96 protein-coding genes, 10 tRNA genes, 1 other RNA gene and 2 pseudogenes are annotated in these 98,809 nt (G+C 57.5%); 49 read left to right on the forward strand and 60 right to left on the reverse strand.

What is annotated here, in order from left to right; all coding sequences use genetic code 11:
* The 5 genes from UN63_RS05925 to UN63_RS05945 all read right to left on the reverse strand — a co-directional run.
* Positions 1-217: biotin/lipoyl-containing protein (locus UN63_RS05925; RefSeq protein WP_342352433.1), on the reverse strand; the 217-nt coding region annotated here is incomplete at its 3' end.
* Positions 218-227: 10 nt separating this feature from the next.
* On the reverse strand, positions 228-2,888 hold the full coding sequence (aceE, locus tag UN63_RS05930) for a pyruvate dehydrogenase (acetyl-transferring), homodimeric type (protein ID WP_104485869.1): 2,661 nt from the start codon (positions 2,886-2,888) through the stop codon (positions 228-230).
* A 61-nt stretch (positions 2,889-2,949) separates the two neighbouring features.
* On the reverse strand, positions 2,950-3,711 hold the full coding sequence (gene pdhR, locus UN63_RS05935; protein WP_104485870.1) for a pyruvate dehydrogenase complex transcriptional repressor PdhR: 762 nt from the start codon (positions 3,709-3,711) through the stop codon (positions 2,950-2,952).
* 295 nt (positions 3,712-4,006) lie between these two features.
* Positions 4,007-4,849 (reverse strand): carboxylating nicotinate-nucleotide diphosphorylase, encoded by an 843-nt coding sequence (gene nadC / locus UN63_RS05940; protein WP_219821078.1) that lies wholly within the window; start codon positions 4,847-4,849, stop codon positions 4,007-4,009.
* Between the two features lie 459 nt (positions 4,850-5,308).
* Positions 5,309-5,812, reverse strand: a complete 504-nt coding sequence (locus UN63_RS05945; protein WP_104485872.1) for a retropepsin-like aspartic protease family protein — start codon at positions 5,810-5,812, stop codon at positions 5,309-5,311.
* A gap of 78 nt (positions 5,813-5,890) precedes the next feature.
* On the opposite strand from UN63_RS05945, the gene ampD reads away from it, so the two are divergent.
* The 6 genes from ampD (at position 5,891) to coaE (ending at position 11,679) form a co-directional block, all read left to right on the forward strand.
* Complete coding sequence (gene ampD / locus UN63_RS05950; RefSeq protein WP_104485873.1) at positions 5,891-6,445, forward strand: 1,6-anhydro-N-acetylmuramyl-L-alanine amidase AmpD; 555 nt, start codon at positions 5,891-5,893, stop codon at positions 6,443-6,445.
* Positions 6,446-6,755: 310 nt separating this feature from the next.
* Positions 6,756-7,181 (forward strand): pilin, encoded by a 426-nt coding sequence (locus tag UN63_RS05955; RefSeq protein WP_104485874.1) that lies wholly within the window; start codon positions 6,756-6,758, stop codon positions 7,179-7,181.
* 3 nt (positions 7,182-7,184) lie between these two features.
* Positions 7,185-8,897, forward strand: a complete 1,713-nt coding sequence (gene pilB / locus UN63_RS05960) for a type IV-A pilus assembly ATPase PilB (RefSeq protein WP_104485875.1) — start codon at positions 7,185-7,187, stop codon at positions 8,895-8,897.
* 40 nt (positions 8,898-8,937) lie between these two features.
* Positions 8,938-10,164, forward strand: coding sequence for a type II secretion system F family protein (locus tag UN63_RS05965; protein ID WP_104485876.1), 1,227 nt, complete (start codon positions 8,938-8,940; stop codon positions 10,162-10,164).
* A gap of 46 nt (positions 10,165-10,210) precedes the next feature.
* A complete protein-coding gene (locus UN63_RS05970) occupies positions 10,211-11,077 on the forward strand; it encodes a prepilin peptidase (protein ID WP_104485877.1) in 867 nt (288 codons plus the stop codon).
* Complete coding sequence (coaE, locus tag UN63_RS05975) at positions 11,074-11,679, forward strand: dephospho-CoA kinase (RefSeq protein WP_104485878.1); 606 nt, start codon at positions 11,074-11,076, stop codon at positions 11,677-11,679. The genes UN63_RS05970 and coaE overlap by 4 nt, the downstream gene beginning before the upstream one ends.
* Before the next feature lie 159 nt (positions 11,680-11,838).
* On the opposite strand, the gene trmB is transcribed toward coaE, so the two are convergent.
* Positions 11,839-12,564, reverse strand: coding sequence for a tRNA (guanosine(46)-N7)-methyltransferase TrmB (gene trmB, locus UN63_RS05980; protein ID WP_104485879.1), 726 nt, complete (start codon positions 12,562-12,564; stop codon positions 11,839-11,841).
* A 264-nt stretch (positions 12,565-12,828) separates the two neighbouring features.
* Positions 12,829-14,007, reverse strand: coding sequence for an aminotransferase-like domain-containing protein (locus UN63_RS05985; RefSeq protein ID WP_104485880.1), 1,179 nt, complete (start codon positions 14,005-14,007; stop codon positions 12,829-12,831).
* Positions 14,008-14,229: 222 nt separating this feature from the next.
* On the opposite strand from UN63_RS05985, the gene mutY reads away from it, so the two are divergent.
* The 9 genes and pseudogenes from mutY to UN63_RS06035 all read left to right on the forward strand — a co-directional run bounded on the left by mutY (position 14,230) and on the right by UN63_RS06035 (position 18,003).
* On the forward strand, positions 14,230-15,288 hold the full coding sequence (gene mutY / locus UN63_RS05990) for an A/G-specific adenine glycosylase (protein ID WP_104485881.1): 1,059 nt from the start codon (positions 14,230-14,232) through the stop codon (positions 15,286-15,288).
* Positions 15,285-15,560: an oxidative damage protection protein gene (locus UN63_RS05995; protein ID WP_104485882.1), complete on the forward strand. Its 276-nt coding sequence runs from the start codon at positions 15,285-15,287 to the stop codon at positions 15,558-15,560. The genes mutY and UN63_RS05995 overlap by 4 nt, the downstream gene beginning before the upstream one ends.
* A gap of 94 nt (positions 15,561-15,654) precedes the next feature.
* Positions 15,655-15,730 (forward strand) — tRNA-Phe (locus tag UN63_RS06000).
* Between the two features lie 61 nt (positions 15,731-15,791).
* Positions 15,792-15,867 (forward strand) — tRNA-Phe (locus UN63_RS06005).
* A gap of 29 nt (positions 15,868-15,896) precedes the next feature.
* Positions 15,897-15,972 (forward strand) — tRNA-Phe (locus UN63_RS06010).
* A gap of 20 nt (positions 15,973-15,992) precedes the next feature.
* Positions 15,993-16,068: transfer RNA gene (locus UN63_RS06015), tRNA-Thr, on the forward strand.
* Between the two features lie 392 nt (positions 16,069-16,460).
* Complete coding sequence (locus tag UN63_RS06025; RefSeq protein WP_104485884.1) at positions 16,461-16,646, forward strand: hypothetical protein; 186 nt, start codon at positions 16,461-16,463, stop codon at positions 16,644-16,646.
* Positions 16,633-17,100, forward strand: a complete 468-nt coding sequence (locus tag UN63_RS06030) for a hypothetical protein (RefSeq protein ID WP_146084720.1) — start codon at positions 16,633-16,635, stop codon at positions 17,098-17,100. Before UN63_RS06025 ends, UN63_RS06030 begins: the two co-directional genes overlap by 14 nt.
* A gap of 151 nt (positions 17,101-17,251) precedes the next feature.
* A pseudogene (locus tag UN63_RS06035) lies at positions 17,252-18,003 on the forward strand (IS5 family transposase).
* Between the two features lie 124 nt (positions 18,004-18,127).
* On the opposite strand, the gene UN63_RS06040 reads toward UN63_RS06035, so the two are convergent.
* On the reverse strand, positions 18,128-18,739 hold the full coding sequence (locus UN63_RS06040) for a type VI secretion system-associated protein TagO (RefSeq protein ID WP_104485886.1): 612 nt from the start codon (positions 18,737-18,739) through the stop codon (positions 18,128-18,130).
* A 602-nt stretch (positions 18,740-19,341) separates the two neighbouring features.
* On the opposite strand from UN63_RS06040, the pseudogene UN63_RS06045 reads away from it, so the two are divergent.
* The 4 genes and pseudogenes from UN63_RS06045 (at position 19,342) to UN63_RS06060 (ending at position 21,913) form a co-directional block, all read left to right on the forward strand.
* Positions 19,342-20,483, forward strand: a pseudogene (locus UN63_RS06045) (IS4 family transposase).
* A gap of 36 nt (positions 20,484-20,519) precedes the next feature.
* Positions 20,520-20,614 (forward strand) — tRNA-Phe (locus UN63_RS06050).
* Between the two features lie 20 nt (positions 20,615-20,634).
* A tRNA-Thr gene (locus tag UN63_RS06055) sits at positions 20,635-20,710 on the forward strand.
* A gap of 213 nt (positions 20,711-20,923) precedes the next feature.
* Positions 20,924-21,913, forward strand: coding sequence for a hypothetical protein (locus UN63_RS06060; RefSeq protein ID WP_104485887.1), 990 nt, complete (start codon positions 20,924-20,926; stop codon positions 21,911-21,913).
* Between the two features lie 12 nt (positions 21,914-21,925).
* Here UN63_RS06060 and UN63_RS06065 read toward each other — a convergent pair whose 3' ends face one another.
* The gene (locus tag UN63_RS06065) at positions 21,926-22,237 is read right to left on the reverse strand and encodes a putative quinol monooxygenase (protein WP_104485888.1); all 312 of its coding nucleotides are present in this window, start codon (positions 22,235-22,237) and stop codon (positions 21,926-21,928) included.
* 293 nt (positions 22,238-22,530) lie between these two features.
* On the opposite strand from UN63_RS06065, the gene UN63_RS06070 reads away from it, so the two are divergent.
* Entirely contained in the window at positions 22,531-22,740 is a 210-nt protein-coding gene (locus UN63_RS06070; RefSeq protein ID WP_071472183.1) for a cold-shock protein, read from the forward strand.
* Between the two features lie 407 nt (positions 22,741-23,147).
* Here the strand turns inward: UN63_RS06070 and UN63_RS06075 are convergent, their stop codons facing one another.
* On the reverse strand, positions 23,148-24,320 hold the full coding sequence (locus UN63_RS06075) for an MFS transporter (protein WP_229793420.1): 1,173 nt from the start codon (positions 24,318-24,320) through the stop codon (positions 23,148-23,150).
* A gap of 144 nt (positions 24,321-24,464) precedes the next feature.
* Here UN63_RS06075 and hfq point away from each other — a divergent pair, with 144 nt between their 5' ends.
* Positions 24,465-24,842 carry an RNA chaperone Hfq gene (gene hfq / locus UN63_RS06080; protein WP_104485890.1) on the forward strand — a complete coding sequence of 126 codons (378 nt, stop codon included), beginning with the start codon at positions 24,465-24,467 and terminating at the stop codon, positions 24,840-24,842.
* A gap of 111 nt (positions 24,843-24,953) precedes the next feature.
* Here the strand turns inward: hfq and dapA are convergent, their stop codons facing one another.
* Positions 24,954-25,826 carry a 4-hydroxy-tetrahydrodipicolinate synthase gene (dapA, locus tag UN63_RS06085; protein WP_104485891.1) on the reverse strand — a complete coding sequence of 291 codons (873 nt, stop codon included), beginning with the start codon at positions 25,824-25,826 and terminating at the stop codon, positions 24,954-24,956.
* 291 nt (positions 25,827-26,117) lie between these two features.
* Between dapA and rsmC the strand changes: the two genes are divergently transcribed.
* The 4 genes from rsmC to UN63_RS06105 all read left to right on the forward strand — a co-directional run bounded on the left by rsmC (position 26,118) and on the right by UN63_RS06105 (position 27,665).
* Positions 26,118-27,137 carry a 16S rRNA (guanine(1207)-N(2))-methyltransferase RsmC gene (gene rsmC / locus UN63_RS06090; protein WP_104485892.1) on the forward strand — a complete coding sequence of 340 codons (1,020 nt, stop codon included), beginning with the start codon at positions 26,118-26,120 and terminating at the stop codon, positions 27,135-27,137.
* Between the two features lie 125 nt (positions 27,138-27,262).
* Positions 27,263-27,348, forward strand: a tRNA-Leu gene (locus UN63_RS06095).
* A gap of 71 nt (positions 27,349-27,419) precedes the next feature.
* Positions 27,420-27,505 (forward strand) — tRNA-Leu (locus UN63_RS06100).
* Positions 27,506-27,579: 74 nt separating this feature from the next.
* A tRNA-Leu gene (locus UN63_RS06105) sits at positions 27,580-27,665 on the forward strand.
* Positions 27,666-28,339: 674 nt separating this feature from the next.
* Here UN63_RS06105 and rlmD read toward each other — a convergent pair.
* Both rlmD and UN63_RS06115 read right to left on the reverse strand, forming a co-directional pair.
* Positions 28,340-29,686, reverse strand: coding sequence for a 23S rRNA (uracil(1939)-C(5))-methyltransferase RlmD (gene rlmD / locus UN63_RS06110; RefSeq protein WP_104485893.1), 1,347 nt, complete (start codon positions 29,684-29,686; stop codon positions 28,340-28,342).
* Positions 29,687-29,917: 231 nt separating this feature from the next.
* Positions 29,918-30,002, reverse strand: a tRNA-Leu gene (locus tag UN63_RS06115).
* Between the two features lie 174 nt (positions 30,003-30,176).
* Between UN63_RS06115 and UN63_RS06120 the strand changes: the two genes are divergently transcribed.
* A complete protein-coding gene (locus UN63_RS06120; protein WP_104485894.1) occupies positions 30,177-30,674 on the forward strand; it encodes an RDD family protein in 498 nt (165 codons plus the stop codon).
* A gap of 45 nt (positions 30,675-30,719) precedes the next feature.
* On the opposite strand, the gene lptG is transcribed toward UN63_RS06120, so the two are convergent.
* Positions 30,720-31,790, reverse strand: a complete 1,071-nt coding sequence (lptG, locus tag UN63_RS06125) for an LPS export ABC transporter permease LptG (RefSeq protein ID WP_104485895.1) — start codon at positions 31,788-31,790, stop codon at positions 30,720-30,722.
* Complete coding sequence (gene lptF / locus UN63_RS06130; protein WP_219821077.1) at positions 31,790-32,899, reverse strand: LPS export ABC transporter permease LptF; 1,110 nt, start codon at positions 32,897-32,899, stop codon at positions 31,790-31,792. The genes lptG and lptF overlap by 1 nt, the downstream gene beginning before the upstream one ends.
* A 161-nt stretch (positions 32,900-33,060) precedes the next feature.
* On the opposite strand from lptF, the gene pepA reads away from it, so the two are divergent.
* From pepA to UN63_RS06150, 4 genes are all read left to right on the forward strand, one after another.
* Positions 33,061-34,572, forward strand: coding sequence for a leucyl aminopeptidase (gene pepA / locus UN63_RS06135; protein ID WP_104485896.1), 1,512 nt, complete (start codon positions 33,061-33,063; stop codon positions 34,570-34,572).
* Between the two features lie 2 nt (positions 34,573-34,574).
* The gene (locus UN63_RS06140; RefSeq protein ID WP_104485897.1) at positions 34,575-35,021 is read left to right on the forward strand and encodes a DNA polymerase III subunit chi; all 447 of its coding nucleotides are present in this window, start codon (positions 34,575-34,577) and stop codon (positions 35,019-35,021) included.
* A gap of 4 nt (positions 35,022-35,025) precedes the next feature.
* Positions 35,026-37,890 carry a valine--tRNA ligase gene (locus UN63_RS06145; protein WP_104485898.1) on the forward strand — a complete coding sequence of 955 codons (2,865 nt, stop codon included), beginning with the start codon at positions 35,026-35,028 and terminating at the stop codon, positions 37,888-37,890.
* A gap of 207 nt (positions 37,891-38,097) precedes the next feature.
* Entirely contained in the window at positions 38,098-38,658 is a 561-nt protein-coding gene (locus tag UN63_RS06150; RefSeq protein ID WP_104485899.1) for a CAP domain-containing protein, read from the forward strand.
* Between the two features lie 203 nt (positions 38,659-38,861).
* Here the strand turns inward: UN63_RS06150 and UN63_RS06155 are convergent, their stop codons facing one another.
* The 3 genes from UN63_RS06155 to UN63_RS06165 form a co-directional block, all read right to left on the reverse strand.
* On the reverse strand, positions 38,862-39,089 hold the full coding sequence (locus UN63_RS06155; RefSeq protein WP_104485900.1) for a glycine zipper 2TM domain-containing protein: 228 nt from the start codon (positions 39,087-39,089) through the stop codon (positions 38,862-38,864).
* A 120-nt stretch (positions 39,090-39,209) separates the two neighbouring features.
* Complete coding sequence (locus UN63_RS06160) at positions 39,210-39,617, reverse strand: hypothetical protein (protein WP_104485901.1); 408 nt, start codon at positions 39,615-39,617, stop codon at positions 39,210-39,212.
* 30 nt (positions 39,618-39,647) lie between these two features.
* The gene (locus tag UN63_RS06165) at positions 39,648-41,918 is read right to left on the reverse strand and encodes a DUF6351 family protein (RefSeq protein WP_104485902.1); all 2,271 of its coding nucleotides are present in this window, start codon (positions 41,916-41,918) and stop codon (positions 39,648-39,650) included.
* 95 nt (positions 41,919-42,013) lie between these two features.
* Here UN63_RS06165 and UN63_RS06170 point away from each other — a divergent pair, with 95 nt between their 5' ends.
* Positions 42,014-42,547 carry a GNAT family N-acetyltransferase gene (locus UN63_RS06170; protein ID WP_104485903.1) on the forward strand — a complete coding sequence of 178 codons (534 nt, stop codon included), beginning with the start codon at positions 42,014-42,016 and terminating at the stop codon, positions 42,545-42,547.
* Between the two features lie 25 nt (positions 42,548-42,572).
* Here the strand turns inward: UN63_RS06170 and rraB are convergent, their stop codons facing one another.
* The 22 genes from rraB to rsmI form a co-directional block, all read right to left on the reverse strand.
* Complete coding sequence (gene rraB, locus UN63_RS06175) at positions 42,573-42,917, reverse strand: ribonuclease E inhibitor RraB (RefSeq protein WP_104485904.1); 345 nt, start codon at positions 42,915-42,917, stop codon at positions 42,573-42,575.
* A 231-nt stretch (positions 42,918-43,148) separates the two neighbouring features.
* Positions 43,149-43,868 carry a 1-acylglycerol-3-phosphate O-acyltransferase gene (locus UN63_RS06180; RefSeq protein WP_104485905.1) on the reverse strand — a complete coding sequence of 240 codons (720 nt, stop codon included), beginning with the start codon at positions 43,866-43,868 and terminating at the stop codon, positions 43,149-43,151.
* A 189-nt stretch (positions 43,869-44,057) separates the two neighbouring features.
* Positions 44,058-46,787: a preprotein translocase subunit SecA gene (gene secA, locus UN63_RS06185; protein WP_104485906.1), complete on the reverse strand. Its 2,730-nt coding sequence runs from the start codon at positions 46,785-46,787 to the stop codon at positions 44,058-44,060.
* A gap of 48 nt (positions 46,788-46,835) precedes the next feature.
* Complete coding sequence (locus tag UN63_RS06190; protein WP_104485907.1) at positions 46,836-47,687, reverse strand: M23 family metallopeptidase; 852 nt, start codon at positions 47,685-47,687, stop codon at positions 46,836-46,838.
* 69 nt (positions 47,688-47,756) lie between these two features.
* Positions 47,757-48,680, reverse strand: coding sequence for a UDP-3-O-acyl-N-acetylglucosamine deacetylase (gene lpxC, locus UN63_RS06195; RefSeq protein WP_104485908.1), 924 nt, complete (start codon positions 48,678-48,680; stop codon positions 47,757-47,759).
* 97 nt (positions 48,681-48,777) lie between these two features.
* On the reverse strand, positions 48,778-49,920 hold the full coding sequence (gene ftsZ / locus UN63_RS06200) for a cell division protein FtsZ (RefSeq protein WP_104485909.1): 1,143 nt from the start codon (positions 49,918-49,920) through the stop codon (positions 48,778-48,780).
* 57 nt (positions 49,921-49,977) lie between these two features.
* The gene (ftsA, locus tag UN63_RS06205) at positions 49,978-51,234 is read right to left on the reverse strand and encodes a cell division protein FtsA (RefSeq protein ID WP_104485910.1); all 1,257 of its coding nucleotides are present in this window, start codon (positions 51,232-51,234) and stop codon (positions 49,978-49,980) included.
* Positions 51,194-51,961 carry a cell division protein FtsQ/DivIB gene (locus tag UN63_RS06210; protein WP_104485911.1) on the reverse strand — a complete coding sequence of 256 codons (768 nt, stop codon included), beginning with the start codon at positions 51,959-51,961 and terminating at the stop codon, positions 51,194-51,196. Before UN63_RS06210 ends, ftsA begins: the two co-directional genes overlap by 41 nt.
* 1 nt (position 51,962) lies before the next feature.
* Positions 51,963-52,880, reverse strand: coding sequence for a D-alanine--D-alanine ligase (locus tag UN63_RS06215; RefSeq protein WP_104485912.1), 918 nt, complete (start codon positions 52,878-52,880; stop codon positions 51,963-51,965).
* The gene (murC, locus tag UN63_RS06220) at positions 52,877-54,340 is read right to left on the reverse strand and encodes a UDP-N-acetylmuramate--L-alanine ligase (RefSeq protein WP_104485913.1); all 1,464 of its coding nucleotides are present in this window, start codon (positions 54,338-54,340) and stop codon (positions 52,877-52,879) included. Before murC ends, UN63_RS06215 begins: the two co-directional genes overlap by 4 nt.
* Positions 54,341-54,353: 13 nt before the next feature.
* Positions 54,354-55,427: an undecaprenyldiphospho-muramoylpentapeptide beta-N-acetylglucosaminyltransferase gene (gene murG, locus UN63_RS06225; protein ID WP_104485914.1), complete on the reverse strand. Its 1,074-nt coding sequence runs from the start codon at positions 55,425-55,427 to the stop codon at positions 54,354-54,356.
* On the reverse strand, positions 55,424-56,599 hold the full coding sequence (gene ftsW, locus UN63_RS06230; RefSeq protein WP_104485915.1) for a cell division protein FtsW: 1,176 nt from the start codon (positions 56,597-56,599) through the stop codon (positions 55,424-55,426). Before ftsW ends, murG begins: the two co-directional genes overlap by 4 nt.
* On the reverse strand, positions 56,596-57,906 hold the full coding sequence (murD, locus tag UN63_RS06235) for a UDP-N-acetylmuramoyl-L-alanine--D-glutamate ligase (RefSeq protein WP_104485916.1): 1,311 nt from the start codon (positions 57,904-57,906) through the stop codon (positions 56,596-56,598). Before murD ends, ftsW begins: the two co-directional genes overlap by 4 nt.
* Before the next feature lie 3 nt (positions 57,907-57,909).
* Positions 57,910-58,992, reverse strand: a complete 1,083-nt coding sequence (mraY, locus tag UN63_RS06240) for a phospho-N-acetylmuramoyl-pentapeptide-transferase (RefSeq protein WP_104485917.1) — start codon at positions 58,990-58,992, stop codon at positions 57,910-57,912.
* Positions 58,986-60,326 carry a UDP-N-acetylmuramoyl-tripeptide--D-alanyl-D-alanine ligase gene (locus UN63_RS06245; RefSeq protein ID WP_104485918.1) on the reverse strand — a complete coding sequence of 447 codons (1,341 nt, stop codon included), beginning with the start codon at positions 60,324-60,326 and terminating at the stop codon, positions 58,986-58,988. Before UN63_RS06245 ends, mraY begins: the two co-directional genes overlap by 7 nt.
* Complete coding sequence (gene murE / locus UN63_RS06250; protein ID WP_268244974.1) at positions 60,323-61,795, reverse strand: UDP-N-acetylmuramoyl-L-alanyl-D-glutamate--2,6-diaminopimelate ligase; 1,473 nt, start codon at positions 61,793-61,795, stop codon at positions 60,323-60,325. Before murE ends, UN63_RS06245 begins: the two co-directional genes overlap by 4 nt.
* Positions 61,779-63,524, reverse strand: coding sequence for a penicillin-binding transpeptidase domain-containing protein (locus UN63_RS06255; protein ID WP_104485920.1), 1,746 nt, complete (start codon positions 63,522-63,524; stop codon positions 61,779-61,781). The genes murE and UN63_RS06255 overlap by 17 nt, the downstream gene beginning before the upstream one ends.
* On the reverse strand, positions 63,521-63,832 hold the full coding sequence (gene ftsL / locus UN63_RS06260; RefSeq protein WP_104485962.1) for a cell division protein FtsL: 312 nt from the start codon (positions 63,830-63,832) through the stop codon (positions 63,521-63,523). The genes UN63_RS06255 and ftsL overlap by 4 nt, the downstream gene beginning before the upstream one ends.
* Positions 63,832-64,776 carry a 16S rRNA (cytosine(1402)-N(4))-methyltransferase RsmH gene (rsmH, locus tag UN63_RS06265; protein ID WP_104485921.1) on the reverse strand — a complete coding sequence of 315 codons (945 nt, stop codon included), beginning with the start codon at positions 64,774-64,776 and terminating at the stop codon, positions 63,832-63,834. The genes ftsL and rsmH overlap by 1 nt, the downstream gene beginning before the upstream one ends.
* A 1-nt stretch (position 64,777) precedes the next feature.
* Positions 64,778-65,236 carry a division/cell wall cluster transcriptional repressor MraZ gene (gene mraZ / locus UN63_RS06270; RefSeq protein WP_104485922.1) on the reverse strand — a complete coding sequence of 153 codons (459 nt, stop codon included), beginning with the start codon at positions 65,234-65,236 and terminating at the stop codon, positions 64,778-64,780.
* 261 nt (positions 65,237-65,497) lie between these two features.
* Positions 65,498-65,883: RNase P RNA component class A (gene rnpB, locus UN63_RS06275), an RNA gene on the reverse strand.
* Between the two features lie 105 nt (positions 65,884-65,988).
* Positions 65,989-66,834: a 16S rRNA (cytidine(1402)-2'-O)-methyltransferase gene (gene rsmI, locus UN63_RS06280; RefSeq protein WP_104485923.1), complete on the reverse strand. Its 846-nt coding sequence runs from the start codon at positions 66,832-66,834 to the stop codon at positions 65,989-65,991.
* Positions 66,835-66,917: 83 nt separating this feature from the next.
* On the opposite strand from rsmI, the gene UN63_RS06285 reads away from it, so the two are divergent.
* From UN63_RS06285 to dolP, 4 genes are read left to right on the forward strand one after another with little or no spacing between them, the layout of a single operon-like run.
* The gene (locus UN63_RS06285; protein WP_229793421.1) at positions 66,918-68,723 is read left to right on the forward strand and encodes a penicillin-binding protein activator; all 1,806 of its coding nucleotides are present in this window, start codon (positions 66,918-66,920) and stop codon (positions 68,721-68,723) included.
* Positions 68,695-69,060 (forward strand): YraN family protein, encoded by a 366-nt coding sequence (locus UN63_RS06290; RefSeq protein ID WP_104485925.1) that lies wholly within the window; start codon positions 68,695-68,697, stop codon positions 69,058-69,060. The genes UN63_RS06285 and UN63_RS06290 overlap by 29 nt, the downstream gene beginning before the upstream one ends.
* A gap of 8 nt (positions 69,061-69,068) precedes the next feature.
* On the forward strand, positions 69,069-69,662 hold the full coding sequence (locus UN63_RS06295; protein WP_104485926.1) for a D-sedoheptulose-7-phosphate isomerase: 594 nt from the start codon (positions 69,069-69,071) through the stop codon (positions 69,660-69,662).
* Positions 69,659-70,240: a division/outer membrane stress-associated lipid-binding lipoprotein gene (gene dolP / locus UN63_RS06300; protein WP_104485927.1), complete on the forward strand. Its 582-nt coding sequence runs from the start codon at positions 69,659-69,661 to the stop codon at positions 70,238-70,240. The genes UN63_RS06295 and dolP overlap by 4 nt, the downstream gene beginning before the upstream one ends.
* Positions 70,241-70,374: 134 nt before the next feature.
* Here dolP and UN63_RS06305 read toward each other — a convergent pair whose 3' ends face one another.
* The 8 genes from UN63_RS06305 to zapE all read right to left on the reverse strand — a co-directional run bounded on the left by UN63_RS06305 (position 70,375) and on the right by zapE (position 76,552).
* A complete protein-coding gene (locus UN63_RS06305) occupies positions 70,375-70,809 on the reverse strand; it encodes a ClpXP protease specificity-enhancing factor (RefSeq protein ID WP_181068192.1) in 435 nt (144 codons plus the stop codon).
* 11 nt (positions 70,810-70,820) lie between these two features.
* On the reverse strand, positions 70,821-71,450 hold the full coding sequence (gene sspA, locus UN63_RS06310) for a stringent starvation protein SspA (protein ID WP_104485929.1): 630 nt from the start codon (positions 71,448-71,450) through the stop codon (positions 70,821-70,823).
* Positions 71,451-71,538: 88 nt separating this feature from the next.
* Positions 71,539-72,273 (reverse strand): cytochrome c1, encoded by a 735-nt coding sequence (locus UN63_RS06315; protein ID WP_104485930.1) that lies wholly within the window; start codon positions 72,271-72,273, stop codon positions 71,539-71,541.
* On the reverse strand, positions 72,270-73,487 hold the full coding sequence (locus UN63_RS06320) for a cytochrome b (RefSeq protein ID WP_104485931.1): 1,218 nt from the start codon (positions 73,485-73,487) through the stop codon (positions 72,270-72,272). The genes UN63_RS06315 and UN63_RS06320 overlap by 4 nt, the downstream gene beginning before the upstream one ends.
* 2 nt (positions 73,488-73,489) lie before the next feature.
* The gene (gene petA, locus UN63_RS06325) at positions 73,490-74,080 is read right to left on the reverse strand and encodes a ubiquinol-cytochrome c reductase iron-sulfur subunit (protein WP_104485932.1); all 591 of its coding nucleotides are present in this window, start codon (positions 74,078-74,080) and stop codon (positions 73,490-73,492) included.
* A 283-nt stretch (positions 74,081-74,363) separates the two neighbouring features.
* Complete coding sequence (gene rpsI / locus UN63_RS06330; RefSeq protein WP_104485933.1) at positions 74,364-74,756, reverse strand: 30S ribosomal protein S9; 393 nt, start codon at positions 74,754-74,756, stop codon at positions 74,364-74,366.
* 15 nt (positions 74,757-74,771) lie between these two features.
* Entirely contained in the window at positions 74,772-75,200 is a 429-nt protein-coding gene (gene rplM / locus UN63_RS06335; protein ID WP_104485934.1) for a 50S ribosomal protein L13, read from the reverse strand.
* A 251-nt stretch (positions 75,201-75,451) separates the two neighbouring features.
* On the reverse strand, positions 75,452-76,552 hold the full coding sequence (gene zapE, locus UN63_RS06340) for a cell division protein ZapE (protein WP_104485935.1): 1,101 nt from the start codon (positions 76,550-76,552) through the stop codon (positions 75,452-75,454).
* 208 nt (positions 76,553-76,760) lie between these two features.
* Between zapE and UN63_RS06345 the strand changes: the two genes are divergently transcribed.
* Both UN63_RS06345 and degS read left to right on the forward strand, forming a co-directional pair.
* Positions 76,761-78,119 (forward strand): Do family serine endopeptidase, encoded by a 1,359-nt coding sequence (locus UN63_RS06345; RefSeq protein ID WP_104485936.1) that lies wholly within the window; start codon positions 76,761-76,763, stop codon positions 78,117-78,119.
* Positions 78,120-78,221: 102 nt separating this feature from the next.
* The gene (gene degS, locus UN63_RS06350) at positions 78,222-79,319 is read left to right on the forward strand and encodes an outer membrane-stress sensor serine endopeptidase DegS (protein WP_104485937.1); all 1,098 of its coding nucleotides are present in this window, start codon (positions 78,222-78,224) and stop codon (positions 79,317-79,319) included.
* A gap of 211 nt (positions 79,320-79,530) precedes the next feature.
* Here the strand turns inward: degS and murA are convergent, their stop codons facing one another.
* The 7 genes from murA to mlaF are packed head-to-tail and all read right to left on the reverse strand — an operon-like array spanning position 79,531 to position 84,044.
* Positions 79,531-80,787, reverse strand: a complete 1,257-nt coding sequence (gene murA, locus UN63_RS06355) for a UDP-N-acetylglucosamine 1-carboxyvinyltransferase (protein ID WP_104485938.1) — start codon at positions 80,785-80,787, stop codon at positions 79,531-79,533.
* A gap of 12 nt (positions 80,788-80,799) precedes the next feature.
* The gene (locus UN63_RS06360) at positions 80,800-81,060 is read right to left on the reverse strand and encodes a BolA family protein (RefSeq protein ID WP_104485939.1); all 261 of its coding nucleotides are present in this window, start codon (positions 81,058-81,060) and stop codon (positions 80,800-80,802) included.
* Positions 81,047-81,331 (reverse strand): STAS domain-containing protein, encoded by a 285-nt coding sequence (locus tag UN63_RS06365; protein WP_104485940.1) that lies wholly within the window; start codon positions 81,329-81,331, stop codon positions 81,047-81,049. The genes UN63_RS06360 and UN63_RS06365 overlap by 14 nt, the downstream gene beginning before the upstream one ends.
* Positions 81,328-81,969, reverse strand: coding sequence for a phospholipid-binding protein MlaC (gene mlaC / locus UN63_RS06370; RefSeq protein WP_181068190.1), 642 nt, complete (start codon positions 81,967-81,969; stop codon positions 81,328-81,330). The genes UN63_RS06365 and mlaC overlap by 4 nt, the downstream gene beginning before the upstream one ends.
* 25 nt (positions 81,970-81,994) lie before the next feature.
* On the reverse strand, positions 81,995-82,468 hold the full coding sequence (gene mlaD, locus UN63_RS06375; protein WP_104485942.1) for an outer membrane lipid asymmetry maintenance protein MlaD: 474 nt from the start codon (positions 82,466-82,468) through the stop codon (positions 81,995-81,997).
* A 6-nt stretch (positions 82,469-82,474) separates the two neighbouring features.
* On the reverse strand, positions 82,475-83,254 hold the full coding sequence (gene mlaE, locus UN63_RS06380; RefSeq protein ID WP_104485943.1) for a lipid asymmetry maintenance ABC transporter permease subunit MlaE: 780 nt from the start codon (positions 83,252-83,254) through the stop codon (positions 82,475-82,477).
* The gene (gene mlaF, locus UN63_RS06385) at positions 83,244-84,044 is read right to left on the reverse strand and encodes a phospholipid ABC transporter ATP-binding protein MlaF (protein WP_104485944.1); all 801 of its coding nucleotides are present in this window, start codon (positions 84,042-84,044) and stop codon (positions 83,244-83,246) included. Before mlaF ends, mlaE begins: the two co-directional genes overlap by 11 nt.
* Positions 84,045-84,265: 221 nt before the next feature.
* On the opposite strand from mlaF, the gene UN63_RS06390 reads away from it, so the two are divergent.
* From UN63_RS06390 to mgtE, 11 genes are read left to right on the forward strand one after another with little or no spacing between them, the layout of a single operon-like run.
* Positions 84,266-85,240, forward strand: a complete 975-nt coding sequence (locus UN63_RS06390; RefSeq protein ID WP_104485945.1) for a KpsF/GutQ family sugar-phosphate isomerase — start codon at positions 84,266-84,268, stop codon at positions 85,238-85,240.
* Positions 85,240-85,791 carry a 3-deoxy-manno-octulosonate-8-phosphatase KdsC gene (kdsC, locus tag UN63_RS06395; protein ID WP_104485946.1) on the forward strand — a complete coding sequence of 184 codons (552 nt, stop codon included), beginning with the start codon at positions 85,240-85,242 and terminating at the stop codon, positions 85,789-85,791. Before UN63_RS06390 ends, kdsC begins: the two co-directional genes overlap by 1 nt.
* On the forward strand, positions 85,788-86,339 hold the full coding sequence (lptC, locus tag UN63_RS06400) for an LPS export ABC transporter periplasmic protein LptC (protein ID WP_104485947.1): 552 nt from the start codon (positions 85,788-85,790) through the stop codon (positions 86,337-86,339). The genes kdsC and lptC overlap by 4 nt, the downstream gene beginning before the upstream one ends.
* Complete coding sequence (lptA, locus tag UN63_RS06405; RefSeq protein WP_104485948.1) at positions 86,305-86,838, forward strand: lipopolysaccharide transport periplasmic protein LptA; 534 nt, start codon at positions 86,305-86,307, stop codon at positions 86,836-86,838. The genes lptC and lptA overlap by 35 nt, the downstream gene beginning before the upstream one ends.
* A 2-nt stretch (positions 86,839-86,840) precedes the next feature.
* A complete protein-coding gene (gene lptB, locus UN63_RS06410; protein ID WP_104485949.1) occupies positions 86,841-87,566 on the forward strand; it encodes an LPS export ABC transporter ATP-binding protein in 726 nt (241 codons plus the stop codon).
* A gap of 50 nt (positions 87,567-87,616) precedes the next feature.
* Positions 87,617-89,056, forward strand: a complete 1,440-nt coding sequence (locus UN63_RS06415; RefSeq protein ID WP_104485950.1) for an RNA polymerase factor sigma-54 — start codon at positions 87,617-87,619, stop codon at positions 89,054-89,056.
* A gap of 24 nt (positions 89,057-89,080) precedes the next feature.
* Complete coding sequence (gene hpf, locus UN63_RS06420; RefSeq protein WP_104485951.1) at positions 89,081-89,368, forward strand: ribosome hibernation promoting factor; 288 nt, start codon at positions 89,081-89,083, stop codon at positions 89,366-89,368.
* A 2-nt stretch (positions 89,369-89,370) separates the two neighbouring features.
* Complete coding sequence (ptsN, locus tag UN63_RS06425; protein WP_104485952.1) at positions 89,371-89,817, forward strand: PTS IIA-like nitrogen regulatory protein PtsN; 447 nt, start codon at positions 89,371-89,373, stop codon at positions 89,815-89,817.
* 10 nt (positions 89,818-89,827) lie between these two features.
* The gene (gene rapZ / locus UN63_RS06430) at positions 89,828-90,688 is read left to right on the forward strand and encodes an RNase adapter RapZ (RefSeq protein WP_104485953.1); all 861 of its coding nucleotides are present in this window, start codon (positions 89,828-89,830) and stop codon (positions 90,686-90,688) included.
* A complete protein-coding gene (locus UN63_RS06435) occupies positions 90,681-90,956 on the forward strand; it encodes an HPr family phosphocarrier protein (RefSeq protein ID WP_104485954.1) in 276 nt (91 codons plus the stop codon). The genes rapZ and UN63_RS06435 overlap by 8 nt, the downstream gene beginning before the upstream one ends.
* 39 nt (positions 90,957-90,995) lie before the next feature.
* Positions 90,996-92,357 (forward strand): magnesium transporter, encoded by a 1,362-nt coding sequence (mgtE, locus tag UN63_RS06440; RefSeq protein WP_104485955.1) that lies wholly within the window; start codon positions 90,996-90,998, stop codon positions 92,355-92,357.
* 44 nt (positions 92,358-92,401) lie between these two features.
* Here the strand turns inward: mgtE and pmbA are convergent, their stop codons facing one another.
* Positions 92,402-93,742: a metalloprotease PmbA gene (gene pmbA, locus UN63_RS06445; RefSeq protein WP_104485963.1), complete on the reverse strand. Its 1,341-nt coding sequence runs from the start codon at positions 93,740-93,742 to the stop codon at positions 92,402-92,404.
* Positions 93,743-93,845: 103 nt separating this feature from the next.
* On the opposite strand from pmbA, the gene yjgA reads away from it, so the two are divergent.
* Positions 93,846-94,382 (forward strand): ribosome biogenesis factor YjgA, encoded by a 537-nt coding sequence (gene yjgA / locus UN63_RS06450; protein WP_104485956.1) that lies wholly within the window; start codon positions 93,846-93,848, stop codon positions 94,380-94,382.
* A gap of 104 nt (positions 94,383-94,486) precedes the next feature.
* Here yjgA and UN63_RS06455 read toward each other — a convergent pair whose 3' ends face one another.
* The 4 genes from UN63_RS06455 to UN63_RS06475 all read right to left on the reverse strand — a co-directional run.
* Complete coding sequence (locus UN63_RS06455; RefSeq protein WP_104485957.1) at positions 94,487-94,681, reverse strand: hypothetical protein; 195 nt, start codon at positions 94,679-94,681, stop codon at positions 94,487-94,489.
* Between the two features lie 130 nt (positions 94,682-94,811).
* Complete coding sequence (gene tldD / locus UN63_RS06460) at positions 94,812-96,257, reverse strand: metalloprotease TldD (protein WP_104485958.1); 1,446 nt, start codon at positions 96,255-96,257, stop codon at positions 94,812-94,814.
* Positions 96,247-97,077 carry a carbon-nitrogen hydrolase family protein gene (locus UN63_RS06465; protein WP_104485959.1) on the reverse strand — a complete coding sequence of 277 codons (831 nt, stop codon included), beginning with the start codon at positions 97,075-97,077 and terminating at the stop codon, positions 96,247-96,249. Before UN63_RS06465 ends, tldD begins: the two co-directional genes overlap by 11 nt.
* A 507-nt stretch (positions 97,078-97,584) precedes the next feature.
* A partial coding sequence (locus UN63_RS06475; RefSeq protein WP_280530382.1) for a YhdP family phospholipid transporter occupies positions 97,585-98,809 on the reverse strand: 1,225 nt, incomplete at its 5' end.

Raw genomic sequence — 98,809 nt, forward strand, 5'->3', positions numbered from 1 at the left:
CCATGACCAGCGAACCGGTGTTGACCTTGTCGCCCACGGCAATCTTGATTTCCTTGACCACACCGGCGGCGGGGGCAGGAACTTCCATGGAGGCCTTGTCACCTTCCACGGCGAGGATTGACTGCTCTTCCTCGACCTTGTCGCCTACGGCCACCAGGATCTCGGTTACTTCAACCTCATCTGCGCCGATATCCGGCACCAGAATATCTTTAGACATGTATTACCCCTTATGCGTACAGCGGGTTGATCTTGTCGGCGTCGATGCCGTATTTGGTGATGGCATCAGCCACAACCTGCTTGTCTACGGTGCCTTGCTTGGCCAGCTCGGTCAGTGCAGCAATCACGACATAGTGCTTGTTGACTTCGAAGTGACGACGCAGGTTTTCACGGCTGTCGGAACGACCGTAACCATCGGTACCCAGTACCTTGTAGCTGGCAGACGGCATGAAGGCACGAACCTGTTCGGCGTAGTTCTTCATGTAATCGGTCGCGGCAATGGCCGGCTCGGAACCCATGACCTGAGCGATGTAAGGCACGCGCGGCTCGGAGGTCGGGTGCAGCATGTTCCAGCGCTCTACGTCCTGACCGTCACGGGTCAGTTCGTTGAAGGACGGTACGCTGAACACGTCGGAGCCGATACCGTACTCCTCGGACAGAATGGCCGCAGCTTGACGCACGTCGTTCAGAATGGTGCCGGAGCCCATCAGCTGAACCTTGCCCTTGTTGCCGGCAACGGTGTCCAGCTTGTAGATACCCTTGCGGATACCTTCCTCGGCGCCTTCCGGCATCGCGGGCTGGTGGTAGTTCTCGTTCAGCGTGGTCAGGTAGTAGTAGATATTTTCCGGCTTGTCGCCATACATGCGACGCAGACCGTCCTGTACGATAACCGCAACTTCATAAACGTAAGTCGGATCATAGGTAACACAGTTCGGGATCACGTTCGCCTGAATGTGGCTGTGGCCATCTTCGTGCTGCAGGCCTTCACCGTTCAGAGTGGTACGACCGGAAGTTCCGCCGATCATGAAGCCGCGGGCCTGTTGGTCACCGGCCGCCCAGCACAAGTCGCCAACCCGCTGGAAACCGAACATCGAGTAGTAGATGTAGAACGGAATCATCGGGAAGTCGTTGGTGCTGTAAGAGGTAGCGGCAGCCAGCCAGGACGAAGTGGCGCCCAGCTCGTTGATGCCTTCCTGCAGTACCTGACCCTTGATGTCTTCTTTGTAGTAAGCCACCTGCTCACGGTCTTGCGGCGTATATGTCTGACCGTTGGGGCTGTAGATACCAATCTGGCGGAACAGACCTTCCATACCGAAGGTACGGGCTTCATCGGCCAGAATCGGCACTATGCGCTCACCGATGGACTTGTTCTTGAGCATGATGTTCAGGGCGCGAACGAAGGCCATGGTGGTGGACACTTCACGCTTTTGCTCTTCCAGCAACGGCTGGAATTCGGACAGCTCGGGGATCTGCAGCTTGTCGGTGGTCTGCTCCAGGCGAGTAGGTACATAGCCTTTCAGCGCCTGACGACGGGCATGCAGGTATTCGTGCTCGCGGGAGCCTTCCTTGATTTCGATGTAAGGCAGGTTCGGCAGCTCTTCGTCGCTCACTTCGATGTTGAAGCGGTCGCGGAAGTGCTTGAGCGAAGACATGTCCATCTTCTTGACCTGGTGGGCAATGTTCTTGCCTTCGGCCGCGTCACCCATGCCGTAACCCTTGATGGTCTTGGCCAGAATAACGGTCGGCTTGCCTTTGGTGTCGGCTGCGCTCTTGTAGGCAGCAAACATCTTGGCCGGATCGTGACCACCACGGTTGAGGGCGAAGATTTCTTCGTCGGACATGTCCTTGACCAGCTCGGCGGTCTCGGGATATTTGCCGAAGAAGTGCTTGCGCACATAGGCACCGTCTTTGGACTTGAAGGTCTGGTAGTCACCGTCAACGGTTTCGTTCATCAGCTGAACCAGCTTGCCGCTCTTGTCTTTGGCGATCAGCTCGTCCCAGCGACGACCCCAGATAACCTTGATTACGTTCCAGCCGCCACCGTTGAAGATACCGTCCAGCTCGTCGATGATTTTGCCGTTACCGATAACGGGGCCATCCAGACGCTGCAGGTTACAGTTGATGATGAAGCACAGGTTGTCCAGCTTCTCGCGCGCGGCGATGGTGATGGCACCCTTGGATTCCGGCTCGTCCATCTCGCCGTCGCCCAGATAGGCGTATACGCGCTGCTCGGAGCAGTCTTTCAGGCCACGGTTGGTCAGGTACTTGAGGAAACGTGCCTGATAGATGGCGTTGATCGGTCCCAGACCCATGGATACGGTCGGGAACTGCCAGAAGTCGGGCATCAGCTTGGGATGCGGGTAAGAAGGAATACCCTTGCCGTCTACTTCCTGGCGGAACATGTCCAGCTGAGCCGCAGTCAGACGACCTTCGGCGAAGGCACGGGCATAGATACCGGGCGAGATATGACCCTGGAAGAACACCAGATCGCCGCCGTCTTTTTCGTTACGGGCACGATAGAAGTGGTTGAACGCCACTTCGTACATGGTGGCACTGGAAGAGAAGGAAGACATGTGTCCGCCCAGATCCAGATCTTTCTTGGAGCCACGCAGTACGATCATCACCGAGTTCCAGCGAATAATAGCGCGGATACGACGTTCCAGATCCCAGTTACCCGGGTACTCAGGCTCGTCTTCAGACTTGATGCTGTTGACGTAATCTGCGTGGGCGTTTCTGGCCACAGCCACACCGGACTTGATGGCTTTGGTGGTGAGACGCTCATAAATGTACTGAGCGCGCTCAGGTCCTTCTTGACGGATCAACGACTCGAGAGCATCAAGCCACTCTTGAGTTTCTATTGAATCCACATCGTTGTTCAGGATATCAGACATGGCTGTTTCCTATCTCGTTTGGGGCACCTGCCCATGGGTTTCGTCGTTGCCGAAGGCGTTGTTATTCCTGCTGTCTATGTCGGCGCAAAGAACGCTGAATGCGGCTTTCTTCACGCTGAATATCGAGCAGGGTTTCTTCAATAAAGGCCAGGTGCTCATGACAAGCATCCCTGGCCTGTTCCGGCTCGCGAGACAATATGCTCTGGATCAGATTGGCGCGATGAACGCGAATCTTCTCCACCATACCGGCGCGCCGGTTAAGAATTTTGATGTTGCGCAATATGCTGGTTTCCAGCATCGGCTGAATGGCCCGCAACAGATGCAGCAGCACCACGTTGTGGGCCGCTGCGGCGACCGCGATATAAAACTCGGCGGCAGCCTTGGCTTCGGCCGGCAGATCACCCTTGTCCTGAGCCTGCACTATGGCCTGCTGGGCATCACGGATGGTATCGAAGTCGGCCTCGTTACCGCGCATGGCGGCATAAAAGGCGGAAATACCTTCCATGGTGTGGCGAAATTCCAGCAGGTCGTATTGCGACTCGGGGTGTTCCGCCAGCAGCTGAAACAGGGGATCGGCCAGGCCCTTGGTCAGGGCGTTCTGCACATAGGTGCCGCCGCCCTGACGTCGGGACACCAGACCACGCGCTTCCAGCTTTTGAATGGCCTCTCGCACCGAAGGTCGCGATACGGCGAACTGCTCGGCAAGCTCCCGCTCCGGCAACAATCGCTGTCCGGGCTGCAGGCTGCCTTCCACTATCATCTGCTCGATTTTGGCGGCGATGGTGTCGGCGAGTTTAGGCTGTTTGATACGCTGGTATGACATCGGGTCCGGTTCAAATATTGGTAAGACCAATTAACACTGTTAAAAAAAGGTATCAGAGCGAGCGGAAAATGTCCAATAATTTAATCCGGATTGCACACAATGGATGGCAAAATGACCAGCCAAAAAGCGCCAGCATCTAAAGCTAGACCAAAGCCGGTAAAACATCAGTAAATTGATTGGTAAGACCAAAAAAGAATGGAGGGATTAGGGATTAGGGATTAGGGATTAGGGATTAGGGATTAGGGATTAGGTTAGCTTGTTGCCATTCCCTGATCCCCAATCCCTGCTCCCGCTGTTAAGCCTGCACTCGCATCGACAGGTCCAGCGCCTGCACATGCTTGGTCAGGGCGCCGACCGAGATAAAGTCCACACCGGTGGCGGCGTAGGCGGCTATGGTGTCCAGGGTGACGTTGCCGGACACTTCCAGCTGGGCGCGACCGGCACTGGTGGCTACGGCCGTGCGCATGTCATCGGTAGAGAAGTTGTCGAGCATGATGATATCGGCACCGGCATTCAGTGCCTGCCCCAGCTCGGCCAGAGATTCCACTTCTACCTCGACCGGCTTTTCCGGCTGCAGGCGACGCGCCTCGGCCACCGCCTTGTCGATGCCGCCACAGGCGAAGATATGGTTCTCCTTGATAAGGTAGGCGTCATACAACCCCATGCGATGGTTGTGGCCGCCACCGCAGGTGACTGCGTATTTCAGCGCCTGGCGCAAACCGGGCACCGTCTTGCGGGTATCCAGCAGGCGGCACTGGGTGCCGGCCAGCTGGTCCACATAGCGGCGGGTAACGGTCGCCACCGCCGAAAGTGTCTGAATGAAGTTGAGCGCGGTGCGTTCACCGGTCATCAGCGCCCGGGCCGGGCCACTCAGGGTCAGCAAGCGCTGGCCGGCGGTGATCCGGTCGCCGTCGGCAACAAACCACTCCAGCCTGACTTTACCACCCAGTTGCACGAAGGTTTCGTCGGCGAAGGCCTTGCCACAGAAGATCCCGTCTTCCCGGGTGATCAGGTGGGCCACCACCTGCTGATGCTCGGGCAACAGCTGGGCTGTAATGTCCTGAGCGGGATCCAGGGTACCGCCCAGGTCTTCCGTCAGGGCCGCAGTCACATTAAAACGAATTTCTTGTTCCAGCATAGAATTCAGCATCTTGTTCAGCCTGTTATCCGATTTTTCATTGTCTTGTCTGTTTATTCGATCGTTCTCGTTCCCACACTCCGCAGAGGAATACTGATCGGAGTTTAACTGGGTGCCTAGATGATATTGGCCAACAGAAAAGAGACCAAAGGGCCAGCTCCGCCGACTCGCCGTAAATCCATCCCTGTAGGCTCAGCCGCGCCATCCATGGCGCAGATGGTCGGCTGAGCAGATCCCTTTGTTCTCTTTCAGGCTCGGCGTCGCCTGTTTGTGATTCCAACAGCCAACTCGGACGTCAAAAAGAGGTAGCGGGGATTGCCTCCGCCGGCCGTCACATGCCACGGATGGCATGTGCTGAGCGTCACAGGGATGTGCTCGAAGCGGGTCGGGGGAGGCAACCCTGTTGCCTCTTTATGCAACTAGCCGATTTGTGACCAAAAGACAGTCTTACAGCTATGTTTACCGCCTTATCGTCATCTGGTCGCCCCGCTGGATCAGTTCAAACTGACGCAGGGCGTTCATGCCCAGCAGGATCTCGTCGCTGTCGGCGGGCATGATAATCGCGTTCAGATCGTACAGGGTGAAAGGACCCAAAGACAGGGTTTTTAGCCGGGTGCGATAACCGGTGACCGTCCCCGCCGCCGTGCTCAACTGCACAGGTTGTTCGACTTCCAGCCCCAGTCTGGCCGCCACCGCCTGAGGGATAGCCACCTGGGTGGCGCCTGTGTCCAGCAGAAATACCACCTGCTCGCCGTTGATGCTGCCGCTGGCCAGATAATGACCCTGACGGTTCTGCTCCAGTACTATGGTGCGGGAGTCCAGCCGTTGCACCTGTTGGTTGGGGTTGTAATCCTGCTCCAGCTTTTGCTGAAAATACCAGGTCAGCAGCGCCATCCCCAGCCCCCATGCCAGCAGCCACATGATGCGGCCCAGCCTGCGCTGAGTTTTGGTTTCTTTGCTCATGCCGCCTTCCCCGGGGCTTGCCCCTTTGCCGTCGAGGCTTTTAGTATATCCCCAACCTCACTTCTACCGTGTTCAAAAATGTCCCCGACTCTGACCCTGAATACCGATGGCTGGATATCCCCCGCCCGTCACTGCCCCTCGCCCCACTGTGATGACCGTCCGGAGAAAGAAGTCTCGCTGTTGGTAGTGCATTGCATCAGCCTGCCGCCGGGCCGTTTCGGCGGCCCTCATATCGACCAGCTCTTTCTCGGCACCCTGAACCCGGATGAAGACCCCTACTTCGCCGGCATTCATCAACTGCGGGTTTCTGCCCACTGCCTGATCCGCCGCAACGGCGAGCTGGTGCAGTATGTGCCTTTCAGCAAGCGAGCCTGGCATGCGGGTCAGTCCTGCTTTGAGGGGCGAGAGCGATGTAACGATTTTTCGATTGGAATAGAGCTCGAAGGTACCGACACCGGCGAATACACGGCGGCACAATATCGACAACTGACATCCGTCAGCCGGCTCTTGCTGGCCACCTATCCGGCTATCACCCCGGAGCGCGTCGTCGGCCACAGCGATATAGCCCCGGGGCGCAAGACAGACCCCGGCACCGGCTTTGACTGGACCTTTATCGAACGACTGCAGGGCTGAGGGCCGGTTGCAGAATCAAAAGAGTAGTAGAACAAAGAGAGAAAACAACCAATTCAAAAAATAGACAGGTTCGCGCGAACTTTTCGGCGTTTGAACTCAAAATTTCTATAAATTTATTAGGTAAAATTACAGAGGGTTGCTATAGATATGAGGCGGGCTTCAATTAACGCCCCTGGTTCGACAGAGAAAGAAGTTGAACGTTAGACAGAGGTAGGAAATAAAACACTGTTCGTTGGAAATGAAAGTTAGGAAACAGAGTTAGCAGTAAAAGTTAACAGCAACCGTTTTTTATTAGATCAAGGATGACAATATGAACCAGCTTTCCATTAAACGCCCCCAGGGTGGCTTTACCCTGATTGAATTGATGATAGTGGTGGCGATCGTAGCCATACTGGCGGCGGTGGCACTGCCGGCTTATCAGACCTATACCCAGAAAGCCAAATTTACCGAGGTGATTGCCGCGACTGGTACAGCCAAGACAGCACTTGAATTATGTTATCAAACCAATGGAGCTGATTGTAAAACAACCGTTAATAGTGCCATTTCTGGTTCTGTTGCCACTACTCTCGTAGAAAAAGTTGAGGTTGCTGATGTAGGTACTACTGGTTGGACGATTACAGCAACTGGTGAAGCTCCCTTCGATACTGTGACCTATATTCTGGAAGGAACTAAGGATACGGGAAGGATCACATGGGTCGCCAGTGGTGGTACTTGTACCGGCGCCGGAATCTGCTAATCCATGACAGTCCCCATCAACACCATCAAGAGCGGCCTGGCCAGAAGTCTGGCCGCTTCTTCCTTGTTGACCGCAGACCAGCTGGAGCAGGCCTTCGGCCTGGTCCGGCAGGAAGGCAAACCGCTCAGTACCGTGCTGGTGGATCATCAGTTTCTGTCCAGCACTCAGCTGGCCAGTTTCTGCGAGATGGAATACGGGCTACCGCTGACAGATCTGGATGAAGTCGAGCCGGATCAGGTTCCGCCCCAGTATCTGTGCATGGACTTGATCGAACGTCACCATGTGGTTCCCATCATATTGCAGGGCAGTGTCTTGTATCTGGCCATGGCCGACCCCACCGATGTGGCGGCACTGGAAGACTTCGGCTTTCGCTTTAATCTAATTACCGACGCCAAGCTGGTGGAGGAAGACAAACTGCAGCGACTGCTTGCTCGCCTGCAACAGGCCGGCGACGCGCTCGATCTTGATCATATAGAAGATAACGATATTGCCGATCTCGAGCTGGGAGAAGATCCCGCCGAGCGCAACAACGACGATCTGGGCAAGTCCGATGACGATGCCCCCATAGTCCGTTACATCAACAAAATCATGCTGGATGCGGTGCGCCGAGAAGCCTCGGATCTGCACTTCGAGCCCTATGAGCGCTTCTATCGTATTCGCTTTCGCATCGACGGCATGCTGCACGAAATAGCCACGCCACCAATCAATCTGGGTACCCGCTTCGCCGCCCGGCTCAAGGTGATGGCCCGGCTGGATATTGCCGAGCGTCGATTACCGCAGGATGGCCGTATCAAGCTCAAACTGACCCGCACCAAATCGGTAGACATGCGGGTAAACAGCCTGCCCACCCAGTGGGGCGAAAAAATCGTTATCCGTATTCTCGACAGCTCGGCCGCCAAGCTGGATATCGACACGCTCGGCTACGACGAGCACCAGAAGCAACTGTATCTCAGCGCCCTGAAAAGACCCCAGGGCATGATATTGGTTACCGGCCCCACCGGCTCGGGCAAGACGGTATCGCTTTATACGGGCCTGAGCATACTGAACACCGTCAGCGCCAATATTTCCACCGCCGAAGATCCGGTGGAGATCACCCTGCCCGGCATCAATCAGGTGCAGATCAACCCCAAGTCGGGACTGAGCTTCGCCCACGCCCTGCGCGCCTTTCTGCGTCAGGATCCGGATATCATCATGGTGGGGGAAATTCGGGATCTGGAAACCGCCGAAATCGCGGTCAAGGCCGCCCAGACCGGTCACCTGGTGCTCTCTACCCTGCACACCAACTCCGCCGCCGAAACCCTGACCCGACTCAGCAACATGGGGCTGCCCGCCTATAATATTGCCTCTTCGGTCACCCTGATCATGGCCCAGCGACTGGCACGCAAGCTCTGCCCCGAATGCAAGGAAGAAGAGCATATTCCCGAAGAGCAGCTGCTGGAACTCGGTTTCACTGTCAGCCAGCTGAGCACGCCTCCAACACTGTTCAAGGCCGTCGGCTGCAACCTCTGCACCGAAGGCTACAAGGGCCGCATCGGCATCTACGAGGTGCTGCCGATGAACGATACACTCGCCAACCTGATCATGGACGGCGCCAACTCCCTGACCCTGGCCAGGGCAGCAGAAGAGTCCGGCATGATCAGTCTGCGTCAGGCGGCGCTGGAAAAGGCCCGGCTCGGCATTATCAGCCTGGCGGAAGTCAGCCGAATCACCCTCTAAACCAGCGGCTCGCACCCGCCAGGAAGCATAAGGATGTGTCATGGCAGCAGTAAAAAACAGCAGCGTGCACCCCTACCAGTGGGAAGGTCTCAACCGGCGCGGACAAAAGGTATCCGGCACGATTCCGGCGGTCAGCGTGCAGGCGGTCAAACACGATCTACAGCGCCAGGGTGTCAGCACCACCAAGGTAAAGCGCAAGCGAGAGGGCTTCCTTTCCCAGCGCAAGAATGTCATCAAGCCGATGGACATCGCCGTGATCACCCGCCAGGTGGCCACCATGCTCAGTGCCGGGGTACCCCTGGTGCAAACCCTGCAGATTATCTCCCGCTCTTCCCAGAAAAGCAGCGTCCGCGAACTGACCGGGGCGATAGCCGTCGATGTGGAAGGCGGCACCCCACTGTCCGAGGCGTTGAAGAAATATCCCCGCCAGTTTGATGACCTGTATTGCGATCTGGTGCATTCCGGTGAGCAGACCGGGGCCCTGGATCATATATTCGATCAGGTAGCCATCTACCGGGAGAAGGCCGAGGCGCTCAAGTCGAAGATCAAGAAAGCCCTGTTCTATCCGGCCGCTGTGATACTGGTGGCCATTATCGTCACCTCGATTCTGCTGTTGTTCGTCGTCCCGCAGTTTGAAGAAATTTTCGCCGGCTTCGGCGCCACCCTGCCCATTTTTACCCAGATGGTGATCAAGCTGTCCCGCTGGATGCAGGACTACTGGCTTTATATTCTGGCCGCCACCATGGCGGCTGTATTCGCCTATGTCCGCGCCTGGCGCAATTCGGAAAAGGTGCGCGATGCCACCGACCGCTTTGTACTGCGCCTGCCGGTGGTCGGCGATATTCTGCACAAGGCCGCCCTGGCCCGCTTTGCCCGCACCCTGGCTACCACCTTCTCTACCGGTATCCCCCTGGTGGAGGGGCTGGTATCTTCCGCCGGCGCCAGCGGCAACGTGGTCTATCGTCAGGCGGTGATGCAGGTGCGTTCCGAGGTGATGGCCGGCATGCAGATGAACCTGGCCTTGCGCTCGAGCCATCTGTTCCCGGACATGGTGGTACAGATGGTGATGATTGGCGAAGAGTCCGGCGCCATCGACGACATGATGAACAAGGTGGCCGGTATTTACGAACGGGAAGTGGACGATGCGGTAGACGGCCTCACCAGCCTGATTGAGCCGCTGATCATGGTGGTGCTGGGTATTCTGGTTGGCGGCCTGGTCATTGCCATGTATCTTCCCATCTTTGACCTGGGTAATGTGGTTCGCTGACCTTCACCGGCCATCGGTCGCATCCGCCCCATCACAAGGAACCTGAATGGTCGCGCTGAGCCACTGGCTAACCGCGGATTCGTCCGCCCTCTATCTTGTTGTTACCCTGCTCGGCCTGCTGGTGGGCAGCTTTTTGAATGTGGTGATCCATCGGCTGCCGCTGATGCTGCAACGCGACTGGCAGCAGGAGTGTGCCGAACTTAACGGCCAGCCACTTGCCGATGAACCGGCCTTCAACCTCTGTGCTCCCCGCTCCCGCTGCCCCCATTGCCAGCATCAACTGAGCGCGCTCGACAATATTCCCCTGCTCAGCTGGCTCTGGCTACGCGGCCGCTGCCGCTATTGCCGGGCCGGAGTCAGCAAGCGTTATCCCCTGGTGGAGCTTTTCTCCGCGGCGCTGGCGGCGCTGGCCCTGTGGCGTTTCGGCGCCAGTCCGGAGCTGCTGGCGGCCATGTTGTTCAGCTGGGTCTTGCTGTGCATGACGCTGATCGACATCGACCATCTGCTGCTGCCCGACAACCTGACCCTGCCGCTGTTGTGGCTGGGGCTGCTGCTGAACATCAACGAACTGTTCGTGTCCCTGCACTCTGCCGTGCTGGGAGCCGCCCTCGGCTACGGCATACTGTGGAGCCTGTATTGGCTGTTCAAGTTGGCCACCGGCAAGGAAGGCATGGGCTACGGCGACTTCAAGCTGCTGGCCGCCATCGGTGCCTGGTTTGGCTGGCAGGCGCTGCTGCCGGTGCTGTTGCTGGCGTCTCTGGTTGGCTCCGTGCTGGGACTGGCCCTGATGGCCAGCAAGCGACTGGGCGAAGACAGGGTACTGCCCTTCGGCCCGGCGCTGGCACTGGCCGGCTGGCTCTACCTGCTGTGGGGTGAGCAGATGATGGGCTGGTATTGGAATATGGCGCTGTGACTTATATCGTGGGGCTGACCGGCGGCATCGGCAGCGGCAAGAGCACGGTGGCCGACTTTTTTGCCGAACTGGGCGTGGAAGTGGTGGATGCGGACATTATCGCCCGCGAGGTGGTGGCCCCGGGCGAGCCGGCGCTGGCCGCCATTGCCACCCGTTTCGGACTAGGGGTAATAGCGGAAGACGGCAGCCTAAACCGACGCGAACTGCGCCAGCGGGTATTCGGCAACCCGGCGGAAAAAGACTGGCTCAACGCCCTGCTGCATCCGCTGATCCGTGAGCACATGATATCGGCCTGCGCCGCCGCCCGCTCCCCTTATTGCCTGCTGGTGGTGCCGCTACTGGTAGAAAACAAGCTGACCAATTTGTGCCAGCGGGTACTGGTGGTGGATGTATCCGCCGAGCAGCAGCTGGCCCGCACCACACTGCGCGATCAGGCCGATGCAGCCCAGATCCGCGCCATCATGGCCGCCCAGGCCAGCCGGGAACAACGTCTGGCCGCAGCCGATGATGTGATCGACAACAAGGACTCCGATTTCGAACGCATCAAGGCCGAGGTCAACCGGCTGCACCGGCAATATCTGGCTCTGGCGGGGGCCCTGTAGGCCCCGGTTTCGGGTTCGTTGTAGCTGCCGCTTTAGCTGGCAGGCTCTGCGTAGCAGAGCAATACCGACAACGCCGAACCGGCAGATAATGTGCAGAGCCTGAATATTTCCGAGTCGTTTGCAGATTTGCGCCGGCTAAAGCGGCGCCTACAGCGATAATTAATCGGTACGGGTAAAGATCAAATCCCATACGCCGTGGCCGAGACGGTGGCCGCGCTGTTCGAATTTGGTCAGCGGACGGTAGTCGGGTCTCGGCATATAATCGCCTTGTGCTGTGGCATTGGTATAGCCGGGGGCGGCATTCATTACTTCCAGCATATGCTCCGCGTAATTTTCCCAGTCGGTGGCCATATGGAATTCACCACCGACTTTCAGCTTGCTACGCAGCATTTCGACGAAGGCCGGCTGCACGATACGACGCTTGTGATGTCGGGTCTTGTGCCAGGGATCGGGGAAGAACAGCTGAACCCGGTCCAGACTCTGTTCGGGCAGCATCTGCTCGAACACTTCCACCGCGTCGTGACACATCACCCTCAGGTTGGTCAGCCCGGCTTCGGCCGCGCCCATCAAACAGGCACCTACGCCCGGGGTGTGTACTTCTATGCCGATAAAGTCCTGCTCCGGAGCCACGCGAGCCATTTCCACCAGCGAAGCGCCCATGCCGAAGCCAATTTCCAGCACCCGGGGAGCGACCCGGCCGAACACCGCATCCAGATCGAGCAACTCTGCACTGTATTCAACGCCCATCACCGGCCACTGCTCGGCCATGGCTTTTTCCTGCCCCTTGGTCAGGCGACCTTCACGACGCACAAAACTGCGGATTTTGCGCTTGCGCAGTTCGTTTTCGGTTTGGTCGGGCTGGTCTGGCTGGTGTTCGTCTGTCATCTTCTTTCTCCGGCGGGCTTGGGAAGGCGAATTATCCAAAGTTCGGCCCAAGGTGCAAGGCAAAAAAACAGCGCCAAGCGTCCGGCACCAAGCGCCGAGCTAACCCCTAACCGTGTTTTTGTCTGTTCTAGCGTCATACCGAGCTTGCCTCGGTATCTTCCCTCAGGTAGCACTAAACCCAAGCCGCCACCCTGATTTTCGTCAGGGTGGCGGCCAGTTTTGTCTCGAGCTTGGTGCCGGGCACCTAGAGCGCGGCGCTGGCTTTTAAAGCACCTGCCGGATCACGCGTCCCAGGCGGCTGATGCCTTCTTCGATGGTGGCCTCGTCGGCACCGGCGTAGCTCAGGCGGGCGGTATTCAGAATATCCGGACGCACATAGAAAGGCTGGCCGGGTACGAAGGCCACGTTTTCCTTGATGGCCAGATTGAACAGCGCCATGGCATCGATATGCTGCGGCAGCTTCAGCCACAGGAACATGCCCCCTTCGGGACGAGTAAAATCGATGCCCGGGCAGTGCTTCAGCAATGCCTGTTCCATTGCGATTTTCTGGCGGCCGTAAACGGTACGGATGCGGTCGATATGGTCATCCAGGTTGTTTTCCTGCAGATAAGCATGCAGCACCTGCTGTACGAAGCCGTTGGTATGCAGATCTGCGGCTTGCTTGGCTATGGTCACCTTCTGGCGTAGCCAGTCCGGCACCAGCATCCAGCCCAGACGGAACGAAGGAACCACCACCTTGGAGAAGGAGCCCATCAGCACCACGTTCTCTGGCGCCAGCTTGGCGATGGGCGGCAGGTGCTCGCCCTCGAAGCGCAGCTCGCCATAAGGGTTGTCTTCGATCATCAGCACGTTGTGCTTGATCAGTCGATCGGCAACCGCCTGGCGATTTTCCCGGCTGTAGCTAAGGCCGGTCGGGTTCTGGAAGTTGGTCACACCATAGAGCAGGCGGGCATGGTCGGGCTGGGCCAGCAATGCATCCAGCTCGTTCAGATCCAGGCCGTCATCATTCAGAGCCACACCCTGAAAGTTGGGCTGATAAACCGACAGCGCCTGAATGGCACCCAGATAGCCCGGCTCTTCGATGATCAGGTTATCACCTTCGTTGACCAGCACCTTACCCAACAGATCCAGCGCCTGCTGAGAACCGTTGGTGATCAGGATATTATCGGGTGATACCCGCATGCCATGCTGCTGAAAATACCGCTCGGCAATATATTCCCGCAATGGTGCAAAGCCTTCGGTGGCGGAATATTGCAGGGCGCCATTGCCCTTGTTCTGCAGCACCCGAGCGCTGGCGACGGCCAACTCTTCATTGGGGAAAAAAGCCGGGTTGGGTAAACCACCGGCAAAGGAGATCACTTCCGGGTTAACCGCGACCTTGAGAATTTCACGGATGAAGGACGGCTCTACCTTGGCAAAGCGCTGGGCAAAAAAGGGCTGCATAGGAGTCTCTCTGAAAACGGGCTTGGCGGGCGCCAATAAAACTCTTCTTTTGTATCAGAAAACAGTCAAATAACAAACCGTCAACCGCAAAAGAGTGTCTTTAACAGCGTCGTCATCTTCTGTAAACCGGCAGTAACGGCATCCCATGCCTATGTTGGCCGGTTTGCACTGCCTGCCCCGCTGTGTTCTGATCCCGCCATTCATTTTTATGCAGTCAATATTGTGAACACAGCCTCTTTTGCCGAACGCGTGCTGGCCTGGTATGAGCAGCATGGTCGTAAAACCCTGCCCTGGCAGCAGGATAAAACCCCTTATCGGGTCTGGGTATCCGAGATCATGCTGCAGCAAACCCAGGTGACCACAGTCATCCCCTATTATCGGCGGTTTATGGCGCGTTTTCCCGATGTGGTGAGCCTGGCCGACGCCGCACAGGATGAGGTGCTGCACCTGTGGACCGGGTTGGGCTACTACGCCCGCGCTCGCAATCTGCACAAGGCCGCCCAGGTGATTCGGGACCATTATCGGGGGAATTTTCCCGCACGCTTCGAAGAAGTGCTCGGGTTGCCGGGCATAGGCCGCTCCACCGCCGGGGCCGTGTTATCGCTCTCGCTCGGCCAGCATCACGGCATTCTGGACGGCAACGTCAAACGCGTGCTGGCCCGCTGGCTGGCACAACAAGGCTGGCCCGGTAAAAAAGAAGTGGAAAACGCGCTCTGGCAACAGGTTGAGCAGCTGACACCGCAGCATGGGGTAACACAATATAATCAGGCGATGATGGACTTGGGCGCCACCATCTGTACCCGCTCCAAACCCAAGTGCGAGCTATGCCCGGTACAGGATGACTGCCAGGCGCGGGCGCTCGGCACCCCGACCGCCTTCCCTCATTCCAAGCCGAAAAAAACCGTGCAACCGGAAAAGCAGTCCTGTTTTCTGTTACTCCAACAGGGCAATCACATCCTGCTGGTACAGCGCCCCCCTCTGGGATTATGGGGCGGTCTCTATTGTTTTCCCGAATTTAATGACGAACAGGAACTCAGAACCTGGCTCAAGCGCTATCCACAAGCGTCCGAGCCCCGCCTCCTGCCCGGCTTTCGCCATACCTTCAGCCATTTTCACCTGGATATCGAGCCCTGGCTGGTAGAATTACCCCGGATACCGGACGAGGTCATGGCCGGAGCAGAACGACTTTGGTATAACTTGCAGCAACCGGCGTCGGTCGGCCTGGCGGCTGCCACCCAAAAGCTGCTCGCCTACCCGCAACTGCAAGAGAGGAATTTATGAGTCGTACTATTTTTTGCCAGCGTTTACAGAAAGAGGCCGAAGGGCTGGATTTTCAACTCTACCCGGGAGATCTGGGTAAGCGCATCTATGAAAACATCTCCAAGGAGGCCTGGGCCGGCTGGCAGCAGAAGCAAACCATGCTGATCAACGAGAAGAAGCTCAACATGATGAATACCGAGCACCGCCAACTGCTTGAGCAGGAAATGGTCGCCTATCTTTTTGAAGGCGCCGACGTAAAAGTGGATGGGTATACTCCCCCTTCCGCAGACTAAATCACCGCTTTGTTCAAGGCTTGAGCGAACACGCTTGAGCCTCTTAAAAAGCGGTTGACTTGAATGGGTCAATCTTATCTAATGACGCCCCGTTGCCCAGATAGCTCAGTCGGTAGAGCAGGGGATTGAAAATCCCCGTGTCGGCGGTTCGATTCCGTCTCTGGGCACCATATTTCAAGCAATAAGTTTCGAAAACAAGTTTCAAAGTGCTCTTGTAAAAGATCACGTAAAGCCCAGATAGCTCAGTCGGTAGAGCAGGGGATTGAAAATCCCCGTGTCGGCGGTTCGATTCCGTCTCTGGGCACCATTTTCGGTGCTTTTATATAAAAGTCCAAAGCCCAGATAGCTCAGTCGGTAGAGCAGGGGATTGAAAATCCCCGTGTCGGCGGTTCGATTCCGTCTCTGGGCACCATTTTAAAGCAAGTGCTAGAAGCCGGCATAGCTCAGTTGGTAGAGCAACTGACTTGTAATCAGTAGGTCCCGAGTTCGACTCTTGGTGCCGGCACCATTTAAACCAGCCTCCGCGCTGGTTTTTTTGTGTCTGCAATAAATATCTTCCTGCCCTGCCCTGCCCCACTCTGCACAAATGTCACTCCGGTCCCTCTCCGGTTCTGACACCCTTTATCTTGCTCATCTTTCAAAAATTTTTCCCGTTTGCTATCAGATACCCTCTCTCTATCGGCACATGGCTCCCCCACGCTATGCCCTCCCCCCAAAAAATCCCGTCACTCTGTCTTTTGGCATTTCCGCCGCTCAAATCAATCCAGAAATGAACGTAATATCCTGCCCCGTAGCTCCGGTCCACACTCCGGTCGGTGCTACCCGCATCAACAGCATCTTCAAGCACATATTACTTCCTTGAGTTCGTGTTGAGCTCTTCAACCTCAAGAGGAAATAAATATGAGTCCATTCGTCAGTGCCATCACCGTTAGCGGCAATAGCCTGTCAGTCAAGCCCAGCAGCTCAGGAGCCGTCAAGGGCGTCATGGTTGGTGCATCGGCAGGGAAATACTTTGGTCCCGCTGGTATCGTCGTGGGCGGCCTTGTCGGTGGCTTGGCCGGTGCCATCCTCGGTGAAGAAGATTAAGGAGGTCGTGATGTGCGATTACCCTGAGTTCCTTGAAGAAGGAAAATTCTCAACCCTCACCGCATTGCGGGAAGTATCCGCAGCCCTCACCGTTCAAAGCCAACTACTGTCGGAGCTTGCCGAGCATGGCCACTACGTTCCTGAAACCCTGCCATCCGACCAGCAAGTTATCCTGCTGGTTATCAAGCTCGCCTACTGCGGAGTCAGCAAAGAACTGCTGCATCGACCTGTGAGTATCGACGTGCACAAGGTCAGCTACACCGGATTCAGTGTGAGGGACTGGGACAGCGGCAATATCATTGATTCATGGCAGACCGAAGACGGTGATGTGTTCGATGTGAACTGTGCGGAAGATGCCGTGTTCTGGCTTCCCCTGCCTGAGCATTGGCAAACCGTTATCTGGCAAGGCTGGGGATTTCCGTTTGCCGCTCTCCGGCCCGATGTGCCTGTATGAAGCATCTGGCATTTCGTGACGACGCAACGCCGCCATGTCTCTACGTTCCCACCGATTGGTCAAACCCCGAGGTATCTCATGACTAGGGGGTGTTCTCATTTGAAATATTTGGCTTCATTAGATACCCTTTGTGCATTTGAGGTATCTGCTGATGAGGCACTACTGGCTACGAGATGACCAATGGGAGCGTATCAAAGATCTTCTACCTGGCAAGACCATCGATAGAGGAGTAACCGCTCGTGATAACCGTCTGTTTGTCGAAGCGGTACTCTGGATTGCACGAACCGGTTCGCCTTGGCGGGATTTACCCGAGTTCTATGGCCATTGGCATCGAGTTTACGTTCGTTATAGCCGTTGGTCGCACAAAGGAGTCTGGCTCAAGATAATGGAATCGTTATCAGAAGATGCTGATTTTGAACAACTCATGGTCGACGGCAGCATCGTCCGTGTTCATCACCACGGGGCAGCAAAAAAACAGCGCAAGACGCCGAAGCCATGGGAAAATCCAGAGGTGGACTGACAACCAAAATACATGCAGCCGTTGATGCTTTGGGCAATCCCGTGCGCTTACTGTTAACCCCGGGACAAGCCTCAGAGTATGGTCAAGCGGAGGCACTATTGGATGGTTTTACGCCTGACCAGGTCTTGGCTGATAAGGGTTATGATTCAGACGCGTTTGTTGAAAGCATTCAGCGTGTTGGAGCTGAAGCGGTCATTCCATCAAGAAAGAACCGCCAACAACCGAGGCCGTTGGATCGACATATCTACAAAGATCGCAACTTGGTAGAGCGTTTTTTCCAGAAATTGAAGCAATTTCGTCGGATAGCGACGAGATACGAACGACTGGCGAAAAACTACCAGTCGATGTTGAGTCTCGTATCAGCAGTTATCTGGCTGGCATAATTGAGAACACCCCCTATTCACCCGTCATTTAGTGATTGCTTTACCCCTTATAGCACTGAGTGCGCTCTATTTGATAGAACCACTAAAATACAAACTGTAAAATAGGTTTTTTATTTAGTATTCTCTACCACCCACAGGCCTCTCGCAATGATTTAATTGCTTCACCCAACCCTGAAACATTAAATATTGCTGTATGCGGGCTTTGGTTAAAAGGAGTCACCTGAGCTACCACCTCGTCAGTAATAAGCATTTCTTTTAGCGTGTTTATTGGCGCGTTGTTAAATGCTCTTTTCTTATCAGACGACATAGACCACTTGGATGTTCTTGCATCACTCATACCAATTCTAAGTGTTACCTTTGCTTCGCTGCCCAAGTATGTTTGCCAGTTTATATACATTTCTGTTTTTTTTGATTCACAACGTGCGACTAACATTATTGGTTTACCAAACTTAGAGTTCCCAGAGTCCGCCTTTAAAAATATATTTACAGCTGTTGAACCGTCAATAGGGTTTACTTTCTTATCAACAGTCCATTTCCCAGTTACTCCTGTTTGAATTTTCACAGCTTGCGAACCGCTGAGGTTGTGTGCCTTTGCTATCTGGTCATAGCACTCAAGTCGAGCTAGATCTCCCTCAATAACTACGCACTTTTCAATAGAGCTTAATGGTACTTGTTCAGCCATTGCTGGCGCTGCTACTGTTAGTGCTACTATTACTGCCAAGATTAGCTTTTTCACGACTTGACTCCTTTCAGTTTAAAACTTAAGAGTATCACTTGTAATATACTACTGCCCATAAAATACAGGCTAGGCATTCTATCAGTTAATGGTTTATATTTGGCTCTATGCCAGCACTAGCCTTGGCCGGTTATAAGTAATATCGAATAACTTATGTGGAAACTAGCGTCTGTATCGCTTACCTGTATTCATCGGGATTCAGTATATATCCACGTATGTTATGCTGACTTACTTAGCTGTTCTTGTTCTGTTGACTGGCATTTTAGCCAGTTCAGGGGGTTGAAAGCCCCATGTCGATCTATTTACTAACCCAACAATGCTTTCTCCGGTGCCCTGCTCGCCCAAACTCGCGACGTTGCCGACGACGTGACGACCCATCTTCTTTATTTTAAGTCCCATCAAGCGAACCACAAGCAACCTTGATTGAGTCTCTTGCTGAAATGCCTAAGAGGTGTAGCTACTATATTAGATGGCCTAAATACTCATACCTGATGAACCAGTCATAGTAGGAACCTCAGCCATCCCCTCATATGAGCTAGAGCTGGCGCGGCCTAGCGGATAAACTACCCGTCTTTAAACCAAACTCGGCGACGTTACCAACCATGATCACCAGCGCTTCCATTTCAGAATACCTGCAAGACATCTTCGGCCAGGATATGCATGCCAAGCGCGTGCTTTCATTGGCCAATGCCACCTTGGGGGTAATTGAATCGAGCTCGCTGGCCATCCATGCTATTGGTAACGGCTTGGCTCAGGCCAATGGTCTTGAGCGTAAATACGCCATCAAGCAAGTCGACCGCTTGCTGAGCAACACCAAGCTCAATATCTGGTCGCTGTTCGACGACTGGGTGCCCTATGTCGTGGCCGAGCGTAAAGAGATCGTGGTCTCCATGGACTGGACCGAGTTCGATGCCGACGACCATAGCAGCATCGTGCTGAGCATGCAGACCAGCCACGGACGCAACACACCGTTGCTGTGGAAGACGCACAAAAAATCCTTGTTGAAAGGCAAGCGCAATGACCACGAAGATGAGCTGTTGTGGAAGCTGAAAAACAGTCTGCCAGACGATGTGAACGTAACCATCGTGGCTGATCGGGGCTTTGGCAGCACGGGCCTGTTTGCTCTGCTGGAAGACGAACTTGGGTTCGACTATCTCATTCGTTTTAAAGACAATATTCTGCTCTGCCCGGTGGGTGAAGACCTCAAACCGGCGAAGACGTGGCTGACGCCAAGTGGTCGTACCCGCACCCTGAAAGACGTGGAGCTGACCAGCCAAAGACAGCCTGTAGCGCGCGTATTCTGCTGCAAGAAAGCGGACATGAAGGAGGCTTGGTTTCTGGCCAGCAACCGGCGTGACCTGAGTGCCGCAGATGCCCTCAAGCTGTATGGCAAGCGCTGGGGCATCGAGTGCAGCTTTCGAGACATCAAGGACTACAAGTTTGGCATGGGCATGGCTGACACCCATGTCAGTTCAACCAACCGACGCGACCGTCTGTTCCTGTTCAGCGCCTTGGCCATTGTATTGCTGACCTTGCTCGGCAAGGCCGGCGATGCCGCCGGACTGGAGCGGACCATCAAAGCCAACACCAGTAAAACCCGGACCTATTCCTTCTTCCGCCAAGGGGCATTTATTATCAGATGCTGCCGAAAATGAAAGAGGAAAACGCCATCAAACTGCTGGAAAAGTTTTCCTACTATCTGTCACAGCACAAATTATACAAGCGCATCTTCGGCATTATCTGAGCCATAAAAATGAGGGGATCTCTAAGAGTAGGAACGGCACAGATCGAAGAGCTGGGTTGTGACTGGCGTTTAGCCAGAGCAGGGGATTGAAAATCCCCGTGTCGGCGGTTCGATTCCGTCTCTGGGCACCATTTTAAAGCAAGTGCTAGAAGCCGGCATAGCTCAGTTGGTAGAGCAACTGACTTGTAATCAGTAGGTCCCGAGTTCGACTCTTGGTGCCGGCACCATTTAAACCAGCCTCCGCGCTGGTTTTTTTGTGTCTGCGTTTTGCCTGCAGCTCTTTCCCTTTGCTCTCCCACACAGCACCAGGCTACCCCTTGCCTGTTTTCACTTCCCTCCCCACCCTTTTGTTACAAGCCTTCCAACATAATGATGCTGCCGGGATTGGCATTCTGGTTGCGATAAACATAGTCTTAAGTAAAAGGCAAAGGGATGCAGCCATGAAGAAGATATGCTTGATTGCCTTGCTGGCCGTTGCTACTGCCGCCAGCGCAGAGACAGAATCAGAAATAGAAGTAGCAGACGACACCGACTTGCCGGGCTGGGCTGTGGAAAAAATCACGCCCATGCACGACAGCGTTTCTCACTGGGTCACCAACAATTCTCGTAATATCGACGGTTTTTTCGGTACCAACGACAGCCTGCATGTGGAAAACGGCTCCTACCTCCGCCTGAGTCAGGAGCTGGAGTGGAGTGACGCCGAAGACTTCAGCGCCGAAACAGCCGCGCGCTTTCGCCTAGACCTGCCCACCACCAAAGAACGACTGCGCTTCATTATCGAAAGCGACCCGGAAGAATCCGAGGGTACCCTGGCCGAACAAGGCTCCAACCGGCTGCGCACCGATCAGCGTAGTCTCGGCAGCACCATTCTCGGCCTGAACAGACTAGGCAAGCGGGACAAGCGGGAGGCCTGGAACCTGCAAGCCGGAGCCGGGGTCAAGGTTCGCTGGCCGCCGGATCCTTACGTGCGCTTTACCGGCGAACGACTGTGGCAACTAGAGTCGCCGTGGCAGCTGGAATCCTACAATCGCGCCTCCTGGTTCAACGAAGAAGGCTACTCCATACGCAGCAGATGGGATATTGGCCGGCCGCTGGATGAAAACCATCACCTGCGCTTTATCACCAACTTTCAGTGGCAGGAAGAAGTCGATACCCTCGAATATTCCGAAGCGGTGGAGCTTAATCAGATACTGGGCAAGCGCAGCGTCATACGTTACGCCATCGCCGCAGTAGGAAGAAGCACCTCGGACCCGAGGCTGCATGATTATTATCTGTACAGTCACTACCGACGCAACCTGCACCGGGAGATTCTGTTTGTGGATTTTATCCCGGAGCTGCATTTCCCCCGTGATCAGGATTACGATCCCCAGTTCGGCATTACTCTCCGGCTGGAAGTCATGTTCAAGGGTGATCTGGTTTTTAGACGCTGAGTAAACGCAGACTTAAAGCGGGCGAAACAGCCGAACATCGGCTTCAGCCACCAAAGCCGGGGCCAACTGCTCGAAATAATCCTTGATGTAGGGCTGGGCACAGTGAGCTTCAAACGCTTCCCTGCTGGCCCATTGCTCGATAAAAACACAATCCCAGGGTTCGCCGTTGGCGCCCGCATAAGGCACTTCTTCGGTCAGTTGGTACAGCAGACAACCTTCTTCCCTGTGGGTGTTGGTGATCAGGCTTTTCAGCGCCTGCTGCAATTCCGGGGCCTTGCCCGGCTTGGCGTTAAAGCGGGCAACACAATATAAATCTGACATCATCTGCTCTCGGTACGAATAAAGGCAGTATGCTAATACATACTGGGTCTGCCTGAACAGCCCAAGCCCCTCGCCCGCCGTTACCGCATTATAAGCACCCTGAATTAAGCATCCACACAAAATACCTGTTGACCAAAAGCGGGGAACCGGTTAGAGTGACCGCAGCTCGAAAAATACGGCTATATTTATGTTCTTGTTACGATGTTCTAGTAGTACCTCGTCCTGTATTTCATAAGTTAAATCTGTATTTTTCCAAGCTCATTTATTTATGGTAGATTTGTTTACAGGATTTAGGTATGTCTAATATCGTTAAAGGTAAAGTAAAGTTCTTCAATGAGTCCAAAGGCTTTGGTTTCATCGAACAAGAGCAAGGTCCTGACGTGTTCGTACACTTCAGCGCCATCCAGAGCCAGGGTTTCAAAACTCTGGCCGAAGGCCAAGCAGTACAGTTCACTGTAGCTCAAGGTCAGAAAGGTCCTCAGGCTGAGAACGTAGTTCCTCTGTAAGAGACTACCTCGCCAAGAATTCCTAAAGCCGTGCCTCCGGGCGCGGCTTTTTTTTGCCTTTTTTCAGCTCTCCCCTTTATGCCGCTCTTCTCGAGAAGGCTGATGTCGCTACCGCTTCGCCTCATACCAATTCCATTAAGTATCTGATCAGACTGAGGCTTCCGTTCTCTGTTACCTATTCTCGAGCACCGAGTTGTCTGTAGACGATGCCAACAGGCCATGCCGAAACATTAGGGAGGACAAAGGGATCTGCTCAGCCGACCTTCTGCTTCAGGGATGAAACAGAGAGCGTACATGGAGGTATTCATAGCGAGTCGGCTGAGCGGGCCCTTTGTCCGATGTTTACACTGAGATGAAATAGATCATTTGTTTAGTCGGATTGGTATTATTCCCCTCCATTACTGCGACTAAAACCGGCCTATGGCATACCAGGACAGTAACTTGAGTAACATGGCCCCACTCAAGATACACACCCCGAGACTGAATGCGGTATCGACACCGTAATAGACCAGTCCGGCGGTCAGCAGACTGGCAATCAGCATTTGCAGCGCGCCAGAGAGCGCCGCGGCGGCACCGGCCAGATCCCGGTAGGGCTCCAGTAAGCGACTCATTGCATTGGAAAAAGCCATACCATTACCCAGAGCCTGAATAAAGATAGCGCTGATCACCCATACCGGCTGTAACGGCATTACCAGTATCCAGGCGCCGGCGGCCATCTGAACAAAAGGGCTCAGGCGCAGCATGTCTTCGGCCGAGACCCGATGCTGAACACGATTGTTGATAATCCCCCCCAGCAGTAATCCCAGAGCAGGGATCAGTGCCCAGCTGCCATATTCTGCCGCACTCATGTCGATTTGCCTCTGCATCACATAAGGCATCACCGACACGGACACCATCATCAGCGAAAACTGTCCCCACAACATGCCGCCATAACCGAGAAAATGGCGTAACCCCAGCAGGCGGCGATAGTTGGCGATAATACTCTTCAGGTTCATCGAGCGACGCTCGACGTTGAGGGTCTCCTTAAAACCGGCCAGCAGTAGCACCCACAGACTCAACTGGTAGATAAACATGGCCACAAACACACTTTCCCACCCCAGATGGTGGCCGATAATTCCTCCCACCGCCGGCGCCACAACAGGCGTAAAGGCCGCCGCCATGGCCACATAAGACAGCGCATTGCGCAGTGCTGGCCCCTCGAAGCGGTCGCGCAGCATGGCGCGGGAAACAACGGCACCACAGCCTGCTCCCAGCCCCTGTAGTAGTCGTCCCAGCAATAGCCATTCGAATGATGCCCCGGGCAACAGACACAGACCAACCCCCAGCAACGCCAGCTCCAGCCCCACCAGCAGCACAGGGCGGCGCCCTCGGGCATCACTCAAGGGCCCATACAGCAGCTGTACCGGGCCAAAGGCAAACAGATAGGCAGAAACCAGCCACTGTATCCGACTAGGATCTTCGGCCAGAGTCTGACTGATAGCCGGCAACACAGGTAACAGCAGGCCAATGCTCAATTGCCCCATACTGACAATAAGACAGGCCAGGACAAGGGTGCGGGTAGTAGAAGTGGATGTTGCCACGCATCCTCCTCTGGTTATAGGATCAGGGTTATGTGATTAGAGCCATGGGAGCAGGGCTGCAGGATTAAAGTGAGCTTTACTTTGACAAGTCGGGCATTCATTAAGCACAATCAAGGTTGAAAAATAACAAACAGGACTGCCTACATGACTGCCCAATCAGCAAATCCCCAATCGCTTCAACAAGCTTTTTCATTGGGTAACGGACAGGATGCGGCACTGAACTGGTTGCGCAAGAATCAGACTCATTGCGCCATCTTCCTCACCAATGGCATCAAGCTGGAAGGGATGATCAGTGCCTTTGATCAATACAGCATTCTGCTATCTGACCCCCGTGGTCAGCAGCAACTAATTTATAAAGCCAAGATTTCCACTATTTCTCCTGCGACCCGTCGGCCGCCGCGTACCGGGGTTATTATCAACAAGCCCCGCCGTCCCCGTTACGAAAGTCATCACACTCCGCGGGAAGATAATCATCGCCGGGATGATCAATACGATCCCCCCAGTGACGACGATCAGGGCTAATTCCTCACGCCCTTCAATAACAAAAAGGTCAGCTCAGGCTGACCTTTTTGTTATAAACGGGGAGACTGCTGTCTCCCCGCTCCCACATTTCGCTTACGCGGCCATCATGGGTTAAATCAGCTCCAGCTCTTCCATTACCCGGCGAATACGCGCCTTGGTGCTCTCTTGCAGGGGCACCACGGGGATACGACAGTTTTCGCTGGCCAGCCCCAGCAACGACAGACCATATTTGGGGCAGGCCGGATTGGGCTCGGCAAACATCACCTGATGCAGCGGTAGCAATCTGTCCTGCAGTGCACGAGCTTCTTCCCACTTGCCGGCCAGGGTCAGCTCTTGCAGCTGAGCACAGAGGCGCGGGGCCACGTTGGCGGTGACCGAGATACAACCCTGGCCACCGGCCACGTTGTAAGACACCGCGGTACCGTCTTCGCCGGACAACCAGGCAAACGGCTTCTTGATCAGCTGGCGTTCGGCCCAGGGGCGAGCCAGATCACCGGTGGCGTCTTTCACCCCGGCAATACGCGGCAACTCGGCGATGCGCGCCATGGTCTCGGGCTGAATATCGACCACAGCCCGGGGCGGAATGTTGTAAACGATAATCGGCAGCTCGGTCGCATCATGCAGCATTTTGAAATGCGCATAAAGACCATCCTGGCTCGGCTTGTTGTAATAACCGGCCACATGCAGGGTGGCATCGGCTCCTACCTTCTGGGCACAATTGCTGTATTCAATTGCCTCTACCGGGTTGTTGGAGCCGGCACCGGCAATAACCGGAACCCGCCCTGCGGCCTGCTCCGCCACAATTTCAATCACGCGACAATGCTCGTCGTACGTCAGGGTCGGGCTTTCTCCGGTGGTGCCAACCGGCACAATGCCGTGAGTCCCCTCCTCGATGTGCCAGTCAACCAGCCGGCGCAATGCCGCCTCGTCGAGTCGGTCGCCGTCAAAGGGGGTCAGCAGGGCAACTAAAGAACCGCGAAACATGGAAACTCCTTCTTCTGGATAGAGGATTTAAAAATTTAAATAAAAAACCCCGGTCGCTGTTGCATCACCGGGGTTTGAAACATCTTGTCTTGATGAGAGTCAGGCGTCGGTCACGCAACAGAAGCTGCCGCTTTTCGTTTAAGCGGTTTGCCCGGTTTGCGTTTAACGATAAAAATCATGAGTTGCACCCGAAAAGACCTTGAACAGCATCTTTTGCTAATGACCGACAAATGTCAAGAGTACCGGTAGCATGTATAATGCCCAATTGATTTATTTACCGCGGAGCCCGAGATGTTTGAGGCCTTGACCCCGGTCAGCGAAATGCTGACCCGTAATCTGGATATTCTGAGTCGCCAGCCATTGCTGGTATGCGGTCTGCTCGAAGACAACCTGCCTGGCCTGCTGGCCGAGGCCGGCCCCGCGCCCCGGGTGTTTACCACCGATTTCCGCTATTTTCAGTGGCAGCAGGCTCAGGGCCTTACCGATATCGAATTTGGCACCAGCCCGGGGCCCAGTGCCGCTGCGGGTCTGCTGTTACTGATGCCCAAGGCCAAGGCCGAGGCCGAATATCTGCTGGCCGCCTGCCTGCCGTTGCTGGCTGCCGGCGCCCCGGTTTTTATTGCCGGAGACAACAAGGGCGGCGTAAAGTCGGCCCCAAAATTGCTAGCTCCCTATTGCGGGCAGGTCAACAAGCTCGATAGCGCACGACGCGCCAGCCTGTATCAGGCCGAGCTGACCACATTGCCTGCACCCTTTGCCCTCGCCGACTGGATCAGCCGTTATCCGCTGGAAGAGGAGCAACTGCAGATCTGCGCCCTGCCCGGCGTATTCAGTGCTGCTCATCTGGACTCCGGCTCTCGCTTGCTGCTGAAGACCATCAGCTCCCTCAAGGGGCGAGTCCTCGACTTTGGCTGTGGTGCCGGCGTCATTGGCGCCAGCTTGTTGAAGCGTCATCCCGAACTAACGCTGGAATGCATCGATATCAACGCCCTGGCGCTGGAGGCCAGCCGGGCAACCCTGGCGGAAAACCAGCTCGACGCCAAGGTTTATGCCTCCGACGGGCTGAAGCAGGTGAGTGGCAAGTTCAATCACATCATCACCAACCCGCCCTTTCATGCCGGCCTGAGAACCTTCTATCACACCACCGAAACCCTGCTGAGCTCGGCCGCCGATTATCTGGTGCCGGGCGGCTCCCTGATCCTGGTGGCCAACGCCTTTCTGCCCTACCCGGAACTGATAGAAAAAAGCTTCGGCCATTGCGAGACCCTGGCTGCCACCGGCAAGTTCAGGATCTATCGGGCCAGACGCTGACCAGACCTGAGCAATTAGCACCTTTTTTGACCAACCGGCCATTAGCGCCGGTTTTTTTAACTTTTCTCGGAAACTGTGTATTGACGGGCGACAAAAAATCTATAGAATTCGCAGTCCTTGGCAACGCGAGGGTGGCGGAATTGGTAGACGCGCTAGCTTCAGGTGTTAGTGTCCTATGGATGTGGGGGTTCAAGTCCCCCCCTTCGCACCAAGTTACTGCAAAGTAACTGACGCCAGGAAACGATGACGGCCTCATCTAAAACAGCCGGAGAATTTGAGTATGCGAGGGTGGCGGAATTGGTAGACGCGCTAGCTTCAGGTGTTAGTGTCCTATGGATGTGGGGGTTCAAGTCCCCCCCTTCGCACCAGACTCCCAAGGTCTGATAATATACTCAAATAAAAAGATGGTGGCTCATCTCAAATAGCCAGAACAATCAGGTATGCGAGGGTGGCGGAATTGGTAGACGCGCTAGCTTCAGGTGTTAGTGTCCTATGGATGTGGGGGTTCAAGTCCCCCCCTTCGCACCACGATTGTTATGCAAGCCAATAGCTCCCAGCTATTTAAGCAATAATCCTCAGAAATATCCCTATGTAATTCAAATCACTCCTTTATAAAGCGCACGCTCGCAAGCCTCTTGCCGAGTTCAAGCACTGTGCATCTTTATATTCATCACCATAGATCCTCCCGACCCTGACACCAAACAGTTTAAATAACTGAGCTATTCGGTTGCTCTGTAAAGGTCGGACAAAGGGCCCGCTCCGCCGACACGCCGTGAATACCTCCATGTAGGCTCTCTGTTTCATCCCTGAAACAGAAGGTCGACGGAGCAGATCCCTTTGTCCGCCCTGATGCTGCACAGCCGCCTGTTGGCGCCGCCTACAGACAACTCGGTGCTCGAGAAGAGGCAACAGAGACGGCCTCCCACGACCGTGACATGCCATGGCCGAAAAATGCTCCTGCCGTTCGCCGTTCGCCGTTCCGGCATTCCCGTCATCCCAGCGGTCAGAGGGCATTTCCCGAGCCCTCAGGGGCCGAGCTTGCCTCGCCGAGCCGAACGGTTGCAGCTTGACCGAACATCCGGTGAATGTTCGCAGTAGGCTGCAACGGTGAGTGTCATTTGCCAGTGGCGTGTCGAGGGAGACGGCTGTGTTGCCTCTGAGCTCGGGTTTGAAAATGATCAGATCTTTAAATGTGATTGATATTATTTGCCCTGCATCCGGGTCAGCAGCGCCACCGTTTCCACATGCATGGTATGAGGGAACATGTCCACCGGCGTGGCCTGCTCCAACTTAAAGCCATGTTCACACAACCAGGCCAGATCCCGGGCCAGGGTCTTGGGATTGCAGGAAACATACACCAGCCGTTCGGGCTGCATCTCGGCCAGGGTCGCCAGCAGCGCCGCATCACAGCCCTTGCGCGGCGGATCCACCACCACGACATCGGCGGTGACGCCCTCCGCATACAGCTGGGGCACCAGCTGCTCCGCTGCCCCCTGATGGAATTCGATATTGGCGATAGCATTCAGCTCGGCATTGGCGCGAGCGTCGGCAATGGCCTCGGGCACCAGTTCTATGCCGATCACCTGTTTAGCATGACGGGCCATAAACAGGCTGATGGTACCGATACCGCAGTAAAGGTCGAACACCACTTCATTGCCCTGCAGATTGGCCAGTCGCATTGCCTCCCGGTACAGCACTTCGGTCTGGCGCGGGTTGACCTGATAGAAAGACAGCGGAGAGATGGCAAATTCCAGTCCATCCAGGCTGTCGACTATCAGCTCTTTTCCCCACAGCAGCCGGTTTTCCGGCCCCAGCACACGGTTGCCCACTGCGACATTGATATTCAGGATCAGGCTGGCCAGCCCGGTGACGGATTCAAGCTCGGCCACCAGCTGCGCCAGCGCCTCATCCGAGGGGGCCTCGGCCGCCACCAATACCACCATCAGCTCACCACTGTGAATACCGTTACGCACCATGATATGGCGAATACAGCCCTCATGAGTGGCCTCGTTATATGCCGGCACGGCACAGCTGCGCATCCAGGCTCTTATCCGCTGCACCACCTCTGTGGTCACCGGTGCCTGTACCCGACACTCGTCTACTTCCACCAGCTGATGACTATGCTTGGCATAAAAGCCGACATTGGGCCCGCGCTGCACCGCATACTGAGCCTTATTGCGATAATGAAAAGGCTCACTCATGCCCAGCGTGTCCGCCACAGGACAGTCCAGCCCCCTGGCCTGCAAGACATCGAGCAGCAGCCGACGCTTAAGATCGAGCTGGGCCTCGTCGCTCATCACCCGCAGCTGACAGCCACCACAGGCGGTGTAAGGGCAGAAATCCTCACGCCGGGCCGCCGCAGGCTGCAATACGCGCACCAGGGTACCCTGGCAGAAGTTGGGTTTGACCAGGTTCAGCTGTATCTCAACCTGCTCGTCGGGCAAGGCGCCTTCGATATACAAGGGACGCCCTTCCAGAGTGGCGATGCCATCTCCTTTCTCGGTAAGGCTGTGAACGGAGACGGTAACCAGCAGGCCGGGTTTTAACATGGGGATACACTCTATGCGAAGAAGCGAAAAAACAGGTCATTCTACGTGATCCCGCCTCTGGCGGGAATCGACCTTGAAACGCCCGCATGTCACCGGTCATAAAGACGGGTAAACAGGGTCGGGGCTAATACCGGTAATAAGGCTGAAAGCGGGTGTACTGCGAAGCGTCGAGCGGAAAAGTCGATGGCCAGAAAGCAAAAAACCACCTCGAGGGTGGTTTTGATTATCAAGTGGTAGCGGTGGGCGGACTTGAACCGCCACGCCCGAAGGCAACGGATTTTGAATCCGTCGTGTATACCAATTTCACCACACCGCCTCTTGATAGCATCACCTAGGTGAGCGGTTTGCATTATACGTATCCCCTCACCTCCCGCAAGCAGATTATGACACTCGCCGTGACGACTGCGCATTAATCATACACTCGAGTGGCGATTACCCCGAGCCACTGCATTTGCTAGAATACGGCAACTTTTTCAGCGAACGGCAGGTAATGGTAGTGACTTCTTATACGGGGCTGCCCAGGGCAGGTGTAATGCGTCGGCTGGGGGCCTGGCTTTATGATTTGCTGGTCGTGATATCGCTGTTGATGGTGGCGGGGTTTATCTTCTTCGGCCTGACCGCCCTGGCCCTGAGCCAGGGTTGGATAACGCTGGGGCCCTATCAGGATACCGCCGAGCTGCTCAGTGCCAACCGGCTGTACCAACTGAGCCTGCTGACAGTGGCCCTTGGCTTTTATTGCTGGTTCTGGCGTACCAGCGGTCAAACCATCGGCATGCGCGCCTGGCGCTTGCGGGTACAGAACACAGACGGCAGTCGCCTGCGGCTGTCTCAGTGCATTATCCGCGCCGCTACGGCCTTGCTGGGGCTTGGCAACTTCTGGATCTGCTTGAACCCAGGCACCAGACTGGCGTTGCAGGATAAAATCGCCGACTGCGAGATGGTGGTGCTTACCAAAGAGCAGAACAAGCAGTTGCTGGATAAACAGTAACCGGGACTGGGGATTAATCCACTCCCTAATCCCCAATCCCCTCTTTCAGGCCCTGCGATTGAGCAGAAACAGCGCCACGCCGATAAACAACAAGCTGGGACCCAGGGCACCCAGCACCGGCGGCACCTCATAGACCAGGCTGATGGGGCCGAAGACCTCGTTGGCCACATAGAAGCCGAAACCAAACAGAATACCCATCAGTATCCGGGCACCCATAGTCACGCTGCGCAGGGCGCCGAACACGAAGGAAGAGGCTAGCAGCATCATAGCGATCACCATCACCGGCTGCAGCGCCTTGCGCCAGAACGCCAGCTCATAGAGGCTGCCATCCTGGCCGTTGTCTTTCAGATAGCCCCTGTATTCCCACAAGCCACGCATCGACAGCTCATCAGGCTCGATGGCCACTACCCCCAGTTTTTCCGGGGTCAGGCTGGAATGCCAGACCCGGCTGGTCTTTTGTTCGGTCTCGATCGATACGCCGGGGTTGAACAGGGTGTCGGTCACATTGCTCAGCTGCCATTGCTGATTCTGATATTCGGCACTGACCGCCTGAGTGATACGGCTGAGGGCCATGTCTTCGTCAAAATAGTAGAGGGTTATATTGCTAAGGGTGCCATCACGCCGGGCCTGACCGATGTTGATATAGGACTCGTTGTCCTTGGCCCAGACGCCGTTGACCGACAGCACCACCTGCCCATTAGAGCGAGCCTGAGTTCGCAAGTCGTCCGATGCCAGTTTGGTGGCCGGCGCCACGTATTCACCCACCAGCATGATAATCAGCATCAGAGGCAGCGCCGTTTTCAGGGCGCTGGTAACGATATTGAAGCGAGAGCTGCCGGAGGCCTGCATCACCACCAGCTCACTGCTGCTGGCCAGCTGGCCCAGCCCTATCAGCCCCCCCAGCAGGGCGGCGATGGGGAAAAACAGCACGATTTCCTTGGGCATCGACAGCAGCACATAATAAAAGGCCGTCAGCAGGGTATAACTGCCCTCTCCCACGCTGCGCAGTTGCTCCACATAACGGATAATGGCAGACAGCCCCACCAGCGTCAGTTCACACAAGAGGATGGACATCAGCACGGTACGGCCGATGTAACGATCGAGAATTGTCAGCATCAGGCCGCCTTGTTCCGTTTGAATTGTTCCCGGGTCCGGTTCCACCAGGCCGTTTCCAGCAGGTTGAGCGGCAAGGTCACCAGCAGCAGGAACAGCAGTGGTACCGAATAGAGGCCGGGCAACACCGGCAGGCTCCCTCCTTCAACCGCCGAGCGGGAGGCGCTCTGCAACAGGAAGTAGGCCAGATAAAGCAGAATGGCCGGCAGCAACTTGGCATAACGTCCCTGGCGCGGATTCACCACCGCCAGCGGCACTACCGCCAGAGTCAGCACCAGCATCGACAGCGGCAATACCAGTCGCCACTGTAACTCCACCTTGTCCATCAATTCATCCGACTGCCAGAGGGCGGCACTGCTGGTCGACGCCTCTTTGCGCTCGACTTCCCCTACCTCGGAGGCACGAATGTAGGCGCTGTATTCGTCGAACTCGGCCACGTCAAATTCCCGGTTGCCGGGGGTTCCGCTGTAGCGACGGCCATGATCGAGCGTCAGCCACTGACCGCCATCGCGCTCATGCAAACGGCCGCCGTCGGCCACCACTATACTGGGAGCCTGCTGGGCCTGACCTCGCTGCACCACAAACAGGCGATTAAGGCGGTTACCCTCCTCTTCCGGCTCCAGATCCTCCACGTAGGCCACTATGCGACCTCCGTCCAGGCTCATGAAACGTGCTTCACGCAGTACCGCAAAGCCCGGATCGGCCTTCACCTCTTCCAGCAACTGATAAACCTGAGTCTTGGACCAGGGGGTGAGCCAGAGCGAGTTAAACAGGGCTGCTCCGGTCCAGAACAGCGCCAGAATCATAGTGGCGCGCATGATTTTACCGGGGCCTATGCCCACCGCCCGCATCACCGTCATCTCGCTCTCGGCGTAGAGCCTGCCGTGCGCAAACAGAATGCCGATAAAGAGGCTGATCGGCAGCATCAAGGTGGCCATATCCGGCAGGTTCAGCAGCAGCAATTTACCGACCAGAGCGCCGGGTATCTCGCCACTGGCGGCCTCGCCCAGCACCTCAATAAAATTCTGGCTGACGAAGATCAGCAGCAGCACGAACAACACGGCCAGCTGAGTCTTCAGGGTTTCCCAAAACAAATAGCGGAATGCAATCACCGTTAATCCCAGTGTAAACTTGTCTTTTTAATGGAAACGCTTAAGAATAAGCGTAAAATTACGATTTTCGCATATTAAGTACGCGAAGTTCGGCGTCTTTTAGCGATAGATACCATTATCGTTGATCTGACGCTCATTGTCTTCAAGCTGTAGGAGAATCCATGGAGTTCAGTGTTAAAAGTGGTAGCCCCGAAAAACAGCGTAGTGCCTGTATCGTGGTTGGCGTATTTGAACCCCGCCGTCTGTCTCCGGTCGCCGAACAGCTGGATAAAATCAGCGACGGTTACCTGAGTTCTCTGCTGCGCCGTGGCGATCTGGAAGGCAAGGCCGGCCAGATGTTGCTGTTGCACCAGGTACCCGGCGTGCTGAGCGAGCGGGTATTGCTGGTCGGTTGTGGCAAGGAGCGAGAGCTCGACGAGCGCCAGTACAAACAGATCATTCGCAACACCATCAGTACCCTGAACGACACCGGCTCGATGGAAGCCGTCTGCTTTCTGACCGAGCTGCACGTCAAGGGCCGCGACACCTATTGGAAAGTGCGCCAGGCGGTGGAAACCACCAAGGCCAGCCTCTATACCTTCGACCAGTTCAAGACCAACAAGGCCGAGCCGCGTCGTCCGCTGCGCAAGCTGGTATTCAACGTGCCCACGCGACGGGAACTGACCATAGGCGAGCGCGCCATTCAGCACGGTCTGGCCGTGGCCAAGGGCGTCAAGGTGTGCCGCGATGTGGCCAATATGCCGCCCAACGTGTGCAACCCCGCCTATCTGGCGTCTCAGGCCCGCCAGCTGGCCGACGCCTGGGACAACATCAGCACCCGGGTGATTGGCGAAGAAGAAATGGCCGAGCTGGGCATGAATGCCTATCTGGCCGTGGCCCGTGGCTCCCACAACGAAGCCATGATGTCGGTCATCGAGTATAAAGGGCACCCGGATCCCGACGCTCGCCCCCTCGCCTTGGTGGGCAAGGGCCTGACCTTCGATGCTGGCGGCATTTCGCTCAAACCTGCCGACGGCATGGACGAAATGAAATACGACATGGGCGGCGCCGCCTCGGTACTGGGCACCATGCATGCCCTCGCCGAGCTGCAGCTGCCGGTGAACGTGGTAGCCATTATCGCCGGTTGTGAAAACATGCCCGACGGCAATGCCTATCGCCCCGGCGACATTCTCACCAGCATGTCCGGCCAGACCATCGAAGTGCTCAACACCGATGCGGAAGGCCGACTGGTTTTGTGCGATGCGCTGACCTTCGTCGAGCGTTTCGAGCCGGAAGTGGTCGTCGATGTGGCCACCCTGACCGGAGCCTGCATCATCGCCCTGGGCCACCATACCTCCGGCTTGCTGGCCAACCATAATCCGCTGGCCCACGAGCTGCTCAATGCCTCTGAACAGGCCGGCGATCGCGCATGGCGTCTGCCGATGAACGACGAGTATAATGAGCAGCTGGAAAGCCCCTTCGCAGACATGGCCAACATAGGTGGCCGTCCGGCAGGCGCCATCACCGCCGCCTGTTTCCTCAGCCGTTTTACCAAGAAGTACAACTGGGCCCACCTGGACGTGGCCGGTACCGCCTGGAACAGCGGCAAGAACAAAGGCGCCACCGGCCGTCCGGTGCCGCTGCTGACCCAGTTTCTGCTGAATCGGGCCGGCGTCAACAACATCGAAGAGTGAGCATGAGCCAGGGCTGTTTCTATCTGCTACCGGACTCCTCCGGCCCCGAGCTGCAAGAGCAGCTGGTGTGTCAGCTGACCACTGACTGTTACCGCCAGGGGCTGGGTGTCTTCATTCATACCCGCAGCCAGGAACAGGCCGAGGCGCTGGATGAACGGCTGTGGCAACAGCCCCCCGACGGCTTCGTGGCGCACAATCTTCAGGGCGAAGGCCCTCGCCAGGGTGCGCCGGTTATCATCAGTTGGCAGGCACCGCACAGCAGCCGCGCCGTGCTGATCAACCTGGCGCCCGAGGCGCCGTCCTTCGCCCGGCGTTTCAAGCAGCTGATTGACTTCGTGCCCTCCGATGAGGAGGGCAAACAACAGGCTCGGGAACGCTTTAAAGCCTATCGTCAGGCCGGTTTTGAACTCACAACCGCCCCTGTACCTCCCCAAACTCAAGACGAATAACATCATGGAAAAAACCTTTAATCCCAACGCCATCGAGCAGGCCCTGTACCAGCAATGGGAAAGCAGGGGTTACTTCAAGGCCCACGGCGACACCAGTAAAGACCCCTACAGCATCATGATACCGCCGCCCAACGTGACCGGTAGCCTGCACATGGGTCATGCGTTTCAAGACACCATCATGGACACCCTGATCCGCTACCAGCGCATGCAGGGCAAAAACACCCTGTGGCAGGTCGGCACCGACCACGCCGGTATCGCCACCCAGATGGTAGTTGAGCGCAAGATCGCCGCCGAAGAAGGTAAAAACCGGCACGATTACGGCCGCGATGCCTTTATCGACAAGATCTGGAACTGGAAAAAAGAGTCCGGCGGCACCATCACCAAGCAGCTGCGCCGTCTGGGCGCCTCGGTCGACTGGGAGCGCGAGCGCTTCACCATGGATGAAGGCCTGTCCAACGCGGTGAAGGAAGTGTTTGTACAGTTGTATGAAGACGACCTCATCTACCGTGGCAAGCGCCTGGTGAACTGGGATCCCAAGCTGCACACCGCCATCTCGGATCTGGAAGTGGAAAACCGTGACGTAAAAGGTCACATGTGGAACTTCCGCTATCCGCTGGCCGACGGTGTCAAAACCGCCGACGGCAAAGACTATCTGGTGGTGGCGACCACCCGTCCCGAGACCATGCTGGGTGACACCGCCGTGGCGGTGAATCCGGAAGATCCCCGTTACCAGGATTTGATTGGCAAGTTCATCATGCTGCCTCTGGTCAATCGCCGTATTCCCATCGTCGGCGACGAGCATGCCGATATGGAAAAGGGCACCGGTTGTGTGAAAATCACCCCGGCCCACGACTTCAACGATGCCGAGGTCGGCAAACGCCACCAACTGCCGCTGATCAACGTGCTGACCCTGAACGCCGACATTCGTACCGAAGCCGAAGTCTTTACCACCAAGGGCGAGCCCAGCACCGCTTATTCCGCCGAGTTGCCGGCCCAGTTTCAGGGCATGGAACGCTATGTGGCCCGTAATGCCATAGTGGCGGCCCTTGATGAACTGGGTCTGCTCGACGGCGTCAAGGATCACGACCTGACGGTGCCTTATGGCGACCGCGGCGGCGTGGTGATAGAGCCGATGCTGACCGACCAGTGGTACGTGCGCGCCGGCCCTCTGGCCAAGGTCGCCACCCAGGCGGTGGAAGACGGTGAAATCGAGTTTGTGCCCAAGCAGTACGAGAACATGTATTTCTCCTGGATGCGTGACGTCCAGGACTGGTGCATCTCGCGCCAGCTGTGGTGGGGCCATCGCATTCCCGCCTGGTACGACGCCGATGGCAAGGTGTATGTCGGTCGTGACGAGGCCGAAGTGCGCGCCAACTACAAGCTGGGTGCCGACGTGGCACTCAACCAGGACGAAGACGTACTCGACACCTGGTTCAGCTCGGCGTTGTGGACTTTTTCTACCCTGGGCTGGCCGGAGAAAACTCCGGAGCTGGCCACCTTCCATCCGTCCAGCGTGCTGGTCACCGGCTTCGACATCATCTTCTTCTGGGTGGCGCGCATGATCATGATGACCATGCACTTCATCAAGGATGAAAACGGCAAGCCGCAGGTGCCCTTCAAAACGGTCTATGTCACCGGTCTGATCCGCGACGAAAACGGCGACAAGATGTCCAAGTCCAAGGGCAATGTGCTGGATCCGCTGGACATGATTGACGGCATCGATCTGGAGTCTCTGGTCACCAAACGTACCGGTAACATGATGCAGCCCAAGCTGGCCGCCAAAATCGAGAAGGACACCCGCAAGGAGTTTGCCGACGGTATCGAAGCGCACGGCACCGACGCCCTGCGCTTTACCCTGGCGGCGATGGCTTCAACCGGTCGCGACATCAACTGGGACATGACGCGCCTGGATGGCTATCGCAGCTTCTGCAACAAGCTGTGGAACGCCTCGCGCTACGTGCTAATGAACACCGAAGAGCAGGACTGCGGCACTCATGCCGAAGATAACGGCGGCGAACTCAAGTTCTCTCTGGCTGATCGCTGGATCCAGGCCCAGCTGCAGGTCACCATCAAGGACGTACGCGACGCACTCGACAGCTACCGCTTCGACCGGGCCGCCAATGCGCTCTACGAGTTTATCTGGAACCAGTTCTGCGACTGGTATCTGGAACTGACCAAGCCGGTACTGTGGCATGGCTCACAAGCCGAGCAGCGCGCCACCCGCAAGACCCTGATCGAGGTGCTGGAAACCCTGCTGCGTCTGGCGCACCCCATAATGCCTTTCATCACCGAAGAAATCTGGCAACGGGTGGCTCCGCTGGCCGGCCGCGGTGGCGACAGCATCATGCTGGCCGCCTATCCCGAAGTGGATGCAACCCAGGAAGATGCACAGGCCATGGCCGATCTGGAATGGGTGAAGCGTTTTATCGTGTCCATCCGCCACCTGCGGGCCGAGATGAACATTCCGCCCAGTCAGGCCCTGTCGGTACTGCTGCGTCCGACGACAGATGACGCTCGCCGCGCCACCGACAACGATGCCTTCCTCAAGGCCATGGCCAAGCTGGATGCCATCACCCAGCTAACAGCTGATGAAGCGGCTCCCACCTCCACCAAGCAGCTGATCGGTGACACCGAGCTGCTGCTGCCGATGGCGGGACTGATCGACAAAGACGCCGAACTGGCCCGACTGCAGAAGGAGCTGGGCAAGGTGTCCGGTGAAATCAAGCGGTTGGAAGGCAAGCTGAACAACGCCGGCTTCGTCGCCAAGGCGCCCGCCGATGTGGTCGCCAAGGAGCAGGAGAAACTGGCCGACTACAAAACGACACTGGCCAAGCTGCAGCAACAACAAGAGCAGATAGCCAGCTTGTAAGACGACTAGCCGAGTCTGATCAAGAAGCCAGCCTGAAGAGGCTGGCTTTTTTATTGTTCATGAAACAGCCAGGCTCTTTGCCCTCTTTGATACAGCCGAGTCGTCTGTCAGCGCCGACTGCTGTCAATTTGGTGTTCAATAAGAGCAACAGCCCGGATGATGCGGAATCTATGCCATCATTAATAAAAAACGGAACGAGGACACAAAATGAACAGACTACTGCTCTTGGCTGGTTTGAGCCTGCTGCTGGGTTGTCAGGATTCGGGCGCTGCCGCTTCTCGTCTTACCGGTGATCAAGCGGGCCTGCTGCAGGTGTCCAGCCCGAACACCGAGCCTGCTACCGGCTCACTCGCGAGCAAGCAACGGCAGCTGCTGGCATACCATAACAGGGTCAGGGCAGACGTCGGGGCGCCGCCGCTCGTCTGGTCTGCCGCCGCCGAGGCGCAGGCACAACGCTGGGCCAGGGTGCTGGCCGGACGCTGCGATATAGAGCACAGCCAGGGTTCGGGCTTCGGTGAAAACCTGTTTATGGGGACCCTTGGGTTTTATGACGAGCTGGACGGCATCAAAGCCTGGGAAGATGAAAAACGGGATTATGCGGGGCAGCCGCTGAGCCGCAGCCTGGCACCCAGAGTAGGTCATTATACCCAGATGGTCTGGCCCACCACCCGGGAGCTGGGTTGTGCCACTTCTGTCTGTAACAACAACCTTATCCTGGTGTGCAACTACTATCCGCCAGGAAACTACCTGGGGGAGCCTGCCTATTAATACCAGTTACATAAAGGGATCTGCTCCGCCGACCTTCTGTTTCATGGATGAAACAGAGAGCCTACAGGGAGGTATTTACGGCGAGTCGGCTGAGCGGGCCCTTTGTCTGACGTTTACACTGAGATGAAATAGATCAGTTATTTAGTCGGATAGGTATAATACGGAAGACTTGAGCAAGTCTTCCGTCTTGGGTCATGGCGTCGTTATTTTTTGTCTTTGTCGACCTGATTACCGATGACACCGCCGATCACGGCACCGCCTATGGTTCCCATGGTGCTGCCACCGGTGAGCACAGAGCCGGCTACACCGCCCGCACCGGCACCGATGGCTGTGTTCCGATCCCGGTCCGACATGTTACTACAGGCAGACAAGCCCAGCAGCAGGACTGCGGACACGCCCACTACCATTATTTTGCCGTTGTTCGTCTTCATGGTTGCCTCGATCGATATACGTCTTGCATGCACACTCTTGAGTATAATCCCTTTACTCGCGATCGGCTCGCCTCGAGAGCTGGCTTGTGTCTAACGCTGTCGTCCGGCTTACCGGATGACTCAGGCGACCAATCCCAACCACAACAACCGCACCACGGCGACGTTGGCGATGCTGACCAGCAGCAGAAAGCTGACATAAGTCATGACCAGATAACGAAAATAGTTGTGCCGGCTGTGCTTGAGCAGCCCCTGTCTTTCCTGATAGCTGCGATGAGCGGAGGCTATCTTGGCAAACAGAGTCAGCTCGAAGTGCATCAGCACCAGAGAAATCAGCGTCAGCACGGTGCCGAGCAGCGGCGCTATCAGGATCCAGCCTTTCAGTACCTGGGTAATCTCGGGCTTGAGGTAAGGTACCGCGCCCAGCAGCACCACGGCGATGGTGATCTGAAACAGCTTTTGCCAGATGTGATCGTGCCGATACTTGTATTCATCCCACAGCAGAACATGCGGGTCGTACTGATGGTACATATGGGCTCTCCCTGACTCCTTTTTGCGCCACTATAGCACGAGACTCAAGCCCAGCTCAGCATCCTCGGGGCGCGCCATATCGCCCTGTTGGTAGTCGCAAACTCCATCGGGAAACACCGCCTCCAGCATGGCGCTGTAGGACTCCACCTCCTGTGGATAATACAAGCCCCGCGCCACCGCCTCGGCCACCGGCACCCGAGCACACTTGAACAGATCGCCGGTCAGTGGGCTGCCAGCGGCATTGCGCGGTGACCGGTAAGCCGGGTAGTGATTCAGGCAGGTACCCATATCGGTATCGCCTCGCCAGGGACCATTCCATACCCTGTTTCCTTCGGCTATCAGTTCGCCTTTATCGGTCCAGCAGGCGTCTTTCGCCGCCGACGGACGTCGGCCCGTGGTCAGCCACTCGTCGAGCAGCACAAAGGCGCGATCGCTGGGATCATAGGGTTTGCCACTTTGCCAGATAACCATGTTATCCGTATTACCCCGAGCCTGACGGATACGCAGCCAGGATGACAAGGTTGCATAGGAGTGGTGCATGTCGAGCTGGTTATCCAGATAGTGACGCAGATCGATCACCGGAATATCGATATTACCGAGAAAGACATGACCGGAATAATAGGCAGCCGCCATGGCGCCATCGTGCCCCCGGCTACGGGGTGCCGTCTTGATCAAGTCGACCTGATTGCGCTCAAACACCCGCAGTGGCACCGGACGGCCCGGCGTCTTCTGCATGTTATGGTCACTCCAGATGGATACATCAGCCAGACTGTCATCCCCGGTCAGCACCCACAGCCTCTCTTGCGCCATGTCTTTCGATGCCTTCCAGCTGCCGATATTGGCATTAAGGTGGAGAAACTCGGCCATGTTAATCTGCCCCAGTTTCAACGCCTCCAGGCCATACTGCACCCCGACGTTATCATGGGTGCGGTGGGCAAAACCGTCTTCCCCCACCCCGTAGAACGCGGACAGATCGTGCCAGTGACTGAAACGGTCGGCTCTGGCCACCGCCGGCGCATAGTGATGTATCCGATGGAAGTATCGGGGGTTATTGGTCAGCGGCGCCAGCCCTCGCCAGCTCTTGGAACACTCGGTGGCCCCCGGCGGCAACGCCGGCAAGGTCAGACCCAGGCCGGCGACCCGGGCCCAGCGGTAGTATTTCTTGAATTCGTGCTCAACATCACTGCTGGCCGCCACCCCCATCACCTGGCCCCGGTTTTCCTGTACCCGCCAGCGCTGGTTGTCTCGCGCCGTGACATCGAAATAGTATTCCAGCAGTTCACAATCCAGCGCCCAGATACTCTGGGTGATCATGTCCGGATAACTGTATTGGGGAATGAGGGCGTCGAGCAGGCCTGGCTTGTTCTGGGCTATCAGATACTGCTGCACCGCACCGCCGGAGCCACCGATGCCGACCGTGTAGTCCGGCTTGCCATATCGGGCCACAAACTGCGCCTTGACCATGTCGGCGGTGTTGGCCGCCAGCCACATGTTGTAGTGATTACTGGTCACGTTGCCGCCAGAGCCCGCCAGGGCGTACCCCTCGGCCAGCTGTTTGGTCAGGCGTGAGGCGATGCGCCCCAGGCTCATCTTGCCCTGGCGCTTGCCGATGCCCACGCCGCCCTTGAAGTGATAGATGAGTTTGTTGTTCCAGTAAGGGCTCCGGGTATCGGTCACCGGCGTCATTGGGTCGGCCAGCATGGCAATTACATACATAAAGCGATTGATGGTGCCCCGCTCCACCCTAAGTACGAAGGGAATGGTGCTGCCCTGCCAGTCCAGCCAAGCCAGATCGGCCGGCTCTCCGCTCTCGGGCCAGAGATAAAAATCGTCCCGCCCTTCTACCTTGTAGAAATAGTCGACCCGGGTCGGCAACAGGCAGTCCTTGCTATGGCCGAGCAGCCGGGTCTTGTCCTTCACTCCGTCGAGCTCTGCATACACCGGGGTGCCGATGCCTTGCCGGTTATCCACCAGAGGCTGGCCCAGCCCGACCTCTTCGGTATTACAGGCAAAGGGATACTGCAGCGGGCCGAGCGAGGTATCCACCGGGCCGGTTTGCCCAAGGCTGACAGGAAAATCAAAAGCGGATAAATCCAGCTGCACCCGGGAGGCATGAGGCCCTTCATAGACGGGCCTTGGCGCAGCGGGATCGTAACCGGGTGGCAGCGCCTCCACCACCAGCTCGGGAGGATCCGACAACAAATGACGACCCAGCCTTGCCTGCAGCTGCGGCCAGCTCGCCAGAAACAGTAACAACACCAGTGGCAACAGCCACCACCAACGTCTGCTTTTTATATTCATATCGCGTCACCTCTGAGCTAAGCATAGTGGAGAAAAAAAGCATTGCATCCACGGTGACAGCGGTTATCGTCTCGCTGACATAAGAGGAGAAAGTCATGATTAACGCGCCTGAAATCAAAGTCGAAGAGGACGAGCGAGACTCGGCTCCCGGACGGATAACCGCGATCGAATCCCGCCACAACGCGCCGCTGGCGGCATTGATCCGACTGGTATCGGCGGAATATGGCCTGACCGCCGATAAAGGCTTCAGCGTGGCCGACCCCAGTCTGGACAGGCTGAGTGAGGTGTACCGACAAAATGGTGCCGGCTATTGGGTGCTGGAAGACGACGTCGGGGGCGTGCTCGGCGGTGCCGGTCTGGGCCCGATGGCCGGTTACGACGGGGTGTGCGAACTGCAGAAGATGTATCTGGCAGCATCGGCCCGGGGAATGGGGCTGGGTCGTGGGCTCGCGCTGCATGTCTTGCAACAGGCGAGCCTGCGGGGCTATCGATACTGTTATCTGGAAACCACGGCGCTATTGCCCGAGGCGCTGGCGCTTTATCAGAAGCTGGGCTTCGCGCCCTGCGAGCGACTGGGCAACACCGGACATAATGACTGTGAAATCACCCTGATGCTGCCCCTGAGCTAACCATTACTCTTTGAAGTACCAGATATTACTCTTCAAAGTAGGTGCCCCAACCGTCGTATTCGATGCCGTATTTTTGGGCGATCGGCAGCAGCTGCTCAATCTGCACCATGATGGCCTCCTCGGTCAGGGGGCCTTCCTTGACCGCATCGAAACACAACAAGGTCTCGCCACGCTCCAGGGTTAGCTCTTCCGCATCGGTCACCTCGAATTCGGCCTTGAAGCAATCGACCGCAGCCTTTTCGAGCCGGTTGAAATCCTGGCCGGAAAAATGATGTTCTATGGTGTATTCCACATCCGGGTTACTGCCATCTTCCAGCAGGGAGGTGATGATTTCACGGGTTTCTTCTCGCCAGTCTTGCTGTTCAGTCATGGGTGGCTCCTTGGCCGAATTACGGAATGAGGTACAGCTTAGGGCCTATTGACCTTTCGCGGTTAAATTTCGTTCGAATTAAACGCGTTTAGACGAACCCGCAGGGCAGCGCCTGGGGTCTTTCTACTGCGTTATCGCTTATTTACGTAGAGTGACTACACGGCATAAGCTCTGCCTTGTATCAAGACCCCACAAACTGCTGCAAAAATCATCTCGAAAGGTCAACAGACCCTAGGGACGGCGGGCTTCGCTGTCCAGCTCGGCAATACGCTCGGCAATCAGCTGTCGACTGTGCTTGAGCAAGTCTCTGATCTGATTGGGTGCATAGCCCTCGACCGAAATCGGCGGCATGATTTCGACTATCAGCTCACCATTGTCCCAGCGGTTCAGGTCAACCTGACCGAAATAGCTGGAGCAGGCGATGGGCACTATGGGAACGCCGGCCTGCAGGGCAATATGAAAGGCGCCGGTCTTGAAGGGCAACAGCCCCTTGCCCTTGCTGCGGGTCCCTTCGGGAAACATCCAGATCGACATGTTACGCTGGCGGATCTTGTCGACCACGGTACCGATGGTACTGGCGGCCTTGGCCTTGTTCTCTCGGTTGATCAACAGATTGCCACTCAGCCAGAACAACTGCCCAAACAGCGGTATCCAGAACAGGCTGTTCTTGCCGATGGCCACAGTACGCGGCATCACGGCACCAGTCAGGGCGATAATATCCCAGTTGCTCTGATGGTTGGCGATATACACCGCCGAGTGCAGATCCTTGACATGTTCATAGCCCCGAAATCGCACCTTGAGCCCCACCAGCGGGCAGGCCTTATTAAACAAACGCCCAAGCAGATGGACGTTATTGGGATGACGGGGGCGCAACAGGCACACCAGGGTACCAAGCACGAAAACTACAACCATGGCCAGGGCCAGCAAGAACAGCCGCAACAGCTTTAACATGAACAAACCTCGCATTTTGAGAGACGGCAGTATACTGAGCGGACCCGGAGGGAACAAGGATTGCTACCGCGTATCGATGGCGGTGTCGGCGCCTCAGGGAGAATAAAGGAATCAGCGTCAAGGTTTCCGGGCCCTCAAACAAGAAACCGCCCTCATGGAGCGGTTTCTTGTTGTCGACTGCGTCGCCAATCAGCTCAGCTTGCCATGACACTGCTTGTACTTCTTGCCCGAGCCACAGGGACAGGGATCGTTGCGCCCTACCTTCTGACCTTCGCGCACGAAGGGTGCCGAGTCATCGCTTGAAGCAGCAGCCGCGTTTTCATCTTCCAGCAGGCTGTCGGCCACCGCATGGCTGTAGCTCTGGGGTTGGTTTTCTGCCGCCTCACGCCGTTTTTCTTCAACCGCTTCCACTTCTTCCTGGCTCTGTACCCGCACCCGGCTCAGAATGCTGACCACTTCCCGCTTCAGGTTATCCAGCAGCTGGGTAAACAGCTCGTAGGATTCACGCTTGTATTCCTGCTTGGGGTTCTTCTGGGCATAGCCGCGCAGGTGAATGCCCTGGCGCAGGTGATCCATGGCCGCCAGATGCTCTTTCCACAAGGTATCCAGGGTCTGCAGCATCACGGAAGTCTCGAACTGGCGCAGCACCTCGGCACCTACCACTTCTTCCTTGTCCTTATAGGCCTTGGCGGCAGATTCCAGGATACGTTCGCGCAGCTGTTCGTCATGCAGCTTTTCGTTCTCTTTCAGCCAGGTGCCGACCGGCACTTCCAGTCCGAAGTCGGCCTGCAGTCGTTGCTCCAGACCGGGCACATCCCACATCTCTTCCAGTGACTGGGGCGGGATATATTCGTCAATGATACCGCTCAACACATCTTCACGGATCACGGCGATGGTGTCGCTGATATCGCCCGAGTCGAGCAGCTCGTTGCGCTGCTCATACACCACCTTGCGCTGGTCGTTGGCGACGTCATCGAATTCCAGCAGGTTTTTACGAATATCGAAGTTGCGGGTTTCGACCTTGCGCTGGGCATTTTCGATGGCCCGGCTCACCCAGGGATGCTCGATGGCCTCACCTTCTTCCATACCCAGCTTCTTCATCATGCCGGTCACCCGGTCGGAGGCGAAGATACGCATCAGCGCATCTTCCATCGACAGATAGAAGCGGCTGGAACCCGGGTCCCCCTGACGACCGGCCCGACCACGCAGCTGGTTATCGATTCGACGGGATTCATGGCGTTCGGTACCGATGATATGCAAACCACCGGCGGCGATCACCTCGTCGTGGCGCTGCTTCCAGGCGGTCTTGATGGCGGAAACTTGCTCTGCGCCCGGATTATCCAGCGCTTCGATTTCTGCCTGCCAGTTACCACCGAGCACGATATCGGTACCGCGACCGGCCATGTTGGTGGCGATGGTCACCACACCGGACTGGCCCGCTTCGGCGATAATCTCCGCTTCGCTGGCGTGGAACTTGGCGTTCAGTACCCGATGCGCTATGCCTTCTTTCTTGAGGATGCCTGACAGCAACTCGGAGTTTTCGATGGAGACGGTACCCACCAGCACAGGCTGGCCCCGCTCTACACAACCCTTGATATCGTCGACGATAGCCAGGTATTTTTCGGGCGCGGTCAGGTAGACCAGATCGCCCATGTCCTTGCGCACCATCGGCTGGTTGGTGGGGATCACCACCGTATCCAGGCCGTATATATGCTGAAATTCGAAGGCTTCAGTATCGGCGGTACCGGTCATGCCCGCCAGCTTGTCGTACAACCGGAAGAAGTTCTGAAAGGTGATGGACGCCAGGGTCTGGTTTTCGTTCTGAATCTTCGCCCCTTCCTTGGCTTCCACCGCCTGATGCAGGCCTTCGGACCAACGCCGCCCCGGCATGGTACGGCCGGTGTGCTCGTCGACGATTATCACCTCGTTGTCCTGCACTATGTAGTCGACATTGCGCTCGAACAGGGTATGAGCCCGCAGGCCGGCGTTGACGTGGGCCAGCAGGGTGATGTTGCCGGCAGAGAACAGCGAGTCCTCCTCTTGCAACAGCCCCATGCGCTTCAGTTCTTCTTCCACGAAGATCTGGCCGTTTTCGGTCAGCAGCGCCTGCTTGTTCTTCTCGTCCACCGTGTAGTGGCCGTCACCGGTGTATTCTTCGGTGTCTTCCTTGTCCTGCTTGACCAGCTTTGGGATCAGGGTATTGATACGGGTATACAGCTCGGAGCTGTCTTCTGCCGGGCCCGAGATAATCAGCGGGGTACGGGCTTCGTCGATTAACACCGAATCCACTTCATCCACCAGCGCATAATACAGCGGCCGCTGCACCCGTTGCTGAGGCGAGAACGCCATGTTGTCGCGCAGGTAGTCGAAACCGAACTCGTTGTTGGTGCCGTAGGTGATGTCGGCGGCGTAGGCGGCGTGTTTTTGTGCCGAATCCATGCCCGGCAGGTTGCAGTCTACGGTCAGGCCCAGAAATTCGAACAGGGGTCGGTTGGCTTCCGCATCGCGGCGGGCCAGATAGTCGTTCACCGTCACCACGTGAACACCGCGCCCGGTCAGGGCATTCAGGTAAACCGGCAGGGTACCGGTCAGGGTCTTGCCCTCACCGGTTTTCATCTCGGCGATCTGGTTGTTGTGCAATACCATGCCGCCGATCAGCTGCACGTCGAAGTGACGCATCTCGAACACCCGGCGTGACGCTTCGCGCACCGTGGCGAAGGCTTCCGGCAGCAGCTGCTCCAGGGTTTCACCCTGCTCCAGCCGGCTGCGGAACTCGACGGTCTTGCCCTGTAGCTCGGCATCGGACAGCGCCTCGAATTTCGGCTCCATCGCATTGATTTCATTTACAACTTTGCGTAGCCGCTTGAGCGATCTGTCGTTACGGCTACCGATTATCATGGTGAAAAGTTTAGTAATCATGTTTGGCCAATAATGATGATGGAAGAAAACCCCGAGTGGGGCCGAACTCTAGTTAGGCAAGAAACGGGCCGGATCCAGCTGTTTGTTCCCTTTTAATACTTCGTAATGCAAATGGACGCCGGTCGCCCGACCGGTTCGTCCCATCAGGGCAACATACTGCCCCTTGTCGACACGCTCACCCACATGAACCAGTTGTGTATCCAGATGAGCATACCGTGTTGTCCAGCCCTGGCCATGATTAATCTCGACCAGGCCGCCAAATTCCGGATGCTGTTCAACCACACTGACTACCCCGGCTGCTGTCGCCGCGACTGGCTGGCCTTGCTGTCCGGAGAAATCCAGCCCCCGGTGCCAGCGAGTGCGACCGGTAAAGGGATCTCGCCGCTGACCGAAGGTCGAGCTCATCCGGCTGTAACCCGGTACCGGATGGCCCTGGATCTGAGTAATTTCATTGATATGGAGACTAAGCAGCAAAGATTCAAGGGCCGCCAGGGTCATGCCGTATGCCCGCGTCTGCTCCGAGACCTGGGTCAGGGCCAGGTGCAAGTCGGCAAAACCATTGAAGGGCCGCTGAAGCAGATTGGCGTCGAGCCGCTGCAGCGGCAATTCATCGACCAGATCATAGTCCCTGACCAGTCGTTGCCCCACGGCACTCAACTGCCCCAGTTCGGCCTGCAGCTGGCCCAGTCGCTGGCCGATGCGACCTAGCTGACGCTGCTGGCTGCGCTGTTGCTGCTCCAGCTGACGACTGAGCTGCAGCTGTTGCTGCTCGGCATTTTGCCATTGGCTGTACAGGTACAGCATCACCGGTAACTGCAGCACGGCCAGCAGCAAAAACAGTCGGTAATCGGACAAACGAAACCTGGCGTTGGCGCCAGCAAGGGGTGCGGGACGGGTCATGGTGTACACTACAGAAGAGAAAATAAAACACGCCGGCGCGGAGAGGATGCCGGCGTGTTTTCAGTGGGTTCAGGCAGGGCTGAACGCGGTATCGTAGTAACGAATCGGCGACTCGGCACCCTGTTCACCGAAGGTGACAATTTCCCAGGCTTCGGTATTGGCCAGCATGGCGCGCAGCAGATTGTTGTTCAGGGCATGGCCGGTCTTGTAGGCGCAGAACTCACCCAGAATGCTGTGATTGCACATGTAGAGATCACCGATGGCATCCAGCATCTTGTGCTTGACGAACTCGTTGGGGTAACGCAAACCATCGTCGTTAAGCACCTTGTAATCGTCCAGCACCACGGCGTTTTCCAGGCTGCCGCCCAGGGCCAGGTTCTGTGAATGCAGATATTCGATATCCCGCATAAACCCGAAGGTCCGAGCCCGGCTCAGTTCCTTGACGAAGGCCGCACCGGAGAAATCCAGCACCAGATGCTGACTCTGACCTTCAAACACCGGATGCTTGAAGTCGATAGTCAGATCCATCTTGAAACCACCGCGATAAGGCCGGAATTCCGCCCACTTGTCCCCGTCTTCTACCCGTACCGGCTTCTTGATGCGAATGAAACGCTTGAGTGCGTTCAGCTCGCGAATACCACCGGACTGCAGCAGATAGATAAAGGGATGTGAACTGCCGTCCATCACCGGCACCTCGGGGGCATCCACCTCGATAACGAGGTTATCGATGCCCAGCCCCGCCAGTGCGGCAGACAGGTGCTCTATGGTCGAGACCCGAACCCCCTGCTCATTGACCAGTGCAGTACAGAGCATGGTGTCCTTGACCAGAGCAGCATCCGCTCGAATATCGACCTGCGGGTCCAGATCGGTACGACGAAATACAATACCTGTATTGGCCGGCGCCGGCACAAATGTCATTTGCACCTTGTGGCCGGAGTGCAGGCCGATTCCGGTAGCCTGCACGGTATTTTTCAAAGTTCGTTGTCTAATCATAAGGTTGTCCGCAAGTCAAAAGGGCCCGATTCGAACCGAATTCAAATGGTCCGATATGTTAGCACAATAATCCGCCGTCGCCAATTGAGAGCCTTTCTCAGTCGGCCTGCTTGCGCAAAAACGCCGGTATATCCAGGTAATCCATGTCGGACTTGGCCTGGGTGGCATCGGCATTCACCACCAGTTTTCCGGGCTGATCTTCACGCTGAGCTTCTACCTGACGCATACCGTTGTCATCGCGGTTGCTGGTGCCTGACTTGACCAGGGTGATATCCGGCTTGCGCTCGGCACCAATACCGGTGGCCACTACGGTTACCCGCAGCTCGTCGCTGATGTCCGGATCCAGCACAGTACCCACCACCACGGTGGCGTTTTCGGAGGCGAAGGCCTTGACCGCATTACCCACGGTTTCAAACTCTTCGATGGTCATGTCCAGACCGGCAGTGATGTTGACCAGGATGCCACGAGCACCGGCCAGATCCACGTCTTCCAGCAGCGGGCTGGAAATGGCTTTTTCGGCCGCTTCCTCGGCTCTGTCTTCACCAGTGGCACTGCCGGTACCCATCATGGCGGTACCCATTTCACGCATCACGGTACGCACGTCGGCGAAATCGACGTTGATCAGGCCCGGACGGGTAATCAGTTCGGCGATACCCTGTACCGCACCCAGCAGCACGTTGTTGGCGGCCTTGAAGGCGTCCAGCAGAGAGATGCCCCGACCCAGCACTTTCAGCAGCTTGTCATTGGGGATGGTGATCAGGGAGTCGACATGCTTGGCCAGCTCATTGATGCCCTGCTGGGCATAGTTCATCCGCTTCTTGCCCTCGAAGGCAAACGGCTTGGTCACCACGGCCACGGTCAGGATACCCAGTTCCTTGGCCACTTCGGCCACCACAGGAGCGGCACCGGTACCGGTACCACCACCCATACCGGCGGCAATAAACACCATATCGGCGCCGTCCAGCAGGTCACGAATGGCATCTCGGTCTTCCAGCGCCGCGTCCCGGCCTACTTCCGGGTTGGCCCCGGCGCCCAGTCCCTTGGTGATATCGCCCCCCACCTGCAGGGTGCGCGAGGCACTGGAATTACGCAGGGCCTGGGCATCGGTATTGATGGCCAGAAACTCCACGCCTTCCAGATTTTCACGCACCATGTGTTCAACGGCATTACCGCCGCCGCCACCGACACCAACCACTTTAATGACGGCTTCCTGCTCGTGATCATTCATTAGTTCAAACATAAGGCTCTCTCCGCTTTGCTCTTGGTTATTTACTATCAGTATCAAATACTGCCAAGGTTAAAATTCGCCACGCAGCCAATTGCCGATCCGCTTCAACAGCCCGGTGACACTGGATTTGTTTTTATAATCCTGTTGAGGCATCGATTGATGCTCCTTGCCGTAATGCAACAAGCCGACGGCGGTGGAGTACACCGGTGTTTCAACGTAATCCGATAAGCCTTTTACCCCGCTCGGCTGGCCGATACGCACCTGACACTGGAAGATTTGTTCGGCACATTCCACCAGGCCTTCTATCTGTGCGGCACCGCCAGTCAATACCAGGCCCGCGGCCAGCTGATGCTTGACCCCGGCTTTCTTCAGCTCGCCCTGAACCTTGCTCAACTCCTGGTGGATCATGCCGAGCAGCTCGCTGTAGCGCGGTTCTATTACCTCGGCCAGGGTCTGTCGCTGCAGACTACGGGCCGGGCGTCCTCCCACGCTGGGCACTTCTATGGTGTCTTCCTTGCTAACCAGTCGGCTGAAGGCGCCACCGTGACGCACCTTGATCGCTTCCGCATCGAGCGGCGGCGTGCCAAATGCGTAGGCGATGTCGCTGGTAACCGTACTGCCCGCATAGGGGATCACCTTGGTATGACGCAAGGCGCCGCCGGTAAACACCGCCATGTCCATGGTGCCACCGCCGATATCAACTACGCAGACACCCAGTTCTTTCTCATCATCGGTCAGCACCGCATAACTCGATGCCAGGGCGCTGAAAATCAACTGGTCTACACGCAGTCCCAGACGTTCCACACACTTTTCGATATTGCGTGCCATGTCGTTGTGACAGGTGATCAGATGCACCTTGGCGTGCATGCGCACCCCCGACAGCCCGATGGGATTCTTGATCCCCTCCTGAAAGTCGATTGAGTACTCCTGGGGCAACACATGCAGCACCCGGTGTTCATCGGACAGTCGTACCGACTTGGCCGTATGGATCACGCTGTCCACGTCTTCCTGGGTGACTTCCTCGTCCGAAATCGGCACCATACCGGTCTCGTTGCGGCATTCGATATGCTTGCCCGACAAACCCAGATAGACGGAAGTGATCTGGCAATCCGCCATCATCTCGGCTTCATCCACCGCCCGCTTCAGCGACTTGACCACAGATTCGAGGTCGTTGACACCGCCCTTGTCCATTCCCTTCGAGGAATGGCTGCCAAGCCCGATGATATTCAGATCGCCATCCGGTAACACTTCCCCTACCAGGGCCGTGACCTTAGCCGTGCCGATATCAAGCCCGACGATCAGATTTCGTTCCGCGCTTTTTGTCATTATCTGTCTCTTCGTCCTGCTTCCATCCCACTGCCAGCCCGGTATCGTAGCGAAGATCGAGATAAGCCACTCGCTCCCGCTCAGCAATGCCCGGATAGACATCAATAAATCGTTGCAAACGGGCCTCGAGATCCTCGCGTCCCAGCAACAGCGTGACCCCGTCCGACAGGGTCAGTTCCCAGGATCGTCGAGGGGTCAGGTGAACCCGCTCAATCCGATAACCTCTGGGCTGTAACAATTTCTGTACACTGTGATATTCTTCCAGCACCCTGTTCGATTCTTCATCCGGCCCCGACAGGGACACCAGACTCGGATCGTCATGACGGACCCGGAAAATCTCGCCATGGGTATTCACCATGGCATCTTGATTCCACTGGGCCGCCACCGGCTGCTCCACGATGTAAACCCGCAGTATGTCGGGCCATTGCTTGCGCACCGACGCCTGATAAACCCAGGGCAGCGACTGCAGTTGCTGCTGCACCCTGTCCACCTCCAGGGTGAAGAAGTTGCCGACCTCCGGCAGCGCCAGCACCGACTGGCGCACTTCTTCCCGGCTGAGATAGTGCTGCTCTCCCTGAATCATCAGGCTGTTGACCGGTACCTGATTGGCCGCCGTCATCCACACCACCAGCAACCAAAGACCCCACAGCAGCGCCGACAGCACCGTCAGGAAGAAGGTCAGACCGCCGATAAAGGCCAGTCGGGTACGGATCGCGACAGAGCTCATATCAGTACGCCATCTCCAGTACCGCCACCACCAGTTCATCGAACGACAGGCCGGCAACCCGCGCCGACTTGGGGACCAGGCTGGTCTCGGTCATGCCCGGCACAGTGTTCACTTCCAGCAGCCACCAGCGGCCCTGGCGGTCTTGCATCAGATCGACCCGGCCCCAGCCGGTGGCGGCCACGGCTCTGAAGGCCGCCAGGCTCAATGCGCCCAGCGCCTGTTCATCGGCATCGTTCAGGCCACAGGGGCACAGGTATTCGGTGTCGCCGGACTGATACTTGGCCGAATAATCATAAAAGTCATGCGTGGTGCGCAGCCTAATGGCCGGCAGTGCCTGCTCACCCAGAATGCTGACCGTATACTCATCGCCTTCGATAAAGCGCTCGATCAGCACCTCGTCGTCAAAGGTGAAGGCCTCTTCTACTGCACGGACCAGGGTTTCGGCATCGGCAGCCTTGGTCATGCCGATGCTCGAGCCTTCGTGGGAAGGCTTGACGAACACGGGACCGTCAAACTGCGCCAGCAGCGCCGCCGAATCTTCGGCCTTGAAGGTGCTCTTGTGCACCACACGAAAGTCGGCAGTGGGTAATCCCATCGCCTGCCACACCTGCTTGGTGCGGATTTTGTCCATCGCCAGCGCCGCGCCCAGCACCCGGGAGCCGGTATAAGGCACCCCAATATGCTCGAGCGCGCCCTGCAGGGTACCGTCTTCACCACCCCGGCCGTGGACCACGATAAAGGCCCGGCTGAAGGCTTCTTCCTTCAGCCGGGCAAGAGGGTAATCCCGGGGGTCAATACCGTGGGCATCCACCCCGGCCCGCTGCAAGCCGGCCAGTACCGCCGCGCCGGAACGCAACGACACTTCCCGCTCGGCAGAATGGCCACCGAACAATACCGCGACTTTACCGAACTGTGTCATGCCTGCTCTCCCTGTTGCTTCATCGCTTCAATCGATAGCCGAAGCTGGCCAAGCTTGCGGGCCAGTCCACCCACGTTACCGGCGCCCTGAGTCAGCACCAGATCTCCGTCTTGCAGCAGCTCCGCCAACACCTGCGGCACCTCGTCGGGAGTAGCCACATAGATAGGTTCCATATGACCACGACTACGAATGGAACGGCACAGGGCACGGCTGTCTGCACCGGGGATAGGCGCCTCGCCGGCACTGTACACTTCAAGCAGGATCAGCACATCGCTTTTCGACAGCACGTCGACAAAATCTTCATACAAATCCCGGGTCCGGCTGTAACGGTGCGGCTGATAGATGGTGACCAGTCGACGCTCGGGCCAGCCGGCGCGCACCGCATTCTGGGTGGCGCGCACTTCGCTCGGGTGGTGGCCATAGTCATCCACCAGCTTGGCCAGACCGCGGCCGGTCTCGAATTCGCCGTATTGCTGAAAGCGGCGGCCGACGCCTTCAAACTTCATCAGTGCCGCCAGTATGGCGTCGTCGGCCACGCCGTCTTCACAGGCCACGGCAATGGCGGCGGTGGCGTTCTGGGCGTTGTGACGGCCGGGCAGGCTGAGCTGTACTTCCAGACAATCACCATCGGGGCGGCACACCTTGAAACGGCTGTGATCCCGTTGCTGGCTGAACGCCTCGATCCGGTAGTCCGCATCCTCGGCGAAACCATAGGTGACAAACTGGCGACCGATGCGCGGCATCAGCTCACGCACCACTTCATCGTCGACACAGAGCACCGCCAGACCGTAAAACGGCAGGTTGTGCAGAAAATCGACGAAGGTGGCTTCCAGCTTGCTGAAGTCGCCGCCGTAGGTGTCCATGTGATCCGCTTCTATATTGGTGACGATGGACACCATCGGCTGTAGGTGCAGGAAGGAGGCGTCGCTCTCGTCGGCTTCGGCGATCAGGTAACGGCTGGAGCCCAGGCGGGCGTTGCAACCGGCGCCGTTGAGCAGGCCGCCGATGACAAAGGTCGGATCCATGCCCGCCTCGCCATAGATGCTGGCGATCAGGCTGGTGGTGGTGGTCTTGCCGTGGGTACCGGCGACCGCCACCCCGTGGCGAAAACGCATCAGCTCGGCCAGCATTTCGGCCCGGCGCACCACCGGAATGCGCAGTTCCCGCGCCGCAATCAACTCGGGGTTGTCGGCCTTGATGGCTGTGGACACCACCACCACGCTGACGTCGGCAACCTGTTCCGGAGCGTGGCCCAGATAAATGGTGGCCCCCATGCCCGCCAGCCGGTCGGTAACCGGGTTATGGGCGATATCGGAGCCGGAAATGGCATAGCCCTCGTTGGCCAGCACCTCGGCAATACCGCCCATACCGGCACCGCCGATGCCGATAAAGTGGATGCGTCGTACCCGTCTCATCTCGGGGACTGTGCTTCTGAGTTTTGCCAGTTCAACCTTGGTCATGCCATTCTCTCGTTTATTTCGCCACGGCGCGCAGGCACTCGGCCACCCGCTCCGCGGCATCGGTAATCGCCAGCGACCGGGCCCGACTGGCCATCGCCAGCAGTTGCTCCCGGTTCGCGGCCAGTTGCTGTAATTGCGCCGCCAGTCTCTCTGCATTCAGCTCGGACTGGGGCAACAACAATGCCGCGCCGCTGTCGGACAGCGAGCGGGCATTCTTGGTCTGATGATCGTCTACCGCATGGGGCAGCGGCACAAACAAGGCGGCCACACCGGCGGCGGCCACTTCCGACACCGTCAGCGCACCGGCGCGGCAGACCACCAGATCCGCCGCGCCGTATGCCGCCGCCATGTCGTCGATAAAATCACTTACCTCTGCATCGACACCGAGTGCCTGATAGGCCTGGTGCACCGCCTCTGAGTTGCCCTTGCCGGTCTGATGCCGCACCCGGATATTCACGCTCAAAGCCACCGCCTTCGGCATAAGATCGTTCAGTATTCTTGCACCCAGGCTGCCGCCCACCACCAGCAACCGCAGCGGCTGAGGTTCGGTGGAGATACGTTCGGCCGGAGCTGGCAGTGCCAGCACTTCCGGACGTACCGGATTGCCGACCACGGCGGTATTGTCGCCCTCGGCAAAGGCCCCCGGAAAGGCCATCAGCACCCGCTGGGCGATGCGCGCCAGTAACTTGTTAGTCATGCCCGCGGCGGCATTCTGCTCGTGCAACACCAGCGGAATACCCGCCAGTTTTGCCGCCACGCCACCGGGCCCGGCGGCAAAGCCGCCCATGCCCAGTACCACCTGAGGCTTGACCTGACGTAGCACCCGCCGCGCCTGACATACCGCCTTCAGGATCTGAAAGGGCGCCATCAGCTTTCGCTTGATGCCGTTGCCACGTACCCCGGCAATATCGATGGTATGCAGCGGATAACCGTGTTTCGGCACCAGCTGTGCTTCCATCCGCTCAGCGGTGCCCAGCCAGTGAATATCCCAGCCTTCGGCCCGCAGCCGATCCGCCACCGCCAGCCCGGGAAAGACATGGCCACCGGTGCCACCGGCCATCACCAGCAGGGTCTTGGACTTGCTCATGTCGCCTCCCTCTGCCGGGCCTGCATGTGATCCCGGCGCCACTCGAAGTCGATACGCACCAGGATGCACACGGCGGTAGTGATCACCAGCAGACTGGAGCCACCGTAACTGACCAGCGGCAGGGTCAGGCCCTTGGTGGGCAACATGCCCGAGGCCGCGCCCACGTTCACCACCGTCTGGAAGCTGAACCAGATGCCGATGCCCATGGCCAGATAACCTTCATACTGACGGCCGCCCAGCAGCACCTTCTGGCCGATATGCAGCGCCTTGAACGCGAGCCAAGCCTGCAGCAGCAGCACCAGCAAGACGCCGGTAAAGCCCAGCTCTTCGCCGAGAATGGCGAACACGAAGTCGGTATGGGCCTCGGGCAGGTACTCCAGCTTCTGAATGGAGTTACCCAACCCCTCGCCAAACCAGCCGCCCCGGCCGAAGGCCATCAAGGACTGAGTCAGCTGATAGCCGCTGCCGAAGGGATCTTCCCAGGGGTTGAGAAAGGAGGTAACCCGCCGGATACGATAGGGAGCGCTGATAATCAGAAAAACCAGCAGGCCGATACCCAGCCCCACCAGGCTGAGGAACTGGCTGAGCCGGGCCCCGGCCAGAAACAGCATGCCGAGGGTGGTGACGAACAGCACCACCACAGAGCCCAGATCCGGTTGCTTCAGCAAGAGTACCGACATCACTCCCATCACCGCCAGCGGCTTGAGAAAGCCCTTCCACTGACCCCGTACCTCATCCTGACGGCGGACCAGATAGCCGGCCAGGAAGGTAAACAGCGCCAGCTTGGCGATTTCCGCCGGCTGCACGTTGAGTGGCCCCAGTGGCAACCAGCGCTGACTGCCGTTGATTTCACGTCCCACCACCAGCACCACCACCAGCAGCACTATCGCCAACACCAGAAAGCCGGTGTTGCACTGCTGCCAGCGAGCCATGGGTACCTGCAGTATCAGGCTGGAAAGCATCAGACAAATCAGCAGAAAAGCGCCATGGCGCTTGACGAAATAGAAGGGATCATCGCCGAGCTTGATGCCCTCGGCAATGGAAGCAGAAGACACCATTACCAGGCCGATGGCCATCAGCGACAGCGACAATATCACCAGCTGCCGGTCGTAGATCAGCCCCTGTGAGGGTCGCAGCAACCAGCCGCTGCCGAAGGAAGGCCACCACTTCATAGGGCCTCCACCAGGGCGATGAAATGCTCGCCCCGCTTTTGATAGTTGAGATACATGTCCAGGCTGGCACAGGCCGGCGCCAGAAGCACCCAGTCACCGGGCCGGGCCTGTTCGGCGCACCAGGCCACCGCCTCATCCAGGGTCGCTACCTCATGAGTGTTATCGGCAAGCGCCAACAGCCGGGCGCTGTCCTGACCGAAACAGGCCATGCCGGCAATGGTATTTTCCAGCAGGGGCACCAGGGGGCCGAAATCCTGGTCCTTACCCTGACCACCGGCAATCAGCCACAGCCGGCCAGAGACCGACTCGCCGATACCGGCTATAGCCGCCAGGGTGGCGCCCACATTGGTGGCTTTGGTGTCGTTGACCCAGCGTACGCCGTTTTTCTCGGCCACAAACTGACACCGGTGCGCCAGACCACCGAAGCGACGCAATACCTTAAGCTGAGCGTCAACGGCAATACCGGCCTTGTCCGCCAGCGCCATCGCCGCCAGGGCGTTGAGCTGGTTATGAGCGCCGAGTATCTTCAGCGCCGATACCGGCAACACCGGCTCGCCAAAGCGGCTAAGCCAGAGTTCGCCGTCATGCTCCATGCGGCCATATTCCGCCGAATCGAGGCCGAAGCTGACCGCTGCCACATCGGATAACGGACGAGTCTGGTCGTCTTCCCGGTTGTATACCGCAAGCCGGGCACCTTCATAGATGCCCAGTTTGGTGTCTCTGTAATGAGCCAGAGAGTCGTAGCGATCCAGATGATCTTCGCTGATGTTGAGCACGGTGGCGGTACAGGCCCGCAGGCCGGGAGTGGTTTCCAGCTGAAAGCTCGACAACTCCAATACCGCCAGCTCCAGCGGCTGCCCTGCCTTCTGCTGCAATAAGTCCAACGCCGGGATGCCGATGTTACCGCCCACGCCGACCCGAATGCCCGTCTCGGCCGCCATCTCGCCGACCAGGGTGGTGACGGTACTCTTGCCGTTGGATCCGGTAATGGCGACGATGGGCGCGGTACACTCGCGCACGAACAGCTCGATATCGCCGACAACCTCTATACCGGCGGCCAGTGCCTGTTGCAGCTCCGGCGTGGCCAGCGCCACACCGGGGCTGGCGATAATCAGCTCGGCCGCCAGTATCGGCGCCAGGCTCAGGCCACCGAAGTAACGCTCGGTCTGCTCGGGCAGCAGCTCGGCGCCCGGAGGCTGGGCTCGGGTATCCATCACCACGGGACTGACGCCCCGCTGCAGGCAATAACGCAGACAGGAAAGTCCGGTCTGCCCCAGGCCAATAATCAGGATACGTTCAGGTAACATGCCTTATCTCACCTTCAGGGTCGCCAGGCCAATCAGCACCAGCATCAGGGTAATAATCCAGAAACGCACTATCACCCGCGGCTCGGGCCAGCCCTTGAGTTCATAATGATGATGAATAGGGGCCATGCGGAAAATCCGCTGGCCACGCAACTTGTAGGAGCCCACCTGCAGGATTACCGACAGGGTTTCGATCACGAAAATGCCGCCCATGATCACCAGCAGAAATTCCTGCCGCACCAGCACGGCGATGGCACCCAGCGCCGCACCCAGTGCCAGGGAACCCACATCGCCCATGAACACCTGGGCCGGAAAGGTATTGAACCAGAGAAAGCCCAGCCCCGCGCCCACCATGGCGGTACAGACTACGGTCAGCTCGCCCGCATGGGCCACGTAGGGAATATGCAGATAGGCGGCAAAGTTGACGTTGCCGGTGGCCCAGGCCACCAGCGCAAAGCCCGCCGCCACCATGACGGTGGGCATGATGGCCAGGCCGTCCAGGCCGTCGGTCAGATTGACCGCGTTGCTGGAGCCGACGATCACGAAGTAGCTGAGCACAATAAAGAAGAGGCCGAGCTGGGGCATGACGTCCTTGAAGAAGGGCACCACCAGCTGGGTCTGGGCCGGATCTTTGGCTATCCAGTACACGAAGATGGCCGCCGCCAGTGCCGCCGCCGATTGCCAGAAGTATTTCCAGCGAGCCACCAGGCCATCGGTGTTCTTGCGCACCACCTTGCGGTAGTCATCGACGAAGCCGATGGCACCGAAGGCGCCCAGCACGAACAACACCACCCACACATAGGGGTTGTCCAGCCGCGCCCACAGCAATACCGAGACGAAGATGGAGACCAGTATCATGAGGCCGCCCATGGTCGGGGTACCGGCCTTGCTGAAATGAGACTCGGGCCCGTCGTTGCGTACCACCTGGCCGATTTGCAACTCCTGCAGCCGACGGATCAGCCGCGGGCCTATCCACAGACAGACAACCAGACCGGTGAGAATCGAAATCACCGCCCGGAAGGTGAGGTAGGAAAAGACGTTAAGAAAGCTGAAATGAGGCGTCAGCCACTCCGCCAGCCAGACTAGCATGCCTCACCCTCCTGAATGGCCCGGACGATATCTTCCATCCGGGCGCTGCGCGCACCCTTGATCAAAACGACTACCTTATTATGTTGTGACAGCGCCTCGAAAAGGACGGGCTGTAATTGCTGTTTCTGTTCAAAGTGCAGGCCCTGAGCCGCACTCGCCGTATGTTTGCTGTCTCGACCCACAGTCAATACCCGATCGATACCCAACTTGCGGGCGTACTCGCCCACTTGAATATGCATCTCTTTGCTGTACTCACCCAACTCAGCCATGTCGCCGAATACGAAGATACGGTAACCGGGCAGGCTGGCCAGGGTATCCAGCCCCGCCAGCACCGAAGCGACACTGGCGTTATATGTATCATCCAGCACCGTCAGTCCGGGTCGCGTCCAGACCTGCAGTCGCCCTGCAGGCGACCCAAACTGACTCAGCCCGGCGGATATTTCTTCAAGACTCGCGCCCAGCGCCTCGGTGCCGGCGGCGGCAGCCAGGGCGTTGGACACGTTATGCTTGCCGGGTATAGGTAACTGCACATCCACCTCTCCCTGAGGAGTAAGCAGACGAAAGTGAGCGCACCCCGACTTGTCTAGGCTGATTTGACGGGCCTGATACTCCCGCTGCTCACCGAAATACACCAGCTTATGTTGCTGACGCCACAGGGCACAGAAAGGACTGTCGCCATTGGCGATGGCCACACCACCGTCTGCCAGACCGTCGTAGATCTCGCCCTTGGCCCGGGCCACGCCCTCGAGTGAGCCAAAGCCCTCCAGGTGAGAGGCTTCCACATTGTTGATCAGGGCCGCATGGGGTCTGGTCAGGGAGCTGGTCCAGGCAATTTCGCCGATGTGGTTGGCACCCAGCTCGACCACGGCGTACTCGGTATCCGCCGTCAGTTCACAAAGGGTCAGCGGCACACCAATTTCGTTATTGAGGTTGCCTCTGGTAGCCAGCACCTTGCCTTTCTGGCGCAGAATAGACGCCGCCATTTCCTTGACCGTGGTCTTGCCACAGCTGCCGGTAATGGCCAGCACCCGCGCCGAACTCAGCTCCCGCGCCAGGCCACCGAGCACGCCCAGCGCCAGACGGGAATCCGCCACCCTGATCTGGGGCAGCTCAAGTTCCAGCCAGCGCTCCACCAGCAAAGCAGTCGCGCCCTGCAGGTGTGCCGCGGCGGCGAAGTCATGGCCGTCGAAGCGTTCGCCACTCAGGGCCACGAAAAGGCCGCCATCGGGCAGCGCCTGACGGCTGTCGGTGGTCACCGCCACTATGGCGCCATCGGCACCGCGCAGTTCACCGCCGGAGGCCTGAGCCAGCTGCTCGAGACTGAGCGGTATCATGTATTCAGCCCCAAAAGGCCGGCCACGGTTTCCCGGTCGCTGTAATGCATCTTGTCAGTACCCACTATCTGATAATCCTCATGGCCTTTGCCGGCCACCAAAATAATATCTTCCGCATCCGCCTGCCCGATGGCATGACGAATGGCCTCCGCTCGCCGGTGGATCACCAGTACGGTGTCGGGATCGTTCAGGCCTTGGCGCATGTCTTCGACGATGGCTTCGGCCGACTCGGTACGCGGGTTGTCGTCGGTCAGTATCACCACGTCGGCACCGGCTTGTGCCGACGCCGCCATCAGCGGGCGCTTGCCCTTGTCTCTGTCGCCGCCGCAACCGGTCAGGCACCATAACCGGCCCTTGCAGTGCTGACGCAGCGCCTGCAATGCCTGCTCGAGCGCGTCGGGGGTATGGGCATAATCCACCACCACCAGCGGCCGGCCGGGAGCGGTAAAAGGCTCCATTCGTCCGGCCACGCCAGAGAGCTGCGGCGCCGTAGCCAACAGCCGTTCAAAGGATTCACCCAACGCCAACAGGGCGGCCATGGCTGCCAACAGGTTGGACACATTGAAGCGGCCCATCAGGGGGGCGGATAATACACCATTCCCCCAGTCGGAGTTAATGGTCACTTTCAACCCGTCGCTATAAAAGTGAACGGTTTCCGCCACCAGCTGACGGCCACCGAAATCACCCAGTCTCCCATGCAGGCCATAGGCGATGGCGTCCGGATACCGGCCCAACCAGCGCCGCCCCAGCGGGTCGTCCGCATTGATGACGCACGCCTGGCGACACTGCTCGAACAGCTGCCGCTTGGCCTCACCGTAGGCGGCCATGGTGCCGTGATAGTCCAGATGATCCCGGCTGAGATTGGTGAACACCGCCACGTCAAAATTCAACGCAGCCACCCGATGCTGATGCAGCCCATGGGAGGAAACTTCCATCGCCAGCCGCCGGGCCCCCGCTCGCCGTTGCTCGGCCAGCTGTTGCTGAACCTCCAGCGCCGAACCCGTGGTATTGACCGCCTCCTGCAACTGGCCATACAGCCCGTTACCCAGGGTGCCCATGAGCCCGGCCTGAGTGCCCAGCAGACAGCTCCAGTTGGCAACAAGCTGGGTCACCGTGCTCTTGCCATTGGTGCCAGTCACGCCAATCAATTGCAGATCGGTGGACGGCTCGCCGTAAAACACACCGGCCAGCAGCGACAGGCTTTCGGGCAATCGGTACACCCCCAGCAGGCGGTGATCACAATGATCCAGACCGGACTGTTCCGGGCTGTCCACCTCGAACAGCACCGCCGCCGCGCCCTTGTTCAACGCGGATTCAATAAACTGACGACCGTCGACGCTATGACCTTTAACAGCAACAAACAAAGCGCCGGGCGTAACGGCCCGGCTGTCGAGGGTCATGGCATCGATGGAGATGGCCGGGGCCGAGAGGCCCAGCGGTACCGCCAGATCTCTAAGTGTGAGGGACAAATTTTGCCTCCTGTCCTGCCAGCTGGAACTGCTCCTGAGTCGCTCCATCCGGGCGAATATTCAATAATTGCAGGGCACCGCTCATGACCTCGGCAAACACCGGCGCCGCCACGTCGCCGCCGTAGTATTTTTCACCCTGGGGTTCGTTCATCACCACCACCATGGCCAGCCGCGGGTTGCTGACCGGCGCCATGCCGGCAAAAACACCCACATAGTCGCTGCCATAGCCACCGGCGATGGCCTTGCGTGAGGTGCCGGTCTTGCCGGCCACCCGATAACCAGGAATCTCCGCCTTACGCGCCGTGCCACCGGGTCCGACCACGCTTTCGAGCATATGCAGCACAGCATCCGCATGCTGTCTGGGCACTACCTGCTCGCCCACCGGAGGCTGGCTGCGCTTGATGATGGTCAGCGGATAACGCACGCCACCATTGGCCAGCACCGCATAAGACTGGGCCAGCTGCAGCGGGGTCACCGTGATGCCATAACCGAACGACAGAGTCGCTCTTTCTATGTCGGACCAGCGCCGACGCTGGGGCACCAGGCCGGTGCTTTCGCCCACCAGCCCCATGCCCGAGTCGATACCCAGCCCGAAGCGATAGAGGGTGTCGAGCAGCTGCTCCGGGGTTTCCTGCAGCGCCATGCGCGCCATCCCCATGTTGGACGAGCGTTGCAGCACGGTTTGCACGCTAATGGGGCCCAGGTTGCGGGTATCGGACACTCGCTTGCCCCCCAGGCGCATCCAGCCGGGGCTGGTATCGACGATGGAGTCGGCTTTAACAACGCCGTTCTCCAAAGCACTGACCACGATCAGCGGCTTGATGGTAGAACCGGGCTCATAGGTATCGGTAACCGCTCGGTTGCGCGCCCGAAAGCTCTGGTACTGACTGCGGTTATTGGGATTGAAGGAGGGGCTGTTGACGATGGCCAGCACTTCGCCGGTTTTCACGTCCAGCATCACCAGCGAGGCAGAGGTTGCTCTATGGTATTCGGTGGCCCGCTTGAGCGAACGGTAGGCCAGCGCCTGGATGCGCTGATCGATGGTCAACTGAATATTGTTCGCTTCCCGCGCCTCGGAGACCACGCCCAGATCCTCGATCACCCGACCGGTTCTATCTTTGCGCACCCGGCGCTCGCCGGCCTGAGCGGTAAGCCACTCGTTGAAGCCCCGCTCTATGCCTTCGATACCGGCTCCGTCGATATTGGTCAACCCCACCAGATGAGCATTGATCTCGCCGGTGGGATAAAAACGACGTTCTTCCGGTCGCAGATGCACGCCGGGCAGACGTAGTTTGCGAATATATTCCGCCACCGCAGGGGTCACCTGACGCTGTAAATAGACGAAGCGACGTCTGGGGTTCTCGACCCGTTTCATCAAGGTTTCATGCGGAACGCCCAGCACGTCGGCCAGCGCCTTCCAGGCCTGCCCTTTTTCCAGACTCAGCTCTGTGTGCACCTGTTTGGGATCGGCCCATACCGCCTGTACCGGCACCGACACCGCCAGCTCTTCGCCGTTACGATCCATGATCATGCCACGGGTGGTGCTGGTGACTGTGGTTCGCAGCGATCGCATGTCTCCTTCCAGCCGTAACCGATCCGGAGACACCACCTGGATCCAGGCAGCCCGGGCAAACAGGGCGACGAAAGCGAACAGAATCACCCCGCAGACGGTCATAAAACGCCAACCGGTCAGCATGGGTTCTTTTTTATTCTGCTTGCGCCGTCTCATCGTTGCGTCACCAATTTTTCCTGAGCCGGGGCCGGCCGTTGCATGCCAAGCTTGTCTCGGGCCAGTGCCTCTATCCGGCTGTGCTCCATCAGGGTGCTTTGCTCCAGTAGCAGATGCCGCCACTCGATATCCAGTCGGTCCTGCTCTGCCATCAATTCGTTGTATTCACTGGTCAACTGTCGGGTCCCCTGGGTAATGACGATCACCAGCAAGGCCGAACTCAGGGTCACCAGCGTCAGCAGCAGCTGCCACTTGTGCCGCAACAGATCCTGGCCAATCTCTTTGGCCAGGTTGATGCGTCCGGTTATCAAGCCGGTGTATCCAGCCGCTCGGCGACTCGCAACACAGAGCTGCGAGAACGCGGGTTGGCGTCCACCTCGACGGCCGATGGCTTTTGCGCCTTGCCGATACTCTTCAACAAGCGTCCACCGGACAGCTGGGCCTCGGTCAGCGGCAGCCCGGGCGGCAGCTCGGGGCCCTTTTCCTGTTTGCGGATAAAGCGTTTAACGATGCGGTCTTCCAGCGAATGGAAACTAATGACCGACAGGCGCCCGCCGGTCGCCAGTACCTGCATGGCGCCATTCAACGCCTGCTCTATTTCTTCCAGCTCGCTGTTGATATAGATGCGAATGGCCTGAAAGCTGCGGGTGGCCGCATGCTTGTGTTTATCTCGACTGGGGCTGACCCGAGCGATCATCTCGGCCAAAGGCCGGGTGCGGGTGTAAGGCTCTGTTACCCGGTCGTGTACGATGGCGCGGGCTATCTTCTTGGCAAATTTTTCTTCGCCGAAGGTTTTCAGCACCCAGGCAATATCGTCTACATCCGCATGCGCCAGCCAGTCGGCGGCACTCTGGCCGCTGGTGGGATCCATGCGCATATCCAGCGGGCCGTCTTTCTGAAAGCTGAAACCGCGCTCGGCCTGATCCAGCTGGGGAGAAGACACCCCAAGATCAAGCAGGACGCCATCGATGCGTCCTGTCAGCCCCTGCTCTTCCATCATCTCCGCCAGGCGGGAGAAGGGACCGTGCAGTATCTGAAAGCGCGGGTCATCAATCTTGCCCGCTTCGGCGATGGCCTGAGGGTCTCTGTCGATCGCCAGCAGGCGCCCATTAGGACCCATTTGGGACAGGATATGCCGAGAGTGTCCGCCGCGGCCGAAGGTACCGTCTACATAAATGCCATTCGGCTTGATATTCAAGCCGTCCACGGCTTCGTGCAGCAGTACTGTGATATGTGTCTGTTGTTGACTCATGTTATAGCGCGAAGTCCCGCAGTCGTTCCGATGACTCCCAGCCCTCCCCGGGGAGGGCCAGTAAGTCATCGCTGATTTGTTGTTGCCAGCGGGTGTCATCCCAAATTTCGAACTTGTTGAGTTGCCCCACCAGCATGATTTTTTTTTCGAGTCCCGCATGTTGCCTGAGTGGGCCCGGTATTAAAAACCGGCCCTGAGCATCCAGCTCACACTCCGCAGCATGTCCCAGTAATACTCGTTGCAGGCGCCGTTCCACCGGGTTGGTGCTCGACAAGGCCCGCAATTTTTTTTCTATCAATTCCCATTCGGCGAGGGGATAAAGCAGCAGACAAGGATTGCTGATATCGATGGTGCAGATCAGTAAACCGTCACACTCATCGTGCAAAGAGTCCCGGAATCGTGTCGGTATTGCCAACCGGCCCTTGGTATCCAGGCTGATGGCGTGAGCACCACGCAGCATTCTGAGTCCTTAAAATCTACTTTGTTCCACAAAAAACCACTTTTCCCCACCACGCTAGAGTGTAAGGAGCGGACTCAAGCTTTTCAAGCAAGCAAGGAAGAGAAAGTTGATGTTCCGGCCTGTGATGGATATTAACAGCGGTATAAATTACAGCCTGAACGGATATAGAGTTAAAACGGAGGGAGAAATAAATAAAAGGATATCGCCAATTCGGCAGAGCCTGTAAACAGAAAACGCAGCCGAAGCTGCGTTTTATAAAATAGTGGGAGTTGGCCTGTAAGCCGGGTTCTGTATCGAGCAAGCTCGATTAGTAATCATTCCTCTAGGCCAGCAATCGCTCACTGGCTCCAGCAACCTACCCGCCTCCAGCGCGGGCCGCGCCTGTAGGAGGCCTATTTGGTCTTGCTCCGGGTGGAGTTTACCGTGCCACGAACTGTTGCCAGTCGCGCGGTGCGCTCTTACCGCACCCTTTCACCCTTACCTGATCCCTTGCGGGCCATCGGCGGTTTACTCTCTGCTGCACTGGTCGTGGGTTCGCACCCCCCAGGCGTTACCTGGCACCCTGCCCTGTGGAGCCCGGACTTTCCTCCCCTCCGCCCGTATGCCCGAAGACACAACGACGAAGCAGCGATTACCCGGCCAACTCCGCGGCGGAGTGTACACCAGTCACCGGCAGGACACCAGCCATCACCCGCTTATTGATGAATATCGCCGGATGTGTAAATGATTTGGTGTGATGACAGAGAGGCGACTCAAGACTCCAGATGTTCCAGCCCGTATTTGTAGAGGGCGTTTTTCTTGACCCCGTGGATCTCGGCGGTCAATGCCGCCGCCTTCTTCAATGGCAGCTCGCCACGCAGCAGGGCCAGGGTACGCAGCACCTCGGCCGACAGTTCATCATCGCTGTCGGGCCGGTAACCGGCGACCATGAGTACAATTTCACCCCGGCTTCGATTACTGTCTTGCTGCAGCCAGATCAACATCTCGGCGGCGGGCAGGCTGTGAATGGTTTCGAAGGTCTTGGTCAGCTCTCGCGCCACCACCAGACGGCGTTCGTCGCCCAGCACCGCAATCAGCGCCACGACACTGTCGAGCAGACGACGGGGAGATTCGTAGAACACCAGGGTGCGGGGTTCGTCTTTCAGGCTCTCAATCTTGTCCAGCCGGGCCTTTTCCTTCGCCGGTAAAAAACCTTCGAACGCAAAGCGATCCGTGGGCAGGCCGGCGGCCGACAGCGCCGTCACCGCCGCACAGGGACCGGGCAAGGCAATGACCTGTACCCCTGCATCACGACAGCTGTTGACCAGGTGGTAACCCGGGTCACTGATCAAGGGGGTACCGGCATCCGATACCAGCGCCACCGACTGACCGCTTAACAGGCGCGTCACCAGCTGCTCGGACTTATACTGCTCATTATGGTCATGCAGCGCCCAGGTCGTCGTACTAATCTGGTAATGGGATAGCAGTTTCGCCGTATGACGGGTATCTTCACAGGCAATCAAATCAACCTGTTGCAATGTGTCCAGTGCACGCTGGCTGATATCATTCAGGTTGCCGATAGGGGTAGGCACAATATAAAGTGCAGCCGCTTGGCTCATGGGGACTCCTGTGCAAGCAATTGTTTCACCGTCATGGCCCTATTACACTTAGGGCCAGAATGACACAGCTTGGGATAAAGGGATTGGCGACACAAATTCAACGTAACAGTGTAACACGGCTGCTGTGCACCTTGGTGCTTTCATCCATCCTGATGGCCTGTGTTACCGGGCCCCAGCAAAAAGGTCCGTCAGAGCCGGCACCGGAAATGTTCGGCCTCACAGATCGCAGTGCCGAGCAATATCTGACTCAGGCCGAGCAAGCCTCCGAGCCGGATGCCTTTTCCTGGCGGGTGCTGGCCATTCGCGCCTGGCTGCAACAAGGCAATGTCGGCGTCGCAGAACCCCAACTGGCCCGCCTGCGGCAGCAAGCCACGCTGGCACAACAGCCGTTGGTCGCCTTGCTGGACGGTGCCGCCGCGCTGGCAAACGGCAATACCGGACTGGCCGGCCAGCGACTGGCCGCCGTGGATACCAAAGCACTGACGCCCAACGCGGCCAGCTATTATCTGTTGCTGCAGGCCAATCGGTTCGAGCAACAACAACAGCCGATCGACGCCGCCAAGATGCTGATCGAACGCCATGAAACGCTGGCAGATCAGGAGCAGAACGCCGGTCTGGAGCGCATTTATCAGCTACTGACTCAATCGTCGCCGCTGGCCTTGCATCAGGCTCAGAACGCAAGCAACAGCGAGTCGGTCAACGGCTGGCTGCGGCTGATGGCAATTCTGAACAACCAGCACACCGTTCCCGGCCAACGCAGCTGGCAACTACAGTCCTGGCGCAAGGCCTATCCGGATCATCCCGGGCACCGCTATCTGTCCGACAGCACAGAGCCCGGCATTAGCCTCGACGCCTACCAGCCCGCCCATATTGCCGTCTTGTTACCGCTCAGTGGCCAGCTGGCAGAGCAGGCCGATGCCATTCGTAACGGCATACTGAGCGCCCATCAGGGGCAGTCGTCACGACTCAGCTTCTTCGACACCAACGGCCGGGACATGGCGACTCTCTATCGGCAACTCCAGCAGGCCGGAGCCGACTTTATTCTGGGTCCGCTGCTGAAAGAAGATATCGACGCTCTGACCAGCCTGGATCCTGCCATTCCGGTGTTCGCCCTCAACAGGCCCGCCTATCAGCCAGTCTTGCCGCACCGCTACTATTTTTCTCTGTCACCGGAAGCGGAAGCGGCCGAAGCGGCGGTTCACATCTGGGAACAGGGCCACCGCCAGCCACTGGTATTTGCTCCCGGCAACGAGCTGGGCCGGCGGGTCGCCGCCGAGTTCAAGACCCAGTGGCAACAACTGAGCGGCCAGCAGGCCAGGCTTGCCTACTTCAACAACCAGCAATCCATCGAATCCGATGTACGCCGAGCTCTCAAGGACGGCAGCGCAGGTGTTGCTGCCGGCGTCGGCGTGATCAGAGGAAGCATCGAAACCGCGCCACCGTCAGGCCCCATCGATTCGGTGTTTATGGTCACTAACACCACCGAAACCCGCTTTATTCTGCCTTATTTCGATTTCATCCGAGACAGTCGCGCCGCCCGTCTGCCGACCTATGTCACCTCGCGCAGCTATGTACCCGGCGGTGAACCGCCGATGAGCGAGCTGAACGGCCTGCAGCTGGCCGACATGCCCTGGCTGTTCGGCGGGGCGCCGCAGCTGATGGAAGAAATCGAGACCCTGTGGCCCACCGCCGGCTCGAGCTGGTTACGGCTGTTCGCCTTTGGTTATGATGCCCTGACCCTGATCCCGCAACTGACTCAGCTGCGAGAGGGGGCGCCGGCAGTACCGGCGCTGACCGGCGAACTTAGCCTGAGTGAAGGCGGCGTCATTCAGCGCCGGCTGCAATGGATGGAGTATCGTGATGGCGAATGGCAAGCCGGCAGCGAATAGCCGCACCCGGGGGGATGAATTTGAACGCCGGGCCGAACAGTTTTTACTCGAGCAGGGGCTCCGCCTGCTCGAGCGTAACTATCAGTGCAAGCTCGGCGAAATTGACTTGATCATGAGCACAGGCAACACCCTTATCTTCGTCGAGGTCCGTTATCGCAAGAACAGCCACTTTGGCGGCGCCGCCGCCTCGGTGATCCCGTCCAAGCAGCAAAAACTGCGACGAACGGCCCACAGTTACATGCAATCAAAAGGGCTGAATGAATCACGACAGTCCTGTCGATTCGATTTGGTCGCCTGTGAAGGAAGCCATGTTCACTGGATACCCAACGCCTTTTAAGGAACCCCATGCAGGAAGAAATAAAAGCCAGTTTTACCGAAAGCATCCAGACCAAAATTGCCGCCGCCGAGGCGCTGCCGGATGATATTCTGGCTGCAGCCCAGATGATGGTGATGTGTCTGCTCAACGGTAACAAGTTGCTGGTCTGTGGCAACGGCGGCTCCAATGCCCTGGCGCAGCTGTTTGTCAGCGAGCTTATCAACCGCTACGAAACCGAACGCCCGGCCTTGCCAGCCCTCTGCCTGACTCTCGATACCAGCAGCATCAGCGCCATTGCGGTCGATCAGCACTTCGACGAGGCCTACGCCCGCCAGATCCGCGCCCTGGGCCAGACCGGCGATGTGCTGGTGGTGATCTCCACCAGCGGTAACAGCCGCAACCTGATCAAGGCGGCAGAAGCCGCCCTCAGCCGGGATATGACCATAGTGGCATTGAGCGGCGGTGACGGCGGCGAGCTCGCCGGCCTGCTCGGCCCCAACGATGTGGAAATCCGGGTCCCGGCGTTACGGGCGCCACGCATTCACGAGGTCAATTTACTGACCCTGCATTGTCTGTGCGATCTGATTGACCGCACTCTGTTCCCCCAACAGGAAGATGAATGATGAAACAAGGATATATGCTGATACTGGCGTCGGCGCTACTGCTGCAGGGCTGTGCCGGCGTCATGCTGACCGGCGCCGGCACCGGCGTCGGTTCCGTCACTGATCGCAGAACCCTAGGTACCCAGCTCAGCGATCAGACCATCGATATGCGCGCCCTGCATCGCCTCGGCGCCACCAAACCGCTGTGGGATGACAGCCGTCTGGCGCTGATAACCACCAACGGCAAGACCCTGCTGATTGGCCAGACCCCGACCGAAGCCTATCGCCAGCAGGCGGAAGAGATAGTCCGGGGCGTACCCGGCGTCTCCGAGGTGTTCAACGAAGTTCGCATCGGCAAGCCGCTCGAGATCGCGGGCCGCAGTCAGGACACCTGGCTGACCTCCAAGGTCAAGAGCACCCTGCTGGCCGAAAAAAACATCGATGGCACCAAGATCAAGGTGGTGACCGAGAATGGCGAGGTGTTTCTGATTGGTCTGGTCACCCGCAAGGAAGCCGATATTTCGGTGCAGCTGACCCGTAATATCAGCGGCGTGAAACGCGTGATCACCGTGTTCGAATTTGTACAGGCGGCACCTTAGAACCACGTGAAGGTTGAAAAGGGGTGGGTGAGGCGTAGAATAATAAAAAATGAGAAACCGGCAGGGTTTCCTTACGCCTCACATTTCACCCTGCTACGCAGACATAAAAAAACGCAGCCAATTGGCTGCGTTTTTTATTTAACCACCCTCAGGGTGGGCTTGCCTTTCTTCGGTACAGAAGCAACTGGCTCCGGAGCCGACGGCGTATCGGCTTCATCTGCCTCTAACTCGTCAGCATCAGCCAGCCAGGCCTCATAGGCCGGTTCCGGCGGAAAGAAGGTGCCAGCACCGTTTTCCCGCGCCTGAATCGACACCACCGCCGCCATCGGCACGTACACCTGGAACGGCGAGCCGCCGAAGCGGGCGCTGAAGGTGACCGCTTCGTTATCCATGTGCAATCCGACCACCGCCTGAGGGGCGATGCTCAACACTATCTGCCCGTCCTGCACATACTGATGCGGCACCGTGGTATGGGCTACCCCGGCATTGACCAGCAGGTGGGGCGTCAACTCGTTATCCAGCAGCCAGTCATAGAAAGCGCGCAGCAAATAGGGCCGGCTGGGCGTCATCTTGTCCATGCTCAGACCTTACCGCCGATATCACGCTCGTCTTCGGTCAGAGAAGCCTGGAAGGACTCACGCTCGAACAGACGGATCATATAGGTCTTGATCTCTTTAGCGCCACGACCGGACAACTCGATACCCAGTGACGGCAAACGCCACAGCAAGGGTGCCATGTAACAATCGACCAGGCTGAATTCCTCACTCATGAAGTAAGGATACTCGACAAATACCGGCGCTATGGCCAGCAGGGCCTCACGCAGTTCCTTACGAGCATCGTCCGCTTTTTCATTACGCTGAATGCGCTTGACCAGCGAGTACCAGTCTTGCGATATACGATGCATCATCAGTCGGCTGGTGCCACGAGCAACCGGGTATACCGGCATCAAGGGCGGATGAGGAAAACGCTCATCCAGATATTCCATGATGATATGAGATTCGTAAAGCACCAGCTCCCGGTCGACCAAGGTCGGCAGGGTACCGTAAGGGTTCAGCTCCAGCATGTCCTCGGGCAGGCTGTCAGGTTCAACATGGCTGATCTCGACACTCACCCCTTTTTCTGCCAGGACGATACGTACTTGGTGGCTGTAAATATCTTCAGCCCCTGAAAACAGCGTCATGATGGAACGCTTATTAGCTGCAACTGCCATTGAATCCTCCGCAAATCATAAATAGGAACGGCAATGGAAGCATATTCGCCCCATTGCCGCTCCCCTGCCTAGCTTAGACGATGTCTAATCAGTGTACGTCACGCCAGTATTCTTTCTTCAGCATGTAGGCAAAGACAAAGAAGATAGCCAGGAAACCCAGCACCCAGTAGCCCATGCGCTGACGTTCCAGCTGGATTGGCTCACCGGAATAGACCAGGAAGTTGACAATATCCAGTACCGCATTGTCATATTCTTCCGTGGTCAGCTCGCCGTTACCTTCGGTCTCGATACCCACAGGTGTTGCCACCTCACGGCCGTCCACGGTGTGCATCACGGTCTTCAGGTTTGCACTACCCTGCAGCGGCTCCAGTACATGGGGCATGCCCACAGACGGGAATACCAGATTGTTCACCCCAAACGGGCGGCTGTCGTCCTTGTAAAAAGAACGCAGGTAGGTGTATAGCCAGTCGGCACCACGTACCCGGGCCACAAGGGTCAGGTCGGGCGGCGGCGCACCAAACCAGCTGGCCGCGTCTTTTTCGGGAATGGCATTTTCCATCAGTTCACCGATGCCGACACCGGTGAAATTCAGGTTGGCCTGCATGATATCTTCCGGAATGCCCAGATCCTCGGCCACGCGGTTATAACGCTGGTACTGGGTGCTATGGCAGCCGGAACAATAGTTCATGAACAGCTTGGCACCGTTTTGCAGTGACGCCTTGTCGCTCAGATCATAATCGGCCTTGTCCAGGTGTACACTGCCACCCGCAGCCATCGCCAGCGCCGGCAAAAAGGCAAATACAGCAATGATTAACTTCTTCATTTGAATGTGACCCTCTCTGGCAGCGGCTTGGTTTTCTCGTTTTTACTGTAGAAGAACAGCAGTACGAAGAAGGCGAAGTAGCCGAACGAACAAATCTGGGCAATCAGCGTCAGCAGCGAGGTGGACGGCAAGGCGCCCAGAACACCCAAGATGATGAAGCAGATCACGAACTGAATGATGTTCAGCAGGTGCAGCTTGCTGCGGTAGCGGAACGAACGCACCTTGCAGCGATCCAGCCAGGGCAACACGAACAGCACGGCAATGGACAGACCCATCAGGATAACGCCGGTCAACTTGTCAGGCACCGCACGCAGAATGGCGTAGAAGGGGGTGAAATACCACACGGGTGCAATATGCTCCGGGGTTTTCAGGCCGTTGGCCGCTTCGAAGTTGGGCCCTTCCAGGAAGTAACCGCCACCTTCAGGCATGAAGAAAATCACGAAGGCGAACAGGAACAGGAAGCCGGCCACGCCCACCACATCCTTGACGGAGTAGTAAGGGTGGAACGGAATCGCGTCTTTGGGCCAGCCGTTTTCGTCCTTGTGTTTCTTGATATCGATACCATCGGGGTTATTGGAACCGACCTCGTGCAACGCAACGATATGCAGGAACACCAGAATGACCAACACCAGCGGCAAAGCAATGACGTGAAGCGCGAAGAAGCGGGTCAGGGTGGCGCCGGAAATGACGTAGTCACCGCGGATCCACAGGGTCAGATCGTCGCCGATCACCGGAATGGCACCGAACAGCGAGATGATAACCTGGGCACCCCAGAACGACATCTGTCCCCAGGGCAGCAGATAGCCCATGAAGGCTTCGGCCATCAGCACCAGGAAGATCAGCATGCCGAACAGCCACAGCAGTTCACGGGGCTTCTGATAAGAGCCGTAGATCAGGCCGCGGAACATGTGCAGATACACGACCACGAAGAAGGCGGAGGCGCCGGTGGAGTGCATATAACGCAGCAACCAGCCGTATTCCACATCACGCATTATGTATTCGACAGAGGCGAAGGCGCCCTCACCGGAAGGATTGTAGTTCATGGTCAGCCAGACACCGGTCAGTATCTGGTTAACCAGTACCAGCATGGCCAGGGAGCCAAAAAAGTACCAGAAGTTGAAGTTTTTCGGTGCCGGATACTGACCTACATGCTTGTTGTAGGTCGCGGTCATCGGAATCCGCTCGTCGATCCAGGCTACGAGTTTACCCAGCATGCTTAGGCTCCTTCCTTGTCTGCGCCAACCAGAATGGTGGCATCATTGACATAGTAATAAGGGGGGATCACCAGATTCAACGGGGCGGGTACGCTCTGGAAGACGCGACCGGCCATATCGAACTTGGAGCCGTGGCAAGGGCAGAAGAAACCAGAGGTAATCCCCTGAACCTGCTCACCGAACGAGTCCGGCAGGTAGGTAGGTGAACAACCCAGGTGGGTACAAAGCCCTACCGCCACAAACAACTCGGGTTTGATCGAGCGGTAGCCGTTCTGGGCATAATCCGGTTGTTGCGGCTGCTCCGAGGCAGGATCCCGCAGCTGGTTATCGTGCTTGGACAGGGCATCCAGGGTGTCCTGGGTGCGGCGGACTATCCAGACCGGCTTTCCTCGCCATTCCACCCGGATCAACTGACCCGGCTCGACTTTACTGACATCTACTTCTACCGGGGCTCCAGCCGCCTTCGCTTTGGCGCTGGGATTCCACGATGCGATAAAAGGCACAGCGGCAAAAGCAGCTCCGACCCCACCCACGGCTGTGGTTGACCAGGTCAGAAATCTGCGGCGACCGGTATCAACTGGCGCATTGCTCATCCAAAAACTCTCCCATTTGGTCTCCGCGCGTTTATTGTTCGTTCCATGCTTCGAGACGGCTTATGACAACTGCGGCGGATATTATGGTTTCAATTGCCACGAAAAAACCCCGAAATTCTAAAGAAAAGCGCGGTCTTTTACAAGGACGGGTAAAGGGTCAATAAATCACTGTTTCACAGCATAATTTGTTATGAAACAAGGAATTATTAGTGAATCTGATCCATTTCTTTCAAATATAAAAAAGCCCGGGTAAACCCGGGCTTTGATATAAACGCAATCCCAATTAACGCTTGGAGAACTGAGGACGCTTACGTGCTTTATGCAGACCGACTTTCTTACGTTCAACGCGACGAGCGTCACGAGTAACGAAGCCAGCCTTGCGCAGCGAACCGCGCAGGGTTTCGTCGTATTGCATCAGGGCACGAGTAATGCCGTGACGAATAGCGCCGGCCTGACCTGAAATGCCACCACCAGCAACGGTGATGAACAGATCAAATTTATCGGTCATCTCAACCAGTTCTAAAGGCTGACGAACCACCATGCGGGCGGTTTCGCGACCAAAGTACTGATCCAGTGAACGCTTATTGATAACGATGTTACCGCTGCCCTGCTTCACGAATACACGTGCAGTAGAGCTTTTGCGACGACCGGTACCGTAGTATTGAGTTTCTGCCATTTGCCTAATCCCGCCTTAGATGTCCAGTACTTGAGGTTGTTGCGCAGCGTGGTTGTGCTGGCTGCCGACAAAGACTTTCATCTTGCGGAACATAGCACGACCCAGCGGGCCACGGGGCAGCATGCCGCGAACGGCAGACTCAATTACCATCTCGGGCTTACGTACAATCAGCTTCTCGAAGCTGATGGACTTCAGGCCACCCGGAAAACCGGAGTGAGAGTAGTAGATTTTGCCTTCGGCTTTATTACCGGTTACCTGAATTTTCTCGGCATTGATCACGACGATGTAATCGCCACAGTCAACGTGCGGAGTGAATTCCGGCTTATGCTTACCACGCAGACGACTAGCGATCTCGGTGGCCAAACGACCCAGAGTTTTGCCCTCTGCATCAACAACATACCAGTCACGCTTTACGGTTTCTGGCTTAGCAACAAAAGTTTTCATGGATAAACCCAAATTACTTAAAATGAATCATACACTTGCGCACATGCGCAAAACACGACAAGACCTGTACCCCTTCGAGCACCAGTCTGCTTACAGTGATGCTGTCTCATCGACAGCTGTGTAACGTGGGCCGGGCGATTATAGGTAAAGTTGCCGTAAAAATCACCTGCTAATTTTAATGCCCATTAAAATTAGTCGGCCCGCCCGCCCCTTCCCGGCATCATGCCCAGATACCGGGGCGGGTATTGTGACTAAGGAAGGTGCTCTCTGGCAAGATATTCGTGGGATTGCATTTCAGTCAGTCGAGACAGGCAGCGTTTGAACTCGAAGCCGAGCCGGCCCTGACCGTAGAGTTCTGTCATCGGTACCGCCGCCGAGATGATCAATTTGACGTGCCGCTCATAGAATTCATCGACCATGGCGATAAAGCGCCGGGCCGCGTCATCGCTGTCCTGGCCCATGGGCACCACGTTGGCCAGCAGAACCGAATGATAGCAACGGGCCAGCTCGATATAGTCCAGCTGGGAGCGTGCCGTGCAGCACAGCTGCTGAAAATCGATATGGAGCACGCCGTCGCCTTCGGCCAGGGTCTTGAGCCGACGATGGTTGATTTCGATCTCGGCCCCCCTGGTGCCGGGCTCGCTGGTCAGTCGATCGAAATACCGCTCCAGATTGGTTTTTGCCTGGGCATCGAGCGGTGAATGATAGATTTCTGCCTGTTCCAGGGTCCGGAGCCGATAATCCACCCCCGAGTCGACGTTGACCACCTCGCAATGCTGCTTGATAAGCGCGATGGCCGGCAGAAAACGGGCCCGCTGCAAGCCATTGCGGTACAGCTCGTCCGGCGGAATGTTGGAAGTCGCCACCAGGATAACCCCATGACCGAACAGGTACTGGAACAAGGTTCCCAGTATCATGGCATCGGTGATGTCGGAGACGAAAAATTCGTCAAAACAGATCACCCGGGCTTCCCTGGCCAGACGCTCGGCCACCAGCTTGAGCGGATCCGCCTGTCCTTTCAGGCTCTGCAACTCGTCATGCACCCGCACCATGAAGCGGTGAAAATGTACCCTGAGCTTGTTGTCAAACGGCAGGCAGTCATAGAAGGTATCCACCAGATAGGTCTTGCCCCGACCGACACCACCCCAGAAGTAAAGTCCCTGGATAGCCTTCACCGGTGCCGGCTTGTTGCCGGTCAGTTTATGCCACAGGCTGAGTCTGGGCTGAGCCGGCGGCGGTGCCATCAGCTCATCAAACAACCGCTGCAGATGCGACACCGCCAAGGCCTGGGCCGGATCGCGGACAAAATCGTGACGACTGAGGTCTGACTGGTATTTTTTACTCGGGGTCATTAGGGTATATAACAACTTGGCTAATAACAGGGGTGACGGCCAGTGTAAATGCCCCAACCCTGCCCGGGCAAGCGCTGCCAGAGGCCGGGACTTGATCTTGCTAACAAAAACCACAATAAATAATACAGACCGAATCGGAACTCTTGTTCCACGACGAAGGTCAGAATGAACTCTTTCTTGAAGAATCCATCGATTTAGGAGCATCTGCATGAAACGTCGACTCCCCCTGGTATCCGCCCTGGCTCTGAGCCTGGGTCTGGCCATACTGCCCCAGGCTCAAGCCGCCTTGCCATTCGGTGCCGGTAGCGACATCCGCAGTCTGGCTCCGGTGCTGGAAAAAGTCACTCCCGGCGTGGTCAATATTTCGGTGTCCGGCAGCAAGGTCAGCCGCCAGGCGCTGCCCGAAGCCTTCCGCTTCTTTTTTGGCCCCGGTATTCCCGGCGAACAGGTGCAGGAACGACCCTTTCAGGCGCTGGGCTCTGGCGTGATCATCGATGCGAAGAAAGGCTATGTGATTACCAATAACCACGTTATCGAAGACGCCGACAAGATTATCATCACGCTGATCGACGGCCAGGAGTACGAAGCCGAGTTGATCGGCACCGATAAACAAAGCGACATAGCGCTGTTAAAAGTCGATGCCAAGAACCTGGTCGAAGTCGAGTTTGCCGACTCCGACCAACTCCGGGTGGGTGACTTCGCCATCGCCATCGGCAATCCCTTCGGCCTGGGGCAGACCGTCACTTCCGGTATCATCAGCGCCTTGGGTCGTTCCGGTCTCAACGTGGAGAATCTGGAAAACTTCATTCAGACCGATGCGGCCATCAACTCCGGCAACTCCGGCGGCGCCCTGCTAAATCTGGACGGCAAGCTGGTCGGCATCAATACCGCCATTCTCGGCCCGGGCGGCGGCAATATCGGCATTGGCTTTGCCATTCCAGCCAATATGGTCAAGAGTCTGGCCGATCAAATCCTGGAGTACGGTGAAGTCCGCCGCGGTGTACTGGGCGTGATGGGCGGTGAACTGACCTCGGAGCTGGCGCGGACCTTTGGCTACCGCAGTCAGCACGGTGCCTTTGTCAGCCAGGTGCTGGAAAACTCTTCCGCCGCCAAGGCTGGTTTGCAAGCGGGCGACATCATCATCAGCCTGGACGGTAAACCCATCCGCTCCTTCGGCGAGTTACGCGCCAAGGTGGCCACCATGGGGGCGGACAAAACCGTCAGTCTGGGGCTGTTCCGCGATGGTAAAGAGCAGAAGGTCGAGGTGACCCTGTCCCGGGCCGACGAAGAGAACATTCAGGCCAATACCCTGAATGAATCGCTGGAAGGTGCATTACTGGCTCAGACCGACGGCGAAGACAAGGTACAGGGCGTCAAAATCACCGAGGTGACCCCCCGCTCTGCTGCGGCCATGTCCGGCCTGGAAAAAGGTGACATCATCATCGGCGTCAATCGCCAGCGGGTAAAAAATCTGAACGATTTACGTCAGATAGTTCAGAGCAAGCCGGAAGTACTGGCGCTCAACATACAGCGCGGCAACTCTTCCATCTATCTGGTACTCAGGTAATTCAGCAAGGCGTGAGGGGTCTTGATCCCTCATGCCTCACCTCTCACTCCTCATGGTCCAATATGTTATGCTGTAGTCATTCGACAACAATCACAGCATCCCATGCGGCTAGCCTCTTCTATCAAGTTTCTGCTTCAGGCCGGAGCCTTAGGCGTCCTGATGGCCCTGATCCTGCTATTGCTGTTTCCGCAACTAAAGACCCAGCCTTTCGAGCACTGGTGGCGCAACCAGCAGGTTGGTGTGTCCAGTTTTTCTTATGCCGCTAGCCGAGCCGGGCCCGCCGTGGTCAATATTTATACCCGCAGCTTTCAACGGGGTAGTGAGTCACCCGAACTCAGCGCCACCGGCCTGGGATCAGGCGTCATCATGTCGGATCAGGGCTATGTGCTCACCAATTATCATGTCATTGCCGATGCGGACCAGGTCATAGTCGCGTTACAGGATGGGCGCATTCTCGCCGGTGACGTCACCGGTTTCGATGTGCCCACCGATCTGGCAGTACTGAAAATTACCGCCGCTCAGTTGCCGGTAATCCCTCAGGATGACGAACTCTCACCTCAGGTCGGCGATATTGTGCTGGCCATCGGTAACCCTTATAACGTGGGCCAAACAATTACCCAGGGTATTATCAGTGCCACCGGTCGTACCGGCCTGTCCAGCATGGGGCCGGACAGCAACGGCCGTCAGGATTTGCTGCAGACCGACGCCGCCATCAATGCCGGCAACTCCGGTGGTGCCCTGGTCAACGTCTACGGCGAGATGGTCGGCATTAATACCGCTTCCTTTCAGAGCCTGGCCCATCAGGAAAGTTATGGCATCAACTTTGCTATTCCCTATGCTCTGGCCCACCGCATCATGCAGGAGCTGATCGTCAACGGTCGGGTGATCCGGGGCTATCTGGGCATCAGTGGCGCCGATATTCCGCCGATGATGGCGCAGCTGCTTAAACTGGAAGATCGCACCGGCATCTATGTGGAGGGGGTCAACGAGCAAGGCCCCGCGGCCAAGGCCGGCATTACCCAGGAAGATGTGCTCATGAATATCGATGGCAAGGCCATTCGCAACATGCGCCATGCCATGGACATAATTGCCGAAACCCGTCCCGGTACCGAAATACAGATAACCTTGCTGCGAGGCGGCAAGATACTGACGTTACCGGTGATGCTCGAAGAAGATAGCCGCTTTCAGCGGTTACGGTAAGGGCAGCCATCAGCGTTAAGCTGTCAGCCATAAGCAAAACAAGCGCACCTGTATATATCGCCTTTATTCTGGATGCACAGGCGTGGTTTCGTTGAGAGCGGGCCACAAAAACTAAAGGGGTCAGGTGTATGACACCTGACCCCTTTACGTTAAATTCGCCAGCCACTCGCGCCACTGACGGCTTAAAGCTTATCGCTTACAGCTGCTCTGATTACGCCTTGAAGCGTTTGATATTACCGCCCAAAGCAGACAGCTTGTCTTCGATAAACTCGTAACCCCGGTCGATATGGTAGATACGGTCCACTATGGTGGTGCCTTCGGCCACGAAACCGGCCAGCACCAGGCTGGCAGAGGCCCGCAGATCGGTGGCCATCACGGTTGCGCCGGTCAGCTGCTCGGTATCGTCACAGATGGCCATGTTGCCGTTCAGCTCGATATGAGCACCCATGCGATTCAGCTCGGGCACGTGCATGAAGCGGTTTTCGAAGATGGTCTCGGTCACCCTGCCCACCCCCTTGGCCACCGCGTTGAGCACGGTAAACTGGGCCTGCATATCGGTCGGAAACGCCGGATACGGCGCCGTCTTGATATCGACCGGCTTCAGTGTACGACCGGTCATGTCCAGGCGAATCCAGTCTTTACCGGTCTCTACCAGTGCACCCGCATCCTTGAGCTTGACCAGTACCGCTTCCAGCAGATGCGGATCCGTATTGCGGCAGGTGATATCACCGCCGGTGACGGCCGCACCGACCAGGAAAGTACCGGTCTCGATTCTGTCCGGCTGAACCCGGTACTCGCCGCCGTGCAACGCCTCGACGCCATCGATGATCAGCGTATCCTGACCAATGCCCTGAATGTTGGCACCCAGCGCGTTGAGGAAGTTGGCCAGATCCACCACTTCCGGCTCGCGGGCGGCATTTTCGATGATGGTACGGCCTTCGGCCAGCACCGCCGCCATCATCAGGTTTTCGGTGCCGGTCACGCTGACCATGTCCATCAGGATATGTGCGCCCTGCAGTCGACCGTCGACCCGTGCCTTGATATAGCCGTCTTCCACCTTGATCTCGGCACCCATCTGCTCCAGACCGTGAATATGCAGGTTCACCGGCCGGGCGCCGATGGCACAGCCGCCGGGCAGAGAGACATCTGCCTCGCCGAAGCGGGCCACCAAAGGCCCCAGCGCCAGGATGGAGGCACGCATGGTCCGCACCAGCTCATAAGGTGCAATATGGCTGTTCACCGCGCCGGAAATAGCGATAACGCCATCCTGCTCGCTGACCTTGAGCCCCATGGAGGCCAGCAACTGCAAGGTGGTGTCCACGTCTTTCAGCTTGGGCACGTTGGACAGATGCACAGTTTCATCACACAGCAAGGTACCAAAGAGTATCGGCAGCGCGGCATTCTTGGCGCCGGAGATGGTCACTTCGCCGGCAAGCCGGCAAGGTCCCTGAATTTTAAATTTATCCATTTCGGTTCCTGCTCAGGAAGGCATAATAAATTTTCGTTCCCGCGCCCATTGCTCGGGAGTAAAGGTCTTCACGGTCAGCGCATGGATGGTGTTCTGGGCGATCAGCTCCATCAAGGGGCCATTGATCGCCTGTTGCCGCTTGAGCCGGCTCATGTCGGTGAAGTCGGCGGATACCGCAATGACCTCGAAATGGCTGCCTTCGCTTTTGATATAAAGTTCGTCCAGGGGCAGGGCCTGCCGCAGTAAACGTTCCACTTCGTTATTCAGATCCATGTTGGCTCCCGGAAGGGTTGTCGGTCAGTTCAAATAGCGAACTGACGCCGTATAAATCGGCCAGCGGATAAAAACTGGCCGGGGGGGATATCAGGGTCAGAGCCATGTTGCCGGCGGCCAGCGCCTGGCTCCATTGCACCAGAAAGGCCAGACCGACCGAGTCGATCTGCTTCAGTTCGCTCAAATCCACTCGTTCGGCACCAAACAGGGTATTCCGCTCCGCCCAATAGGCCGGCAGCATATCCCGTGTCAGTTCCCGTTCGAGTTTCATTGGGTTCTTTCCAGCGGCGTAACCGGCTTCTGGGTGTGCGCCTGCAGCTGAAGGGTAACCTTATCGATACCATTCTGACGGATAAGACCACTCAGCTCGGCCTGTTTGGCAGACAAGAGGCTGATGCCCTCGGCCACCATGTCGAATACTCGCCACTCGCCGGTGCGGCCGTTCTGGCGCAGCTTGAACTCCAGCTTGATGGCCGGCTTGTTCGGCTCCAGTACCACAACCGGTACCGAGACCAGCTTTTCGCCCTTGGCGACGGTACCGGTACCTATGTTCAGTTTCTGCTCTTTGTAGGCCGCCAGTGCATCGGCATAGGTCACCACCAGATAGTCGCTGAAGGCGGCAACAAAGCGATCCCGCTGCTCGGGAGTCGTGTTGTTGAGCTGGTTGCCGATCACGCGGAAAGCGGAAAAACGTACATCCACCGCCGGCAGCATTTCTTCCCGCACTATGGTGCGCAGGTATTCCGGATTGGCCTTGATTTCTGCCTGCTGTCTGCTCAGTCTATCGAAGGTGTTCTGGGCGACTTCATTCACCAGCACATAGGGGTTCGACAGCGAGACGGCGGCGGCCAGTGGTGCCCAGAGTCCGGCCAGTATCAACAGCCCTGACATCAGTAATTTTTTCATCATTAGCTCCTAGGGAGTGGGCTTCGGCTTATTTGTCGCCGATGGAATAAATGAACTTTCCGATCAGCTCTTCCAGTACCAGTGCCGATTGGGTGTCCGTTATGGTATCGCCGTCCTTGAGCATGCCGATGCCCATGTCCTCATCGACAAAACCGGGGCTCAGCCCCAGATACTGCTCACCAAGCAAACCCGATGTCTGGATGGCAGCCGTGCTGCTTTCGGCAAATTCACCGGCGCTGCGACTGACCGTCAGGGTCACCACCGGTACCTGATCCTTGGGATCCAGGATTATCTGACTGACTCGTCCCACCACCACGCCGCCCACCTTGACCGGCGAGCGCACCTTAAGACCGCCGATATTATCGAACTTGGCATAGAGGGTATAGCTTTCTCCCTGGCCGTTGGCGCTGATACCGGCGACTTTGAACGCCAGCAGCAGCAAGGCACCGATGCCGGCCAACATAAAGCAGCCGACGCTGAATTCCAGTTTGCTGTATTTCATCAATATTTATCCAAACATGACGGCGGTGAGGGCGAAGTCTAGCCCCAGTACCGCCAGAGAAGAATGAACCACGGTACGCGTCGTGGCCTGACTGATCCCGGCCGCCGTCGGCTGTGCATCGAAACCGTTAAACAGGGCAATCCAGGTCACCACCAGGGCAAACACCAGGCTCTTGATCACGCCCTGCATGATGTCTTGTTGCCAGTCGACTGCCGCCTGCATCGCCGACCAGAAGCCACCTTCGTCCACCCCCAGCCAGTCAACACCCACCAGCTTGGCGCCCCAGATGCCAATAAGGCTGAACATCAGCGCCAGCAAGGGCATGCTGATGAAACCGGCCCAAAAACGCGGCGCCACTACCCGGCGAAGGGGATCTATGCCCATCATCTCCAGGCTGGAAAGCTGTTCGGTCGCCTTCATCAGGCCCAGCTCGGCGGTCAGTGCCGAGCCGGCCCGGCCGGCAAACAGCAGTCCGGTCACCACAGGGCCCAGCTCGCGCAGCAATGACAATGACACCAGCGGACCCAGGCTGCCTTCGGCACCGAAGTCCACCAGCACATTGTATCCCTGCAGAGCCAGCACCATGCCGATGAAAATCCCCGACACCAGTATGATGGCCACCGACTGTACGCCGACCACCTGCAGCTGCTGTATCAGCAGTGGAAAGTGTTTTTTCGGCTGAGGCCGGCCCACCAGGGCATGAAACAACATGAAGCCGGCGCGTCCGCAGGCGGTAATTCCGGCCACGCCCTGACGTCCCAGCCGTCCTATCATATCAATCAACATCGACTAACGACTCCCTGAATGAAGGCGCCGGATAGTGAAACGCCACCGGGCCGTCTGCCTGGCCCTGCAAGAACTGAATCACCTGAGCATCCGTATTCTGTTTCAGCTCGGCCGGGGTACCCGCCGCTATCACCTGCTTGTTGGCGATGATATAGGCGTAATCGGCAATATTCATCACTTCGTCCACATCATGGGTGACGATAATAGAGGTCAACCCCTGAGCCCGGTTCAGCTCGGATATCAGCTTGACCAAGACCCCCATGCTGATGGGATCCTGGCCGGCAAAGGGCTCATCATACATGATCAGCTCGGGATCCAGCGCAATAGCGCGCGCCAGTGCCGCCCGCCGCGCCATGCCGCCGGACAGCTCGGACGGTAGCAGCTTCGCCGCGCCGCGCAATCCCACCGCTTCCAGTTTCATCATCACCAGGGTGCGGATCATGGCTTCCGGCAGGCCGCTGTGCTCGCGCAGCGGGAACGCCACGTTGTCGAACACCGACATGCCGGTGAACAGGGCGCCGCTCTGAAACAGCATACCCATACGGCGCCGCACCTGATATAGACGGGAGCGGCCCAGGCTGGGGATGGACTCGCCGTCGAACAGCACATCGCCGCTGTTTGGCTTGATCTGGCCACCAATGAGTCTTAACAGGGTGGTTTTGCCGATGCCACTCGGGCCCATGATGGCGGTAATCTTGCCTTTGGGGATCTGCAGATTGATCCGGTCATACAGGGTCCGGTCACCATGGCTAAAGCAAAGATCTCTTATTTCTACGAGGCTCTGGCTCAAACTGATTCCCCAATGAAAAGAAAGAATTGTATGAGTTCCCCGATAGATGGGCAACAAGCCGACCGCTTTTCCTTTGCCGGTGCGCCATTCCCTGTCCTCTTACCATATATAAGGAGGTGAGGAGTGAGACGCCGCGACTCCCCCCTACAGTTTTTGTTACATCAGTCGCTTATCGGCACAAGCTTTTCTATAATGGCGCCGCCTAAGGTGTGGAGAAAGCTATGACTGCAGAATTTGATTATCGGAAAACCGCCAAGCAGGTGCTGGATATTGAAAAGGCAGCCATCGATGGCCTTTATCAATATCTGGACCAGGCGTTCAATCATGCCTGCCGGCTGATGTTCCATTGCCCGGGAAAGGTCATCGTGACCGGCATGGGTAAATCCGGGCATATCGCCCACAAGATTGCCGCCACCCTGGCCAGTACCGGTACCCCCGCCTTTTTCGTACATCCGGGCGAAGCCAGCCATGGGGATCTCGGCATGATAGGCCCAGACGATGTGGTGCTGGCCCTGTCCAACTCCGGCGAGAGCAGCGAAATCATTTCATTGTTGCCTGTACTCAAGCGCCGTGGACTGCCGTTGATCTGCCTGACCGGCAACCCCGCCTCCACCATGGCGCGAGAAGCCAATGTGCATCTCTGTACCCGGGTGGAGCAGGAAGCCTGCCCGCTCGGCCTGGCCCCGACCGCCAGCACCACCGCCGCCCTGGTGATGGGCGACGCCTTGGCCGTGTCTCTGCTGGAAGCCCGTGGCTTTACAGCGGATGATTTTGCGCTCAGTCACCCCGGCGGTGCCCTCGGCAAACGCCTGCTGCTGCGAGTGGGCGATGTCATGCACAGAGACGAGCAGGTACCGAAAGTCGGACTCGATACGCTGATCATCGACGCCTTGCTGGAAATCGGCCGCACCGGCCTGGGCTTTACCGCCGTGGTCGACGACCAGCAAAAACTGGTGGGTATCTATACCGATGGCGATCTGCGCCGCACTCTGGATCATAAAATCGATCTGCACCACACTTCCATCGAACAGGTCATGACCCGCAGCTGCACCACGGCGCACGCCGCCATGCTGGTCGCGGAAGCGGTCAAGCTGATGGAAGAAAAGAAAATAAGCGGTCTGCTGGTGGTGGATGAACAACAGCATCCGGTAGGCGCCTTCAACATGCACGACCTGTTACGGGCGGGAGTGATCTGATGGAACAACCAAGCCTTTACGGCCCGGTAGCCGGCGAAGTCTGGCGGCGGATGGCCGGGATAAAATTGCTGATCTGTGATGTGGACGGCGTACTGTCCGACGGCATGATCTATCTCGGTAATCAGGGTGAAGAATACAAGAGCTTCTGCACCAAAGACGGTTTCGGTATAAAGGCCCTGCTTAACGCCGGTATTCAGGTGGCGGTGATCACCGGCCGGGACTCCCGCATCGTCAGCGAACGCATGGCCTCGCTCGGCGTTACTCATGTCTATCAGGGGCAGAGCGACAAGATGCACAGCTATCGCGCCCTGCTCGCTACCCTCAAGCTGGGGCCGGAGCAGGTCGCCTATATCGGCGACGACGTGGTCGACCTGACCGTAATGCAAGACTGCGGTCTGGGTGTGGCCGTGGCCGATGCCCATCCATTGGTGCTGCAGCAAGCCGATTATATTACCCGTATCGACGGCGGCCGAGGCGCCGTGCGCGAACTCTGCGATCTGCTGCTCGACGCCCGGGGCGAGCTGGAACAGGCCAAGGGCATGAGCCTGTGAGTCGCCAGATCTGGTGGTTTGGCGGCCTCTTTCTGGTCGCCCTCGTCTGCTGGCAGTGGTTCAGGCCAATCACCGACACCCCCGTCAATCAGCAGGATTATCAGCCGGATTTTATCGCCAAAAACCTGAGCAGCGTGCAATACAACCAGCTGGGTCTGCCCTACCGCGGACTGGATGCGGAATATGCCGAGTACTACGAGCCGCTGGCCATGACCCTAATGGAAAAACCTGTTATCTTGCTCTATTCGCCCGATGGCCAGCCTCAATGGCAGTTGAGCGGTGATGAGGGCATGATCAACACCAATGATAACGCGGTATTGAACGGCACCGTGGTCGGCCGGGGGCTGCAACCCGATGCCCTGGTGAGAACCCTGACCACCGAATATCTGGAACTGGATTTTATTAAAAACCAGCTGCGCTCCAACCGGAACGTGCAGCTGAACAGCCCTACTTTCCAGGCCCAGGGCCAGGGGCTGCTGGGCAAGCTTGATCAACAAACGGTGGAATTACTGCATGAAACCCGGGCAACCTACTTTACTACTCCTTAGCATCGGCGGCCTGCTGGCCCTCAGCCTCAGCCTGGCCGAGGCCAAAGAGTCTGACTTCAACCAGCCGGTGACCATCGATGCCGGTCGCCAGCTGGTGGAACTGGTCGACAACAAGGTGACCTTCAGCGAGCGGGTCGAGGTCAAACAGGGCACCATGGATGTGCGGGCCGACAAACTGGTGGTGATCCGCAACGAACAGGGATTGCAATCGATGATCGCCCACGGCACGCCGGCCACCTACTACCAGATTCTGGACAGCGGCAAGCCGGTCAAGGCCGAGGCTCGGGAAATCCACTACGATATGAAGGCGCGCACCATCACCCTGCTGAAAGAGGCGAAGCTGAAGCAGAACGACAATATCGTGACCGGCTACCGTATTCGCTACCATATCGACAAGGAACAGATGGAGGCAGAAAGTCAGGGCGGATCAGACCGCGTTACCACCATTTTTCTGCCCGAACAGCTGCAGGACATGAATAAAAAAGAGACACAGAACTGATCATGGCAACACTGAAAGCCCGTGGGCTGCAGAAGAGTTACAAGGGCCGCCAGGTAGTGGCCGATGTCAGCCTGACCGTCAATACCGGCCAGATCGTCGGCCTGCTCGGCCCCAACGGAGCCGGCAAGACCACCTCTTTTTACATGATAGTGGGCCTGGTACAGCGCGATGCCGGCAGCATCACCATCGATGAGCAGGACATCAGCCATCAGCCCATGCATGTACGGGCCCGGGCTGGTATCGGCTATCTGCCCCAGGAAGCTTCCATTTTTCGACGCCTGAGCGTGGCCGACAACTTAATGGCGGTGCTCGAAACCCGCAAGGATCTGGACGCCGCCGGCCGCGACGAAAAAATGGAACAGCTGCTGGAAGAGTTCAACATCACCCACATCCGCGACAGTGCCGGAATGAGTCTGTCCGGAGGCGAACGCCGCCGGGTGGAAATTGCCCGGGCGCTGGCGGCCGATCCGCGCTTCATACTGCTGGATGAACCCTTCGCCGGGGTCGACCCCATCTCGGTGATCGATATCAAAAAAATCATTCTGCACCTGCGCGATCGAGGCTTGGGAGTACTGATTACCGATCACAACGTGCGCGAGACACTGGATGTCTGCGAACGGGCCTATATTGTCAGTCATGGTCATCGTATCGCCGCCGGCACTCCTGCCGAAATACTCGTAAACGAGCAAGTCAAGAAAGTCTATCTTGGTGAACAATTCAGCCTCTGATCTGGCCCGCTGGAAACCCATGCGGTTGACATAGAAGGACTTTTCCAACGATGAAGCCAACTCTTCAGCTACGTCTGGGGCAGCAGCTGACCATGACCCCCCAGTTGCAACAGGCCATTCGCCTGCTGCAACTGTCGAGCCTGGAGCTGCAGCAGGAAATTCAGCTGGCCCTGGAAAGCAACCCCCTGCTGGAACAGGAAGAGCCGGATAGCATCGAGGTAGCCAACGGCGGCAACGACGAGCAGATGGCTGCCGATACCGCCATGGAGCAAAACCGGCTGTCCGACGAACTGCCTATGGATACCCACTGGGACGATATCTATACCGCCTCATCCGGCAGCGGTGGTAACGGCGGCCTGCCCGAAGGCATGGAAGATACCGTTTATCAGGGCGAAACCACCGAAACGCTGCAGGATTACCTGCTGTGGCAGATGCAACTGACCCCCTTCAGCGAGACCGATCAGGCCATCGCCCTGGCTATTATCGACGCCATCGATGACGCCGGTTACCTGACTCAGGAGCTGGAGGATATCCTCGCCGCCGTCTCCGGCGGCGAACAGGATATCGAAGCGGACGAGGTGGAAGCGGTTCTGAAACGCATCCAGCATTTCGATCCCATCGGCGTCGCCGCCCGCAGCGTGCAGGAATGCCTGCGAATTCAGTTGGATCCTTTTCCCGCCGACACCCCCTGGCTGAACGAGGCCCGCCTCGTGATTGATCAGCACATGGTTCTGCTCGGCAACCGGGACTACCGCACCCTGCAACGCAAGACCAGACTGAAAGAAGAAGAGCTCAGGGAAGTACTAGCCCTGATCCAGCAGCTGGAGCCAAGGCCCGGTAACAGCGTGCTGCAAAGCAGCTCCGAATACGTGATTCCGGACCTGGTGGTCACCAAGCAACAGGGTAGCTGGGTCGCCGAACTCAACCCGGAGGCCATGCCCAAAGTCAGGCTGAACCAGACCTATGCCGCCATGGCCCGCCAACCCAGAAACAGTGAAGACGGTCAGTTTATCCGCAACCATTTGCAGGACGCCAAGTGGTTTATCAAGAGTCTGGAAAGCCGGAATGAGACCCTGCTCAAGGTTGCCAATTGTATTGTTGAACAACAACAGGCATTCTTTGAGTATGGAGCCGAAGCCATGAAGCCGATGGTGCTGAATGATGTGGCCGAAGCCGTGGAAATGCACGAGTCCACCATCTCCCGGGTGACCACACAGAAATTCATGCATACCCCCAGAGGGGTGTTCGAGCTGAAGTATTTTTTCTCCAGCCATGTGGGTACCGATGATGGTGGAGAATTTTCGTCGACGGCAATTCGCGCCCTGATCAGGAAACTGGTCGGTGCGGAAAACCCGGCCAAGCCACTGAGCGACAGTAAAATTGCCCAGCTGCTGGCCGAACAGGGGATACAGGTAGCCAGGCGGACCATCGCCAAGTACAGGGAGTCGCTGGCCATCCCCCCTTCCAATCAGCGTAAGCGCCTGATGTAGAGGCAGATCTAGAAGGAAGACGATATGCAAATAAATCTGACTGGACACCATGTAGAAATCACGGATTCCCTGCGTGACTATGTGAACAGCAAGTTTGCCCGACTGGAGCGTCATTTCGACAACATCACCAATGTACACGTCGTCCTCACACTGGAAAAATTGCAGCAGGTAGCCGAAGCCAAGATCAATCTCAGCGGCGGTGAAATCTTTGCCAACTCTCAGCATGACGACATGTACGCCGCCATCGATGGCTTGATCGACAAGCTCGATCGCCAGATCATCAAACACAAAGAGAAGCTCAAGCAAAAATAACCATGGAAGTCGCCGACATACTTAGCAGGGACTGCACCCGCAGTGCAGTCCCCTGCACGAGCAAAAAACGTGCTCTGGAAATCATCAGCGAGCTGGCAGCCCAGCATCTCGACATCAGCAGCCAGCAGTTGTTCGACTGCCTGCTGGCCCGGGAGAAAATGGGTAGCACCGGCATCGGAAACGGTATCGCCATTCCTCATGGCCGTATCGGCGATGAAAACCGGGCAACGGCGGTTTTACTCACCTTTGCCGAACCGGTGGAGTTCGACGCCATCGATAATCAGCCGGTTGGCCTGGTGTTTGCCTTACTGGTACCGGAGCAGGAGTGTAAACAGCATCTCAAGACGCTGTCATTGATTGCCGAAAAGCTCAGCAACAAGCAAGTCTGCAAGCAGTTGCGCCAGGCCGGCAGCGATGACGAACTCTATAACATCATGGTTTCTTCCTGAGGAGAGCAATATGCAGCTGGTGATCGTCAGTGGTCGTTCAGGCTCGGGTAAAACCGTGGCCCTGCGTGTGCTCGAGGATCTGGGCTATTACTGTGTCGATAATCTGCCCGTCGAGCTGCTGCCCGAGCTGGTACAGATGCGTCGACGCAAGCCCGGCGAGGTGGCGGTCAGTATCGATGTACGCAACCTGCCCGACAATGCCGACAAGCTGGAAGCCTGCCTGGCCGAAGTGCGCGCCATGGAAGGTGTCAGCCTGTCCAGTATATTTATCGACGCGGACAACGCCGCCCTTATTCGCCGCTTCGGCGATACCCGCCGACTGCATCCCCTGTCTCGTCACAGCCTGACCCTGGACGAAGCCATCCGTCAGGAAACCCATCTGCTGGCACCCTTGTCTTCCGCCGCCGATCTGCGTATCGATACCTCCGAACTCAGCATTCACGACCTGAGCGAAATTATCCGTGCGCGCATTCTCGGCAAGAAGGAACGGGAACTGAACTGGGTGTTCGAGTCCTTCGGCTACAAATACGGCATCTCTCAGGATGCAGATTTCGTGTTCGATGCCCGCTTTCTGCCCAACCCCCATTGGATAACCGAGCTCCGGCCCTTTACCGGCCAAGACGAGCCGGTGGCCAGCTATCTGAACGGCCAGCCCGAGGTTACCAAATACCTGTGGCAGATTGAAAACCTGCTGGTCACCTGGATGCCGCATCTGGAACGCAACAACCGTAGCTACGTGACCGTCGCCATCGGCTGTACCGGGGGCAAACACAGATCCGTTTATATCGTCGAGCAGCTCGCGCGGGTGTTCCAGCAGATGGGCAAAAGCGTGCAGCTACGCCACCGCACCCTGGAAAAGCACCATGACTAGAATTGAGCGGGATCTGCAAATCGTCAACAAGCTCGGGCTCCATGCTCGGGCCGCCATTCAACTGGTGCAGTTAACGCAACAATTCGATGCCACCGTCACCGTCTGTAGTCAGGAAAAACAGGCCCCGGCCAACAGCGTCATGGGGTTACTGATGCTGGAGACCGCCCAGGGTCATGCCATTCGCGTCGTCGCCGAAGGGCCGGATGCAGAAGCGGCGATGAACGCCGTATCCCGCCTGGTCGCCGACCGCTTCAACGAATCAGAATAATTCCCCTATCCCCGTCCCGCGCAGAGGCCTGAAGCCCGGATGACAGAATCAATCGAAAAACCAAGGACGCCGGATCAGCTGGATACCATCACCCAGGCGCTGAACAGCGGCATGTTCGTGCACGTTCGCCGCATGCTGCAGCAGATGCGCCCCGGCGACGTCGCCTGGCTGCTGGAGTCCTCTCCCTCTCCCAGCCGTAAGGTATTGTGGCAACTTATCGACCCGGATGAATACGGCGAGATCCTGGAGGAACTGTCGGAAGAAGTCAGGGACGGCATTATCCGACTGATGGATCCGGAAAAGCTGGCCGCCGCGCTGGAAGACATGGAGTCGGACGATCTGGCCTATGTACTGCGGGATCTGCCCGAGCAGCTGTTCAATCAGGTGCTCACCCAGATGGACGAGCAGGACAGGCAGCGGGCAAAACAGGCGCTGTCATACCCGGAAGACACCGCCGGCTCCATCATGAACACCGAGTTCATCACCCTGCGTGCCGATGTCAGCATCGACGTGGTACTGCGCTACCTGCGCCTGCATACCGAGCTGCCGGAAGGGACCGATACTCTCTACGTGGTGGATCAACATAACCGTCTGCTCGGCGATATCTCCCTCGCCAGTCTGGTAGTGCAGGATCCTGCCACCACGGTCGCCGACGCCATGGACACCCAGGTGGAAGCCATTCCACTGGCCATGAGTGACACCGAGGTGGCCAACCTGTTCGAGCGCCACGACTGGCTGTCGGCCCCTGTGGTCGACGACGACTATCAGTTGCTGGGCCGTATCACCATCGATGACGTGGTGGACATCATCCGTGAAGAGGGTGAGCACTCGATGATGGGCATGGCCAAGATGGACGATGACGAAGATACCTTCGCGCCGGTACTGACCAGCGCCCGCCGTCGATCCATCTGGCTCACCGTCAACCTGGGCTCAGCCCTGCTCGCCGCCAGCGTCTCCAACATGTTCGAAGAAACGCTGTCACAACTGGCCACCCTGGCCATTCTGATGACCATAGTGCCCTCCATGGGCGGTATTGCCGGCAATCAGACCCTTGCACTGGTGATCCGCGGCATGGCGGTAGGCCATATCGGCGACAGCAACGCCCGCTGGCTGCTGACCAAGGAGGCACTGGTGGGGCTGTTCAACGGCCTGCTGTGGGCAGTAATGGTGGCGATAGTGGTGAGTCTGTGGAAAGGCAGCTGGGAGATAGGCCTGGTGCTGGCCACGGCCATGTTCATCAACCTGTCGGTGGCAGGTCTGGCCGGTGCCGCCATTCCGCTGGTGATGCGCAAGCTCAACATAGATCCGGCCCTGGCCGGCTCCATGGCTCTGACCACCATCACCGACATCGTCGGCCTGTTCTCCTTCCTGGGCCTCTCGACCCTGATATTGCTGCACTGACCGGGGAATAGGGAATAGGGAATAGCAATCCCAATTCCCTGCAGTTATTGTCCGGCGATTTTCATCTCGCCGATCAGTACCGAGCCGGTTTGCAGGCTGGACCGGGTTTCTACATCGGTACCGATGGCCTGAATACCCGCAAACATATCCTTCAGATTACCGGCGATGGTGATCTCTTCCACCGGATAGGCGATTTCGCCGTTTTCCACCCAGAAACCGGCCGCGCCGCGGGAATAGTCACCGGTGACGATATTCACACCCTGGCCCATCATCTCGGTCACCAGCAGGCCGGTGCCCATCATCTTCAGCAGCTGCTCCAGGCTGTGACCGCTGTTTGCCACCGTCCAGTTATGAATGCCGCCGGCATGTCCGGTCAGCTCCATACCGAGCTTGCGGGCCGAATAGCTGGTTAGCAGATAGGTTTTGAGCACCCCGTTTTCGATAATGTGGCGCTCATGGGTACGCACCCCTTCGTTATCAAACGGCGAGCTGGCCAGCCCCTTGTGCAGATGCGGTTGCTCGTGAATGTCGAACCAGTCGGGGAAAACCCGTTCGCCCAGAGCATCGAGCAGGAAGGACGACTTGCGATACAGGTTGCCACCGCTGATGGCCATCACCAGATGACCGAACAGGCTGGCGGCCACGTCTGGATGAAACAGCACCGGTGCCCGTGTGGTATCGATTTTGCGACCGCCCAGACGACCCAGGGTACGGCTAACGGCTTCGTCCGCCACCTGCTCGGGAGTCCAGAGATCTTCGAAGCTACGCGCCGAGGTATACCCGTATTCCCGCTGCATGTCGCCGTCCTGCTCGCCTATCAGCACACAGCTCATGCCGAAGCGACTGCCCGCGTAACCCTTGATAAAGCCGTGGCTGTTACCGTAGACCTTGATGCCCAGGTTGCTGGAAAAACTGGCGCCGTCCGACTGCTTGATGCGGGGATCCCGACCCAACGCATTCTGTTCGCAACGCAGCGCCAGTTCGATACCATCGGCGGGCTCAAGCTGACGAGGAAAGCACAGCTCAAGATCGGGCGCATCCCAAGCCAGGGTATCGGCATCGGCGATACCGGCGAAGGGATCGGCTGTGGTGTAACGGGAAATATCCAGCGCCGCCGCCACGGTGCGGGCGATGGCGTCCGGCCGCAGATCCGAGGTGGAGGCAGAGCCCTTGCGGCCATCCCGATAGACGGCGATCCCTAAGGCGCCGTCCTTGTTGAACTCGATATTCTCCAGTTCGCCGTTACGGGTATTGACCGAAAGCCCGGTCTGCTTGCTGATGGACACTTCGGCGCTGTCTGCGCCCAGTCGCCTGGCGCTGTCGAGGGCCTGTTCTACGGCCAGCTCTAGCTGGCGCTGTTCGGTTTGAATTTCTGCTGGGGTCATGATTAACATCGCTGGCTCAGTTTGGAGTTAGCATAACAGACCCCTGTGTGCCTTGGGAGAAGCTGGTAATATATATGTATATGTTAATTGAGACGGAAAAACTATGAGCCAGCATGACGATCCCACCGGGCACGATGATGAAATCGAATGGGTCAGTAAAAGTGAGATGAAACGGGAAAGCCGCGCCCTGCAGAAATTGGGTGAGTCACTGGTCAAGCTTCAACCCCATGAGCTGGCCAAGGTGCCACTGGACGAAGATGTGCTGGAAGCCATAGAACTGGCACACAAGCTTCACAACAAGCGGGAAGGTCTGCGCCGGCACATGTCCTATATCGGCAAGCTGATGCGCACCCGGGACGTCACCGACATTCAGAAGGCGCTGGCGGGCTTCGAGCACAAGAGTGCCGTAGCCAACGCACAATTCCATAAACTGGAATTATGGCGTGACCGTCTGGTCAAGGAAGGCGACAAGGGGGTGAATGCGCTGCTGGCAGAGCACCGTAACCTGGACCGACAAAAACTGCGTCAGCTGGCTCGCCAGGCTCGCAAGGAACTCGCCGCCGGCCTGCCCCCCCAAGGTTACCGCGAACTGTTCCAGTATCTGAAGCTGAACCTGGGATCTGACGCTTCTGAATCATGACCAGTCAGTCATGATCAGATCATCATGACAAAGAAATGACGGTAAGTCAGACAGAACAACGGGAGCCACGGCTCCCGTTGTTCTTGATGGATTAAACCCGACCGTTAAAAACACATACCCGCCGGTTTTTTACCCATTTTACGTAATTTGGCACATTCACGGTTATCAACACCGTCGCCCTTACTCGCCATTTCCTGCACTACAGGCTGCTGCACATTAAGCACCGAACCGGCCTGAACCGGCATCAACATCAACCCAAGAACAGAGGCAAAGGCTATAGATAGCAATGTTTTCATCATTATCGCCTCCAGATTGCTGCCACGCTTTTGCGTAGGTAAGCACCTATTAGACCTCGCCTAGCACCCGGATCGCACAGAAAAAAACTGTTAACCAGTAGTTAATAATCCGGTTAATAATCGACCAGGGTTATTATTGAGTACCACCCACCGTCATCCGATCCAGCTTGAGTGTCGGCTGGCCGACACCTACCGGTACGCTCTGGCCCTCTTTACCACAAACGCCCACACCGGCATCCAGCGCCAGATCGTTACCCACCATAGACACCTGACTCATGGCCTCGGGGCCGTTGCCAATCAGGGTGGCACCCTTGATCGGTGCGGTCAGCTTGCCGTCTTCGATGAGATAGGCCTCGGAAGCGGAAAACACGAAGCGTCCGGAGGTAATATCCACCTGGCCACCGCCGAAGTTAGGGGCGTAGATGCCCTTCTTCACGCTCCTGATGATCTCTTCCGGCGGTGTCTCACCCGGTAACATATAGGTGTTGGTCATGCGCGGCATCGGCAGGTGAGCGTAAGACTCCCGCCGGCCGTTGCCGGTCGGTGCCATCTTCATCAGCCGGGCATTGAGCTTGTCCTGCATGTAGCCCTTGAGAATGCCGTTTTCGATCAATACGTTATATGAGCTTTCGGTGCCTTCATCGTCGATAGTCAGCGAGCCGCGGCGGTTCGGCAAGGTACCGTCATCCACTATGGTGCACAGGCTGGAGGCCACCTGCTCGCCGATACGACCGGCATAGGCGGACGAGCCCTTGCGGTTGAAGTCGCCTTCCAGGCCGTGACCCACGGCTTCGTGCAGCAAGACACCGGGCCAACCGGCACCCAGCACCACCGGCATGGTGCCGGCCGGGGCATCTATAGCCTCAAGATTGACCAGGGCCTGGCGCACCGCTTCTTTCACGTAGCTCATGGCTCTGGGCTGGCCGTCCAGCTCTTCCAGGAAATAGTCATAGCCGACCCGGCCGCCACCGCCGCTGCCACCCCGTTCGCGCCGACCCTTGCGCTCCACCAGTACCGAGCAGTTCAGCCGCACCAGGGGGCGCAGATCGGTCGCCAGGGTGCCATCGGTGGCCAACACCAGTATCTCTTCGTACACACCGGAAATGGAGGCGATCACCTGGGTTACCGCCGGATCCAGGCTGCGGGCGAAGGCATCCATCTGCTGCAACAGGGCAATCTTCTGCTCCCGGCTCAGGCTGTCGAGCGGGTTGAGGCCGAAATAACGAGGCGTGATGGCGCGCTCGCGACCAACCTGGAAGCGACCATCGCCGCCCTGCTCGGCAATACCCCGGGCCGCGCTCACCGCCTGATCCAGCGCCGTGGCTGTCAGTTCGTCGGAATAGGCAAAACCGGTCTTTTCACCGCTGACCGCCCGTACGCCCACGCCCTGCTCTATGTTGTAGCTGCCGTCTTTGACTATGCCGTCTTCCAACACCCAGGACTCGTGCACGCTGTTCTGAAAATAGAGATCGGCAAAATCAATCTGATGCCGGCTCAGTCTTGCCAGCTGGGCATCCAGCAGCGCCATATCCAGTTCGTTCGGGATCAGCAGGCTGCGGTTAATCTGTTCAATACTCATGCTTGTTTCTCCAAACCGCGCTCAGGCGGGCATGTTGTGCAACCGGCATCTGACGGCGAATACGGGACAGTCGTTCCGAGTCCAACGGGGCGACGACAAGCCCTTCGCCCTTGGGCAGACAGGCTTGAATCTCTCCCCAGGGATCGAGGATCACCGAATGACCCCAGGTCTGGCGGTCACCCTGTTCACCATAGAGGCCCGCCGCCAGCACATAACACTGATTTTCGATAGCGCGAGCCTGCAGCAACGGTAGCCAGTGCGCCAGCCCGGTGACCCGGGTAAAGGCCGCCGGCACCATCAGGATCTCGGCGCCCCGTTCACGCAACGCCCGGTATAACTCAGGAAAACGTAAATCATAACAGATAGACAGCCCAAGACGCCCGAAGGGACTGTCGATCACACAAAGTTCGTCGCCGGGCGCATAGGTGGCCGACTCCCGGTAACGACCGTGACCATCGGCGACATCCACATCGAACAGGTGCAGCTTGTGATAATGACCGACCCGCTCACCCTGCTCGTTATAGACCAGGCTGGTGGCATGCAGCCTTTCGCTGTGCTCGATGCGGGTCGGCATGGAGCCTACGACCAGCCAGATGCCCAGCTCTCGTGCCCATCGGCTGAGCTGGGCCTGAATCGGGCCCTCGCCCAGCGGCTCCGCCAGCTGCAGTGCCGCCTCCTTGCTGCCGAACACCACGGCATTTTCCGGCAACTGCACCAGCAGCGGACGAGTCGATGGCAATTGCCGCAGCCAGGTTTCCAGCCTGGCCCGGTTCTCCGGCCAGTCGGGCCCGGCCGTTATCTGTATCGCAACCAGTTCCATGGCGTACTCCTTATACCAATTACATTGGCTATGTATGAGTTAACTGTGTCTACCCGCGTATCAGCCTTAACGTAGGCTCTTTCGTGATTAAATTAACTACAACAAAAACAGGTAGTTACCGAATTAGACACACTGAACTAGTACATAGCCAATTACATTAAACATTCGATCTTTTTGACTGCGATATCAATCCCGGACAAAGGGCCTGCTTCTCCGACTCGCTCAAGCACCTCCCTGTGGCGCTCAACACATGACCTCCCTGTCATGTGATGGTCGGTGAAGCAGCTCCCTTCGTCCTCCTTGATGCTCCGGCGTTGCCTGTTGGCGCCGTCTGCGGGCAACTCGGTGTTCCAGAAGAGGCAACAGAGAACGGCTCCCACGACCGTGAAATGCCAAGGACGGCATTTCCGAGCCCCCCAAGGATGGGTTTATGGCGTGTCGAGGGAGGCGGCTGTGTTGCCTCTGGTCTGGGGCCTCAATATGACCAGATCATTACCGGGATTGGTATTATTCATTACCGGGCACAGTGACCCGTTTCTGATCCCGTCCCAGCTCGGTCACCCTTGGATGCTCCAGAGGGCCGTCTATCCGGTAGCGGATGCGGGTGAACACATCGACCACGGGGCCCAGCACCTTGGACAGCGCCAACACATAAAGCCCGGTCACCGGGGTGACCGCAAAGGCCGCCAACACCGGCAGGTTGCCGGTCAGGTTCGGCGTAAACTCCAGACGATAATCGAGCCGCTCCGCCGCCAGATCCACCAGGCCGCCGCCGCGCAGATTTCCGGCGGCACCATTCAGGGCTAAATCGTCGTTCTGCAAGACCCCATTCTGTAGCTCGCCGCTGGCGCCGATACTGTCAAAATAGAAGCCCTGCTCGAACACGTCGCGAAAATCCAGCCGTAGCCGACGTAACACCGACTCCATGCTCAGTACCGACAAAAGACCGGCACCTCTGTCATTCACTTCACGCAACACACCGGCGTCGGTGTCGGCATTTAGCCGGCCGTTCAGGCTGGCCAAGTCCGGCCGCCAGGGTACATCCAGCCAGCGCAGCTGCCCCTCGAGCCGGGCCGGGGTTTCGCTGAATGGCGATTCTTTATCCAGCGTTTGCCAAAGCCGCTGCAATGATGACGTGCTGCTCTGCCACTCCAGCCGACTCAGATTGCCGCTCTGATGTTGCAGCCACTGGCCATGGGCCCTTGCCTGCAGAAGCGGACCATCCAGGCTCAGTTCGGTCAGTTGCACCCCATTCTGTTCGGGCTGGGGACGCAACTCGAAGGCCACCTTGCCCAGCGCCAGCTTCTGCCAACGGCAATCGTCACATCGAAATTGCACGGCCGGCAGCTGTCCGGGTTGCAGCCCGTCTTCCGCCGAGGCCGGTTTTACTGCTGGCACAGTGTCTGAAGTATTCGAATCCGGCGTCAGCCAGAGTCGCTTGAAGTGCGCCTGCAGCGGCCGTCCGCCGCCCCAACTCAGGTTTCCATCGGCCTGTTCGGCGGTCACGCTCAACTCTTGTCGCAGCCCCTCCCTCAGGCCGACCGACAACCGGAGCTGATTCAGCGGTTGCTGCCAGAGCTTTGCCCGACTGGCCTGCACCGATACCCGGTAGGGTGTCGGCCATGCAAGCGAGTTTGCCGCTTCCTGTTGCGATGCATCCCTCGGCAAGACGTCTGCCGGGGCAGTATATGATTGCCAGTCCTTTAACAGCGCCAGCCAGTCATCCAGCGGC

The sequence above is a fragment of the Oceanisphaera arctica genome, from assembly GCF_002936955.1.
Taxonomy (GTDB): domain Bacteria; phylum Pseudomonadota; class Gammaproteobacteria; order Enterobacterales; family Aeromonadaceae; genus Oceanimonas; species Oceanimonas arctica.

Bases quoted from the DNA above. Each gene is read 5' to 3' on its own strand.
- aceE (WP_104485869.1), bottom strand. From the start codon at position 2,888: ATGTCTGATATCCTGAACAACGATGTGGATTCAATAGAAACTCAAGAG.
- pdhR (WP_104485870.1), bottom strand. From the start codon at position 3,711: ATGTCATACCAGCGTATCAAACAGCCTAAACTCGCCGACACCATCGCC.
- nadC (WP_219821078.1), bottom strand. From the start codon at position 4,849: ATGCTGGAACAAGAAATTCGTTTTAATGTGACTGCGGCCCTGACGGAA.
- UN63_RS05945 (WP_104485872.1), bottom strand. From the start codon at position 5,812: ATGAGCAAAGAAACCAAAACTCAGCGCAGGCTGGGCCGCATCATGTGG.
- ampD (WP_104485873.1), top strand. From the start codon at position 5,891: ATGTCCCCGACTCTGACCCTGAATACCGATGGCTGGATATCCCCCGCC.
- UN63_RS05955 (WP_104485874.1), top strand. From the start codon at position 6,756: ATGAACCAGCTTTCCATTAAACGCCCCCAGGGTGGCTTTACCCTGATT.
- pilB (WP_104485875.1), top strand. From the start codon at position 7,185: ATGACAGTCCCCATCAACACCATCAAGAGCGGCCTGGCCAGAAGTCTG.
- UN63_RS05965 (WP_104485876.1), top strand. From the start codon at position 8,938: ATGGCAGCAGTAAAAAACAGCAGCGTGCACCCCTACCAGTGGGAAGGT.
- UN63_RS05970 (WP_104485877.1), top strand. From the start codon at position 10,211: ATGGTCGCGCTGAGCCACTGGCTAACCGCGGATTCGTCCGCCCTCTAT.
- trmB (WP_104485879.1), bottom strand. From the start codon at position 12,564: ATGACAGACGAACACCAGCCAGACCAGCCCGACCAAACCGAAAACGAA.
- UN63_RS05985 (WP_104485880.1), bottom strand. From the start codon at position 14,007: ATGCAGCCCTTTTTTGCCCAGCGCTTTGCCAAGGTAGAGCCGTCCTTC.
- UN63_RS05995 (WP_104485882.1), top strand. From the start codon at position 15,285: ATGAGTCGTACTATTTTTTGCCAGCGTTTACAGAAAGAGGCCGAAGGG.
- UN63_RS06025 (WP_104485884.1), top strand. From the start codon at position 16,461: ATGAGTCCATTCGTCAGTGCCATCACCGTTAGCGGCAATAGCCTGTCA.
- UN63_RS06060 (WP_104485887.1), top strand. From the start codon at position 20,924: ATGAAGAAGATATGCTTGATTGCCTTGCTGGCCGTTGCTACTGCCGCC.
- UN63_RS06065 (WP_104485888.1), bottom strand. From the start codon at position 22,237: ATGATGTCAGATTTATATTGTGTTGCCCGCTTTAACGCCAAGCCGGGC.
- UN63_RS06070 (WP_071472183.1), top strand. From the start codon at position 22,531: ATGTCTAATATCGTTAAAGGTAAAGTAAAGTTCTTCAATGAGTCCAAA.
- hfq (WP_104485890.1), top strand. From the start codon at position 24,465: ATGACTGCCCAATCAGCAAATCCCCAATCGCTTCAACAAGCTTTTTCA.
- dapA (WP_104485891.1), bottom strand. From the start codon at position 25,826: ATGTTTCGCGGTTCTTTAGTTGCCCTGCTGACCCCCTTTGACGGCGAC.
- rsmC (WP_104485892.1), top strand. From the start codon at position 26,118: ATGTTTGAGGCCTTGACCCCGGTCAGCGAAATGCTGACCCGTAATCTG.
- rlmD (WP_104485893.1), bottom strand. From the start codon at position 29,686: ATGTTAAAACCCGGCCTGCTGGTTACCGTCTCCGTTCACAGCCTTACC.
- UN63_RS06120 (WP_104485894.1), top strand. From the start codon at position 30,177: ATGGTAGTGACTTCTTATACGGGGCTGCCCAGGGCAGGTGTAATGCGT.
- lptG (WP_104485895.1), bottom strand. From the start codon at position 31,790: ATGCTGACAATTCTCGATCGTTACATCGGCCGTACCGTGCTGATGTCC.
- pepA (WP_104485896.1), top strand. From the start codon at position 33,061: ATGGAGTTCAGTGTTAAAAGTGGTAGCCCCGAAAAACAGCGTAGTGCC.
- UN63_RS06140 (WP_104485897.1), top strand. From the start codon at position 34,575: ATGAGCCAGGGCTGTTTCTATCTGCTACCGGACTCCTCCGGCCCCGAG.
- UN63_RS06145 (WP_104485898.1), top strand. From the start codon at position 35,026: ATGGAAAAAACCTTTAATCCCAACGCCATCGAGCAGGCCCTGTACCAG.
- UN63_RS06150 (WP_104485899.1), top strand. From the start codon at position 38,098: ATGAACAGACTACTGCTCTTGGCTGGTTTGAGCCTGCTGCTGGGTTGT.
- UN63_RS06155 (WP_104485900.1), bottom strand. From the start codon at position 39,089: ATGAAGACGAACAACGGCAAAATAATGGTAGTGGGCGTGTCCGCAGTC.
- UN63_RS06160 (WP_104485901.1), bottom strand. From the start codon at position 39,617: ATGTACCATCAGTACGACCCGCATGTTCTGCTGTGGGATGAATACAAG.
- UN63_RS06165 (WP_104485902.1), bottom strand. From the start codon at position 41,918: ATGAATATAAAAAGCAGACGTTGGTGGTGGCTGTTGCCACTGGTGTTG.
- UN63_RS06170 (WP_104485903.1), top strand. From the start codon at position 42,014: ATGATTAACGCGCCTGAAATCAAAGTCGAAGAGGACGAGCGAGACTCG.
- rraB (WP_104485904.1), bottom strand. From the start codon at position 42,917: ATGACTGAACAGCAAGACTGGCGAGAAGAAACCCGTGAAATCATCACC.
- UN63_RS06180 (WP_104485905.1), bottom strand. From the start codon at position 43,868: ATGTTAAAGCTGTTGCGGCTGTTCTTGCTGGCCCTGGCCATGGTTGTA.
- secA (WP_104485906.1), bottom strand. From the start codon at position 46,787: ATGATTACTAAACTTTTCACCATGATAATCGGTAGCCGTAACGACAGA.
- UN63_RS06190 (WP_104485907.1), bottom strand. From the start codon at position 47,687: ATGACCCGTCCCGCACCCCTTGCTGGCGCCAACGCCAGGTTTCGTTTG.
- lpxC (WP_104485908.1), bottom strand. From the start codon at position 48,680: ATGATTAGACAACGAACTTTGAAAAATACCGTGCAGGCTACCGGAATC.
- ftsZ (WP_104485909.1), bottom strand. From the start codon at position 49,920: ATGTTTGAACTAATGAATGATCACGAGCAGGAAGCCGTCATTAAAGTG.
- ftsA (WP_104485910.1), bottom strand. From the start codon at position 51,234: ATGACAAAAAGCGCGGAACGAAATCTGATCGTCGGGCTTGATATCGGC.
- UN63_RS06210 (WP_104485911.1), bottom strand. From the start codon at position 51,961: ATGAGCTCTGTCGCGATCCGTACCCGACTGGCCTTTATCGGCGGTCTG.
- UN63_RS06215 (WP_104485912.1), bottom strand. From the start codon at position 52,880: ATGACACAGTTCGGTAAAGTCGCGGTATTGTTCGGTGGCCATTCTGCC.
- murC (WP_104485913.1), bottom strand. From the start codon at position 54,340: ATGACCAAGGTTGAACTGGCAAAACTCAGAAGCACAGTCCCCGAGATG.
- murG (WP_104485914.1), bottom strand. From the start codon at position 55,427: ATGAGCAAGTCCAAGACCCTGCTGGTGATGGCCGGTGGCACCGGTGGC.
- ftsW (WP_104485915.1), bottom strand. From the start codon at position 56,599: ATGAAGTGGTGGCCTTCCTTCGGCAGCGGCTGGTTGCTGCGACCCTCA.
- murD (WP_104485916.1), bottom strand. From the start codon at position 57,906: ATGTTACCTGAACGTATCCTGATTATTGGCCTGGGGCAGACCGGACTT.
- mraY (WP_104485917.1), bottom strand. From the start codon at position 58,992: ATGCTAGTCTGGCTGGCGGAGTGGCTGACGCCTCATTTCAGCTTTCTT.
- UN63_RS06245 (WP_104485918.1), bottom strand. From the start codon at position 60,326: ATGATACCGCTCAGTCTCGAGCAGCTGGCTCAGGCCTCCGGCGGTGAA.
- UN63_RS06255 (WP_104485920.1), bottom strand. From the start codon at position 63,524: ATGAGACGGCGCAAGCAGAATAAAAAAGAACCCATGCTGACCGGTTGG.
- rsmH (WP_104485921.1), bottom strand. From the start codon at position 64,776: ATGAGTCAACAACAGACACATATCACAGTACTGCTGCACGAAGCCGTG.
- mraZ (WP_104485922.1), bottom strand. From the start codon at position 65,236: ATGCTGCGTGGTGCTCACGCCATCAGCCTGGATACCAAGGGCCGGTTG.
- rsmI (WP_104485923.1), bottom strand. From the start codon at position 66,834: ATGAGCCAAGCGGCTGCACTTTATATTGTGCCTACCCCTATCGGCAAC.
- UN63_RS06290 (WP_104485925.1), top strand. From the start codon at position 68,695: ATGGCGAATGGCAAGCCGGCAGCGAATAGCCGCACCCGGGGGGATGAA.
- UN63_RS06295 (WP_104485926.1), top strand. From the start codon at position 69,069: ATGCAGGAAGAAATAAAAGCCAGTTTTACCGAAAGCATCCAGACCAAA.
- dolP (WP_104485927.1), top strand. From the start codon at position 69,659: ATGATGAAACAAGGATATATGCTGATACTGGCGTCGGCGCTACTGCTG.
- UN63_RS06305 (WP_181068192.1), bottom strand. From the start codon at position 70,809: ATGACGCCCAGCCGGCCCTATTTGCTGCGCGCTTTCTATGACTGGCTG.
- sspA (WP_104485929.1), bottom strand. From the start codon at position 71,450: ATGGCAGTTGCAGCTAATAAGCGTTCCATCATGACGCTGTTTTCAGGG.
- UN63_RS06315 (WP_104485930.1), bottom strand. From the start codon at position 72,273: ATGAAGAAGTTAATCATTGCTGTATTTGCCTTTTTGCCGGCGCTGGCG.
- UN63_RS06320 (WP_104485931.1), bottom strand. From the start codon at position 73,487: ATGCTGGGTAAACTCGTAGCCTGGATCGACGAGCGGATTCCGATGACC.
- petA (WP_104485932.1), bottom strand. From the start codon at position 74,080: ATGAGCAATGCGCCAGTTGATACCGGTCGCCGCAGATTTCTGACCTGG.
- rpsI (WP_104485933.1), bottom strand. From the start codon at position 74,756: ATGGCAGAAACTCAATACTACGGTACCGGTCGTCGCAAAAGCTCTACT.
- rplM (WP_104485934.1), bottom strand. From the start codon at position 75,200: ATGAAAACTTTTGTTGCTAAGCCAGAAACCGTAAAGCGTGACTGGTAT.
- zapE (WP_104485935.1), bottom strand. From the start codon at position 76,552: ATGACCCCGAGTAAAAAATACCAGTCAGACCTCAGTCGTCACGATTTT.
- UN63_RS06345 (WP_104485936.1), top strand. From the start codon at position 76,761: ATGAAACGTCGACTCCCCCTGGTATCCGCCCTGGCTCTGAGCCTGGGT.
- degS (WP_104485937.1), top strand. From the start codon at position 78,222: ATGCGGCTAGCCTCTTCTATCAAGTTTCTGCTTCAGGCCGGAGCCTTA.
- murA (WP_104485938.1), bottom strand. From the start codon at position 80,787: ATGGATAAATTTAAAATTCAGGGACCTTGCCGGCTTGCCGGCGAAGTG.
- UN63_RS06360 (WP_104485939.1), bottom strand. From the start codon at position 81,060: ATGGATCTGAATAACGAAGTGGAACGTTTACTGCGGCAGGCCCTGCCC.
- UN63_RS06365 (WP_104485940.1), bottom strand. From the start codon at position 81,331: ATGAAACTCGAACGGGAACTGACACGGGATATGCTGCCGGCCTATTGG.
- mlaC (WP_181068190.1), bottom strand. From the start codon at position 81,969: ATGATGAAAAAATTACTGATGTCAGGGCTGTTGATACTGGCCGGACTC.
- mlaD (WP_104485942.1), bottom strand. From the start codon at position 82,468: ATGAAATACAGCAAACTGGAATTCAGCGTCGGCTGCTTTATGTTGGCC.
- mlaE (WP_104485943.1), bottom strand. From the start codon at position 83,254: ATGTTGATTGATATGATAGGACGGCTGGGACGTCAGGGCGTGGCCGGA.
- UN63_RS06390 (WP_104485945.1), top strand. From the start codon at position 84,266: ATGACTGCAGAATTTGATTATCGGAAAACCGCCAAGCAGGTGCTGGAT.
- kdsC (WP_104485946.1), top strand. From the start codon at position 85,240: ATGGAACAACCAAGCCTTTACGGCCCGGTAGCCGGCGAAGTCTGGCGG.
- lptA (WP_104485948.1), top strand. From the start codon at position 86,305: ATGAAACCCGGGCAACCTACTTTACTACTCCTTAGCATCGGCGGCCTG.
- lptB (WP_104485949.1), top strand. From the start codon at position 86,841: ATGGCAACACTGAAAGCCCGTGGGCTGCAGAAGAGTTACAAGGGCCGC.
- UN63_RS06415 (WP_104485950.1), top strand. From the start codon at position 87,617: ATGAAGCCAACTCTTCAGCTACGTCTGGGGCAGCAGCTGACCATGACC.
- hpf (WP_104485951.1), top strand. From the start codon at position 89,081: ATGCAAATAAATCTGACTGGACACCATGTAGAAATCACGGATTCCCTG.
- ptsN (WP_104485952.1), top strand. From the start codon at position 89,371: ATGGAAGTCGCCGACATACTTAGCAGGGACTGCACCCGCAGTGCAGTC.
- rapZ (WP_104485953.1), top strand. From the start codon at position 89,828: ATGCAGCTGGTGATCGTCAGTGGTCGTTCAGGCTCGGGTAAAACCGTG.
- UN63_RS06435 (WP_104485954.1), top strand. From the start codon at position 90,681: ATGACTAGAATTGAGCGGGATCTGCAAATCGTCAACAAGCTCGGGCTC.
- mgtE (WP_104485955.1), top strand. From the start codon at position 90,996: ATGACAGAATCAATCGAAAAACCAAGGACGCCGGATCAGCTGGATACC.
- pmbA (WP_104485963.1), bottom strand. From the start codon at position 93,742: ATGACCCCAGCAGAAATTCAAACCGAACAGCGCCAGCTAGAGCTGGCC.
- yjgA (WP_104485956.1), top strand. From the start codon at position 93,846: ATGAGCCAGCATGACGATCCCACCGGGCACGATGATGAAATCGAATGG.
- UN63_RS06455 (WP_104485957.1), bottom strand. From the start codon at position 94,681: ATGATGAAAACATTGCTATCTATAGCCTTTGCCTCTGTTCTTGGGTTG.
- tldD (WP_104485958.1), bottom strand. From the start codon at position 96,257: ATGAGTATTGAACAGATTAACCGCAGCCTGCTGATCCCGAACGAACTG.
- UN63_RS06465 (WP_104485959.1), bottom strand. From the start codon at position 97,077: ATGGAACTGGTTGCGATACAGATAACGGCCGGGCCCGACTGGCCGGAG.